The sequence below is a fragment of the Thiopseudomonas acetoxidans genome (assembly GCF_030362935.1).
In the GTDB taxonomy this organism is placed as follows: Bacteria; Pseudomonadota; Gammaproteobacteria; order Pseudomonadales; family Pseudomonadaceae; genus Thiopseudomonas; species Thiopseudomonas acetoxidans.
The window spans coordinates 1-115,343 of the sequence record NZ_JAUCDY010000006.1; the positions used below are offsets into that span (position 1 = coordinate 1).

94 protein-coding genes, 2 tRNA genes and 2 pseudogenes (1 of these 98 running past the window's edge) are annotated in these 115,343 nt (G+C 49.2%); 57 read left to right on the forward strand and 41 right to left on the reverse strand.

The window, feature by feature from the left end:
- The first annotated feature begins 24 nt into the window (after positions 1-24).
- The gene (locus QEZ41_RS06190) at positions 25-147 is read left to right on the forward strand and encodes a zinc ribbon domain-containing protein (RefSeq protein WP_289410678.1); all 123 of its coding nucleotides are present in this window, start codon (positions 25-27) and stop codon (positions 145-147) included.
- Between the two features lie 208 nt (positions 148-355).
- Here QEZ41_RS06190 and QEZ41_RS06195 read toward each other — a convergent pair.
- A tRNA-Leu gene (locus tag QEZ41_RS06195) sits at positions 356-442 on the reverse strand.
- A 151-nt stretch (positions 443-593) separates the two neighbouring features.
- Here QEZ41_RS06195 and rnr point away from each other — a divergent pair.
- From rnr to dnaB, 7 genes are all read left to right on the forward strand, one after another.
- Positions 594-3,017 (forward strand): ribonuclease R, encoded by a 2,424-nt coding sequence (gene rnr, locus QEZ41_RS06200; protein WP_289410529.1) that lies wholly within the window; start codon positions 594-596, stop codon positions 3,015-3,017.
- Entirely contained in the window at positions 3,010-3,762 is a 753-nt protein-coding gene (gene rlmB / locus QEZ41_RS06205) for a 23S rRNA (guanosine(2251)-2'-O)-methyltransferase RlmB (protein WP_289410530.1), read from the forward strand. Before rnr ends, rlmB begins: the two co-directional genes overlap by 8 nt.
- Positions 3,763-3,897: 135 nt before the next feature.
- Complete coding sequence (gene rpsF, locus QEZ41_RS06210) at positions 3,898-4,320, forward strand: 30S ribosomal protein S6 (protein WP_289410531.1); 423 nt, start codon at positions 3,898-3,900, stop codon at positions 4,318-4,320.
- Between the two features lie 26 nt (positions 4,321-4,346).
- Positions 4,347-4,577 carry a 30S ribosomal protein S18 gene (gene rpsR, locus QEZ41_RS06215; RefSeq protein WP_289410532.1) on the forward strand — a complete coding sequence of 77 codons (231 nt, stop codon included), beginning with the start codon at positions 4,347-4,349 and terminating at the stop codon, positions 4,575-4,577.
- Between the two features lie 35 nt (positions 4,578-4,612).
- A complete protein-coding gene (locus QEZ41_RS06220) occupies positions 4,613-5,488 on the forward strand; it encodes a YybS family protein (protein WP_289410533.1) in 876 nt (291 codons plus the stop codon).
- A 40-nt stretch (positions 5,489-5,528) separates the two neighbouring features.
- On the forward strand, positions 5,529-5,975 hold the full coding sequence (gene rplI, locus QEZ41_RS06225) for a 50S ribosomal protein L9 (protein ID WP_289410534.1): 447 nt from the start codon (positions 5,529-5,531) through the stop codon (positions 5,973-5,975).
- Positions 5,976-6,168: 193 nt separating this feature from the next.
- Positions 6,169-7,560 (forward strand): replicative DNA helicase, encoded by a 1,392-nt coding sequence (gene dnaB, locus QEZ41_RS06230; protein WP_289410535.1) that lies wholly within the window; start codon positions 6,169-6,171, stop codon positions 7,558-7,560.
- Here the strand turns inward: dnaB and QEZ41_RS06235 are convergent.
- The 10 genes from QEZ41_RS06235 to QEZ41_RS06280 form a co-directional block, all read right to left on the reverse strand.
- Entirely contained in the window at positions 7,557-7,991 is a 435-nt protein-coding gene (locus QEZ41_RS06235) for a bacteriohemerythrin (RefSeq protein WP_289410536.1), read from the reverse strand. The genes dnaB and QEZ41_RS06235 overlap by 4 nt on opposite strands.
- Positions 7,992-8,048: 57 nt before the next feature.
- Positions 8,049-8,459, reverse strand: a complete 411-nt coding sequence (locus QEZ41_RS06240; RefSeq protein ID WP_289410537.1) for a bacteriohemerythrin — start codon at positions 8,457-8,459, stop codon at positions 8,049-8,051.
- A 199-nt stretch (positions 8,460-8,658) separates the two neighbouring features.
- Positions 8,659-9,948: a phosphoribosylamine--glycine ligase gene (gene purD, locus QEZ41_RS06245; protein ID WP_289410538.1), complete on the reverse strand. Its 1,290-nt coding sequence runs from the start codon at positions 9,946-9,948 to the stop codon at positions 8,659-8,661.
- Positions 9,949-9,961: 13 nt separating this feature from the next.
- On the reverse strand, positions 9,962-11,569 hold the full coding sequence (purH, locus tag QEZ41_RS06250; protein ID WP_289410539.1) for a bifunctional phosphoribosylaminoimidazolecarboxamide formyltransferase/IMP cyclohydrolase: 1,608 nt from the start codon (positions 11,567-11,569) through the stop codon (positions 9,962-9,964).
- A gap of 47 nt (positions 11,570-11,616) precedes the next feature.
- A complete protein-coding gene (gene fis, locus QEZ41_RS06255) occupies positions 11,617-11,841 on the reverse strand; it encodes a DNA-binding transcriptional regulator Fis (RefSeq protein WP_289410679.1) in 225 nt (74 codons plus the stop codon).
- An 83-nt stretch (positions 11,842-11,924) separates the two neighbouring features.
- A complete protein-coding gene (dusB, locus tag QEZ41_RS06260; protein WP_289410540.1) occupies positions 11,925-12,923 on the reverse strand; it encodes a tRNA dihydrouridine synthase DusB in 999 nt (332 codons plus the stop codon).
- Between the two features lie 179 nt (positions 12,924-13,102).
- On the reverse strand, positions 13,103-15,172 hold the full coding sequence (locus QEZ41_RS06265; protein ID WP_289410541.1) for an EAL domain-containing protein: 2,070 nt from the start codon (positions 15,170-15,172) through the stop codon (positions 13,103-13,105).
- 30 nt (positions 15,173-15,202) lie between these two features.
- The gene (locus tag QEZ41_RS06270) at positions 15,203-17,029 is read right to left on the reverse strand and encodes a cyclic-di-GMP receptor FimW-related protein (RefSeq protein ID WP_289410542.1); all 1,827 of its coding nucleotides are present in this window, start codon (positions 17,027-17,029) and stop codon (positions 15,203-15,205) included.
- A gap of 67 nt (positions 17,030-17,096) precedes the next feature.
- Positions 17,097-17,981, reverse strand: a complete 885-nt coding sequence (gene asd / locus QEZ41_RS06275) for an archaetidylserine decarboxylase (RefSeq protein WP_289410543.1) — start codon at positions 17,979-17,981, stop codon at positions 17,097-17,099.
- Positions 17,982-18,024: 43 nt separating this feature from the next.
- Complete coding sequence (locus QEZ41_RS06280; RefSeq protein ID WP_289410544.1) at positions 18,025-18,606, reverse strand: DUF3087 family protein; 582 nt, start codon at positions 18,604-18,606, stop codon at positions 18,025-18,027.
- A 92-nt stretch (positions 18,607-18,698) separates the two neighbouring features.
- Here QEZ41_RS06280 and QEZ41_RS06285 point away from each other — a divergent pair.
- The 9 genes and pseudogenes from QEZ41_RS06285 to QEZ41_RS06325 all read left to right on the forward strand — a co-directional run bounded on the left by QEZ41_RS06285 (position 18,699) and on the right by QEZ41_RS06325 (position 35,293).
- Positions 18,699-18,775: transfer RNA gene (locus tag QEZ41_RS06285), tRNA-Met, on the forward strand.
- A gap of 492 nt (positions 18,776-19,267) precedes the next feature.
- Positions 19,268-22,558, forward strand: a complete 3,291-nt coding sequence (locus tag QEZ41_RS06290) for a helicase-related protein (protein WP_289410545.1) — start codon at positions 19,268-19,270, stop codon at positions 22,556-22,558.
- On the forward strand, positions 22,558-23,214 hold the full coding sequence (locus tag QEZ41_RS06295; protein WP_289410546.1) for a DUF4391 domain-containing protein: 657 nt from the start codon (positions 22,558-22,560) through the stop codon (positions 23,212-23,214). The genes QEZ41_RS06290 and QEZ41_RS06295 overlap by 1 nt, the downstream gene beginning before the upstream one ends.
- A gap of 139 nt (positions 23,215-23,353) precedes the next feature.
- Complete coding sequence (locus tag QEZ41_RS06300; RefSeq protein WP_289410547.1) at positions 23,354-24,349, forward strand: AAA family ATPase; 996 nt, start codon at positions 23,354-23,356, stop codon at positions 24,347-24,349.
- Positions 24,350-24,355: 6 nt separating this feature from the next.
- Positions 24,356-26,845 (forward strand): S8 family peptidase, encoded by a 2,490-nt coding sequence (locus tag QEZ41_RS06305; RefSeq protein ID WP_289410548.1) that lies wholly within the window; start codon positions 24,356-24,358, stop codon positions 26,843-26,845.
- A 110-nt stretch (positions 26,846-26,955) separates the two neighbouring features.
- Positions 26,956-28,836 carry a site-specific DNA-methyltransferase gene (locus QEZ41_RS06310; protein ID WP_289410549.1) on the forward strand — a complete coding sequence of 627 codons (1,881 nt, stop codon included), beginning with the start codon at positions 26,956-26,958 and terminating at the stop codon, positions 28,834-28,836.
- 194 nt (positions 28,837-29,030) lie between these two features.
- Positions 29,031-30,152, forward strand: coding sequence for a Fic family protein (locus QEZ41_RS06315; protein WP_289410550.1), 1,122 nt, complete (start codon positions 29,031-29,033; stop codon positions 30,150-30,152).
- Between the two features lie 136 nt (positions 30,153-30,288).
- Complete coding sequence (locus QEZ41_RS06320; RefSeq protein WP_289410551.1) at positions 30,289-33,411, forward strand: type III restriction-modification system endonuclease; 3,123 nt, start codon at positions 30,289-30,291, stop codon at positions 33,409-33,411.
- Positions 33,412-33,991: 580 nt separating this feature from the next.
- Positions 33,992-35,293, forward strand: a pseudogene (locus tag QEZ41_RS06325) (ISL3 family transposase).
- 92 nt (positions 35,294-35,385) lie between these two features.
- Here QEZ41_RS06325 and QEZ41_RS06330 read toward each other — a convergent pair.
- Positions 35,386-36,321, reverse strand: coding sequence for a hypothetical protein (locus QEZ41_RS06330; RefSeq protein WP_289410552.1), 936 nt, complete (start codon positions 36,319-36,321; stop codon positions 35,386-35,388).
- 414 nt (positions 36,322-36,735) lie between these two features.
- On the opposite strand from QEZ41_RS06330, the gene QEZ41_RS06335 reads away from it, so the two are divergent.
- The gene (locus tag QEZ41_RS06335; RefSeq protein WP_289410553.1) at positions 36,736-37,077 is read left to right on the forward strand and encodes a guanyl-specific ribonuclease; all 342 of its coding nucleotides are present in this window, start codon (positions 36,736-36,738) and stop codon (positions 37,075-37,077) included.
- Between the two features lie 55 nt (positions 37,078-37,132).
- Positions 37,133-37,546, forward strand: coding sequence for a barstar family protein (locus QEZ41_RS06340; protein ID WP_289410554.1), 414 nt, complete (start codon positions 37,133-37,135; stop codon positions 37,544-37,546).
- On the opposite strand, the gene QEZ41_RS06345 is transcribed toward QEZ41_RS06340, so the two are convergent.
- The 4 genes and pseudogenes from QEZ41_RS06345 to QEZ41_RS12040 form a co-directional block, all read right to left on the reverse strand.
- Positions 37,540-38,880: a substrate-binding domain-containing protein gene (locus QEZ41_RS06345; protein WP_289410555.1), complete on the reverse strand. Its 1,341-nt coding sequence runs from the start codon at positions 38,878-38,880 to the stop codon at positions 37,540-37,542. The two genes, QEZ41_RS06340 and QEZ41_RS06345, sit on opposite strands and share 7 nt — an antisense overlap.
- A gap of 81 nt (positions 38,881-38,961) precedes the next feature.
- Positions 38,962-40,248, reverse strand: a complete 1,287-nt coding sequence (locus QEZ41_RS06350) for an MgtC/SapB family protein (protein WP_289410556.1) — start codon at positions 40,246-40,248, stop codon at positions 38,962-38,964.
- 390 nt (positions 40,249-40,638) lie between these two features.
- Positions 40,639-41,331 (reverse strand): annotated as a pseudogene (locus tag QEZ41_RS06355) (IS3 family transposase); the annotation flags it as partial.
- Entirely contained in the window at positions 41,267-41,479 is a 213-nt protein-coding gene (locus QEZ41_RS12040; RefSeq protein ID WP_434556797.1) for a transposase, read from the reverse strand. The gene QEZ41_RS12040 and the pseudogene QEZ41_RS06355, both read right to left, overlap by 65 nt.
- A gap of 196 nt (positions 41,480-41,675) precedes the next feature.
- Between QEZ41_RS12040 and QEZ41_RS06360 the strand changes: the two genes are divergently transcribed.
- Together QEZ41_RS06360 and QEZ41_RS06365 are read left to right on the forward strand one after the other, a co-directional pair.
- Positions 41,676-41,951 carry a hypothetical protein gene (locus QEZ41_RS06360; protein WP_289410557.1) on the forward strand — a complete coding sequence of 92 codons (276 nt, stop codon included), beginning with the start codon at positions 41,676-41,678 and terminating at the stop codon, positions 41,949-41,951.
- 417 nt (positions 41,952-42,368) lie between these two features.
- The gene (locus QEZ41_RS06365) at positions 42,369-42,839 is read left to right on the forward strand and encodes a hypothetical protein (RefSeq protein WP_289410558.1); all 471 of its coding nucleotides are present in this window, start codon (positions 42,369-42,371) and stop codon (positions 42,837-42,839) included.
- A 181-nt stretch (positions 42,840-43,020) separates the two neighbouring features.
- Here the strand turns inward: QEZ41_RS06365 and QEZ41_RS06370 are convergent, their stop codons facing one another.
- The gene (locus tag QEZ41_RS06370) at positions 43,021-44,610 is read right to left on the reverse strand and encodes an ABC-F family ATPase (RefSeq protein ID WP_289410559.1); all 1,590 of its coding nucleotides are present in this window, start codon (positions 44,608-44,610) and stop codon (positions 43,021-43,023) included.
- A 546-nt stretch (positions 44,611-45,156) separates the two neighbouring features.
- On the opposite strand from QEZ41_RS06370, the gene hrpB reads away from it, so the two are divergent.
- Entirely contained in the window at positions 45,157-47,637 is a 2,481-nt protein-coding gene (gene hrpB / locus QEZ41_RS06375) for an ATP-dependent helicase HrpB (protein WP_289410560.1), read from the forward strand.
- A gap of 95 nt (positions 47,638-47,732) precedes the next feature.
- Here the strand turns inward: hrpB and QEZ41_RS06380 are convergent, their stop codons facing one another.
- Positions 47,733-48,287, reverse strand: coding sequence for a c-type cytochrome (locus QEZ41_RS06380; RefSeq protein ID WP_289410561.1), 555 nt, complete (start codon positions 48,285-48,287; stop codon positions 47,733-47,735).
- A gap of 32 nt (positions 48,288-48,319) precedes the next feature.
- The gene (locus QEZ41_RS06385; protein ID WP_289410562.1) at positions 48,320-49,198 is read right to left on the reverse strand and encodes a class I SAM-dependent methyltransferase; all 879 of its coding nucleotides are present in this window, start codon (positions 49,196-49,198) and stop codon (positions 48,320-48,322) included.
- A gap of 454 nt (positions 49,199-49,652) precedes the next feature.
- On the opposite strand from QEZ41_RS06385, the gene QEZ41_RS06390 reads away from it, so the two are divergent.
- Positions 49,653-51,122, forward strand: coding sequence for a SulP family inorganic anion transporter (locus tag QEZ41_RS06390; protein WP_289410563.1), 1,470 nt, complete (start codon positions 49,653-49,655; stop codon positions 51,120-51,122).
- Positions 51,123-51,146: 24 nt separating this feature from the next.
- Positions 51,147-52,001: a universal stress protein gene (locus QEZ41_RS06395; RefSeq protein WP_289410564.1), complete on the forward strand. Its 855-nt coding sequence runs from the start codon at positions 51,147-51,149 to the stop codon at positions 51,999-52,001.
- A 21-nt stretch (positions 52,002-52,022) separates the two neighbouring features.
- Here the strand turns inward: QEZ41_RS06395 and QEZ41_RS06400 are convergent, their stop codons facing one another.
- The 4 genes from QEZ41_RS06400 to pyrC form a co-directional block, all read right to left on the reverse strand.
- Complete coding sequence (locus tag QEZ41_RS06400; RefSeq protein ID WP_289410565.1) at positions 52,023-55,448, reverse strand: AAA family ATPase; 3,426 nt, start codon at positions 55,446-55,448, stop codon at positions 52,023-52,025.
- Positions 55,445-56,665 carry an exonuclease subunit SbcD gene (gene sbcD / locus QEZ41_RS06405; RefSeq protein ID WP_289410680.1) on the reverse strand — a complete coding sequence of 407 codons (1,221 nt, stop codon included), beginning with the start codon at positions 56,663-56,665 and terminating at the stop codon, positions 55,445-55,447. The genes QEZ41_RS06400 and sbcD overlap by 4 nt, the downstream gene beginning before the upstream one ends.
- A gap of 129 nt (positions 56,666-56,794) precedes the next feature.
- Positions 56,795-57,466 carry a ribonuclease T gene (rnt, locus tag QEZ41_RS06410; RefSeq protein WP_289410566.1) on the reverse strand — a complete coding sequence of 224 codons (672 nt, stop codon included), beginning with the start codon at positions 57,464-57,466 and terminating at the stop codon, positions 56,795-56,797.
- A 2-nt stretch (positions 57,467-57,468) separates the two neighbouring features.
- Positions 57,469-58,509: a dihydroorotase gene (gene pyrC, locus QEZ41_RS06415; protein WP_289410567.1), complete on the reverse strand. Its 1,041-nt coding sequence runs from the start codon at positions 58,507-58,509 to the stop codon at positions 57,469-57,471.
- Between the two features lie 178 nt (positions 58,510-58,687).
- Here pyrC and QEZ41_RS06420 point away from each other — a divergent pair, with 178 nt between their 5' ends.
- The gene (locus QEZ41_RS06420) at positions 58,688-59,584 is read left to right on the forward strand and encodes a flagellar protein MotY (protein ID WP_289410568.1); all 897 of its coding nucleotides are present in this window, start codon (positions 58,688-58,690) and stop codon (positions 59,582-59,584) included.
- A gap of 6 nt (positions 59,585-59,590) precedes the next feature.
- Here QEZ41_RS06420 and sppA read toward each other — a convergent pair whose 3' ends face one another.
- The 3 genes from sppA to rluC are packed head-to-tail and all read right to left on the reverse strand — an operon-like array spanning position 59,591 to position 62,254.
- Positions 59,591-60,619 (reverse strand): signal peptide peptidase SppA, encoded by a 1,029-nt coding sequence (gene sppA / locus QEZ41_RS06425; protein ID WP_289410569.1) that lies wholly within the window; start codon positions 60,617-60,619, stop codon positions 59,591-59,593.
- 29 nt (positions 60,620-60,648) lie between these two features.
- Positions 60,649-61,305 carry an HAD-IA family hydrolase gene (locus QEZ41_RS06430; RefSeq protein ID WP_289410570.1) on the reverse strand — a complete coding sequence of 219 codons (657 nt, stop codon included), beginning with the start codon at positions 61,303-61,305 and terminating at the stop codon, positions 60,649-60,651.
- A complete protein-coding gene (rluC, locus tag QEZ41_RS06435) occupies positions 61,298-62,254 on the reverse strand; it encodes a 23S rRNA pseudouridine(955/2504/2580) synthase RluC (protein ID WP_289410571.1) in 957 nt (318 codons plus the stop codon). Before rluC ends, QEZ41_RS06430 begins: the two co-directional genes overlap by 8 nt.
- Positions 62,255-62,914: 660 nt before the next feature.
- On the opposite strand from rluC, the gene rne reads away from it, so the two are divergent.
- Positions 62,915-65,818 (forward strand): ribonuclease E, encoded by a 2,904-nt coding sequence (gene rne / locus QEZ41_RS06440; protein WP_289410572.1) that lies wholly within the window; start codon positions 62,915-62,917, stop codon positions 65,816-65,818.
- A 204-nt stretch (positions 65,819-66,022) separates the two neighbouring features.
- On the opposite strand, the gene lnt is transcribed toward rne, so the two are convergent.
- From lnt to elbB, 5 genes are all read right to left on the reverse strand, one after another.
- Positions 66,023-67,534 carry an apolipoprotein N-acyltransferase gene (gene lnt, locus QEZ41_RS06445; RefSeq protein ID WP_289410573.1) on the reverse strand — a complete coding sequence of 504 codons (1,512 nt, stop codon included), beginning with the start codon at positions 67,532-67,534 and terminating at the stop codon, positions 66,023-66,025.
- A 5-nt stretch (positions 67,535-67,539) separates the two neighbouring features.
- The gene (locus QEZ41_RS06450) at positions 67,540-68,373 is read right to left on the reverse strand and encodes a CorC family transporter (RefSeq protein WP_289410574.1); all 834 of its coding nucleotides are present in this window, start codon (positions 68,371-68,373) and stop codon (positions 67,540-67,542) included.
- Between the two features lie 48 nt (positions 68,374-68,421).
- Positions 68,422-68,880, reverse strand: coding sequence for an rRNA maturation RNase YbeY (gene ybeY, locus QEZ41_RS06455; protein ID WP_289410681.1), 459 nt, complete (start codon positions 68,878-68,880; stop codon positions 68,422-68,424).
- A 5-nt stretch (positions 68,881-68,885) separates the two neighbouring features.
- The gene (locus tag QEZ41_RS06460) at positions 68,886-69,857 is read right to left on the reverse strand and encodes a PhoH family protein (protein ID WP_289410575.1); all 972 of its coding nucleotides are present in this window, start codon (positions 69,855-69,857) and stop codon (positions 68,886-68,888) included.
- Between the two features lie 166 nt (positions 69,858-70,023).
- Entirely contained in the window at positions 70,024-70,677 is a 654-nt protein-coding gene (elbB, locus tag QEZ41_RS06465) for an isoprenoid biosynthesis glyoxalase ElbB (RefSeq protein ID WP_289410576.1), read from the reverse strand.
- Between the two features lie 173 nt (positions 70,678-70,850).
- Between elbB and QEZ41_RS06470 the strand changes: the two genes are divergently transcribed.
- The 4 genes from QEZ41_RS06470 to QEZ41_RS06485 all read left to right on the forward strand — a co-directional run bounded on the left by QEZ41_RS06470 (position 70,851) and on the right by QEZ41_RS06485 (position 76,713).
- Positions 70,851-73,070 carry a primosomal protein N' gene (locus QEZ41_RS06470; RefSeq protein WP_289410577.1) on the forward strand — a complete coding sequence of 740 codons (2,220 nt, stop codon included), beginning with the start codon at positions 70,851-70,853 and terminating at the stop codon, positions 73,068-73,070.
- Positions 73,071-73,221: 151 nt separating this feature from the next.
- The gene (locus tag QEZ41_RS06475; RefSeq protein WP_289410578.1) at positions 73,222-74,145 is read left to right on the forward strand and encodes an ABC transporter ATP-binding protein; all 924 of its coding nucleotides are present in this window, start codon (positions 73,222-73,224) and stop codon (positions 74,143-74,145) included.
- Complete coding sequence (locus QEZ41_RS06480) at positions 74,142-74,876, forward strand: ABC transporter permease subunit (RefSeq protein WP_289410579.1); 735 nt, start codon at positions 74,142-74,144, stop codon at positions 74,874-74,876. Before QEZ41_RS06475 ends, QEZ41_RS06480 begins: the two co-directional genes overlap by 4 nt.
- A gap of 1 nt (position 74,877) precedes the next feature.
- Entirely contained in the window at positions 74,878-76,713 is a 1,836-nt protein-coding gene (locus QEZ41_RS06485; RefSeq protein WP_289410580.1) for a GldG family protein, read from the forward strand.
- A gap of 49 nt (positions 76,714-76,762) precedes the next feature.
- Here QEZ41_RS06485 and QEZ41_RS06490 read toward each other — a convergent pair whose 3' ends face one another.
- Positions 76,763-77,233 carry a L,D-transpeptidase family protein gene (locus tag QEZ41_RS06490; protein ID WP_289410682.1) on the reverse strand — a complete coding sequence of 157 codons (471 nt, stop codon included), beginning with the start codon at positions 77,231-77,233 and terminating at the stop codon, positions 76,763-76,765.
- A 290-nt stretch (positions 77,234-77,523) separates the two neighbouring features.
- On the opposite strand from QEZ41_RS06490, the gene QEZ41_RS06495 reads away from it, so the two are divergent.
- From QEZ41_RS06495 to purT, 4 genes are read left to right on the forward strand one after another with little or no spacing between them, the layout of a single operon-like run.
- The gene (locus tag QEZ41_RS06495; protein WP_289410683.1) at positions 77,524-78,126 is read left to right on the forward strand and encodes a CoA pyrophosphatase; all 603 of its coding nucleotides are present in this window, start codon (positions 77,524-77,526) and stop codon (positions 78,124-78,126) included.
- Positions 78,127-78,142: 16 nt separating this feature from the next.
- Positions 78,143-78,670 (forward strand): gamma carbonic anhydrase family protein, encoded by a 528-nt coding sequence (locus QEZ41_RS06500; protein WP_289410581.1) that lies wholly within the window; start codon positions 78,143-78,145, stop codon positions 78,668-78,670.
- Positions 78,660-78,863: a DUF1289 domain-containing protein gene (locus tag QEZ41_RS06505; protein WP_289410582.1), complete on the forward strand. Its 204-nt coding sequence runs from the start codon at positions 78,660-78,662 to the stop codon at positions 78,861-78,863. The genes QEZ41_RS06500 and QEZ41_RS06505 overlap by 11 nt, the downstream gene beginning before the upstream one ends.
- Before the next feature lie 10 nt (positions 78,864-78,873).
- Positions 78,874-80,055 (forward strand): formate-dependent phosphoribosylglycinamide formyltransferase, encoded by a 1,182-nt coding sequence (gene purT, locus QEZ41_RS06510; protein WP_289410583.1) that lies wholly within the window; start codon positions 78,874-78,876, stop codon positions 80,053-80,055.
- Positions 80,056-80,060: 5 nt separating this feature from the next.
- On the opposite strand, the gene QEZ41_RS06515 is transcribed toward purT, so the two are convergent.
- On the reverse strand, positions 80,061-81,317 hold the full coding sequence (locus tag QEZ41_RS06515) for an HlyC/CorC family transporter (RefSeq protein ID WP_289410584.1): 1,257 nt from the start codon (positions 81,315-81,317) through the stop codon (positions 80,061-80,063).
- Positions 81,318-81,329: 12 nt separating this feature from the next.
- A complete protein-coding gene (locus tag QEZ41_RS06520) occupies positions 81,330-82,130 on the reverse strand; it encodes a cytochrome C assembly family protein (RefSeq protein ID WP_289410585.1) in 801 nt (266 codons plus the stop codon).
- Positions 82,131-82,311: 181 nt separating this feature from the next.
- Here QEZ41_RS06520 and QEZ41_RS06525 point away from each other — a divergent pair, with 181 nt between their 5' ends.
- From QEZ41_RS06525 to QEZ41_RS06585, 13 genes are all read left to right on the forward strand, one after another.
- Positions 82,312-82,839, forward strand: coding sequence for a YceD family protein (locus QEZ41_RS06525; RefSeq protein WP_289410586.1), 528 nt, complete (start codon positions 82,312-82,314; stop codon positions 82,837-82,839).
- 11 nt (positions 82,840-82,850) lie between these two features.
- Positions 82,851-83,033: a 50S ribosomal protein L32 gene (gene rpmF, locus QEZ41_RS06530; protein WP_289410587.1), complete on the forward strand. Its 183-nt coding sequence runs from the start codon at positions 82,851-82,853 to the stop codon at positions 83,031-83,033.
- A 3-nt stretch (positions 83,034-83,036) separates the two neighbouring features.
- Positions 83,037-84,089 carry a phosphate acyltransferase PlsX gene (plsX, locus tag QEZ41_RS06535; RefSeq protein ID WP_289410588.1) on the forward strand — a complete coding sequence of 351 codons (1,053 nt, stop codon included), beginning with the start codon at positions 83,037-83,039 and terminating at the stop codon, positions 84,087-84,089.
- Between the two features lie 119 nt (positions 84,090-84,208).
- Entirely contained in the window at positions 84,209-85,147 is a 939-nt protein-coding gene (fabD, locus tag QEZ41_RS06540) for an ACP S-malonyltransferase (RefSeq protein ID WP_289410589.1), read from the forward strand.
- 17 nt (positions 85,148-85,164) lie between these two features.
- Positions 85,165-85,908, forward strand: a complete 744-nt coding sequence (fabG, locus tag QEZ41_RS06545) for a 3-oxoacyl-ACP reductase FabG (protein WP_289410590.1) — start codon at positions 85,165-85,167, stop codon at positions 85,906-85,908.
- Positions 85,909-86,122: 214 nt separating this feature from the next.
- A complete protein-coding gene (gene acpP / locus QEZ41_RS06550) occupies positions 86,123-86,359 on the forward strand; it encodes an acyl carrier protein (protein WP_289410591.1) in 237 nt (78 codons plus the stop codon).
- A gap of 93 nt (positions 86,360-86,452) precedes the next feature.
- On the forward strand, positions 86,453-87,697 hold the full coding sequence (gene fabF / locus QEZ41_RS06555; RefSeq protein WP_289410592.1) for a beta-ketoacyl-ACP synthase II: 1,245 nt from the start codon (positions 86,453-86,455) through the stop codon (positions 87,695-87,697).
- Positions 87,694-88,494, forward strand: coding sequence for an aminodeoxychorismate lyase (gene pabC, locus QEZ41_RS06560; RefSeq protein ID WP_289410593.1), 801 nt, complete (start codon positions 87,694-87,696; stop codon positions 88,492-88,494). Before fabF ends, pabC begins: the two co-directional genes overlap by 4 nt.
- A gap of 12 nt (positions 88,495-88,506) precedes the next feature.
- Complete coding sequence (mltG, locus tag QEZ41_RS06565; RefSeq protein ID WP_289410594.1) at positions 88,507-89,565, forward strand: endolytic transglycosylase MltG; 1,059 nt, start codon at positions 88,507-88,509, stop codon at positions 89,563-89,565.
- A complete protein-coding gene (tmk, locus tag QEZ41_RS06570; RefSeq protein ID WP_289410595.1) occupies positions 89,562-90,200 on the forward strand; it encodes a dTMP kinase in 639 nt (212 codons plus the stop codon). The genes mltG and tmk overlap by 4 nt, the downstream gene beginning before the upstream one ends.
- Entirely contained in the window at positions 90,193-91,176 is a 984-nt protein-coding gene (locus QEZ41_RS06575; RefSeq protein ID WP_289410596.1) for a DNA polymerase III subunit delta', read from the forward strand. The genes tmk and QEZ41_RS06575 overlap by 8 nt, the downstream gene beginning before the upstream one ends.
- A gap of 97 nt (positions 91,177-91,273) precedes the next feature.
- Positions 91,274-91,630, forward strand: coding sequence for a PilZ domain-containing protein (locus QEZ41_RS06580; RefSeq protein WP_289410597.1), 357 nt, complete (start codon positions 91,274-91,276; stop codon positions 91,628-91,630).
- Positions 91,631-91,769: 139 nt separating this feature from the next.
- The gene (locus QEZ41_RS06585) at positions 91,770-92,552 is read left to right on the forward strand and encodes a TatD family hydrolase (protein ID WP_289410598.1); all 783 of its coding nucleotides are present in this window, start codon (positions 91,770-91,772) and stop codon (positions 92,550-92,552) included.
- Here the strand turns inward: QEZ41_RS06585 and cmoB are convergent.
- The 3 genes from cmoB to QEZ41_RS06600 all read right to left on the reverse strand — a co-directional run bounded on the left by cmoB (position 92,549) and on the right by QEZ41_RS06600 (position 95,758).
- On the reverse strand, positions 92,549-93,508 hold the full coding sequence (cmoB, locus tag QEZ41_RS06590) for a tRNA 5-methoxyuridine(34)/uridine 5-oxyacetic acid(34) synthase CmoB (protein WP_289410599.1): 960 nt from the start codon (positions 93,506-93,508) through the stop codon (positions 92,549-92,551). The two genes, QEZ41_RS06585 and cmoB, sit on opposite strands and share 4 nt — an antisense overlap.
- A complete protein-coding gene (cmoA, locus tag QEZ41_RS06595; RefSeq protein ID WP_289410600.1) occupies positions 93,505-94,248 on the reverse strand; it encodes a carboxy-S-adenosyl-L-methionine synthase CmoA in 744 nt (247 codons plus the stop codon). The genes cmoB and cmoA overlap by 4 nt, the downstream gene beginning before the upstream one ends.
- Before the next feature lie 64 nt (positions 94,249-94,312).
- Positions 94,313-95,758 (reverse strand): M48 family metalloprotease, encoded by a 1,446-nt coding sequence (locus QEZ41_RS06600; protein ID WP_289410601.1) that lies wholly within the window; start codon positions 95,756-95,758, stop codon positions 94,313-94,315.
- A gap of 113 nt (positions 95,759-95,871) precedes the next feature.
- Here QEZ41_RS06600 and QEZ41_RS06605 point away from each other — a divergent pair, with 113 nt between their 5' ends.
- Positions 95,872-96,111, forward strand: a complete 240-nt coding sequence (locus tag QEZ41_RS06605; protein ID WP_289410602.1) for a sulfurtransferase TusA family protein — start codon at positions 95,872-95,874, stop codon at positions 96,109-96,111.
- Here QEZ41_RS06605 and QEZ41_RS06610 read toward each other — a convergent pair.
- Both QEZ41_RS06610 and QEZ41_RS06615 read right to left on the reverse strand, forming a co-directional pair.
- The gene (locus QEZ41_RS06610) at positions 96,108-96,575 is read right to left on the reverse strand and encodes a peroxiredoxin (RefSeq protein ID WP_289410603.1); all 468 of its coding nucleotides are present in this window, start codon (positions 96,573-96,575) and stop codon (positions 96,108-96,110) included. The genes QEZ41_RS06605 and QEZ41_RS06610 overlap by 4 nt on opposite strands.
- Before the next feature lie 2 nt (positions 96,576-96,577).
- Positions 96,578-97,141, reverse strand: coding sequence for a glycine cleavage system transcriptional repressor (locus QEZ41_RS06615; RefSeq protein WP_289410604.1), 564 nt, complete (start codon positions 97,139-97,141; stop codon positions 96,578-96,580).
- Between the two features lie 182 nt (positions 97,142-97,323).
- Here QEZ41_RS06615 and dapA point away from each other — a divergent pair, with 182 nt between their 5' ends.
- The 6 genes from dapA to tilS all read left to right on the forward strand — a co-directional run bounded on the left by dapA (position 97,324) and on the right by tilS (position 106,341).
- The gene (gene dapA / locus QEZ41_RS06620; RefSeq protein ID WP_289410605.1) at positions 97,324-98,202 is read left to right on the forward strand and encodes a 4-hydroxy-tetrahydrodipicolinate synthase; all 879 of its coding nucleotides are present in this window, start codon (positions 97,324-97,326) and stop codon (positions 98,200-98,202) included.
- 14 nt (positions 98,203-98,216) lie between these two features.
- On the forward strand, positions 98,217-99,341 hold the full coding sequence (locus tag QEZ41_RS06625) for an NlpB/DapX family lipoprotein (RefSeq protein WP_289410606.1): 1,125 nt from the start codon (positions 98,217-98,219) through the stop codon (positions 99,339-99,341).
- Between the two features lie 107 nt (positions 99,342-99,448).
- On the forward strand, positions 99,449-100,318 hold the full coding sequence (locus tag QEZ41_RS06630; protein WP_289410607.1) for a phosphoribosylaminoimidazolesuccinocarboxamide synthase: 870 nt from the start codon (positions 99,449-99,451) through the stop codon (positions 100,316-100,318).
- A 63-nt stretch (positions 100,319-100,381) separates the two neighbouring features.
- Positions 100,382-103,903, forward strand: coding sequence for a DNA polymerase III subunit alpha (dnaE, locus tag QEZ41_RS06635; RefSeq protein ID WP_289410608.1), 3,522 nt, complete (start codon positions 100,382-100,384; stop codon positions 103,901-103,903).
- 103 nt (positions 103,904-104,006) lie between these two features.
- Positions 104,007-104,960 (forward strand): acetyl-CoA carboxylase carboxyl transferase subunit alpha, encoded by a 954-nt coding sequence (locus QEZ41_RS06640; protein ID WP_289410609.1) that lies wholly within the window; start codon positions 104,007-104,009, stop codon positions 104,958-104,960.
- Positions 104,961-105,042: 82 nt separating this feature from the next.
- Positions 105,043-106,341: a tRNA lysidine(34) synthetase TilS gene (gene tilS / locus QEZ41_RS06645; RefSeq protein WP_289410610.1), complete on the forward strand. Its 1,299-nt coding sequence runs from the start codon at positions 105,043-105,045 to the stop codon at positions 106,339-106,341.
- 214 nt (positions 106,342-106,555) lie between these two features.
- Here the strand turns inward: tilS and QEZ41_RS06650 are convergent, their stop codons facing one another.
- On the reverse strand, positions 106,556-106,816 hold the full coding sequence (locus QEZ41_RS06650; protein ID WP_289410611.1) for a YheU family protein: 261 nt from the start codon (positions 106,814-106,816) through the stop codon (positions 106,556-106,558).
- Positions 106,817-107,077: 261 nt separating this feature from the next.
- On the opposite strand from QEZ41_RS06650, the gene purL reads away from it, so the two are divergent.
- Positions 107,078-110,971 (forward strand): phosphoribosylformylglycinamidine synthase, encoded by a 3,894-nt coding sequence (gene purL / locus QEZ41_RS06655; protein ID WP_289410612.1) that lies wholly within the window; start codon positions 107,078-107,080, stop codon positions 110,969-110,971.
- Positions 110,972-111,077: 106 nt separating this feature from the next.
- On the opposite strand, the gene QEZ41_RS06660 is transcribed toward purL, so the two are convergent.
- On the reverse strand, positions 111,078-112,913 hold the full coding sequence (locus tag QEZ41_RS06660) for an SLC13 family permease (protein ID WP_289410613.1): 1,836 nt from the start codon (positions 112,911-112,913) through the stop codon (positions 111,078-111,080).
- Between the two features lie 344 nt (positions 112,914-113,257).
- Here QEZ41_RS06660 and pyrG point away from each other — a divergent pair, with 344 nt between their 5' ends.
- Positions 113,258-114,886, forward strand: a complete 1,629-nt coding sequence (gene pyrG / locus QEZ41_RS06665) for a CTP synthase (RefSeq protein ID WP_289410614.1) — start codon at positions 113,258-113,260, stop codon at positions 114,884-114,886.
- A 2-nt stretch (positions 114,887-114,888) separates the two neighbouring features.
- Positions 114,889-115,343 carry the 5' portion of a 3-deoxy-8-phosphooctulonate synthase gene (kdsA, locus tag QEZ41_RS06670; RefSeq protein WP_289410615.1) on the forward strand. It continues 391 nt past the right edge of the window, so 455 of the gene's 846 nt are visible here — the first part of the coding sequence; its start codon is at positions 114,889-114,891; its stop codon lies beyond the right edge, outside the window.

Genomic DNA, 115,343 nt, shown 5'->3' on the forward strand with positions numbered 1-115,343 from the left:
AGTAGTCCGAAGGGTAGATCAGGTTTGCGAATAAGAGAATGGACTTGCAGTGAGTGTGGTGTCACTCACGACCGCGATGTTAATGCGGCCAAGAACATTCTTGCGGTCGGGCATGATCGTCTAGTTGTAGGAATCCCCGTCCTTTAGGGCGGGGAGGATGTCAAGAAGTTACATTATCCGAGGTGCTGGCATGGCGTTATTACCAACGCATATGGCATAACGTCATCGCCACAATAGGACCGGTTTTGTAAATTTAGCGTAGGGAGCTGAACAAAAGAGTGCAAAACAAATTGGGGGTATCGCAAACCCCTAAAAAGCACAAAGCCCCGTGGTTAGGGGCTTTTGGCATTATGATTGGTGCCCAGGAGAAGACTCGAACTTCCACGCCCTTGCGAGCACTAGCACCTGAAGCTAGCGTGTCTACCAATTTCACCACCTGGGCATTGCAGCATTAGATTAGGCACGCATATATGTCGTGTACAATCTAAATTGCGCGTGTACTATAGGTGCATGATTGTTGTTTGTAAAGTACTACATAATAAAAATCTGTCAGAAAAAGTTGTAATTTTTAATGGTTGAAAAGGAAAGAAAATTTGAAAGCCAAATGGCACCCCCTCGATCCTGAGGCTGCGCTAGAAGCGCAAAAATATGAGAACCCCATTCCAAGTCGTGCTTTGATTTTGCAGCACTTGGAACAACGTGGCGCGCCTGCTTCACGTGAGCAATTATGTGCAGAGCTGGGTCTTTATACTGAAGAAGATATCGAAGCCGTACGTCGGCGTTTGCGCGCGATGGAACGTGATGCGCAAGTGGTTTACACCCGTCGCGGTGCTTATGCACCTGTGACCAAATTGGATTTAATCGCCGGACGCGTGCAAGGGCATCGTGATGGTTTTGGGTTTTTAATCCCAGATGCTGGCGGCGGTGATATTTTTTTAGGTCCGGTACAGATGCGTCGTCTATTTGATGGCGATCGTGTGCTGGTTAGAGTAACCGGAACAGACCGCCGTGGGCGTCCTGAAGGTGTGGTCGCTGAGGTTGTGAGTCGCGCCCATGAAAAAATTGTCGGACGTTATAACGAAGAAAACGGTTTAGGTTTTGTTATTCCAGACAATACCCGCATGCAGAACGAAATCTTTATCAGCCCGGGCTGTGCTAATAATGCGGTGATTGGTCAGCTAGTTGAAGTGGAAATTACCCACTGGCCCACGACTCGTATTCCTGCGCAGGGTCGAGTCTGTCAAGTGCTGGGGGATTATATGGCTCCAGGTATTGAAATCGATGTGGCACTGCGTAATTACGACATTCCCCACGAGTGGCCTAAGGCTGCTTTAGCAGAGGCGAGTAAATTAAGCCCTGATGTGGATGAGGCGGATAAACAAAAGCGCATAGATTTACGTCATTTACCCTTTGTGACCATTGATGGTGCGGATGCGCGTGACTTTGATGATGCGGTTTGCGCTGTGGCTGATGAGAAAAACGGTTGGCGCTTGTATGTGGCCATTGCGGATGTGTCGCACTATGTTGAAGTTGGATCGGCGTTAGATAAAGAAGCAGCTAAACGTGGTAACTCGGTGTATTTCCCTGGGCGCGTGATTCCCATGCTGCCTGTGCAGCTGTCCAATGGTCTGTGCTCGCTAAACCCTAAAGTTGATCGTTTGGCTATGGTATGCGAGGTGACTCTTTCACGCTCGGGTAAGCGTTTAAGCTATTGTTTTTACGAGGCGGTTATTCAGTCACAGGCGCGGCTAACTTACGATGAAGTCAGCTCCATGCTGGTTGAGCCTGAAAGCAAAGAAGGTCGACAAGCCAGCAAAAAACACAGCACGTTGTTACCCCACTTACAGCAGCTGTATTTGCTGTATAAGGCATTAGCCAAACAACGCAAGCAACGTGGGGCGATTGATTTCGAAACCCGTGATACCTATATCGTTTTTGGTGAAGATCGCAAAATTGCGGAGATTTTGCCTACTGAGCGCAATGATGCACATAAATTAATTGAAGAGTGCATGCTCTGTGCTAACGTGGCAATGGCGGACTTTTTGCGTACCAGCAAGATTCCGGGCTTGTACCGCATTCACGCAGGACCTACAGCAGAAAAGCTAGAGAAACTGCGCGGTTTTCTTGGCACAATTGGTATGTCCATTAACAATGGTAAGCAAGATCCTACGCCTAAGGACTATCTGCGTTTGCTGGAGCGAATTCATGATCGGCCAGATTTCGAAATTATCCAAACCGTGATGTTGCGCTCGTTAAGTCAGGCGCAATACAGTCCTGAAGACATTGGTCACTTCGGTTTGCATTATCAGTCTTATACGCACTTTACCTCACCGATTCGTCGCTATGCCGACTTGCTTAACCATCGCGCTGTACGCAGTGTTATTCGTTCGCGCCGCCAAACTGAACTGGTGCGTCGTGCGGGTGCGGGACCTTTAGCTAAAGCCAAGATTTACCCCTATGACTATGCACGACTAGAGCAAATAGGGACGGATGTTTCGGTCACAGAGCGCCGTGCTGATGAAGCAACACGGGATGTGGTGAACTGGCTCAAGTGTGAGTTTATGCAGGAACATATCGGCGAGACTTTTACCGGTTCAGTGACTGCCGTGACAGGTTTTGGCCTCTTCGTGGAGCTGGATGACATTTATGTCGAAGGTTTGGTGCACGTTACAGCACTGCCGGGTGATTATTACCACTTTGAGCCGCTTTATCATCGCCTGGCAGGTGAGCGCAGTGGCCGCAGCTACCGTCTTGGCGACAAGGTTGAGGTGGTTGTAGCGCGGGTTGATTTGGATGAGCGTAAGATTGATTTTGAGCTAAGTCCCGCAGAGCACGCAGCACCAGTTAAACCAGCTAAAGGCAAGGTTGCTATGCAGGCGGGCGGTGCAAGCACTAAGAAAAAAGCCAAAGCCGCTGCGGAAAAACCAAAGAGCGCTACCAAGGTAGAAAAAAAGCCGGCTAAGAAAAGTAAGCGCAAGCCCGTGAGTAAGTCGAGGAAGTCAGGCTTCTATGAATGATTTAGAGCAAGTCTATGGCGTGCATGCAGTTACTGCTTTATTGCGCCACCATCCCAAACGAGTCAAACAACTGTATCTGCTGCAAGGCCGTCAGGATGCTAGCGTGCAGGCAATTATGGAGCTGGCGCAGGCGGCTAAGTTAGCGCCTCAGTTGGTTGACCGTGCTCAGTTGGACGAAAAAACCGAAGCCGTGCATCAGGGTGTTTTGGCTTATGTAAGCCCAAGTCAGGTGTGGGGTGAGCCCATGCTGGATGAGTTGTTGGATCGCCTCGAGCAGCCGGCTTTGTTGCTCGTGCTGGACGGTGTTACTGATCCGCATAACCTCGGTGCATGCCTGCGTACCGCCGATGCGGCTGGTGTGCATGCGGTAATTATTCCCAAGGATAAATCAGCCACCATGAATGCCACTGTACGCAAGGTGGCTTGCGGCGCGGCAGAGGTTGTTCCTTTGGTGGCGGTGACTAATCTGGCGCGTACGCTGAAAAAATTACAGCAGCAGGGGATATGGATTGTTGGCGCAGCTGGTGAGGCTCAGTGCAGTCTGTATCAGCAGGACTTATCAGGTCCTATGGCGTTAGTAATGGGCGCAGAGGGTAAGGGCATGCGCCGATTAACCCGCGAACACTGCGATTACCTCGTCAGCTTACCCATGCATGGCAGCGTGAGTAGCTTAAATGTGTCGGTTGCCACCGGTGTTTGTTTGTTTGAAATGCAACGGCAGCGCATGAGCGTGAAAAACAGCTAAGGAAGCGTTTGCGCTTGGGGTGCGTTTTCGGTAAGATGTGCGCCCCTGTTGGGTCTGCTTTTTGCAGCACAACAGGTTTTCATTCACTCCTTGCCTGACTGTATTGCAGCAGGCTATAACCCGTAAGGAGCTTTTATGCGTCATTACGAAATTGTGTTCCTGGTTCATCCGGATCAGAGCGAACAAGTCGGCGGCATGGTTGAGCGTTATACCAAGCTGATCGAAGAAGATGGTGGTAAAATTCACCGTCACGAAGACTGGGGCCGTCGTCAACTTGCTTATGCAATTAACGAAATTCACAAAGCCCACTATGTATTACTTAATGTTGAGTGCAGTAGCAAAGTATTGGCTGAGCTGGAAGACAGCTTCCGATACAACGATGCAGTGCTACGTAACCTGATCATCCGTCGTGATGAAGCGGTTACAGAGCAGTCCGAAATGCTTAAAGCGGAAGAAAACCGTGGTGAGCGTCGTGAGCGTCGTGAGCGTACTGAAACTGTTGAAGACACCGATGATGAAGATGGTGACGACGACAGCGATGAAGACTCTGACGAGTAATTGCAGCCCATTAAGGAGACATAGTCATGGCACGTTTTTTCCGTCGTCGTAAGTTTTGCCGTTTTACCGCTGAAGGCACTCAGGAGATCGATTACAAAGATCTGAACACCCTGAAAGCCTATGTTTCAGAAACCGGCAAAATCGTTCCTAGCCGTATTACAGGCACCAAAGCCAGATATCAGCGTCAGCTGGCAACCGCTATTAAGCGCGCGCGTTTCTTGGCTTTATTACCGTACACTGATAGTCACGATCGTTAATTCAGGGTTTTTACCCTAGTAAAGGAAATTAAAGCATGCGCCCACTCGCTAATTTTATAATGCGCGGACGTATGCAGGCAATTCTGGTAGTAGGAATTTCTGCTGCGATACCTGTGCTTTTTTGGCTCAGTGCTGCAGCGGCAGGCCTAGTGCTGATGCGCAAAGGGTTTGCACAAGCAGCGCCTGTATTGATCTGGGCACTAATACCCGCAGCAGTATGGGCCGTTTATGGCGACCCTATAGCCTTGTTGGTGATTTGTAGCACTTTGGCATTAGCCCAGGTGTTACGTGAAACATCGGCTTGGCTCAAAGTGCTAATTTTTAGTATTTTGCTCGGTTTGGGCTGTGTTTGGGGGCTACAGGCTACCTTCGCAGAACCCATAGCAGAACTAGTCACGGCGATTAGTGCTGCACTACCGCAGATGTTGTCGGGTATGTACGAGGAGCTTTCAGCAGAAGATATTTTGAAGTTGGAAAACCTGTTAGCGCCAGTTTTAATTGGGCTAATGGCTGCTACCATTCAATTTATGAGTTTGCTGAGCTTGATGCTGGCGCGCTATTGGCAGTCTATTTTGTATAACCCAGGTGGTTTTGGTAAAGAGTTTCACCGTATACGTCTACCTAGGCTGGTAGCAGTAGCTTTAGTGGCAGCCATGATTTTGGCACCTAATATTTCTATAGTTATTGCGGGCTTAACACCTCTATGCGCTGTTGTTTTAGGGGTTGCAGGTCTGGCGTTGGTACACGGCTTGATGGCAAAGCATAAACTGAGTAGTTTTTGGCTGATTGCTTTGTATTTAGGTTTGATTTTCTTTGTCCAACTGCTGTTTCCTTTATTGGTAATAATGGCTCTGGCTGACAGTTTGTTTGATTTTCGTGGCTTGCATGTATCTAAAGCAGATGCAGACTGACACGAACGGTGTAGATTAATATTCAAGAGGTGAGACTCAAATGGAAGTCATACTGCTAGAAAAGGTTGCCAACCTCGGTGAACTTGGTGACAAAGTAACAGTTAAGGCCGGTTTTGGCCGTAACTTTTTATTACCGCAAGGTAAGGCTACTGCTGCTACTGCAGAGAACATTGCATTGTTTGAAGCACGTCGTGCAGAACTTGAAAAAGCAGCTGCTGAAAAGCTGGCTGCGGCACAAGCTCGCGCAGAGAAGCTCAATGAGTTGGTAGTGACTATTACTGCTAATGTTGGTGAAGAAGGTAAGCTCTTTGGTTCCATTGGTACCCAAGATATTGCCGACGCATTGACCGCAACTGGTGTAGAAGTTGCGAAGAGTGAAGTTAGTTTGCCACAAGGCACTATCCGTCAAGCTGGTGAATTCGAAATTAGCTTGCAGCTACACTCTGAAGTTACAGCAGCCATCAAACTGGTAGTTGCAGGCGAGTAAGTCTGTTAATTGCTAGGTGATGTGCTTAAGAAATCTCTGAGTAGCATTACTAAGTCCGCAATCGCAGTCTAAGTGGCTAGGTAGAGATGCTTAAACAAAGGCACGTGTTCTTGTTGAATACGTGCCTTTTGTTTTCTGCGCTAATGCTATTTAATAGCGCTTTGGTTTGAACAGAAAATACAGTGGTTTGACTATGTACGAGACACAAGCTCCCCAACAATATGATTTAGAAACAGCTGCCTTAAAGATCCCGCCACACTCGGTCGAAGCTGAGCAATCAGTTCTAGGCGGATTGGTACTGGATAACAGTGCGTGGGAGCGCATCTCGGATCAATTGATAGACCGTGATTTTTACCGTCATGACCACCGTTTAATTTATCGCGCGATTTACACGCTAGCCGAACGTAACGAACCCTTTGACGTGGTGACTTTGGCTGAGTTTTTAGAGAAAGACGGCAGCCTAGCGCAAGCAGGCGGCTTGGCCTATTTGGGTGAATTAGCTGCCAATACACCCTCTGTGGCGAACATCAGTGCTTATGCGAAAATCGTTCGAGAGCGCGCTACATTACGCCAGTTAATCAGCGTCAGTAATGAGATTGCCGACTCCGCGTATTACCCCAAAGGGCGTGAGGGTGATCAAATACTGGACGAGGCCGAGCGTAAAATTTTCCAAATTGCTGAAGCAAGACCCAAGTCAGGTGGGCCAATAGCCTTGAATCAGCTGCTAGCCAGCACTGTTGATACCATTGATATGCTGTATAACAGCGACTCGCAAATTACCGGACTATCAACAGGTTTTACTGATTTAGATGAGAAAACTAGCGGTTTACAACCATCAGACTTAGTTATTGTCGCTGGGCGCCCGTCGATGGGTAAAACCACCTTTGCGATGAATTTGGTGGAAAATGCGTTGATGAAATCGGACAAGACGATTCTGGTGTTCTCGTTAGAGATGCCCGCTGAGTCGTTAGTTATGCGGATGATTTCATCACTAGGGCGTATCGAGCAAGGACGTGTGCGTACTGGCAAGCTGGATGATGAGGATTGGTCGCGCCTTACCTCTACCGTTGCGCTATTACAAAGCCGCAAGCTTTACATCGATGATACTGCAGGAATTAGCCCAACAGAGATGCGTGCTCGAGCACGACGCGTTGCTCGTGAGCAGGGCGAAATTGGTTTGATCATGGTCGACTACTTGCAACTGATGCAGTTAGGCGGGAGCAGTGAGAACCGAGTCAATGAGATTTCTGAAATTTCACGCTCGCTAAAAGCCTTGGCTAAAGAGTTTAACTGTCCTGTGGTGGCTTTGTCGCAGTTAAACCGTTCGTTGGAACAGCGACCTAATAAGCGGCCAGTCAACTCTGACTTGCGCGAATCCGGTGCGATTGAACAGGATGCTGATGTGATTATGTTTGTGTACCGCGATGAGGTTTATCACCCGGAAACCGAGCATAAAGGCATCGCTGAAATTATTATCGGTAAACAGCGTAACGGTCCTATTGGTACCACACGACTTATGTTCCATGGTCGCTACACGCGCTTTGATAACTTAGCGCCCGGCAACTACAACTTTGAAGATAATTAATTTACCGGCTTAGGCTCTGGTGTTAAGGGGTCGGGTGCTACTTTGTGCGCGCGAAAGTGGGCCACATAGGCTTTATCCACCGTGCAGATATGATGCAGAAGCCAGTCTTTTAATAGCTTAAGCATTTCTGTATTGACGACTTCACCGCTGTCATGACGTACCAATAAATCCATTACGTTGTGACAAAAGACATTGTGCTGCGCTTTGTGAGCATCGGTTTCTGGATAGCCCAAACGCTCAAACAGCTCTTCCTCGATGATGAAGTGGTTCATGGTGTAATCCACTAACTGTTCGAGTGCATGCTGAATTTCAGGGTGTTGTGTTTCGTTATTGTTAATGATTTTATGCAGGCGGTTGGTTAGCTCAAATAGCCACCTGTGTTGTTTGTCTATTTCTTCAATTCCGATTTCAAGACCTTTCGACCACGGCATGAACGTCATTGCTTCCCCGCATGTTTTACAGCAAAGTCATGGTGTTTAAGAGGTGCATTAATGTAGTGCATTATTTTCCCGAAAGAATTCAACATAGGCTTTATCAACCTTTGTGATGTGGTTAATAAGCCAGTTTTTCAGCAGCTCTAATGCTTCAGCACCAACAGTTTCGCCTGAGTCGTGACGCTCCAGCAGTCCCATTACACGCTTACAAAAAACATCATGCTGCTTTTTATGTCCTTCAGTTTCAGGGTAGCCCAAACGGATAAATAACTCTTCTTCAACGATAAAGTGGTTCATGGTATAGTCGATAAGTTGTTCCAATATGTCACCGATGCGCTCAGGATCCTGTTCACTTTGGCTCATTGTGGTATGCAGTTGATTGGTTAGATCAACAAGCCATTGATGTTGTTCGTCAATTTCCGCTATACCGATTTCCAGCTCGCTCGTCCAAGGCATAAATACCATAACTATCCCCCTGCACCTTATTCCTTATTGTTGATAGCGCGTTTTAGCGTGCAATAGGAGTGCTTGTGATGATTCTTGTCAATAAATGCAGTATCGAACTAAATATCTAGACTAAAGGGGAGGTTGTCGGCGGGGGATTTTGGCAGCACGTATAAAAAAACCCGCCGAAGGGCGGGTTTAAAGGTGCGGGCTAGGATGTTTATTGCTGTTCGCGCTCAATGGCACGGTAGCCAATATCCTTACGGTAGAAACTGCCTTCCCAGCTGATTTTTTCCGCCAATTTGTAGGCGTTGGCTTGAGCTTCAGCGACCGTCTCACCCAGCGCCGTAGCACAGAGTACCCGACCGCCCGAGTTAATCACCTTGCCGTCTTCTAGGCGCGTGCCAGCGTGGAACACCTTGCCATCCAGCTTGGCAGCAGCGTCTAAGCCATCAATGGCGTGCCCTGCGCTGTAATCGTCTGCAGGATAACCGCCAGAGGCCAACACAACGCCTAAGCTGGGGCGTGGATCCCACTGCGCTTGGACTTTGTCTAAGGCTTTGGCCAAGGCCGCTTCGATCAGCAGAATCAGGCTGGACTCCAAACGCATCAAAATAGGCTGGGTTTCGGGGTCGCCAAAACGGCAGTTGTATTCAATGATTTTAGAGTTCCCGGCTTTATCAATCATCAAGCCGGCATAGAGAAAACCGGTGTACACATTGTCTTCCGCTGCCATGCCGCGAACAGTTGGATAAATGATTTCGTCCAACACACGCTGGAATACGGCATCGGTGACCACAGGGGCAGGGGAGTAAGCACCCATGCCGCCAGTATTGGGGCCGGTGTCGCCATCACCTACGCGTTTGTGATCTTGGCTGGTGGCCATTGGCAGCACGTTTTCGCCGTCCACCATGACAATAAAGCTGGCTTCTTCGCCATCTAGAAACTCTTCAATCACCACCCGCGAACCTGCTGCACCAAAGGCATTGCCAGACAGCATATCGATGATCGCAGACTCCGCTTCTTCGAGCGTCATGGCGACAATCACCCCTTTGCCCGCGGCTAAACCGTCGGCTTTGATGACGATAGGCGCGCCTTTTTCACGCACGTAGGTCAGTGCTGCCTCGGTGTCGGTGAAGTTGGCGTAGTCAGCGGTTGGGATATTGTGACGGGCAAGGAAGTCTTTGGTGAAGGCTTTGGAGCCTTCTAGTTGCGCTGCTTTAGCCGTTGGACCAAAAATAGCCAAACCACGTGCGCGGAAAGTATCCACTACGCCCAGCACCAAAGGTGCTTCTGGACCAACAATGGTCAGTGCTACTTGGTTTGTTTCAGCAAAATCCGCCAGCTTGTCTAGTTCGGTAACGCCAATGTTGACGTTTTCGCACTTGGCTTCTGTGGCGGTGCCGGCATTACCGGGAGCCACAAAAATCTTGGTGACGCGTGGGTCTTGCGCGACTTTCCATGCCAGCGCATGTTCACGTCCGCCATTACCAATGATTAAAATATTCATGTGCAACCCTCAATTAGTGTCGGAAGTGACGCATACCGGTAAAGACCATGGCGATATCGGCTTCATCAGCAGCGGCAATCACCTCGTTGTCACGCATGGAACCACCGGGCTGAATCACCGCACGGATACCGGCTTTAGCCGCGTTATCAATGCCGTCGCGGAAGGGGAAGAAGGCATCAGAGGCCATTACCGCGCCTTCGACCTGCAAACCAGCATGCTCGGCTTTGATCGCGGCAATGCGAGCTGAGTTAACACGGCTCATTTGCCCAGCGCCTACGCCGATGGTTTGGCGGTTTTTGGCGTACACAATAGCGTTTGATTTCACAAACTTGGCGACTTTCCAAGCAAAAATCAGATCGTGGATTTCTTGTTCAGTCGGAGCACGCTGGGTGACCACCTGTAAATCCTCTGCGCCAATCATGCCGATGTCGCGACTTTGTACCAGCAGTCCACCGTTGACTCGCTTGAAGTCCCAGGCAGCGCTGCGTTGTTCGGACCACTGACCGCATTCCAGCAAGCGTATATTGGCTTTGCTGGCAACAATCTCACGCGCGGCAGCAGAGATGCTTGGGGCGATAATTACTTCAACAAACTGGCGCTCAACAATGGCTTGGGCAGTATCACCATCCAATTCACGGTTAAAGGCGATAATGCCGCCAAAGGCTGATTCAGTGTCAGTTGCATAGGCCAGCTCATAGGCCTGACGAATGCCACCCTCTGCTTCTGGTACCACAGCTACGCCGCATGGGTTGGCATGTTTAACAATAACGCAAGCCGGCTTCACAAAGCTTTTCACGCACTCAAGTGCGGCATCGGTATCGGCTACGTTGTTAAAGGATAGCTCTTTACCTTGGATTTGCATGGCGGTGGCTACGCTGATCTCTGCCGGTTGTGCTTCCACATAAAACGCGGCCGCTTGATGCGGGTTTTCGCCATAGCGCATGTCTTGCGCTTTGATGAATTGCGCATTGAAGGTTTGTGGAAAGGCGCTGCGGTTCTCTGTGCTGAGAATGGGTGCATCTTGCGCGATAGTGCCCAAATAGTTGGCAATCATGCCGTCATAGGCGGCGGTGTGCTCAAAGGCTTTTAGTGCAAGGCTAAAACGTGCAGCATAGGTGAGGCCGCCGTCTTTGAGTGCGGCAATAATATCGCTGTAGTCGCTCGCATTTACTACAATCGCTACGTCTTTATGGTTTTTCGCGGCGCTACGCACCATGGTGGGGCCGCCAATGTCGATATTTTCAATCGCATCGGGCAGGGTGCAGCCTTCTTTCGCCACGGTGGCGGCAAAGGGGTAGAGGTTCACGGCAACCAGATCAATGGGCTTGATGCCGTGCTCATCCATCACTGCGCCATCTTGCGCACGGCGACCTAAGATACCGCCATGAATTTTAGGGTGCAGGGTTTTTACCCGACCATCCATCATCTCAGGGAAACCTGTGTAATCTGCTACTTCAACAGCGGGAATGTCGTTGTCGCGTAGCAGTTTAAAGGTGCCGCCTGTGGAGAGGATTTCTACGCCTAGCTGGTCAAGCGCTTGGGCAAATTCAACCACGCCGGCTTTGTCAGAAACACTGATAAGCGCACGGCGTACGGGGGTTTTTAGGGTTTGATCAGTCATGGAGCTTCCTGGATTAATCAGAATAGCGTCTGCATGGCGCAGAGCCATTAAATAAGGTTGTAGTCTTTGAGCTTTTTACGCAGAGTGCCGCGATTTAGGCCGAGAATTTCAGCCGCTTTGCTTTGGTTGCCTTGAGCATGCTCCAGTACTGTTTTGAGCAGGGGAGCCTCCACTTCGCTAAGGACGAACTGGTATACATCCGTCACATCAGCGCCATCAAGGTGGGCAAAGTAGCTGTGCATGGTTTGTTCAACGCAGGCGCGTAGTGTCATGCAGTCGTCTGTAGCAAAGGTGCAAAAGGGTGCTGGTTCTGTGGTCACTTTTGGTTTTCCGTTGTTAATACTTGATCAGGCTTTTAAGCTGCATGTTCGACGCCTAGTTGTTCAAGACGTTGTAAATAGTTCGCAATGCAGTCTAGTTGAGCCTCAGGGCATACGACTTGATTGATATCGCGGCGTAAAAGCGAGGCATCAGGAAACCTCCCTAAATACCAATGTATATGCTTGCGCGCTATGCGCACGCCCATGGTAGAGCCATAGAAGTCGTGCATTTTAACAAGATGCGCCGATAAGATCTCCTTTATTTCTCTTATCGGTCTGGGTGCAAGTTTCTCACCGGTACGCAAAAAATAGCTGATTTCTTGAAATATCCAAGGACGACCTTGTGCCGCACGACCTATGAGCAAACCATCGGCTTTGGTGTAATCCAATACATAGCGAGCTTTCTCGGGGCTATCTATATCACCATTGGCTAACACTGGGATGCTAATGGCTTGCTTCACTTCAGCGATGCTGTCGTATTCTGCGTTACCTAGAAAACGATCAGCGCGGGTGCGGCCATGTATCGCAAGCGCGCAAATGCCTTCTTGTTCGGCTATGTTGGCTATCTGTAGGGCGTTTTTGCTGTGCTGATCCCAGCCGGTACGGATTTTTAGTGTTACGGGTGCATCTACCGCATTAACGACGGCATGCAGTATCTTGGCGACTAGTAATTCATCTTTAAGTAAGGCGGAGCCAGCTGCTTTGCTGCAAACTTTTTTGGCCGGACAGCCCATATTGATATCGATAATCTGTGCGCCCATGGCAATGCATTGCTGCGCGGCGTGGGCCATTTGCTCGGGTTCGGTGCCGGCAATTTGGATAGAGCGCGGCTCTGGATCGCTTTCATCGAGTAATCTTAGGCTGGATTTGCGACTGTTCCACAGGCTGGTATCGCTGGTGAGCATTTCTGCCACAGCCATGCCCGCGCCTAATTGGCGGCATAGTTCGCGAAAGGGGCGATCGCTGATGCCAGCCATGGGGGCTAAGACAAGGTTGTTACTCAACGCGAATGAGCCAATCTGAAATGCTGTCATAAAAGAAAACTGCACGGCAAAGTAGGGGTAAAAGGTGGTTTAAGCAGGCTGCGTACACAAGTGCAATCAGCTAATGTGGGCTTGCTCTACAGTTAAAATGCAAAGCGCAAATGCATTCCCCTAAGTGGCTGTGCAGTTTGCGCTTGTTGTAGCTTGATCCGTTTGCTTTACAAAAGAGCTTAATTATCGTCGGCGGTAAATTCGTAGCTCATTTTCACTGCAGGTTGCTGTAAATAATAGCCCTGAATGTAATGCACACCCGCTTGCCATAAAACCGTTAACACGGAAGCTGATTCAACCATAGGAATGATGGTTTGCTTGGATTGTGCGTGCAGCTCTGACAGAGTTTCTAGCAAAGCTGCTTGGCTGGCTGAGTCCGCGATTTCTTGGGTGAAAGAGCCATCCATTTTCACAAAATCAACCTGCATGTGCTTAAGCGTATTTAATGGATTTACTGCACAACCAAACTGCACAATAGCTATCTGGCAATCAAGCTTGATTAAACCCTCGGCCAATTGCTTGGCTTGTTTTAAATAGGTTACAGCGTCAGTTTCACGAATTTGTATGATTAATGATTGCGCAGGCAAACGCGCTGCTTTTAGCACCACGGTTAACCAAGCAAGCAACGAGGGATCTTGTAAGCTGGCGCTGGAAATATGGATAAACAGGCGTGTGTCATGACCCTTAGCACGGTGCTCCGTTAAGGCTTTGATGGCATTGAGCAGCACCCAGCGGTCAACCTTTCCAGCGAGGCCGGCATTAATCGCATCCGTCATAAAATCAGCAGGTGAAATTTCTTTACCGGCCGGGGTAACTAAACGTAGCAACACTTCGTAATGTTCGTGACTATCGCCGCGTAGACTGACAACTGGCTGGAACAAAAGACGGAATTCGTTTTTGTCCAAGGCTTGTTGAACCATGGCTTGTACATCACCACGGCTGGCGGCTGCGGCGATATCATCAGCGGGGTTATGGATTTTTAACCCGTTTCCGGACTCTACTTCATCGGCACAGCGGCGAGCGCGTTCTAAAACTTTTGCTGCTTTAGGTGTTTTTTCGCTTAGCAATGCTGCGCCAATCGACAAGGTAACTTGTGCGGTACGGCCATCTATATCAAATAATTTAGCTTCAGTTGTTTGTAGCAACTTGGTGAGCTCATCCTGAACTTGTTCAGGCGTTTTGTTGGGGTGAATAACGGTGAATGCATCATCAGCAAAGCGAGCAATGAGTGCTGACTCACTTAAGGCTTCGCGTGCTAAAACAGCCAGCCCAGTCAATAACGTATCAATACCGGCGATACCTATATCAGCTTGCAAATTAGCAAGATTATCCAACTGTATATAGGCCAAACTGGCTGGCTCGCCATCACGCACAGCGCGATCTGCAGCAGCATCCATCAGTTCTAAGAAGTGCTGACGGTTAAACAGGTTGGTGACTGAATCTAAGGTGCTTATTTCGCGTAATTTTTCTTCCAGTTCAGCGTTATCACTGGCGGTGCGAATCACCACTTGAATGCAGGGTTCACCATCGTACTGGGCTGGAGAGAATGACATAGAAGCTTTAAAACTTTCGCCGGCGGCTGTCACGCCTGTAAACATGAAGTCAGCTTTGCCTTTGTCCGTGCCGTAGGATTTAAGAAAGTCTTTAAAGCCGGCATGGTCTTGGCTATCGATTAGATCGATCATCGGCATGCCTTCTAGCGCGTCGGCATCAGCATATTCAAACAGGCTTAAATACGTGCGGTTAGCATAGATGTGCATGCCGTCATGTACATAACTGATGGCATCCATAGAGCTGTCTAGCAGTAGTTGGCAACGCTTTTCCACTTCGTGCAAAGCCAGTTCTGCTTCGCGACGCTGGCGGCGCTCTTCAAGATTCGCTAACTCACGTTTAGCCACTAAAATAAGACGCTCGTCTTCATTCATGGGGACAGCATCGTTGGCACCCAGTTCTAATGCTTCGGTAATGCTGTCCGAATCATTGTTTTCTACCAGCATGATAAAAGAGGTGTCGCGTGCGGTTTTTTGTAACACCATGAGCGCGTCTTCTGGAGATAATTCATCGCAGTTAGGTGCTGCAATAAATAAGTCCCAGCTTTGGGTTAATGCTTGCTCAAGCTCAGTGATTTGGCAAATACGGTGTACCCGTGTTGCATGACCGGCGTTACGAAAAAGGCTGACAATGCGTTCGGCCTCATTCTGCGATTGCTCAAGAAGCAATAAACGAATAGTTTTCTTATTAATAGTCATATAAAACCGTAAAGCTCATTTTTATTACAATTATAAGATTTTCCAGAGAGAGTCAAAATCATCTGCTGGCTTGTTGGGTTTCGCGTCAACGGTAGCAAATGTTGAAGCAGCGGCGCTGGGAATTTCTACACTAGCGGCTTGCTTAGGCTGAACCGCAGTGCTTACTTTGTATTCGTATTGACTGATGCTTGCCGTGTGAATTGAGCGCTTGCCTAAAGTGGCTTTGGTTTCAGTTCCAGCATGGTTGATATTAACTCGGCTGCCTTCTTGAAACGGAATGCGTGGTGTAATGAGGCTAGCTGGGCGCGATATTGCTGGAATCTCAGGAACCAGTAAACCACGTAAATAATTACTCGGCTCCCCGCCCGGACGTACTAATTGCACACCGCAGGGTTGTGCGTTAGGTGCCAATAATTCTACACCAATTTGTGCGCCGCCATTGCGAATTTGTCGAATCCAACGAATCACAGCGGTTACCCAGCTTTTGCATGAATCACTACTCAACCCAATGATATCACCTGCTTGGAGCTGTGAAGGTGCATCCTTATCCCACTCTAAACAGTAACCTCCCGGGCTTTGGTTAACAATGCTGATGTTGTAGGTCGGATAAACGGTGGCGATTTCTTGAGCCAGCTCTGCTTCATTCTGCTCTTGGGGTGTGTAGTTGATGACTTCATCAAGCAGAGAGTCTGTGCCATTGTCTTGCGCATCAAAGGCGTTAGCCCAAATGTCTGGTGCGCGATTGTCATACGAATAGTTGGCTTTGCTGATATGTGGTTTGGCTAAGGTATTATCAAAACTTACTTGTCCTGCTAGATAATAGTGTACAGCCGTCATACCCAAGCAAAGCTCAAGTGTGCCTGAGCTGGGAGTGCGCTTGAAGTCTCGCTTAGCAATGTCGCCCCATGCGCTGCATAGCTGGTAGATAAAAGTCGACTGCGTGCCCGCAGGAATAAATACTTTTGCGTTGTGTTTTTTGCCTTCCGGCAAATTAATCCATTCTTCGAGTGCGCTGGCTAAAGCTCTAGTGTCTAGACCCAGCAGAACCTCGGTTTTGCTGATATTTAATAAAGCTTTGTATCTAGGTGGTGTATCGCTATGAGGTGCGACAACAAACAGTGTCGTGGCAGCGTCCACGCTTTGAAGCGAAGCTAGATGACACCAGTGTGGCAGCGTGCTCGCCAGAAGAGAGATATCACGTTGACGCATTTGGTTGATACGGGCGCAACCTAACAGTAATGCGCAGCTGTAAGCCTGCTCGATAGATTGCTCTTTCAGATCGCCCAATAAAGGGTCTTTAAGCTTGGTGGTTTGTATGTTGTGTTTGCAGGCTAGTACATACAGCTGATGTAGGTCGAACCACAAACTAGCAGGCACAGGGTAATAAAGTTGGTAAGAGCGTGCTAAAGCAGAATAAAGGCTTTGTGTGGCTCTTTGTATGGCGTACGCAAGAATGTTGTTGCGTTGTGGCTGTGTTTGCGCCTGATGTTGGCTGATACACAGCTTATAGCCCGTGCTGAGCATGTTTTGTAATGCTTGGCATAGATTGGCTACTTTGCGACCGCGCTCATCCAATATAACGCTTTGCAGCAAGTGGTTTTTTTCAAGCTGCTTGGTAATAAAGCTAACTTCAGGGCGAATTATTTCGATGAGTTGAAAGCGTATTTCAGCGCTCACCTGTAGTCGATTAAGCTCAACTAGAGATTGGTAGAGCAGACGGGCTAGCTCACCAATATTGGCTTTAGGTAGACCATTGATCCAAGTTGTTAAATCGCGCGCCGTGGGCTTACAAAACGACAGGGTAGTTAAGTCCTGTGTAGGCGTTTGTAGCGATAATAACTGGTTCGGCTTATCCATTAGTCAAAAAACTCCAGTGTGAAAAAGGTGTCGATTATATAGCTTTATTACTTGCGCGAACCGTGAATCATGTGGCGTTGTGCGGATTTTGGCCATAAAAACCTAAGGGTTGTCCCATATTTACAACGCTGAGCTCGCCCAACTGCTCTTGCCACTGAACTGCGTCCGCCGCAAAAAGAACAATAGCAGTGGAGCCTAATTTAAACCGCCCAAGCTCGGCACCTTTTTCTAGTATTACCGGTTGGCGCGCTTCGTCTGTATAGCTAAATGAACGCAGTTCACGCTTTGGTGGTGTGACAAGACCCGCCCAGACAGTCTCAATACTGGCAACTATCATCGCGCCGACCAGCACCACGGCCATGGGTCCTGCCTCGGTATCAAAAATACACACCACACGCTCATTGCGCGCAAATAGCTCCGGCACGTTTTCTGCTGTGGTTTGATTGACTGAAAAAAGACGGCCTGGCACATAAATCATTTCTTTCAGGGTGCCAGTTACAGGCATATGCACCCGGTGGTAGTCGCGTGGTGATAAGTATACCGTACAGAAATTACCGCCCATAAAGGTTTTTGCGCGCAGGCTATCGCCCCCCAGCAACTCATTGACGCTGAAACACTGGCCTTTAGCTTGGAAAATTCTACCGTGTTTGATTGTCCCGATCTGACTGATAGCGCCATCGGCTGGGCTCACCACTGAGCTAGGTTCGGCATCAATGGGTCGAATCCCAGGCTTTAATGCACGGGTAAAAAAATCATTAAAGTGCTTAAACTGCTGCGGATCTTCTTGTGCTGCTAGGCTCATATCGATCTTGTAGCGTTTAATAAACCAGCTAATCAGTCTGTTTTTAAACCAAGGCGCTTCACACTCCGCTAAGCAGCCAATTAACCGTGACAGCCCATGATGTGGCAAGGCGTATTGTAGGAAGATAAAGAGTTTTTGTTTTAAGTTCATGTTTCTACTTATATATTTAAGAAGGTTTTAAAAGGTTCGGTCATTATTTGGCAGGATACGCTGCTTTAATTTGTGAGATCCAGTCAGGCTCTAGCGTATTTTGCTGCAAGTCAATTTGTAGGTCGTGCATTTTTTCCTGCAGTTCATTAATTTGGCTAATAAGTTCTGCATCTTGGCTGGGGTTGCCATCCAGTTTATGCATGTGCAGCAAGCCCAGGTGATAAAAGCGCATAAGTTTGATGGCTGTAGGATCGTTAGCACTTACACCGATTTTCACATGATGCATGATATTAGTCACGCTCATAAGGCTGCGCTTAAGTCGCCAGCCATACATAGAGGCGGCCATCCAAGGCTGCTTCTTGAAGTAGCCGTTGATCAGAGTGGCAGTAAACAGCACGCCTAGAATGACGCCAGTGATGTTCCATTTGAAGTTGCTGCTCTGAGTATCGCCCAAAAACAACACCAAAAGGCTGGAAAACAGCATAGCAGAAGCGGCAAAAACAATAATAATGATTATAGAAGCCTTGCGTGTTTGTTTCTGATAATCCGCAGAGCCTATCTCTGCAATTGTGAAAGGCAGGGCTTGATTTTTCTTACCCTTGGTTTTACGAGTGCTGGATACCATGGAAAACCTTTTCAATAGCTTAGTAACTGCCAGCATCATACCAGTAACTGAGATAAATTTGACAATTATGGAAAAGGCACTATACTTTGCGCCGCGGGATGGAGCAGTTTGGTAGCTCGTTGGGCTCATAACCCAAAGGTCGTCGGTTCAAATCCGGCTCCCGCAACCAGATTCATCAATAAAGCCTCAAGCATTTAAGTGCTTGGGGCTTTTTTGTATCTGGAATTCCTGTAACCCTTATCTCATGCGCCTTGCAGCACTCTTGTCTTAGCTGTGCAGGGCTTCAACAATGCGCTGGATGGAGTCCACCAGAGTGCCATCCCAAGCAAAAATCAACAGACGAAGCTTATCCACCCTTTCCTCCTCAATATATTCAATTCATCCGCGCCGGCTAGTTACATTCGCGCAAGAGTTGCGCTCCTACAAGAGCTGTGCCAAGCAATCGGCTGCGTGCTAACCGCTTTGCTTTACTGTGGGGTGGGACTGTTGGACTGTTGGACTGTTGGACTGTGGGAGCGCATCTTATGCGCGATGAGAACCCTGCCGAGCTAAGCTGCTCCTGTAGATACTCTATGTTCTGGCTCAGCCTCTAATGCAGTGGTCGTCACTATTGGGTAAACTGCCTTCTTTATCTACATTTGAATGTTGAAGCAGGATGCCCATGCAAATTTTAGACAATGTGAACCAGCTCTTTGGCACGGATCTAAAGGCTACGCTAAAGCCCAAAGCCAAACTAAAAATTGCCGCATCCTGTTTTTCCATTTATGCCTACGCTGCCCTGAAGAAAGAGCTCAACAGCATCGGCTCGCTTGAGTTCATCTTTACCTCACCCACTTTTGTGCCAGAGCAAGCCACCGATAAGCTCAAAAAAGAGCAGCGCGAGTTTTATATTCCGCGTATTAGCCGTGAAAGCAGTTTGTATGGCTCAGAGTTTGAGATTCATTTGCGCAATCAACTCACCCAGCGTGCGATTGCTAAAGAGTGCGCCGACTGGATTCGAAGCAAGGTCACATTCAAATCCAATAAGACCCAAGCGCCTATGCAGCAATTTGCTCATGTGCAGACAGCAGAAGACAGCACCGCCTATATGCCGCTGCAAGGCTTTACTGCAGTCGATTTGGGCTATCAAAAGGGTAATGCGGTTTCTAACTTCATTAACCGCTTTGGTGATAAGAACTTTACTCAGCAATACCTGAACTTATTTGAAAGCATCTGGCAGGACCAGCAACAGCTTGAGGATGTCACAGCCTTAGTCACCCAGCATATTGAGTCGGCCTATCAGGAAAACTCACCTGAGCGTATTTACTTCATCCTGCTCTACAATATTTTTAAAGATTTTTTGCAAAATATCGATGAAGACGTACTGCCCAATGAGCAGACCGGCTATCAAGACACTCTGGTCTGGAACAAACTGTTCAACTTCCAAAAAGATGCGGCTACCGGAATCATCAACAAGCTGGAAACCTATAACGGCTGCATCTTGGCCGATAGTGTTGGCCTAGGTAAAACCTTTACTGCACTGGCGGTGGTTAAGTATTACGAGCTGCGTAATAAATCGGTTTTGGTGCTGGTGCCCAAAAAACTGGCGGATAACTGGCTGACCTATAACCGTAACCTCACCACCAATATCTTTGCCAAAGACCGTTTCAACTATGACGTGCTGTGCCATACGGATTTAAACCGTACCAGCGGTGAGTCCTTTGGTACACCACTCAACCAAGTGAACTGGGGCAATTACGACTTGGTGGTGATTGATGAGTCGCACAATTTTAGAAACAACGATGCCCTTAAAGACCGTGAGACGCGCTACCAAACCTTAATGAACAAGGTGATTCGCGCCGGTGTTAAAACCAAGGTGCTGATGCTCTCAGCAACGCTGGTGAATAACCGCTTCAATGATTTACGCAACCAACTCGCGCTGGCTTATGAAGGCGAGTCCAGCGAGCTTAAAAATAAGCTAGGCATTGGCAGCCGTATTGAGCAGGTGTTTAAAGAAGCCCAGGCCGCGTTTAACGCTTGGTCAAAGATGCCTGCAGAAGAGCGCACCACCACGCGCATTCTCAACATGCTCAGCTTTGATTTTTTTAAGCTGCTCGATAGCGTCACCATTGCCCGTTCACGTCGCCATATTCAGCAGTTTTATGACACCAGCGAGATTGGTGCTTTCCCACAGCGTTTAGCGCCGAAGTCTTACCACGTGCCCATTACCCATATGCCTGGCGCTATGGAACTTAACGAGATTTACGAGCAGTTGTCTGCACTGAACTTAGCCGTCTATGCACCGATGAGCTTTATATTGCCCAGCCGTCTTAAAAAATACGAAGAGCTGTACGACACCGAGGTGGATGGTGGCCGTGGTCGTTTGCGCCAAGTGGACCGTGAAAAAAACTTACGTGCTTTGATGACCACTAATTTGCTCAAGCGTTTAGAAAGCTCGGTGCATTCATTTCGTCTGACCTTGCAAACCTTACACAGCACGATCATGCAAACCCTCGCGTTAATTGAGCGCTTCACTGAGCATGATTTAGCGGCTGAAGATGCTGGGCTTTACAGCACCGCATCATTCAATGACGAAGAGCTTGAAGCGGATAACCCATTTGCCGTGGGCAAAAAGATCCGCATTGATTTGCAAGATTTAGACTTGCCCAGCTGGACGTTTGAATTACGTGCAGACTTAGCCGGGTTAAGCGCTTTAATACAGTCCATTGCACCGATCACCCCAGAACATGACGCTAAGCTGCAACATTTACAGCAGTTGATCGAAGAGAAAACGAATAATCCACTCAACCCAGGTAATCGCAAAATATTAATCTTCTCTGCTTTTGCTGATACCACCGACTATCTGTACCAGCACCTGATTAACCAGCCTGCTTTACAAGCGTTAAACCTGAACTTTGCTCAGGTCACAGGTAGCGCTAATCCAAAAAGCACGCTGAAAAGCCGCCGCCGCAGTTATGACTTCCAAGAAGTACTGACCTTGTTCTCACCGCTATCTAAAGAGAAAGACAAGATCCTGCCTCATGAGCCCGGCGAGATTGATGTATTGATTGCCACCGACTGTATTTCTGAAGGGCAAAACCTGCAAGATTGCGATTATTTGGTGAACTACGATATTCATTGGAATCCTGTACGCATTGTGCAGCGTTTTGGTCGTATTGATCGCATCGGCTCGAAAAACCAAGTCATTCAACTGGTGAACTACTGGCCCGATATCAGTCTTGATGAATACATCAATCTAAAAGAGCGTGTAGAAAACCGCATGGCCATCGTCGATGTCACCGCCACCGGTGATGATAATCTGCTGGATGTGAACGCTGAAGATGCCGCCTACCGTAAAAAACAGCTGCAACGTTTACAAACTGAAGTGATTGATCTGGAAGACACCGGCGCTGGCATCAGCATTACTGATTTGGGTTTAAACGAGTTCCGCATGGATATTTTGAACCACGTGCAAAAGCATGGCAGCCTTGAGCAAGCGCCTAAAGGCCTGCATGCGGTGATTCCAGCTGGTGATGGTTTAGAGGCTGGGGTGATATTTGGTTTGCGTAATTTAAACCCAAGTAAACACCAAGATGAACAGAACCGTTTACACCCGTATTACTTGGTCTATATCAGCGAACAAGGCGAGGTTTTGGCCAGCCATCTACAAGCCAAAAAACTGCTGGATGTGTTACGTGCCGCCTGTAAAGGCCGCAGTGAACCTTTGTTAGAAGTCTGCCAGTCTTTTAATCAGCGCACCCAAGACGGCCGCGATATGCAGGCTATTTCAGATCTGCTCAATCAAGCCATTCACTCGATGATTGAAAGCAAAGCAGAAAGCGACTTGGACAGTCTGTTTAGTGGCCGCCACACCACCGCGCTGGTGAATAGCATTCAAGGGTTAGATGACTTTGAGTTGCTGGGCTTCGTTGTTGTGCAAAACGCAGTGCAAGACGTGGAGCGGGCTGATTAATGCTATTTGCTTACCCAGACTCAACGCGCGTCGGTCGCATTCTGCCTAAGAATGCAATTTACAAAAACGTCACGCCCACCGCTAAGCAGCGCGAGTTGTTAACGCTACAGATTGAAAAGATCACCTGGGCGCATAAACTTGCGCCAGATACGTTGAATATCAATGCCAGCACTGAACTGCCGGAGATTCAGGTATTGGCAATACGGCTCAAGCCACAGATTGCCCAGATCAGCGACAGCCTACTGGAGTATTTAGACAAAGCCATTCCCAGCGCCTTGATTTTTGAAGTGCAGGGCAGTAGCGGCATACAAACTATTGCTTGCTTAAAACAGATCAACCAAAATGGCAGCGTTAAATGTAGCCCTTATTTATACGGTGCACAGCAGCGTGTTGACGCTGAGCGCCAAGCACTGCCCATCAGCCGTGACTTTACTCATTTGCAACAGCAGTTGCTGGCTCGTTTGTTGCCTTATTCGTTGCAGGCCGGTGAAAGCCTGAGCGCCGCCATTGAGCGCGTGCAGCGCATTTCTAAACTGGAAAAAACCATTCAGCAGTTGGAAGCGCAACTGCTGAACAAGAGCATGCAATTTAACCGCCGTGTCGAACTCAACCAGCAGTTGAAAAGTGCCAAGCAAGAACACGCTTCTTTACTGTAATAAAGCTGTCTTAAACCAGTTAAAACGATTGTTCAATTATCTTGCATGATTCAAAAATAGCGATTATTGCTGCGAAAAGTTACAATCTTAATTCGAACACACACAGCAATGAAACTATGCTAAAGCACGGAGATGGGCGATGGCTAACGCTAAATTACTTAGACAGCTGATCAAGACAGGCGCAGAAGGCAATCAGGAAGCTTTTAAGCGTGTTTCTGAGCAAATCATTCAGGATGAGCGCGCTAAGAACCATCATTTGCTCGCAAACGATCTAGAAAAGGTCCTGTATGGCCGACGTAATTCTAGCACGCCAAGCTTATCTGCATTAAGTGACCGCTTACCCAAAGACAAAGAGCGAGATTTGCCTCTTTTGCAAATCAAAGAATCTGTGCGGCGGCTAGAAGATGTTGTTTTGTCTGATGAAAACACATCACTGCTAAATGAAATACTGCAAGAACATCATCGTGCAGAAACCTTAAAAAGCCATGGTTTATACCCAGTTGATAGATTGTTGTTTTGTGGTCCACCTGGCTGCGGGAAAACGCTAACTGCTGAGGTGTTAGCCAGTGAGCTTGGCTTGCCCTTAGCTATTGTTCGCATCGACAGCGTGGTGTCTTCGCTTTTAGGGGAAACAGCAGCCAACCTTAGACAAGTATTCGATTTTATTTCCTCCGTCCCGATGGTTGTTTTATTTGATGAGTTTGATGCATTAGCCAAAGAACGTGCTGATAACGCTGAGCATGGTGAGTTGAAGCGAGTCGTTAACGCTTTCCTACAAATGCTCGATGCCTATGAGGGCAAAAGTCTATTAGTTGCTGCCACCAATCATGAGCGTATTCTTGACCCCGCTATTTGGCGTCGTTTTGATGAAGTGTTGGTTTTTGAAAATCCAAATTTAGAACAGCTTCGCCGTTTATTGTCTATCAAACTGCGTGGTTTACGTCGTGAATTTGACATTGATGACTCTCGGATTATTGGCTTATTTAAAGGCATGAGCCACGCCGATGTTGAACGAGTACTGCGCCGTGCAGCTAAAGATATGGTATTAGCTGGAAAAGAATTTCTTAGCGAGCGTCACTTACAATCAGCTATTAAACGTGAAGATGCTCGTCGAGCGCGCACTCAAAGGAACTAATTAGTCATGGATGAAACATTTCCGCATTTAAGCTTGCAGCGAGAAGTACCAGTTAAAGAAAAACGATCAGCGCGTTCGCCGATAACTCAAGCTCCAACAGATATCCCTAGCCATGGCCGAGGCTTACTCAAAAAGCTTGCAAGCGCTACACAAGAGGTGGCTGATGATATAGGTGGCTTTGATAATCGCAAGCTGTTTCGCTTTACAGTGCAGAAAGGATTTAATCCAGATAACCTACGAAAAATCGCAGCAGGCATTGAGTTTGTTAGCCAAGAAGATGAAACCGTTGTCATAGGTTTTGCTACTAACGCCGCATTGGCAAGTTTTGAAGCGCGTTTATCGTCAATGGCCAGTGGTCAATCTATCACTAATAAAGAAGTGATTTATGCGCTGCAAGGCATTAATAGTTGGAGTATAGAAAACCGTACTGGCTGGGCACTAAAAAACCAAGGTTTGCCCACAACAGACTGTTTTTTATTGGATGTTGAACTATGGCCTTTAGAGGATAATCAGCAAGAACGTGTTCAAGAGTGGGCTGCCTTTGAAAGCTGGCTTACAGCGCAAGAGATAAATATAAAAGATCAAATCAAAAAGCCAGAGCTGACGCTGTATCGAGTTGAGTGTAATCGTCAGCAAGCAGAACAGTTGCTACGCTATAGAGATATTCGCTCAGTTGACTTACCGCCGAGCTTTGGCTTAGAAAGATCAGTCATATATCAAGACGTGCAACAAATTCCCGAAACACCTGACCCTACAGAGTTAGCACCCAGCGTAGTGGTATTAGATAGTGGTCTTGCTAGCAGCCACCCATTATTAAAAGCTGCTGTTAGGGAGGCAAAAAGTTTTCTGCCGGGAGAAGGACCGCATGATGAGCATGGTCATGGTACGCATGTGGCGGGGTTAGCTCTATATGGGGATTTAGAAAAACATCTGCGCGCAGGCAGATTTATTCCATCATTACGCTTATTTAGCGGCCGAATTCTTGATAAGAATAATGAAAATACTACTGGCTTTGTAGAGAACCACATCGAAGAAGCTGTGCGTTATTTTGTAAGTAAACACCAGTGCAAGGTATTTAATTTGTCTTTTGGCGATGCAAATAAGCCTTATCTGGGTGGGCATTTAAAAGGCCTTTCCGTGACCTTGGATATGCTGTCACGAGAACTTGGGGTTTTGTTTGTTGTCGCTGCGGGTAATCATCGTATTACTAAAGGCTCGCCTAATGGGATAGAGTGGCGAGATAATTATCCCCATTATTTAGTTGATGATGCATGGCGTATTATTGAGCCAGCGCCAGCACTTAACGTATTAACGGTGGGTAGCTTGGCTCGAACCAATCAAACCTATAATAGTCAGCGTTATCCATTGGATCCTGCTGAAATACCTGTTGCACAACCTGAACAATTCTCACCCTTTACCCGAAGTGGCTTATCAATTGATGGTGCTATCAAACCAGAACTTGTTGCCTATGGTGGTAACTGGGCGCTCAACGCGCGAGCGAGCTACGCACTTTTAGATAAAAATGCTGGCTTAGGCGTTGTTTCAGCCGGTCATCAATTTGTGCGAGGCTCTCCGTTCGTTGTAGACAACGGAACCAGCATGGCCGCACCGCAAGTTGCCCACTTAGCAGCTTCAGTTTTGATAACGCAACCCAATGCAAGTACAAACCTCATCAGAGCCTTGCTTTGCAATAATGCTACTCAAACAAAGGCAAGCACACATTTAATTGAGCAAGCCACAACCTCACAAGTGGCAGAGAAGAAGAGCCTTAATGCTGAAGTTAGAGCTATCAATGCGGCTAAGAAAGCAGGTCAATCATACTCGCAAGCACGGCTTGATGAATTGAATAAGAAGATTCAACAGCTGAATAAAGTAATAAACCAATACCGATACATAGGTGGCTATGGGCAGGTAAATGAGGTTGCACTTCATCGCTCCTTAGAAAATGCAGCTACTTTGATAGCTAACGGTAGCATCGAGAATAAGCGCCATCATTTTTACGAAATACCTATACCGGATGACTTTATTAGTAACGGAAAACGCGTAAGAGAAATCGCAGTGGCGTTAGCTTATACGCCACCCATACGCTCTACTCGCATCAAGTACCGTGCTACTCGTATTGATTTTAAATTAGTTTATGCAAGCGATCTTGAAGAAGTTACAACAACCTTTAATAAAGCAACTAGCGATGACGATTACCAAAATATATCTGAAGTACCAAATCCGCTGGTAGGCCAAACAGTACGCAATAAAGGCACTGTTCAGGCTGATGCTTGGATGTTTAAACAGCTCAGTAAGACGTCAAAGTTACGCAATAAAAAACTTTTTTTGGTGGTCACCCGCAATGATTTCCCATGGGGTGAAAACTTGTGTGATACCGAAGAAGAGTACGCTTTAGTTGTAAGTTTGCGTGACACAGAAAACTCAGAAGCACGTCTTTACTCACAGCTCCAAGCACAGCTTAAATCAAGGTTGCCTATGCGAGTGAAGCTCTAACAGCGCTTGTCCTATGCTTAATTAAATACGACTGGCGTTGAATTAAACTGAGTATGGATCAAATTTTAAATGGGGCTTGGCCTCATTCTTTATTTTTATAGGAACACCCAATGGAAAAGCTCAAAATGCACAGTAAGGATTTAAGTCAGGATAACCTCGCGAAGATTCAGGCGGCTTTTCCGAACTGCGTCACTGAACGTCAAAACGCCCAAGGGCAGATTGAGCTGGCAATCGATTTTGATCTGCTGCGCCAAGAGTTGTCGGCGAATATCGTTGAAGGGCCACAAGAGCGCTATCGTTTAGATTGGCCGGGCAAGCGTGAAGCCATGCTCACCGCCAACGCACCCATTGCCAAAACCCTGCGTCCTGCCCGTGAGGAAAGTGTCAATTTTGACGACACTGAAAACCTGTTTATTGAAGGCGATAACCTTGATGCGTTAAAGCTGCTGCAAGAAACCTACCTTGGCAAAGTTAAAATGATCTACATCGACCCGCCGTATAACACCGGCAATGACTTTGTTTACGAGGATGACTTTGCGGAAAGTACTGAAGAATTTTTGCAGCGTTCCAACCAGAAGGATGAGCAGGGTAATCGCTTAGTTTCAAATTCTGAGTCGAATGGGCGTTTTCATTCTGATTGGCTAAGTATGATGCTGCCACGGTTAAAGCTTGCACGAAATTTATTGCGTGATGATGGTGTGATATTTATTAGTATTGATGATGGTGAACAAGCGGCATTAAAAAAACTATGCGATGAAATATTTGGTGAGAAGAACTTTGTTTCTAATATAGTTTGGCAAAAAAAGTACTCTGTTTCTAATGATGATCCTGGGATTGCTGCAATGCATGATCATATTTTGTGTTACAGAAAAAGTGGTAACTTTGAGCGCAGCTTGTTTCCACGTTCAGAGAAACAGCTAGAAAGATATAAAAATCCAGATGGTGATCCCAGAGGTTTGTGGACATCAGGTGAGTACGTAAGTAGCAAAACAAGATTAGAAAGACCCACTTTATGGTATTCAATTAAACATCCCAAAACAGGAGAGGATGTATGGCCTGAAGAAAATGCTGTGTGGCGTTACTCTCAAGAAAAACACTTGGAGTTAGAAAAGGATAATAGATTATATTGGGGAGCAAATTTTAGTTATACCAAGCCAAGATTAAAAAGATTTTTGGCTGAAATTCAAGATGGTGTAGTTCCTTCTACGTGGTGGAGCTATGCAGATGCAGGTCATAATGATGCTGGACAAAAAGAAACTGCTGGTCTTCTTGGGAAAAAAGTTTTTAGCACCCCAAAGCCTATTCAATTATTGCAGCGTATTTTGCACGTATCAAATTGCATAGACTCGATTTGTATGGATTTTTTTGCAGGCTCTGCAGCTAGTGCTCATGCCGTGATGCAACTTAACGCCGAAGATGGCGGCAACCGTAAATTCATTATGGTGCAGCTCCCTGAAGCTGTAGATGAAAAGCATGAAGCCTATAAAGCTGGCTATAAAACCATTGCAGAAATCTCCAAAGAGCGCATCCGCCGCGCTGGCGCGCAAATCCTTGAAGGCGACTGCCATGAGGACTGGAACAAAGACATCGGTTTCCGCGTACTCAAAGTCGATACCTCCAATATGCAGGACGTGTACTACCAGCCGCAGCAGCTCAAGCAAAACGAACTGTTTGCCAGCGTCGACAACATCAAGCCCGACCGGAGCAGCGAAGACTTGCTGTTCCAAGTGCTCTTGGACTGGGGCGTGGATTTAACCCTACCGATTCGCCGCGAAAGCATCCAAGGCAAAGAGGTGTTTATCGTCGACGACAACGCATTAGTCGCTTGCTTTGAACAAGGCATCAGCGAAGCACTCATCCACGAACTGGCCGCGCTAAAGCCCTTACGAGCCGTATTCCGCGACAACGGCTTTGCCAGCGACGCCGTCAAAGTCAACGTCACGCAAATCTTCAAACAACGCTCACCGATTACGGAAGTGAAGGCTATTTAAACTAGAGCACTTTGTGGAGCTTCTGTGCGCATCAAATGCATTTGTGGAGTCTGTTTTGTGTTTCATGCTCCACAAAAACGTTTGTGGAGCGTCTGTGCGTGACAAAACTGCTTGTGGAGTCTATTTTGCATTACAGACTCCACAAATAAAAATATTCAGCCTGTTGGCTGGTTTAAACAAAGTGAGTGATTGTTATGAGTGCTCAATCTTATCAACCTGATACCTTGCCGCTATCCAATTTGGATTATCGATTACTACTGCCTTTAGTGGGGCAAGCCAATGCTGAGCTGGCAAGGTATGACGGACTGTTGCAAGGGATTCCCAACCCAGCGGTGATGCTTTCACCCTTAACCACTCAGGAAGCGGTGCTGTCGTCACGTATTGAAGGGACACAAGCCACAGTAGATGAGGTTTTAGAGCACGAGGCTGGTTTGCTTAAGGATGGTGAAAAATCACTAGATATTCAGGAAATTAGCAATTACCGCAAGGCCTTGTTTGAAGCACGTCATTATTTGGCTGATTATCCCATTCGCTTAAGTTTCATTTTGGCGCTGCACAAAATCTTGCTGGATAGCGTACGTGGTGAGAATAAAACGCCAGGTGAGTTTCGCCGTGATCAGAACTGGATTGGCGCTTATGGCTGCACTATAGAGCAAGCCACTTTTGTGCCACCGTGTCCATTACAGTTACAGGACCATTTGCAACACTGGGAAAGCTATTTAAACAGCGATGATATTGATTTTTTAATTCAAACCGCAGTGATGCATGCTCAATTCGAATTGTTGCATCCCTTTAAAGATGGTAATGGTCGCATCGGTCGGATTCTGATTCCCTTGTTTTTGTACCAGAAAAAAGTACTTTCGCAGCCGATGTTTTATCTGTCCGAATACTTAGAAAGCCATAGGGACGAATACTATGCGCGCTTAAAGGCCATATCAGTAAAGGGTGATTGGAATGGTTGGATTGCATTTTTTTTACGTGCCGTGAGCTTACAAGCGCAAGACAACAGCCAGCGCGTGATGGCGATCAAGAGCTTATACGATGAGATGAAGCAGCGCATTCACGAGTTAACCCGCTCGCAGTTTTCCGTGCATTTGCTGGATGCCATATTTAGCAAGCCCATTTTTCGTACCACAGACATTATTGAGCAGTTGCATCTTGATTTTGGTATCCATAAGAAAACAGTACCTGGATTGCTGCGCAGTTTGCGTGAGGGTGAGGTGTTAAAAGAGCTCAAGCCAGCCAGTGGCAACAGACCGGCTGTTTTATGTTTCCCAGAGTTATTAAACATCGCAGAGGGGCGCAAAATTCTATAATCCCTTTGTGGAGCTTCTGTGTGTATCAAATGTATTTGTGGAGTCTGTTTTGGCTTTTAGGCTCCACAAGCTGCTTTAAATTAAGAGTGTGAGCAAATTTTAGAGCTTGCTCCTCAAGTAAAATGAGAAACCTGTTATGAAAATCCAATTTAAAGTTCAGCACTATCAAACCGCAGCCGTTGACGCTGTGATTGATTGCTTTGCCGGTCAGCCTTATCAAGATGCTTTTAGTTATAAAATTGACCCAGGTACAGTTCAGTCTGCAGAGTTTAATCAGGGCGCGTTGTCACTTGCAGCAGCTGAGCCTGATTCAGCTGAACACGGTTTTCGTAATCAGCCCATTCAGTTAACGCCAGCACAGTTGCTGAGCAATATTCACAAGGTGCAGAAACAGGCCAATCTGTTTCAGTCAAAGGGTTTGCAAACTTTCACCACAAGCGCTGGCAAGCCGATGCCCAGCAGCTATAAGCCCGGTGCGGCACTCAATATTGATATTGAAATGGAAACCGGTACGGGTAAAACCTACTGCTACATTAAAACCATTTTTGAGATGAACCAACAGTTTGGCTGGAGCAAGTTCATCATCATGGTGCCCAGCATTGCCATTCGTGAAGGCGTACAAAAATCCCTGCAAATCACCGCAGAGCATTTTGCCGAGCAATACCATAAAAAGGCACGCTTCTTTACCTATAACTCCAAGCGCTTGCACGAGTTAGAGAGCTTTTCCAGTGACTCTGGCATCAATATTATGGTGATGAATATCCAAGCGTTTAACGCCAGCGGTGCGGATAACCGTCGTATTTATGACGAGCTGGATGACTTTCAATCACGCCGTCCGATTGATGTGATCAGCGCGAACCGCCCGATTCTGATTCTTGATGAACCGCAGAAGATGGAAGGTAAAGCCACACTCGAAGCGCTGCCAAGGTTTGAGCCACTGTTTATTCTGCGCTACTCAGCGACACACAAAACCACGCACAACCTTGTGCACCGTTTAGATGCGGTCGACGCCTATAACAATAAGCTGGTGAAGAAAATTGCCGTGCGCGGTATTCATACCCGTGGCATTGCTGGCACGTCAGCGTATTTGTATTTACAAGACATTGAAATTTCTAAGCACAGCCCAGTGGCTCGTTTAGAAATGCAGGTGCAACTCAAAACTGGCGTGATTAAGCGCCAAGTAAAGCGCATCAGCCAAGGTGATAACTTGTTTGATTTGTCTGGTGGTTTAGATGCCTACAGTGACCGTTACGTGGTAGCACAAATTGATGCGTTGGCTGACACCATTGAGTTCACTAATGGTGTCGTGTTGACAGCAGGTGATGTGCTGGGCGATGTCAGTGAAGAGCAACTGCGCCGTATTCAAATTCGCGAAACCGTTAACGCCCACTTAGAGAAAGAAAAGCGCTTATTTGCCCAGGGTATTAAAGTGCTGAGCCTGTTTTTTATTGACGAAGTCGCTAAGTACCGCGACTACAGCCAAGACGATGAAAAGGGCGAATATGCACGTATTTTTGAAGAAGAATACCAAGCTGCCCGTGATGCTTATTTACATGAGCTAGCCTTTGATAATGATGCGTACCGTGAGTACTTGCGCAATATCAGTGCTGAATCAACCCACAACGGTTACTTCTCGATTGATAAGCGCAAAAGCCAATTGGTCGATCCCAAAGTCGCTAAAGCCACCGGCTTATCTGACGATGTGGATGCTTATGATTTAATCATGAAGGACAAAGAGCGCTTGTTATCGTTTGAGGAGCCAACCCGCTTTATCTTCTCGCACTCAGCGTTGCGTGAAGGCTGGGATAACCCGAACGTATTTGTGTTGTGCATGCTCAAGCAAACTGAAAGTGCCAGCACCATCTCGCGTCGCCAAGAAGTGGGGCGTGGTTTGCGTATTGCTGTAAATAAGTCGGGCGAACGCATGGATAGTCCTGAGCAGGTGCATCAAATCAATGTGCTGACTGTGGTGGCCAATGAAAGCTACAGCAGCTTTGTGGATGGTTTGCAGAAAGAAATGCTGGAAGAGTTATCGGCACGACCGCGTAAAGCGAACGAAGATTACTTTAAGGGCAAGGTGATAGCCATTGATGGTGGCCAGCAGGAAATGACGGAACTGCAAGCTAAGCAGATCTATCGTTACCTGATTAAAAATGATTACGTCGATGAAGAAGATAACTTAACCGATGTATACCACGAGGATCGTACTAACGGCACACTGGCCGCCTTGCCTGAAGAGTTACAACCGCTGGCTGAGCCTATTCAAGGATTAATTGCTTCTGTATTTACCAATGAAGCCTTGCCAAAAGTACAGGATGATCGTGCAGCTAAAACCAACAATCGCAACGAAGTAAACTTTCATAAAAAAGAGTTTCAGGCGCTGTGGGCACGGATTAACCGTAAGGCGGTGTACCGTGTGGATTTTGATTCTGCAGAATTGGTTAAAAAAGCAGTTGCGCAGCTCGATGCCAAGCTTAATGTCACCTTGCTGCAGTACGGTGTACAAACCGGTGTGCAGAAAGACACCTTCACCGGCGAAGATTTAGGTCGTGGCGCCACTTTTCAGCAACAAGAAAACCGCAAGACCGATGAAAATAAGCCGATTATTTCCACGGTTAAATATGATTTGCTGGGCAAGATCGCCGAAAACACCGAGTTGACCCGTGCAACAGTGGCGCAGATTTTATCGCAGATCAGCTCTAAAAAATTCTACCAGTTTCAACAAAACCCAGAACACTTCATCAGTGAAGTTAGCCGCATCATTAAAGAGCAAAAAGCAACGACGGTGATTGAGCATCTAGCGTACAACTTGACCGATGAAACCTACAGCGACAGTGAAATATTTACAGCCACGCAAGCAGGGCAAGACTTCAGCAATGCGACCGAGAAACTCAGTAAGCATGTGTACGACTATGTGATTGCTGACTCTAAAGTTGAGCATAAGTTTGCCCAGGCTTTAGATATCAGTGCTGAAGTTGCAGTCTACGCCAAGCTACCGCGCGGCTTCTTAATCCCTACACCCGTCGGCGACTACAACCCTGACTGGGCCATCGCTTTTACTGAAGGTAGCGTTAAGCACATTTACTTTGTCGCAGAAACCAAGGGCAGCCTGACCAGCATGGATCTGCGCTCCTTAGAACAAAGCAAAATTGAATGTGCACGTAAGTTCTTTATTGAGCTGGCAGAAAAGCAGAACGACCCGAGCATTAAGTATGAGGTCGTGGACAACTATGAAAGCTTGCTGGATTTGGTGAGTTAGGTTTATTCAAGATTGAGCTGCTTGTGTGATAAAGCCTAGAGAGCTGCTTCAGGCTATATGTGCTCAAGCTATGGCAGGCTGTTTAGCATAGATAATCGTATACAAAATGCTGCGCCGGTTTTGCAGGTGTGTATGCAATGCTTTACGAGCTGCGTTGACTGGTTTTATACTCAGCCGCAATATACCCGCCATGCCTATGACTTGTTCGCAAGTTAAGCACAAATCGAGCGGGTTTTTTATTTCTAGTCTACAGAGAAGTCAGCATTTCAGTGCTGCGCGTAATCGTGTGATTACGCGCTCAACCAGCACAGCGGTTTTGCGTGAGAAGCTGCAAGAGCGGGGCTTTATCATCAATTTACGCAGTGTGCAGCGTGATTTAAGGGTACTGCGCAAATGACTACCGATACCATGTACAAGCTGGACTCCATCAGTGAACTGGGTGGTCTTGGCAGTAAGGCTATGCTGGTCAGTTATCGGGCTCTTCGCATTTAAGGGTGTAGAAAAAATCTGACGGCTGGAAAAGGTGTCGGGGAACCTAGAAAATGTAAGCTCCTACACAAACAAAAACCAAGCCCCCGACGTGAACAATCTTACCTTTTCAAGCCCTGATCTTTCCAGCTTTTGCCAGCTGAATAACCTCGGCCTTGTTGCCACTGGGCAGCACCTTTGCGCAAAACACGCAGTCATCGAATGTCGTTTCACCAAAGCACCCGAACCATGCCCCAAGTGTGGGTCTGCTGGCCTTTCACGCGGCACTGTCGAAAGGCATCTTGCTCACACACCTTACGGACAACGGTCAACCCGATTGCTGCTGCGTATCCGTCGCTGGAGTTGTGTTTGCGGCTGCTTCTGGCATGAAGACACCAGCAGCGCTGCTCCGCCACGCTCAAAGCTTTCCTATGGTGCGATGCGCTGGGCATTGGCTACCATCGTGCTGGATGACTTGTCGATATCGCGCATTGCAAACCATCTGGGCGTTGCTTGGCACACTGTTAATAGCGCTATTCTCAAAGAAGGTAAGCGCCTGCTTTTTAATGACCCAAAGCGGTTTGACGGTGTGACCGTGCTCGGTGTGGATGAGCATGTCTGGCGGCACACACGCCGTGGTGACAAGTATGTCACCATTGTGGTTGACCTTACACCCGTGCGTAACAAAACCGGACCATCGCGCTTGCTGGCTGTGCTGGAAGGCCGCTCCAAACAAGCCTTTAAGCAGTGGCTGAACAATCGTCCCAAGGCTTGGCGTGACCAAATCGAAAGCATTGCCATGGACGGTTTTACGGGGTTTAAATCTGCCGCGCAAGAAGCCCTGCCTCAAGCCCAAACCGTGCTGGATCCTTTCCATGTCGTGCGCTGGGCAAGCAACATGCTGGATGAATGCCGCCGGCGTGTGCAACACGACATCCTGGGCCGCAGAGGGCGTAAAAACGACCCGCTCTACAAAAGTCGTCGAACGCTACTGACCCGGATCAGCTACCTGTCTGACGCCAACAAAAAGCAGCTGTTCCAGCTGTTTGCAGATGAGCGCCACCTTGAAGTGGACTGCACCTAGAGCATGTACCAACGGGTGGTCAGCGCCTACAACGAGCCGGATCGAGGGCGCGGCAAAAAGCTCATGCAAGAGGTTATAAATATCATTACAGCCAGCGACTTGCCCAAAGCGCTCATTGAGGTGAAAGGCTTGGGGAAAACGCTGAAAAAATACGCCCAGAGCATCCTTGCCTACTTCGACCGGCCAGGAACCAGCAACGGTCCAACAGAAGCTATCAACGGACGACTTGAACACTTGCGAGGCACCGCCCTGGGCTTTAGAAATTTAACCCACTACATAGCCAGGTGCTTGCTGAAGTCAGGAGGGTTTAGAAATCAGCTACACCCTTAAATGCGAAGAGCCATTAAAGCAGCGCTGATGAGTACGGACAAACGCAGAGTAGGATATGGCAGTGTAAGGGGTAGGCGGCGAGCAAAGTGACCTTAAATACTGACATCCACAAAGCCGCCCATGCCACCGATACTGCCAGTTTCAATGCTTCCAGCTGAAACGAGTTCAGAGGCGGAAGAGGCGAGTGCACCTTGCTGGAGGGACTGATCTAAGGTTTCCAGTTCGCGTTCAATGCTGGCAAACAACTTGCGCGATTCCTTGTCATTCACTTGGTGCTTGGCTTTCAGCAGGCTCAGCACTTCTTTGAGCGTTTTTCTGGCTTCAGTGAGTAAAGCACGCAGAACTTTATCGTCGGTATCTTCACTCTGGCGCTGGCCAGTTGCACGAAGCTTATCCGTCTTGGAATCGTGCTGCTCATCAGTTTTGTCAAGAGCGTCGCGCTTAACACCTGCTGATAGATTAGCGGCTTGCTGCGCCTCTGCTTCAGCTGTCTCGGCAGCCATTACGGTGCTGGCTAGCGTTTCATGTGATATGGCTAACTCTGCCATACTGGTATCTTGCATGTGAGCAAGCTCAGTGCTGCTGTCTACTCTAGCCATTTCCTCGCTACCGCCATCCGCACTCGTTTCGCCTGAAGCAACCGACATAGGCGGCATATGGCCCAAGCTGCCGCCGGAGTTGCCCAGTTCCTTGCTCAGTGCTGCCAGTTCTTTGGCAATTTGCTTAACTTCCTGTGCCAGTGCCTTGTAATTGCCGGGAGGCAATTTTGCCATGATGGACTTTAAAGTATCCAAGCGCTGTTTCAGTAAAGCCGCACGTTGACTGGCCATTTTTTTAGGCGAGGCGTTTTTCTTCATCTCTTGCAGCTTAGTCACAGCCGTTTGCATATCGTGCATCTGCTTCTTGCGCCGCTCGAACAGCACCTTACCTGCGTGGCTTTCGTCCCGCTCACCCATAAACGCCTGCTGAGTCTGGCCAGTGGGTATATCTCTAGAGCTAAAAGAAGGCAGGCTTGGTTTAATCTGCATAGCGTGACGTACTCCAATCAAAGTGGCTCGCTCATTGCGTTGGCTGAGCCTTAACCATCCACCACCTTGTATCGGTTCCTGGAGTGAAAGCTTGAGTGTTGGGGTTCAGCATCCAGAGGAGTTTTATCCAATGCTACTGATTGATAGGAAGCATCAATCCATCTACAGGACTGGTTGTACCAGCAAAATGCTGACGCAGATAGACTTGTTAATTAAGGGCTTTTCAAAAGTATCAATTCCTGTCTCTTATCTGGAAGGCCCAGAGCAGTCACTCGCAAAATAAGCTCTTATCGTGGATATCTTGGACAAATTCGACGCACTACCAAGTGTTGTCGCCAGAAGACGGTTTGTAAATACTCGAATCAGAGGCATGATATTGACACAGATTATTCTTGCGACTCTTGAGTACTTTCTGTGAAGAAAATCTTACTTGTTCTGGTCTTCGCCTTTGGCCTGTTCCAACTTCAGCAGGGTGGGCATCTTGATGCTCTGCTTAATAGCGGCGGCTCTACTCAGTCCGACTCTGCCGGTTACTCGAACCTGTCCGCGCAGGAACAGGAGCTGCAGAAGACGCTGGGGCGGATTAGCCGAAACGGTCCATTCCCTTACCAACGCGATGGCATCACCTTCGAAAATCGGGAGCGATTGTTGCCAAGCAAGCCGCGGGGGTATTACCGGGAATACACAGTGGACACGCCCGGTTTGTCGCACAGAGGGCCGCGCCGGGTGGTGACCGGTGGTAACCCGCCAGTGTAGTTCTATTACACCGAGGATCACTACCGTTCCTTTAGCCAAATCAGGGGGCACTGACATGACGACAACACCTGAACAGTCCGCGCCAATCACCTGGCAACCGAGGCACCAGCTGGATCAACCTGCCGTTGCTCTGGATGCAAATGGTCGGTTGAACAAGTCGATCCTGTTGCAGGCGCTTTGTGGCGCTTTCAACTTTCCGGATTACTTCGGTGACAACTGGGATGCAGCCTATGACCTATTGCTCGATCATGTGGATCAGCTGTCAGAACCTGCACTCTGGCGCTTCTCGATTGAGGACGCATCCGAAGTGGATGAGGCTGATCTGGCGGACTGGATCCAACTGATGATGGACGTTTGTACCTATGCCAACGCCCGTGAAATCCAGGTGCGCGTAGAGATATACGGGGATGCCCTGGCGTGTGGTGTTGGCTCTCTCGGATTTACCACCGATTCTCCCGAGCGTCAATAAACCCACATCTCCACCCGCCGGTTTCTCACGCGGCCACTGCCGTTGCTGTTGGTGGCCACCGGCAGTTCGTTACCAATGGCAAGAATCTCCCTGACGGTGACGCCCCTTTCGTTCAGGACGCGCTTGACGGTGGCGCTGCGCAGCCTGGCCAGCAGTTCCTCTGCGCCTCCCTGACGCGTGTCGCCAAGGCCCACGAGCACTACATGGTTATCCATCTTGTCGTGCGCATTCAGATATTCCACCAGGCGGTCAATGTCCTGCCAGGCTTTGTTATCCAGCTGAGCTGTGTGCTCCTTGGTGCGAAAGTTGACTGACAGGCGCAGGGCTTCCGCAGCCAGTTGCTGGTAGGTTCGGGGCATGTCGGCGTGTGGTTCCAGTTTGATGGTGCGGATGTTCTGCCCGACAAAACCCACCTGGTCGACAATCTCTTGGCCCGCGTGGCTCCGGGCAAACTCGATCAGTGCTCTGGCCAGTGGATTGGTCTCATCCGGGCGGATGTACATAAACAGCCGGCGGGACAGGGGATAGTCTTCGGTGGTCACCAGTTCCGCGGTAGGCAGCATGGGGCGGGAGTTGCCCGAGGACAGGGCAATGGCTTTGGAAGGGGCAATACCCGACAGGCCGACAAAGCCGATGCCGTGGATGTCGCCGGCAACCGAGCGGGACAGGGCACTGGTCGAAGCGAAGCGTTTGGCATCAGCGGCCAGCTCAAGCTGGCGTGGGGTCAGCACCAGATCGCGGAAGGTTTCCCAGGTACCGGAGTTGCTATCCCGGGCATACAGTTTGATGGGGCCGGGCTGGCCGCCCAGCTCGCGCCAGTCGGTTATCCTTCCGGCAAATACCTCGGCCAGCTGTTCGAGATCCAGCGCGGTCAGCGGGTTGTCAGGATGGGCGATGACTGCGAGACCATCCAGGCCGATCACCTGCTCGGCTTCTGCGCTGAGCATGTCGCCGGCCGTGGCCAGGGCCAGGGCCTCGTCGTCATGAATGGGGCGGGAGGCTGCGCCGATCTGGGCTGTACCCGCTGCCAGTCCTTTGAATGCTGTACCAGAGCCATGGGCATGCAGGGACACTTCAATGCTATCGCCCTCACTGCTGATGGCAGTGATCAGGTGTTCGCGGGTGTCAGGATTGAGATGCGCCTGAATATCGCTGGCTCCCGCCTCACGGAGCATGCCCTCGACCAGTTGCGGTGCCAGTTTGGCACCTATGGTATTGGAACCGTTGATCTGTAGCTGCAGCGATGCCGCTTGAGCCGGAATACCGAAACCGACCAGGCCGGCAAACAAGAATATACGAATACGAGGGAATAACAGCGACGAGCGTTTTGACATTTCCGTTTACCTGATAAATGTAGAAGGGTAGGCGGGCCGGATTATATTGCGGAAATGTTTCGGGAATATGACGGGATATGATCAGACGAAAAGCAAACCGAGAACGCCTACCCCCAATGCCGCCAGCAGGATTGAGCTGGCCCAGCGTGCCAGCGGCAGGCCTCCGATTACCAATACTATCCCGGCCTTGACGGCGGTATTGGTCAGCGCCGCAAGGAGAATGCCGCGCACGGCCACGTCGTTGGCCAGCTCGCCCTTGGCTTGTTGGGCCAGGGCGATGGTTACGGCATCCACGTCGGCAATCCCGGCAATGACTGCGAGGATATAGACGCCTTCACTGCCAAACCAATGCTCTGCACCCTTGGATAATATGAATATCAGCGCCAGGAACCCGGCCATGATCAATGCCTGTTGAAGATCCAGCGGGTTATGCATCGGTGGTGTATGGCCTACCGGCCGTTCATCCCGGCGGCGTAACAGGATCCATAACAATGCCATCAGGGGTACCAGTGCCAGCCCGAGCAAGCCTGGCAGCATGGACGGCAGCAATGTGCGATTGACCACTGCGACTTCCAGTATCAAACGTAACGCCATGGTGCCGCAGGCCAGGGCAATGCCCGCTCCAAGCAGGGCGTTGCGGCTGCCATCCGAGCGTGCCATGCGCGAGAAAGCGAGGGTCAGCGCGGTACTGGACGCGAGTCCGCCGAGCAGGGCGGTCAGCACCAGCCCAACACGATCTCCCAACAGTCTGACGGCGAAATAACCAGCGAAACTGATGCCGGCAATCAGGATCACCAGCCAGCCAATCACCTGCGGGTTGATGCTGCCCCACGGGCCCATGGCCTCGTTGGGTAGCAGCGGCAGTATCACCAGCACGATCACCAGCAATTGCAACGATGCATTAAGCTCCAGGCGGGATAGACTGCGCAGCAGTGCATGCAGCCGTTCCTTGGCGCCTAGCAGTACTGCAGTTATTACTGCCGCCGTCGCCGCTTCCAGATACAGACCGTGCACAGCGAGCGCGCCAAGCAGGAAAGCCAGCAGCGCGGCCACTTCGGTGGTGGCCCCCAGATCACCGGTGACTTTGCTGCTGTGGATGTAACCGACGATAAGCAGGGCGGTGACGCCCAGCAGCGCCGCCGCTGATATCCAATCCGACGACAGCATGCCCAGCTGCGCGACCACTCCGCCGGCCAGACCCAGCAGACCAAATGTGCGGATGCCGGTTACTGTCTGATCGTCGATCTCCTGGTGTCGCTCGGCATCCAGGTTCTGCGACTGCCAACCCCGCTCGAATCCGATGATCAGTCCGACCGCCAGGGCAATCAGCAAGCCCAGCAATTCCGTACCGTAGTTCAATCCATTCATTGCTTGCCACCTGCCTTTACCTGTCCCGACGCCAGACCCTTATAGTGCCCCATGGGCATGTCCAATTATAGGGCTGGTTAAACACCGCTTCAATCAGAGTGGCGTCGGTCTTGCCGGTCTGTCGTGCGCCGCCAATCAGCAAGGAATTGCTTTTTTGTTCCCGGTAGGGCGCATTCTAGAGCATTGTGTAATACACTTTACCGGCGAAAGCCTATCCTGCATTAGTCCACACCCGCCTACAGTTTTTCGTCATGACGAAATTTCCTTGGTACCAGGGTTTTGATTTGCAGTTGAGCAGGGAAGCGTATGGTATCGGTCATGTTTGATGGTGCGCTGAAATTGTCTTGCGTCAGCGCTGAAACTGTCTTGGCCGTGATGCCCGTGTAGTGGTCAACTAATTCCGGACACATTTTTAAGTTTTTCTTCCAGCTCAGTAGGGGGCAGCCCACCATTAAAGGTGTGAGGGCGGTCTTGGTTGTAATACCCCATCAGATAGCTGCTGATATCTTTCCTGGCTGCCGGCAAACTGTGATAGCCAAACGCAGGCATCCATTCTGTTTTCAGGCTGCGAAACAGCCGCTCCATAGGAGCATTGTCCCAACAATTGCCCCTGCGGCTCATGCTCTGAACCATACGGTAACGCCAGAGCCTCTGTCGGAACTTTTTGCTTGCATACTGTGATCCCTGATCAGAATGAAATATCACTTTTTTCGGGCGACCGCGCTGCTCCCATGCATGGTCCAGGGCTTTGGTCGCCAGACTTGCATCCGCCTTGTCCGACATTGCCCAACCAACCACACGGCGTGCGTATAGGTCCAGCACTACTGCCAAATAGCTCCAGCGTTGCCCTGTCCAGATGTAGGTGATATCGCCGCACCAAACCTCATTGGGCTGCTTCACATCAAAATTCCGGTCCAGCCGATTCGGGATATCCGGTCGCTCAGCAACGGCATTTTTGTAGGCATGTGGCCCCGGCTGCTTGCAGATTAAATTCAGCTCGGACATCAGCCGGCGAACTTTAAAACGACCGATGTGAATATCCATCTTGGCCAGCAACCCCTTCAAGGTACGGCTCCCAGCGGCGCAAGGCTGATTCACCAACACCCAGGGATGTGCTGGCCTGGGCGATACTGTAGCCTTGAACCAGCACCAAACAGGCGGCTTTTTTCTTGAACTCTGGGGTAAACGTACGTCGCTTTCTAGTCATCGAACACCTCTCAATGGCGAGCATTATCGCCTAAATGGGTGTCCGGTTTCATTAGACCACTACAGTTGCTGCAGTAAAAGAGGGTGTTGCAGCACCAATAGAAAATAGGCTTAGTCTATGAAATACTTACCACATAACAAGTTAATTAACTTTGCGTCACTGGCATCGAGCGCGTTACTGAACGTCGCTGTATGTAGTGCTAGGTATTAAGGAAAGAACGATGTTTATTAAACGGAATAATCGAACACTGCGTGAATGGTGGCAGTCTCCAGTTACTATGAAAGATCGAGCAGCAGGCGCGCTTGTCGGCGGCTTTGGCGGTTTTTGGATTGGCGTACTTGGTCGTATTGGTCTTGGGACACTCCCAGTTTCTTTCAGTGAAGTCACAGCTTGGGCGTGTGTTATTACTATTTTTGGAGCTAGTGCAGGAATTGCTTTCCCCAAGCCTGTAGCCGTCGTTCTTTTTCCGTTTTCAATTTTTGGAGGTGGTAACTAGATGGTCAATCAGAACCAATGGTCTCCTTGCGAACACCTACGATGGCTTAGCTAAAGACGCTAGGGCTTTATATGGACGAATGGACAGCGATCACTCTTCTTTCCACGATAACAGGCGTTTTGTGTGCGCTCTACTTTAGAGGCACTACCGCATGGGTGACATCAGGATTGCTTCCTTGGAGCGGGGTACTGGTTTGGTTGCTCTACCAAGCGTACTTCACTCCATATCGTGGGGGCGGTGCAAGTATGTGGCCCATAGCTCAGCTATTTGCAGGCACCGTTGCTGCATTGATAGGATTGGCCGCTCATGCTGCCGTTAAGGGAGTTTTTCGTGCTAAACCTTAACCTTACGAGCAGGATGTTTACTTGGGTCAATGGGATATTTCGTAAGCGGGCAGCAGCGTAAGGTATCAGGGATATGATTTGGTTCGTTCGGTATACATTCACTTATCCTCTTAACGTGGAGAATCCAAGGCAGTCTCTAATAGACGCGCTTCATAGCAACGAGTTGGAGTACTCGAAAAGTGGTACGCAGTTCAAAATCAAAAGGAAGCTCGGATTATTTTTTCGCAACTCTTGGAACCCTATTTTTGTAGGAGACTTTGAGTATAAGGCCGGGCGCAGTCACTTATGTGGCTATTTCCGAGTTCACTGGTACACACTAATCTTTAGCGCAGTTTTTCTGGGCGCGTTGCTTTTTGAATTGATAGCCACGTTTTTTCAGCCAGAAATCCGATCCGGATATACTCTTGGCTGGAAGGCTGAGAGCATAAAGTCCACGCTGACCTTCATTGCTGCGTTTTTTGGTGTTACGTTTGTCGGTTGGCTGTTTGGTCTTTCCAGTGCTCGCCGTATCATCGCAGCCATTCGCGAAAGCACTGCCGGCTAACTCTAGCGTTAGCTGCACTATCGGCCTTGCCCTGTAAGCACCTGATTCATATTTCATTTCAAGCTAGACGGAGTGTATTGTCTCTCGCTGAAGTGTCTATTTGTATTAGGCCAGAACAGTCGGCATCGGTCTACCTCATAGGCACTGTGTTCAATCAGAAAAGGCAGATTATCATGCGTGGTTAAACCAACACACCTTGGCTGCGTAAGTAGTCGTCATAGGTGCCGTGGAAGTCGTTGATGCCGTGCTCGCTCAGCTCAATAATGCGCGTCGCCAAGGAAGACACAAACTCACGGTCGTGACTGACAAAAATTAGCGTGCCGGGATAGTTTTCCAGCGCCAAGTTCAAAGCTTCAATGGATTCCATATCCAAGTGGTTGGTTGGTTCATCCATCAACAACACGTTAGGCTTTTGCAAAATCAGTTTGCCAAACAGCATCCGACCCTGCTCACCACCAGAAATCACTTTGACGGATTTTTCAATGTCGTCACCGGAAAACAGCATCCGCCCTAGTGTGCCGCGTACCATTTGCTCGCCTTCAGCGGTCCAGCGACCCATCCAGTCATACAGGTTCATGTCCTCGGCAAAGTCACTGGCGTGGTCTTGGGCGAAGTAACCAATTTCTGCGCTGTCCGTCCATTTCACATGGCCGCTCATGGGGGGGAATTCATCCATCATGGTGCGCAGTAGCGTGGTTTTTCCTATGCCGTTTGGGCCAATAATCGCTACGCGCTCACCGGCTTCAATCTGTAAGTTCAAAGTATCAAACAGCACATCGCCATCAAAGCCTTGGCTTAGCTCATGCAAGACGACTGCTTGGCGGTGCAACTTTTTACCCTGCTCAAAGCGAATAAAGGGGCTGATACGGCTCGAGGGTTTTACTTCTTCTAGCTGGATTTTATCAATCTGTCGCGCTCGGCTGGTGGCTTGCTTGGCTTTTGAGGCGTTAGCTGAGAAGCGGCTAACGAAGGCTTGCAGCTCGGAGATCTGTGCTTTCTTCTTGGCGTTATCACCCAGCAGACGCTCACGAATTTGCGTGGCAGCGGTCATGTACTCATCATAGTTTCCGGAGAATAGGCGAATTTCACCGTAATCCAAGTCCGCCATGTGCGTACAGACGCTGTTCAGAAAGTGGCGGTCGTGGGAAATAATCACCATGGTGCTGTTACGGTTACTGAGGATTTCTTCCAGCCAGCGGATGGTATTGATGTCCAAGTGGTTGGTCGGCTCATCGAGCAACAGCACATCAGGATCAGAGAACAACGCCTGCGCCAGTAACACGCGCAGCTTCCAGCCGGGTGCTACTTCACTCATTAAACCAAAGTGCTCTTCCACGCCAATGCCTAAACCGAGCAATAATTCACCCGCACGTGATTCGGCGGTGTAGCCATCCATTTCGGCGAATTCTGTTTCCAGCTCTGCCACGGCCATGCCGTCTGCTTCGCTCATTTCAGGCAACGAATAAATACGGTCGCGCTCCGCTTTGACGGTCCATAGTTCTTCATGGCCCATGATGACCGTATCAATCACGCTAAATTGCTCATAAGCAAACTGGTCTTGGCGCAATTTACCCAAACGAATATTGGGCTCCAGCATCACGTGACCTGCGGAAGGCTCTAAGTCGTCGCCGAGAATTTTCATAAAGGTTGATTTACCACTGCCATTGGCGCCAATCAAACCATAGCGGTGACGGTTGCCGAATTTTACAGAGACATCTTCAAACAAGGGTTTTGCACCAAATTGCATGGTGATATTAGCAGTGGAGATCACAAATAAATCCTGAGTAGTCGAAACGCGGACGCGTAAAAAGGCGGCAATTGTACGCGCATTCGCGGGCGCTAGCACGCGGCAATTTTCCCGTAGTTACAAAGTGGGTGCAGGTATCCACGCTTGCTTAAGTGCTCGTTTGATTTTAAAAAGAGCGTTTAAGTTTAACTTCCTGTATCTTAGCGCTCAGTCAGTACGTGCTTAGGTGGGGTGATTAACCATTTACTATAGGCTGCAGCAAACGCATTATTGTTCAGCGCAAAGCTGTTTTTATGCAAAAACTTCCCCAGCCTATCCTTGTGTGGGCCTGTCTTGTGCCGCAGACAAGGGTGTTATCACCTACTTCATCTCCAGCTTTATAGATGAACATTTGCAGTTTCATGCACAGCATTTGGGGCTCAAGGTCTAAGTTTTTCTGCTGGCGCCAAGGTGAGCTACTAAGAGCCACGCTTGTATGTGTTGCAGTAGCTCTGCTTTGTCGGCTCGTTATGACAGGTAATTTACAGCTTAGCTTTATTGTAAACCCCTTTTTTCAGGCTTAATCCCACCGTGCTTCCCATCGACGCTATTCTTGCGCAACTTAAACACAGTCTAGAACAAGCCACTACGGTGCTGCTGCAAGCGCCGCCGGGGGCGGGTAAAACGACGCGTGTGCCGTTGGCGTTATTGGATGCGCCTTGGCGTAAGGGGCGTAAGATTCTTATGTTGGAGCCGCGGCGGTTGGCTGCGCGCTCGGCTGCGCGTTATATGGCGCAGCAGCTGGATGAGGGCGTAGGACAAAGCGTGGGTTACCGCACCAAATTGGATAGCCAAGTCTGCGCAGTAACGCAGATTGAAGTGGTTACAGAGGGTATTCTTACGCGCATCATTCAAAACGATCCAATGCTGGAAGACTATGCGGCGGTGTTGTTTGATGAGTTTCATGAGCGCTCTTTGCATGCCGACTTAGGACTGACCTTGGTGCGCGAATCACAGCAGGCGTTAAGAGAGGATCTGCGTATCCTGATTATGTCGGCGACCTTGGATAGCGCGCCGATTGCCAAATTGCTTGGCGATGTGCCTATTCTCAGCAGTGAGGGCCGTGCTTTCCCGGTGGAGGTGCTCTACCGTCCGGTACGTACGCAGAACCGTAATCGCAGTCTAGTTGAACCCGTGGTTAACTTGATTCACGAAGCGTTGGCACAGCAAGAGGGATCGTTGCTGGTGTTTCTGCCGGGTGCAGGGGAAATAAGTCGTGTTGAACAGCAGTTGCGCGGACAGGTGGCTGATAATGTGCTGATCGCGCCTTTATACGGCAACCTAAAAGCTGACGAGCAGGATCGCGCTATTGCACCTGCGCCTTCGGGTAGCCGAAAAGTGGTGCTGGCTACCGCTATTGCGCAAACCAGTTTAACTATCGAGGGCGTGCGCGTAGTAATAGATAGTGGCCAGCAGCGCCGTGCAGTGTTTGACCCCAATAGTGGGATGACGCGACTGATTACGGGGCGTGTATCCAAGGCCTGTGCCGAACAGCGCAAAGGTCGTGCTGGGCGCATCGAGCCGGGTGTGTGTTATCGGTTGTGGAGTGAGTCAGAGCAAACGGCTTTGACTGAGTTTCTGCCGCCAGAAATTCAAGAAGCCGACTTGGTGGCGCTGGTGTTAGAGCTGGCGCAGTGGGGTGCGCGTGATCCGGCACAGCTAAGCTGGATTGAGCCGCCACCCGCTGCACATTGGAATCAAGCCACGGACCTACTGCAGCTGCTGGGTATGTTAACCGCTGAGGGTGCTATTACTGTGCATGGCAAGGCGGCACGCGAGCTGGGTATTCATCCGCGCTTGGCCAATATGGTATTGCACGGACGTGAGTTGGGTCTTGGGCAGTCTGCAGCAGAACTGGCGGCGTTATTGGGTGAGCGCGATCTGCTTGGTTCAAGTGCCGGTGCCGATATGCACGAGCGACTGCAGGTGATACGCGGCGAGTCCAAGCAACACCGAGTTGATCCGGCGCGCTTGCATGCCATCCGCCAAGACGCCAAACGCTTAATGCTGAAAAACAACGATATGACCAGTATGCCAACACCTACTGAAGTGGGTCGGCTGCTGGCGCAGGCGTATCCGGACCGTGTGGCTCAGCGGCGATCGGGGCAATCTGCACGTTATCAGTTAAGCAATGGTAAGGGCGCAACGTTGCGTGAGGATGATGCGCTGGTGCGTTACGACTGGCTGGTGGCTGCAGATCTCGATGGCAAGACGCGTCAAGCCACCATATACCTAGCTGCCCCGGTTGAGCTTGCCGATTTGGAGCAGGATTTATCGGCATTGATTAGCGACAGTGAAGAAGCAGTTTGGGATGACAAGCGCGGCACTGTGGTGTCTCGTCGCGTGCGTAAGCTGGGTGAGTTGATACTGGCTGAAAAAGAGTTGCCCAAGCCAGCTGCTGCGCTGATTGAGCAAGCTTTGCTCAACGCAGTACGCAAAGTTGGTCTGCAAAGTTTGCCATGGACCGACAGTGCTACTCAGTGGTGCTCCCGTGTTGGATTACTGGCTAAGCAATTTCCTGATGAGTGGCCCGATGTCAGTGATGCTGCACTGCTGGCTAGTCTAGAAGATTGGCTGTTGCCTTTTCTTAGCGGTATGCAACGCTGGTCTGATTTGAAGAATCTTAATCTCATCAATGCACTGCAAACGTTGCTGGATTATCCACAGCAACAGCAGCTCAACACGCTGGCGCCAGCAGCACTGACCATTCCTACCGGCCAGAATATTCGTTTGGACTACACCGCTGAAAATGGTCCTGTCTTGGCCGCTAAGTTACAGGCGCTGTTTGGTTGGACGCAAACGCCTACAGTAGCGGCTGGTAAAGTTGCGGTAGTGATTCATCTGCTCTCACCCGCACAAAGACCCTTGGCGGTGACGGCCGATTTGGAAAACTTCTGGCGCAATGTGTATCCAGAAGTACGCAAAGATATTCGTGGGCGCTATCCCAAACATCCTTGGCCGGAAGACCCTTTTACCGCGCAGGCACAGCAAGGGGTTAAACGAAGTTGGTAAGCAGCTTGGGTTGACCAAGCACAAAAAAACCTCAAGGCGTATTAAGCGCGCTTGAGGTTTTTTGGCAGTGATCGTTAAGTCACCACAGCTGATACCTAGTAACGGGCATCCTTTGGCTTGTTACCTGTTGGCCAGTCGTTAACCTTGCCCGGAAAGTCAGGGCGCGGTTTGTGTGCAAAGAATTCCGACACATCGACCGCATCTTGGTCGGTTAACACGTTCCCGTGACCCCATAGACCTTTGGTTTGAATCCCCATCGGCATGTTGTATTTAACAAAGGCCGCCGCTTTGTAAGTACGCGCCATGCCTGCGCCGATGTTGAAGGACTCATCGCCCCACAGTGGTGGGAAAACGATATCGCCACGGCTGTCTTTCATGCCTTCGCCGTTGTCACCATGGCAGGTAGCACACTGCGCGTAGTAAATTTGCTCACCACGTGCCGTGTCAGCTACCAATGAGGTATCAACTTCGCCGGCGTTACTGATGGTCACTTTTTGGTTCTTGGGTGTGCTTTGCGACAACCACTTCATGTAGGCCACCATCGCTTGCATCTCTTCTGATTCGCGCGGCAAAGGCTTGCCATTCATGGAGCGCATAAAGCAGCCATTAATGCGGCCTTCTAAATCCACTTCTTTACCTGAACGTGGCATCACGCGGGGGTAAAAGTTGTTGCTGTACAGGGTTAAGGGATGGTTATTTTAATTGCTGGAGTGGCTTGCTGATCGTCGTCGGCAGCTACCAGTTGTTTGCCTTCACAGCGCATAACAAAACCTTTCGGGCGGCTATTGGTTTCACTTTTGATGACCAGTTCAAGCATGTCACCATTGAGTAGCGCGTTTTTTAGCTGGGCAGGCTGATCATCAATCCAAGCGTTACCGGTTATTTTTTGGTATTTTTGTTTTAGCTCTACGCGGTAGGTTTCACCGCTTGTGGCTTGCCACTCCCAAGTGCCGGCGACCTTGGCTGGGACTATCCACTTAAATAAATTCACGCTACCGAAGCTGTGGTGTTTATCGGGTTTCCAGTCACCCATATCAAACGCATGGGAAACGATGCGTGTGCCCGGACGCAGTTCATCAAGCAGCCTGGGTCTGAGTTCAACGTTCACCAAATCTAGCAGGTAAAGCGTGACTACTGTGGCTTGGCTAAAATCTGCTTCGAGTAGATCACCCTCAAAGAAGTTGACCATATACTCAACGCCTGCGTTACCGGCATACTCCATCGCATCGGCTATGCGGGCAGGATCCATATCAATCCCGATGCCACGGGTGTTGCGGTGCATAGCGGCCGCGACAACGATACGTCCATCGCCACAGCCTAAGTCATACAGTATGTCCTTGCTGGTGACTTCAGCTAGGTCGAGCATGGCGTGTACCACTTTTTCATCTGTGGGCACGAAGGGGACATCTAAAATAATGTCGGGCTCATCGATAGAGTAGTCATCAAAATTTAGATCGCTAAAGTTTGGGTCGGACAAGGCATAGTCGTCCAGATCGTAATCTGATTCATTATCGGCATCGATGGAATAATCATCGTGATCAAAGCTTAGTTCTCTATACAAGTAATGCACCTAAAAAGTAAAGGGAGCTATGTTTTCAGAGCCGTTGCTCGTGGTCGATATAGCTCAAATAAGTAGTAGGGCGACTGCAGTTAAATACGCTGAAGTTTGCTTGTAATCGTGGGTCGCTAAACACACCCAGCAGTACACACTAGTATTTTGTGGTTACATTATAACAATAATACTTGCCGGCTGTGCAGGCAGGGATTTGTACAGTGCGAGACGCTGCAGATTTTAACCCAGTTGTTGCTTTATCTTTATCGTCTTTTTGCCATCAGGAACAGAGTTTTTTCAAGGGCAGCACAAATGCATAAAAATTGAATACATGCGTGAAACTGTTAGACTTACGCGCGTTTTATAGTCTGCTTAGCGGTTAAGCATTCTTACACATTCAGCTGATTTTAAGCAAAACCCTCTAAGCTTGTTAACGGTTGCCGCCTAGCGGCACGGACTTACTATGTTTAAAAAAATTCACAACCAATGGTTTTTCAATATCCGTGGCGACCTCTTATCCGGCTTGGTCGTTGCCTTGGCGCTGATTCCAGAGGCCATTGCGTTTTCAATTATTGCTGGTGTTGATCCCAAGGTTGGGCTGTACGCTTCGTTCTGTATTGCGGTGATTATTGCTTTTGTTGGCGGCAGACCCGGCATGATCTCAGCCGCCACCGGTGCCATGGCTTTGTTAATGGTTACCTTGGTTAAACAGTATGGTTTGGAATACTTGTTAGCCGCGACTTTATTAACCGGTGTGTTACAGATACTGGCGGGTTTTTTGAAGCTGGGCGGCTTGATGCGTTTTGTCTCGAAATCGGTGGTGACAGGTTTTGTTAATGCGCTGGCGATTCTTATTTTTATCGCGCAATTACCGCAACTGACCGATGTTACCTGGCACGTGTATGCTATTACCGCTGCGGGTTTGGGCATTATTTATTTGTTCCCGTTGATACCTAAAATTGGTAAAAGCGTGCCTTCTACGCTGATCTGTATTATTGCATTAACCGGCGCAGCGGTTTATTTGGGCTTGGATGTACGCACCGTGGGTGATATGGGGCAGCTGCCCGATACGCTGCCGATTTTCCTCTGGCCCGACGTGCCGCTTACGCTAGAGACGCTGCAAATTATTTTGCCTTACTCGCTAGGCTTAGCTGTTGTGGGTTTACTGGAGTCATTAATGACGGCCAATATTCTTGATGAACTCACTGACACCAAAAGCAATCGCAACCAAGAATGTAAAGGCCAAGGCATTGCCAACATTGGTGCTGGGCTGCTGGGTGGTATGGCGGGTTGTGCGATGATTGGCCAGTCGGTGATTAATATTAAATCGGGCGGTCGTGGTCGCTTATCGACTTTTTGCGCTGGGTTTTTCTTATTGATTATGGTGGTATTTTTAAGTGACTGGATTAGACACATTCCCATGGCCGCTTTAGTGGCGGTGATGATTATGGTTTCTATCGGCTCATTTTCATGGAGCTCGGTCAAGGAGTTTAAGAAAACCCCGCTATCGAGCAACATTGTTATGTTGACTACTGTTGCGGTGGTGCTGAGCACCCATAACCTTGCCTTAGGCGTACTTGCAGGGGTGTTATTGTCCGCGCTGTTTTTCGTTAACAAAATTGCTCGGTTGATGGTGGTTAAGCAAGAAATGGCAGAAGCCGAGCTAGGTTATCAAGTGATTGGGCAGGTGTTTTTTGCTTCGTCGGAGAAGTTTTTTGAGTCCTTTGACTTTACTTATGCAGCCGAAAAAGTTGTGATTGATTTAACCCGTGCTCATTTTTGGGATATGACAGCCGTGGCAGCACTGGAACAAGTGGTCCTTAAATACCAGCGGCTGGGCGCAGATGTGAGTGTGATTGGGATGAACGAAGCCAGCAAAACGGTGATTGATAAGTTTGCCACGCACGCGGAGCTAAAGCTTTTATTGCACTAACGCATGCTTACCGAGGAGAGAAATATGCAACAGATTATAGCCTGCATTGATGAATCAACTGGGTCGACGGGCGTTGAAGAGGCTGCTATTTGGGTGGCTGGGCAACTCAAGAGTCCGCTGATGTTTTTGCACAGCATTGAAAAACAACCTTTGGCACCTGAGCATAGCGATTTATCCGGCACCATTGGTCTTGGCGCACGCTCCAAGCTGTTAGCCGAAATTGCAACGCTGGAGCAACAACACGCCCGAGTAGCCTTGCAGCTGGGGAAAGAATTGCTTACCCAAGCAAAGGCTAAAGCTCTAGAAGCTGGACACGAGCAGGTCGAAATTCTGCAGCGGCACGGACCCTTTGTCGAAGCTTTGCTGGACTTAGAAAGCACCGCGCGGCTGGTAGTGATTGGTCATTCTTCGGCTAAAACGGATAAGAAAAACAGTATCTTAGGTACGCATCTGGAAAGCCTACTACGGCAGATCAATACGCCCGTGCTGATTGCGCCGCCGCAGTTTGTTGCACCGAAAAGCTTTATGTTGGCTTACGACGGACGGCAAACGACTGAACAAGCATTGCAGCGTATTTTAAGTAGTGATTTATTGCGCGGCTTGGACTGCCATCTGGTAACGGTAAAAAACAAACAAGTCGATCAAGAAGAAAAATTCACCCAAGCCGTGGCACGCTTAACTGAGGGCGGTTTTAAAGTAACGGCTGTTTATTTGCAAGGCGATATCTTTAAGCAGCTGTTAAGTTATCAGCAGATTCATGCGGTGGATATGCTGGTGATGGGCGTTTTTGGCGGCACGCGTTTGCGCCAGTTCTTTGTGGGCAGCAACACGTTGAAAATGCTAGAAAACAGCAGCGTGCCAATTTTAGTCATGAAGTAATAGCCAACGCATTCTGGTTGGCTAGCTTACTCGGTAGCAGTCATCCAGCGTGCTATAGCCCATGCCGGTACTTTTGTGCACTTTGATTTGCACAGGGATACGGTCTTTTAACGCCTCAACGTGACTAATAATGCCAATGGTTTTGCCTTCAGCGTTGAGGTTATCCAAGGCGTTGAGCGCCATCTCTAGCGTTTCATTATCCAAAGTACCAAAGCCTTCATCGAGAAATAACGAATCAATGCGGGTTTTTTGGCTGACCAGTTCAGATAGTGCTAAAGCTAAGGCTAAACTGACCAAGAAGCTTTCGCCGCCGGAGAGCGTGCGGGTATCGCGCTGGATATCACCTTGCCAGGTATCGACAATTTTGATTTCTAACTCTGCTTGCTCATGGCGGCTGAGCTGGTAGCGGTTATGTAAAACGGCTAATTGTTCATTGGCCAAACTCACTAGATGGTCCAGGGTTAAACCCTGCACAAAACGGCGGTATTTACTGCCATCGGCTGAGCCAATTAAGCTGTTGAGCTGTTGCCATTGATCATAAAGCAGTTGCTGTTGCTCTATCTGAGTCAGTAATTCCTGCTGTGCGATACGGTTGCTGGTATCCGTATCGAGACTGTGCTGCAAGCGTCCTAGTTGCCGGTTGAGCTCGCTCAGTTGTGCATCCAAAACACTTAGCTGTTGGGCTAGCTCTGCGCTGCTTAAGACGGTTTGTGGCTGTGCGCTAAGCTGTTCGATACGCTGCGTCGCATCTTTAAGCAAGGTGTTGGCGTCTTGCAGGGCGTTGTCTATTTGTTGTTTTAGTTCTTGCAATTGCTGTGCTTGTTCTGCAGGCAAGAGAGCCTGTAAAAAAGCGTCTTCACCGGCAAAAGGGCTTTGTGCTAAACAAGTAGCCCACTGCGCGTGTTGTTGCTGATAGGTTGTCTGCGCCTCGGTTAAACGCTCGGTTAGGCTGTGAATCTGCCCTTGTAGCTGCAACTGTTGTTGTTCACTGCTGTGCAACTGGCGCTGTGTATCCGCTAAAGCCTGTTGCAGGTTGGCTGTTGGCGGGCAAGGTGCGCCTTCACTGGCGCCTAAGGCGTGCCAACGTTGTTGCGCGGTTTGCTGTAGTTGTGCAGCGTTTTGCTGCTGGCTGCGTAAGTTCGCAATCTGTAGCTCGAGTTGATGCAACTGTTGCTTGCCTTCCTGCCATCGCTGCGACTCTTGCTGCCGCTCTGTGAGCCACTGCTGTGGTTCGTCGGGCAGTGTGTAACCCAGCTGTGCTAGTTGCTCAGTGAGTTGCTGCTGTAGCTGCAGGACTTCATCCTGTTGCGTGTGGATGCGTGCTGTTAATTTGGTTTGTTGCTCTGTTTGGCTGTCTAGCTTGAGTTGCTGCGTTGTTATCAGCTGCTGCGTGTCTCGCGCTGCTTGCTCGGCAAGGCGGTAATCTTGCTCGCACTGTGCTAGGGCTGCTTGTGCTTGGTCAATGGCGGTTAAGCGCTCTTTACATTCTTTCAGCGTTTGCTGGTAGGCCGTTTGTGCCGCAGTAAATTCAGTTTCTGTGAGCGTGCTGGCGAGTTCTAATTCAGCTAGGCATTGGTTTTTTTCACGCGTTAACTGCTGTAATTCACTCGCAGTTTCATGCTGCTGCTTAAGTAGCTGGTCATGCTCAAGCTGCAGTTTGTCGAGGGCTGCTCTGCAATCGAGCCCTTGCTCTTTAATCGCGTCAAGTTCCGCCTGTTTTTCACGCAAAGTCTGTTCAGTTTGCGACAGGTCCAGTGCTTGGTACTCACTGATGGCAGGGTGTTCGTGGGAGCCACACAGGGGGCAGGCTTCATCCGCTTGCAGTTGGGTGCGGTGCTGCTCAAGACTGGCAATGCGCTGTTCTTGTTGGAGTAGTTGGGTTTTGTCTTGTACCTGTTCGTTTAGGATTTGGTACTGGGCTAGCAAGGTTTCTCTGCGTTGTTCCTGTTGCTTTATTGCTACGGCGTGCTCAGCGCTGCGTTTTTGTAAATCGGTTTGTGCCGTATGCAACCTCTGTTCAGTTGGATAAATTTGCCCTAAGCGTTGATAGTGTTGATTGCGCTCATACAGGGTGTTTAGCTGTATTTGCCACTCTTGGGCTGTGCGCTGCGCCAGTGTTTGCGTCAGTGTCTGTTGCTGTGCGTTGCGGGCGTTCTGCAACGGCGCGAGAGCGCATTGCTGCTGGTGTAATTTTTGGTTATGAGCCTGTAATTCGGCGCTCAGGCGTTGGATTTGTGTCTCAGCGTTGGCATATTCGGTTTGCTGCTGGCGCGTATCCCGCTGTTGTTTTTCCAGTTGCGCAAACTTACTGCCCCAATCCTTCAAGTGGTTTGGCAAGTCTTCATGTTGTGGGGTGAGTGTGCGCTGAGCCAGTAGCTGCTGCTCTTGCTTGGTGAGAGTTTGCAGCTGGGCAGAAATACTGTCTAAAGACTGTTGTGCATACTGATACTGCTGCCACGCCAGTTGCTCAATCTGCCCTGTGCATTCGCGTTCTGTATGCTGCGCTGAGGTTAAACTTTGTTGGCTGTTTTCTAGCCTTTGTTTGGCAGCTTGCAGTGCTTGATAATCTGCCTGTAACAGTGCTGCCGGTGCGTGGTTAGCCAAACGCTGCAGCGCACTGGCTTGCTCAAGTTGTTGGCGGCGTACCTGTTCTAGTTGGTGTTCAGCCTGCTGCTTGCTGCTTTGTGCTTGGTCTAGATGGTTGCGCCATTGCTGCTGTTCATGTAACTGTGTTTGTTGTTTTTTTAATACATCGGCTTGGAATTGAACATCGGCAAGCTGTGCTTTTACGCTATTAAATTCTTCCTCGCTTAATAGTTGCATGCCTTGGGCGCGGCTGTTGAGTTTTTCCAGCTCGTGGCGCTGCTCTCTTTGTATGTCATACACACGCGCTGAAATTTCACCATAAATCTCAGTGCCTGTTAACTGTTCTAGTAGGTCAGCGCGATCGTTGGCGTTGGCTTCTAAAAAGGCTGCAAAGCCACCTTGAGCCAGCATCATTGATTGGGTGAAGCGTAGAAAATCCAAGCCGGTTAGGCGTTCCACCTCTTTAGGTTTTTCGCTGAGTTTGTCGGTGATAATACGACCGTCTAAGTGTGCAAGCTCAGTTCGAGCGGCTTGCAACGCGCCATCCGCTTTATCGCGGGCGCGGCGTTGACTCCAAAAAGCACGGTAGCCTTCATCTTTCACGGCAAACTCAACTTCCACTAAGCACTCGCTGGTGTGCCGCGTCATTAGCTCGTTGCTGGTTTGTGAGATGGCGTTCATGCGTGGTGTACGGCTGTACAGCGCTAAACAAATGGCATCGAGCAGGGTGGTTTTGCCGGCGCCGGTTGGTCCGGTAATGGCAAATAAGCTGCTGCCATTAAAAGGCTCTTGCGTAAAGTCGATCTTCCATTCGCCTTTTAATGCATTGATGTTTTTAAGACGAATACTAAGTATTTTCATGCATCAGTCTCCTGTAGCGACTCCAGCACCTGTGCATGAAGACCTTGTAACACGCTGATTTCCTCCTCAGTGAGCTGTTCATTGTGCAGACGCTTAGTAAACACCTCATCGGGCGTTAACTCAGACAAAGCTTCGCCGGAGTCGCGGGTTAAGCCGGCGACCTGGTCTCCGCGATCTCGGCGCACGCGTAACACCTCAACGGGCAAGTCGCTACATAGGGCGTTGACACGCTCATTCAGGTCAGCGTAGTAATCATCCACACACACGCGAATTTCTAACCAGGTTACGACATTTCGATCCAGCTGCTTAGCCAGTTCAGCAAGCCGTAGCTCTAACTCGGCGAGACTGCCGGACAAAGAGATAAGGGGTTGAAAGCATGGGATATTGAGTTCGCTTACCGCCTGTAAGCCATCTGCATTCAGGTCAACACGCAGCAGTTGTTTTTGCTGCGGGGCTTCGTCAAAACTCAAGGGGATAGGTGAGCCGCTGTAGCGTATATGATCAAGCTTTGCTACTTTTTGTGAGCTATGAATATGGCCCAGTGCCAGATAATCAAAGGCAGGGAAGGCATCGGTTGGGAAGGCACTCAAATTGCCCACATAAATTTTGCGTACGGAATCAGTCAGACTTACGCCTAGGGTGGTTAAGTGTCCAGTGCCAACAATAGGCAGGTTCGCTCCCATCTGTTTACGTAATGCCTGAGCACGACTAAACAGCTGTGCATAGTGATCCGCAATGGCTTGTTGTAAATCACGCTGTTTGTCATCGGCGCTTTGACCAGCTTGGCTGCGCTGCACGTCACGCGGGCGCAGATAAGGAACGGCGCAAAGAATTGCGGCTGCTTCGCCATCACGCCGTTTGAGTAGCAAAAGCTGTTCCTCTGGGTTGTCAGCGGCACTGGAAATCACGTGGGTGTTAAGTTGTGCCAACAGGTTTTTGCTTTCATTGAGCATCGCCACAGAGTCGTGGTTGCCCGCAAGAATCACTAACTGGCAGCCGGTAGCCTGCATTTGCAAAATAAAGTTGTTGTATTGCTCACGTGCGTAGCTGGGTGGGGTGCCTGTGTCGAAAATGTCACCGGCAATAATCAACGCATCGGCTTGCTGTTCAACCACTGTTTGCACCAGCCAATCACACCACGCGCGATGCTCAGCCTGACGGGTTTTACCCATAAAGTGCTGACCAAGATGCCAATCGGAGGTATGCAAAATACGCATGGTGGTTGAGTCCTTGTTCTGTGTGTCCGTCATAAAAATGCCCGTTATTTCCCACGCTGCCGAAGACAGGTTTAAAAGTAACGGGCAGGACAGATGTTGCTGGCGCTGAGTCTGTGTTGGGCGATGGTTTTAGAAATCGTCCCAGCCACCCATTTCTTTCCAGCGGTTGACAATACCGCAGAATAAATCGGCCGTCTTTTCAGTATCGTAGCGCGCGTTATGGGCTTCGTTATTATCAAAATCAATACCGGCGGCTTCACAGGCTTTGGAGAGCACGGTTTGTCCGTAAGCTAGCCCTGCTAAGGTGGCGGTATCGAAGCTTGAAAACGGGTGAAAGGGGTTGCGTTTAATGCCACAGCGTTCGGCCGCCGCTTGAACAAAGCCTAGGTCAAAATGGCTGTTGTGCCCCACTAAGATAGCGCGTTTACAGCCTGCAGCTTTCATGGACTTGCGTACACTGCGGAAAATTTCCGTCAGGGCGTGTTCTTCTGAAACCGCCATGCGCAGTGGGTGATCCAGCTTGATACCGGTAAAATCGAGCGCTGCTTGTTCTATATTGGCACCAACAAAGGGTTCTACGCGGAAGAAGTGGCTATGTTCTGCGTAAAGCTGGCCATCTTCGTCCATATTGGGAATGACAGCCGCAATTTCCAGCAGTGCATCGGTGGCACAGTTAAAGCCGCCCGTTTCCACGTCTATAACAACGGGCAGGTAGCCACGGAAACGGCGTGCGAGTTGAGTTTTTAGCGGGCTTTTGTTGTTCGGGATTTCATCAAGCTCTTCTGGGTAATTATCACTCATGTTTAAGCCTCCACTAAGCGCCAGTTAAGGGTTTCGCCAGCGCAAAGTGGTATGACGGGGTGTTCACCAAAAGGCAGTTGGGACGGTACTTGCCAAGGCTCGCGCACCAAAGTGATGCTGTCTTGATTGCGGGGTAAGTCGTAGAAGTCAGGGCCAAAATGGCTGGCAAAGGCTTCGAGTTTGTCGAGCGCATTGCGCTGCTCAAAGGCTTGCGCATACAGCTCAATAGCAGCAAATGCACTGTAGCAGCCGGCACAACCGCAGGCGTTTTCTTTAGCATGCTGAGCATGGGGTGCTGAGTCCGTACCAAGAAAGAATTTAGGGTTGCCGCTGGTGGCTGCATCGAGCAAGGCTTCTTGATGTGTGTTGCGTTTTAAAATGGGCAAGCAATAAAAGTGCGGCTTAATCCCACCAACCAGCATGTGGTTACGGTTAAATAACAAGTGGTGCGCCGTGATAGTGGCGGCAACCTTATCGGAGGCTGCAAGAACAAACTTAGTGGCATCGGCAGTGGTGATGTGCTCAAGCACGACTTTAAGGTTGGGAAAGCGGGCAATCAAACCAATCAACTGCTCGTCAATAAAACGTTTTTCTCGATCAAAAATATCCACCTCGTTGTGAGTTACCTCACCGTGCACCAGTAAAGGCATGCCCACTTCGCTCATGGCTTCTAGGGCTGGATATATGTGTTCTAAAGCGGTGACGCCAGAGTCCGAGTTAGTTGTCGCACCGGCTGGATAAAGCTTGGCGGCATAGATAAAACCGCTGCCTTTAGCTTGGTGAATGATTTGCGCTGTAGTTTGATCGGTTAGGTACAGGGTCATCAGCGGAATAAAGTTGCTATGCTGAGGGCGGGCATTGAGAATGCGTTCTTGATAGCTTTTCGCTGCCGCTGTATCACGCACTGGGGGAACCAGATTTGGCATAATAATTGCCCTGCTAAATACCCGAGCAACATCAGGGACAGTATTTTGTAGGGCAGCGTTATCGCGTAAATGAATATGCCAGTCGTCAGGGCGTAATAGAGTGAGGCGATCAGTCATAAGAATGTGTAATCCATAAGCTAAAAGAGTGGTAGTGGCTGAGATTTTGCTCAGAGGCTACCTTGATAAGCACAGATCCTACCGTAAAAGAAACACTAGCGGAACAGTTGCCACTGTTACTCAAGTATTCAGGTGGGTGGTCGATAGAATAACTATTGTAAATATAGGTTTTAATGATATGTGCTTTAAACGCTTACTCTCCATTGTGTTTGTTGTAACGCCCGCACTGGCACAGGCGATTACTTTTCAGACACGCATAGAAGATGTGCAGTGGCAGGTAGAGGGCGATCGTTTTGAATGTCGCCTTACTCAGCCGATTAAAGATTTTGGTGGTGGACTCTTTGTGCGCCGTGCGGGAGAAAAAGCGATTTTTCGGATTCAGGCGCAGGAAGCGTGGTTAAGCCGTGGCAATGCCCAGCTGTATGCCGCTGCTGCACCTTGGCAGCCGGCCGCCAGTGATTTGCAGCTTGGTACTGTCGCTGTGACTAGAGACGAACGTGCGCTTGAGTCTAACCAAACTCAGGCTGGGCGTTTACTTTCGGGCTTATTGGAGGGGCGCTCTCCGGTAGTGCGCCACAGAACCGTGCAGGGCGAACCCTTAGAAGTACGGGTTTTGCCTACTAATTTTGCGCAGGCCTATGACGACTATTTAAAGTGCACAGCCAATCTTCTGCCGGTTAATTATGATCAGATTAAGCAAAGCATTGTTCGTTTTGACAGCGGTTATGAGTTAAGCGAACAAACGCGCAAGCATTTGGATGTGCTGCTGGAATATATGGCAGAAGATAAAACGGTTAACCGAGTTTTGCTCGATGGACACTCGGACAGCAGCGGTGATCGTTTGTTAAACCGTGATGTATCACGGCGTAGAGCACTGGCTGTGCAAGCCTATTTGATGGCTAAGGGAATACCAGAAGAAGACTTTGTCATACGCTTCCATGGCGAACGCTACCCGCTCAAACCTAATACGAATGCGGCCAACCGCGCTGAGAATAGACGGGTCAGCATTCGTTTAGAGCGCATAGATGAAGAGACTAGGGCGTTGATGGAAAAGATAGGCGCAAACTCCGAATAACTCGATTTACCGAATTGCCGGAGCTTGTTGTAATCCTAGCCATATAGCTAGACGTTCTGCCACACTCGCACCAAAACGTTTTGCAAAACGATCAAAAGGCGAGTCTTGGATGCTGAAGTCTTGAATGTTGTCTACGCCAATCACTTCGCGCGCAACCAAGCTGCTGTTACCCAGCGCATCAACTAAACCCATCTTTAACGCTTGTTCTCCGGTCCAGATTAGGCCGGAAAACAGCTCTGGATGTGCGTCAAATTTCAAACGCTCACCGCGCCCTTGTTTCACGCTATTAATAAACTGCTCATGCGTCGTATTTAATACGGTTTTCCAAAATTCAGTTTCTTCAGCTTTTTGTGGTTGGAAGGGATCCAGAAAAGCTTTGTGCTCGCCGGATGTATATACACGACGCTCGATGCCAAGCATTTCCAGCGTACCGACAAAACCAAAGCTGGCAGCGGTAACACCGATAGAACCCACAAGGCTTGCCTTATCGGCATAGATTTCGTCGGCAGCGCTGGCAATATAGTAAGCACCGGAAGCACCTAGATCGCTAATCACGGCATAGACTTTGATGTGTGGGTACAGTTGACGCAGGCGTTGAATTTCATCGTAAATATAACCCGACTGCACCGGACTGCCACCTGGGCTATTAATGCGCAGAATAATTCCTTTGGTGTCACTGTCTTGGAACGCATGGCGCAGCGCGCTGACTATCTTGTCGGCACTGGCTTCTTCACCATCGGCAATCATACCGCGCACTTCAATAAGAGCTGTGTGACTGGTGCCGGGTGACTTTTTATCCATGGTTAGGCTTGGCGAAAACAAAAAAATCGCGCCAAACAAATACAAAAACGTCAGTGATTTGAAAAAAATACCCCATCGACGTGAGCGTTTTTGTTCTTGCACGCTGGCTAAAACGGCTTTTTCTAGCAGCTTCCACGTTTTTGTATCGGTGCTGTCTTGCGGCGCTTGCTGTTTTTGCGCGCTGGATTGTTCTTTCCAGTTATCAGAATTTTCTTCTTTCCATTGATCGGACATGCTGTTGTTCCTGTGTGTATCTCTTAAGTCTACTTGGATAGCCAGTGTGCTAATTCATCGAAATGATCAATAGCCAAAACGGGCTGCTCTGCGAGTAAAATATTTAATGGTTGCGCACCATAACTGACCGCGACACCAGCGATCTGTGCGTTATTCGCCATTTGTAAGTCGAAGGGTGAATCGCCGACCATGATGGCTTGCTCAGGTGTTTTCTGGCAGTGCTGTAATATCTGCTGCAACATTAAGGGGTTCGGTTTGCCTTTGGTTTCATCAGCGCAGCGCGTGATATGGAAAAAGTCTTCTAGCTGATGACCGCGCAAAATAAGGTCTAAGCCACGTCGGCTTTTTCCAGTAGCGACTGCCAATTGATAGCCCGCTGCTTTAAAATCGTCCAGCGCATCACGCACACCGGGATAAAAAGGCGAGGGTTGCTGTTCCAAAAAGAAATAATGTTTGGCATAGGCTTGGCGGAAAATTTCCCGTAGCGGTTCATCATTAACCTCTGGATACAGCACATCAAAGGCTTCCAGTAAGGACAAACCGATAATGGCGTGAATTTCATCAGTGCTACGCGGTGGGATTTGGCAGTGTTGTGCTGCAACTTGCATGGCTTCAACAATACGCGGTAAGGATTTTACTAACGTGCCGTCCCAATCAAAGATTAGGAGGCGGATATTTTTATTCACTCAAAGACTCCAAAACGTGCTGCCAGCTTTCATCGGGTTCAGCGTGCAGCTCTAATGCTTGCCCATCACTGAGCTTAAGCTTAAGAAAATGCGCGTGCAAAAACAGGCGTTTGCCGCCCAGTTCGCGGATGGCTTTAGAAAACTCTTCATCACCATACTTGCTGTCACCAGCGATTGGGTGACCGGCATACAGAGCGTGTACGCGAATTTGGTGGGTGCGTCCGGTAATAGGGTTGGCTTGTACCAGCGTGGCGAAATCAGCAAAACGGCGGATAACTTTAAACTCAGTTAATGAGTCTTTACCGGCTTGATTGACTTCAACCATGCGCTCACCGGAGCGCAAGTTGCTGCGCATCAGTGGAGCATCGACACGTTTACGACTCGCCGGCCAGCGTCCGGAGACGAGAGCCAGATAGCCTTTATCAATGGTGCCGTTACGCAAGGCTTCATGCAGGTGACGTAATTGGCTACGTTTTTTCGCCAACATCAGCAAACCCGATGTATCCCTGTCGAGACGGTGTATCAATTCAAGCTCGCTGCATTGTGGACGTAATTGGCGGAAGGCTTCGATAATGCCGAAATTTAAGCCGCTGCCGCCATGTACGGCAATGCCGGCGGGTTTGTTCACCACCAGCAAGCTGTTGTCTTCATAAACAATAGCCGCTTCAAGGCGTGCTAATAAACCTTGGGCAATTTGGGCGGGAGCGTTAGGTTCACTGACGCGTACGGGTGGAATACGCAAAACATCACCAGCACATAAACGATAATCAGGTTTTATGCGGCCCTTATTCACCCGCACTTCACCTTTGCGTAAAATGCGGTAGATGAGCGTTTTGGGTACGCCTTTTAAACGGGTCAGCAAAAAATTATCTATTCGTTGCCCAGCGTAACTGGCTTCGATCTCGATAAGCTGTACTTTTGTAGGAAGATCTGGGGTGGTCTTAGTCATGTTGCATAGCATAACAATTTTATAGCAATTGAAGCAGCCCCCAGATGCTGTTATATTCAGCAAGCTAACTTAAGTAAGTAGTCGGAACTGTAAGTGAGCTCTTAGTGGGTTGTTAGCACAGACGCAGCGACGTGCAGAACCAAGTATATTGATTGTAGAGGTTCTGTGTTGCTAAACACCGGTTGTAACACCCCCCGTAATCACACTAGAGCTTGTTAATGAAGGTGCATAATCTAACTTAAATATCAGCGTCCTGAACCGCAGTTTAGCTTGAGTAACAGGCTGCTCAATTTAAAATTTAATGAAATTGGCCTGAAAAATAATCCGCAAACGCTGTTAAAGCGTTTGTTTTTGATAAACCCGCTCATGGAAAGCCGAGCGGCACCCGAGTTTTCATAGGTATTGTGAAGGGTGGAGATGCACAATCACTGAACAGCGTAGCTCGAACAAGAGCTTAGATGCCAAAGCGTCCGCGTTTATATTGATTCCTCCTCCTGATTTTAACCAGCGCCTGCGCTGAACAAATGGATACGCTGTCGCAGCACCAGATTATCTGCTGTTTGCTAGACACGGTTAGCTACCCGCTGACTGCGCGAACCCCGCACAACCAATGAGGTCGTGTGCCAATTGCTTTCCGTGACTACGGAAACTTGGTAAACAATGAAAAGAATGCTAATTAACGCAACTCAGCCCGAAGAGTTGCGTGTTGCTTTGGTGGATGGTCAACGTTTGTTTGATCTAGACATCGAGTCGGGCGCTCGTGAGCAAAAAAAATCCAACATCTACAAAGGACGTATCACTCGGATTGAGCCTAGTTTAGAAGCCGCTTTTGTTGACTTCGGCTCAGAACGTCATGGCTTTTTGCCCCTCAAAGAAATCTCCCGCGAATACTTTAACAAGCAATTTGATGGCGGCCGCGTCAACATCAAAGATGTGCTTAATGAAGGCCAGGAAGTTATTGTTCAGGTTGATAAAGAAGAGCGCGGCAACAAGGGCGCAGCGTTAACAACTTTTATCAGTCTGGCAGGTCGCTATTTAGTACTGATGCCTAACAACCCCCGTGCAGGTGGTATCTCTCGCCGTATTGAAGGAGATGAGCGTACCGAGTTGCGTGAGGCGCTCAGCAGTCTGAATGCACCTGCTGATATGGGCTTAATTGTACGTACGGCAGGTTTGGGACGTAGTTCTGAAGAATTGCAGTGGGACTTGGATTATCTCGTCCAACTTTGGACAGCCATCAAAGAGGCTGCCGTGGGTCGTAGCGCACCTTTCCTTATTTATCAAGAAAGTAACGTGATTATCCGCGCTATTCGCGACTATTTACGTCAGGATATCGGTGAAGTATTGATCGACTCGGTTGAAGCCTATGATGAAGCGCTGAGCTTTATTCAGCAGGTTATGCCGGTCTATGCCAATAAAGTTAAGCAGTATCAGGACAGTGTTCCACTGTTTAACCGCTTCCAAATTGAAAGCCAAATTGAAACGGCTTTCCAGCGCGAAGTTAAACTGCCGTCCGGCGGCGCCTTGGTGATTGACCCAACAGAAGCGTTGGTATCCATTGACATTAACTCCGCACGCGCTACACGCGGTAGTGATATTGAAGAAACAGCCCTACAAACCAACCTTGAAGCGGCAGAAGAAATTGCTCGTCAATTACGCCTGCGTGATATTGGTGGCCTGATTGTTATCGACTTTATCGATATGACGCCAATGAAAAACCAGCGTGCCGTAGAAGAGCGCATGCGTGAGTGTTTGGAAGCAGACCGTGCCCGAGTACAAATTGGTCGTATTTCACGCTTTGGCTTGTTAGAAATGTCCCGTCAGCGTCTGCGTCCGTCCCTGGGTGAAACCAGCGGCGTGGTTTGCCCACGCTGTAATGGCCAGGGTGTGATTCGTGATGTTGAGTCTATTTCCTTGGCAATTTTACGCTTAATCGAAGAAGAAGCTCTAAAAGAGCGCACTGCAGAAGTGCGTGCACGTGTGCCTACGCAAGTAGCAGCTTTCTTGTTGAATGAAAAGCGCAATGCAATTACGAAAATTGAACTGCGTACCCGTGTACGTATTTTTATCCTTCCTGATGAACATCTAGATACCCCGCACTTTGAAGTGACGCGTGTACGTGAAGATAGCCCTGAAGCTTTGTCTGGCCTGTCGAGCTACGAAATGTCGGCGGAAGAATCGGAAGATACCTCTGTAGCAGCCAGCACAACACGCTCGCTGGTGCGTGAAGAAGCAGTAGTGAAAACCGGTGTGGCAGATCGTAATGCTGTAACACGTCAAGCGCCTAACCCGCAAACGCGCAGTCCTCATCCACAGGCACGAGTAGCAGAGGCAGGGTTGCTGAAAGGTTTGGTTAAGTCTTTGGTGGGTATCTTTGCTAGCAAAGAAGAAGAGCCTGCCAAGCCTGAGGCAAAACCGGAAACAGCGCGCACCACTCAGCAGGATGGACGTCGTAATACACGTACAGCGAATCCGCGCAATAACCGCGACTCTCGTCAGCGTGATGACGAGCGTAAAAACCGTGATAACCGCGAACCACGTGAAAATCGTGATAATCAAGAAACTCAGTCTACCCGTCGCGAGCGTCCAAGCCGTGATACGCGCACTGCTGAGCCAGCAGAAAAGAGAACCACGCGTAACCCGCAAACACGCACGCAAAATAACAATGAAGAGCAATCTTCATCTACCGCGCGCCGCTCACGTGATGCTGAGTCGGTAGACAAAGCGGAACAGGTGGTAGATGAGTTGAATGTTGAAAACCAACAGAGCACCAATGGACAAACTGAAGAAGAGCGTCCACGTCGTCGCACACGCGGCCAACGTCGTCGTCCTACGCGCCGTGATCGTCAACCGGATACCGGTGAGAGCGATAACAGCCAGGATTCTGCAGCGGCGACCACAGAGCAGGCTGTAAGTAATGATGAGCGTCAAGTCCCGGTTGCAGCAAAGCAGCCCACTAAACCAAGCGATGAGCGGCCTGTAAAAGAGGCTGTTGTTGGCTTTGATCCGAACGCTGAAAAAGTAGCCGAAGTTTCAACTCCTGCGATTCAAATTGAAGAGCCTAAGGCTTTATTGCAAATTAGCGAACCGCAAGAGTCGACACCGACACCTGAAAAATCCGAGCCAGCGCAAGCTGAAGTAGTGCAGAAAAGCCTTGGTTTGAAGGCTGAAGAGCCAGCAGCTCCAGTTGTAGCGAAGACAGAGCCGGTTGCCCCAGAGCAACCCGTACGCCCCGTAGGTCGCGCGCCAAACGACCCGCGTGAGCGTCGTCGTTTAGAACGCCTAGCAAAAGAGCAGGCTGCAAAAGCGCAAGCAGAAAGTGTTGCTCAGGCCCCAGCCGCAGAGCCTGCAGCTGAAGTACAGCAGCAAAGCCTGATCCAAGAGCCTGTGCAGCAGATAGACATGCTTGCACAAACTCCAGCAACCGAAAAGGTAGAGCACGAAGTGGCTAAGCCTGAGGTTGAAGCTGAAGTGGCAGAGCAGTCGCAGTCAGAGGTCAAGCCGACTGCTGCTGAGGCGACCCAAACTGATGCTGAGGCTGAGCAGGATAACAAACAGCAGTAAAGAAGTAGGATAATAGGCTCAGGCTTGTGACCCCCACAGGTTTGAGCAGCGGTTTTGACAGGCTCAGCCAGTGTTGCATTCTAGTTGAGCCTGTCTCAGTCGTTACCTACAGCTTGGCTCGAACGACTCCCCCCTACGCTAATTCTTGGCGTTCGCCTTTCGGGCGAATACACCCATACAAATATAGATATAGGCAGTGCGCTATTAGCGCTTGCGCAAACCCAGTCCGAGTATCAACACGCAGACAAGAACTAACGGCCAAGAGCCAAAGCGCAAATAAGGTGTTAAGCCCTGCATAGGTTTTACCTCACCCACGAGTACACCTTGTTCAAACTGCGGTATTTGCTGTTCGATACGTCCCTGTGGATTGATAATCGCGGTCACACCGTTATTGGTTGCACGGATCATCCAGCGGCCGGCTTCTAATGCGCGCATCTGCGCCATTTGCAGGTGTTGTAGAGGACCGATCGAGGTGCCAAACCAAGTGTCATTGCTGATAGTGAGCAAAATTTCACTGTGTGCGGCCAGCTTACGCGCAAAATCCGGATAGACCACTTCATAGCAAATATAGGGGGCAATGCGTTGCTGTTTGGCCATAAGTGGTGGTTGATTGCTGGGCCCGCGGGCAAAGTCGGACATGGGTAGATCAAACAATTCAATGACACCGCGAAGCAGGTCTTGTAATGGCACGTACTCACCAAAGGGCACTAATTTTTGCTTAAGGTATTCACCCGAGGCATCGCCCAGGGTGGTGATGCCGTTGTAAAGTTTTGCTTGGCCTTCACTGTTTAGATGACGCATAGGAATGCCGGTAATCAGTGCAGATTGGCGTTGTTGTGCAAAGGTGTCGAGATGGCGCAAAAAGTCTGTAGCGCTAGTTTGCAAAACAGGTATGGCGTTTTCTGGCCAGACGAGTAGATCAACCTGAGGTGTGGTTAAGCTTAGCTGCTGGTAAAGAATAAGCTGGTTACTAACCTGAGCCGGATCCCATTTCATGGATTGCTCAATGTTGCCTTGCACTGCAGCCACTGTGAGTGGCGCGCCTGCTGTGTCAGTCCAGTTCATTAGTTGCAGCAAAACTGTCATTAACCAAACAGGCACTAGCACGCCAGCATAAAGTGGCCATTGGCGGCGTGCTTGTTTGCAGGCCAGTAAATTGATGAGTAATGCGCTGCTTAAGGCGAGCACAAAAGAGATGAGCCAAACACCACCTACAGGTGCTAAACCAGCCAACGGTCCGTCCAGTTGGCTATAGCCGATGTAGAGCCACGGAAAACCGGTTAGAAACCAACCACGGAAAAACTCCGTAGCCACCCACAGTGCCGCAAAGACTAAGGCATTGCTCAGGCTATATTGTGCTTGACGTAAAAAATTTGCCCAGCACCAAGCGAAAGCCGCAAGAAAAAGAGCCAGTCCCGCAACGAAAGCTAAAGTAAGTGCTCCTGCTAGCACGGGTGGGGCAGAGCCGTAGTCATGGATGCTGACATACACCCAGCTCACGCCACTGGCAAACAGTCCAAAGCCGAATAGCCAGCCACGCATAGCCGCTTGACTTGGGGTTAGCCTTTGCAGCAGCAAATAACATAGCGCAACGGCTACCAAAGCCAATGGCCATAGATTAAAAGGGGCTAAAGAAAAGGTAATCAACCCGCCAGCCAGTACGGACAGCAGATTGCCTTGCCAGCCGTAACGCAATACGGATGCGGGATCAAACATGGTGACTAGCCAACCTTACTAACACGTAAGAGGTGTAAGCGACGGCTGTCTGAGTTGGCAACCCGAAAGCGCCAGTTGTCGATCTCTATGACTTCATTGCGTTTGGGCAAATGACCAAATGCGCTGAGAACTACGCCACCGATGGTGTCGTACTCATCTTCAGAAAAGTTGCTCTTAAAAAACTCATTAAAGTCTTCCACCGGCGTGAGCGCTTTAACAATGTGATCACCGCTGGGTACGGAACGGATTAGTGTATCGTCTTCAACATCATGCTCATCTTCGATATCACCAACGATTTGTTCTAAGACATCTTCAATGGTTACCAAACCATCAACGCCGCCGTACTCATCAATCACGACCGCCATATGGTTGTGGTTGGCGCGGAACTCTTTGAGCAGGACATTAAGGCGTTTTGATTCTGGTACGAAGTTGCAGGGGCGTAAAATCTGCCGCAAGTTAAAATCCGCTGGGCGGTTAAGGATAAGTGGTAGCAAGTCCTTGGCGAGTAAAATACCTAAGATTTCATCGTTGTTTTCGCCAAACACCGGGTAACGCGAGTGAGCGGCTTCGATGATAGCGGGCAAAAATTGCTCAGGTGTTTGGTCAACTTGAATACTGACCATTTGTGAGCGGGGGATCATAATGTCCCGAACTTTAAGCTCGGAAATCTCAATGGCACCCTCAACAATAGCCAAGGCATCATCGTCCATTAGTTTGTTGCGATTAGCTTCACGCAACAACTGAAATAAATCTTGGCGGTTTTTGGGTTCTTGGGCAAAAGCTTGGGCTAGTTTATCTAACCAAGATCTTTGCCCGCTGCTAGGACTGTCTTCACTCATGGTTGTAGTAAATCCGTATCTTTCAAAAAAGTGTTATATAAGAAGAAGTTATTCGCTTTCGGCGTAGGGGTCGGCATAACCCAGCCGCGCCATGAGCTGTTGCTCAAGCTCTTCCATCTCTTGGGCTTCCCGCTCATCTATATGGTCATAGCCTAGCAAATGCAAGCAGCCGTGGATCACCATATGTGCCCAGTGCGCCTGCAGCTGTTTGTTTTGTTCCCGTGCTTCACGCTCCACTACGGGCGCGCAAATGACCAGATCGCCTAACAGAGGGATATCTAAAATGCCTTCAGGTATCTCGGCGACAAAGGACAGCACGTTGGTGGCGTAGTCTTTGCCTCGCCACTGCTGATTAAGCGTGCGACCTTCTGCTTCATCAACTAGACGAATGGTTAGCTCCGAAGGAGTGGTACGTTGTTCAAGCGCCAGTGCACACCATGCTTGTAAGTCTTCTTGACTAGGGAGCAGTACAGAACTACTGGCGATTTGAGTATCCAGAGTAACGATCATGGTTAGTTTTGTGCCTCGTTGGCTTCGTGTTTTTCATAGGCTTCGACAATCAGCTGTACCAAAGGATGGCGTACTACGTCGCCTGATTTAAAAAAGGTAAAGCCCAGACCTGGTACATCTTTGAGTACCTCAGCCACATGTACCAGTCCCGATTTTACTCCGCGTGGCAGGTCGATTTGGGTGATATCGCCAGTAATCACAGCAGTGGAGCCAAAACCCATGCGCGTAAGGAACATTTTCATCTGCTCTTTAGTGGTGTTTTGGCTTTCATCCAGAATAATAAAGCTATTACTTAGCGTGCGACCCCGCATATAGGCTAGCGGTGCGACTTCGATAATTTGTCGCTCCAACAGGCGATGGACATACTCGTAGCCCAGCATTTCGTAAAGAGCGTCGTACAAAGGACGTAAGTAGGGGTCAATTTTTTGGGTTAAATCTCCGGGCAAGAAGCCCAGTTTTTCACCCGCTTCAACGGCAGGGCGTACGAGTAAGATGCGTTCAACTTCTTCGCGCTCTAACGCATCCACTGCACAGGCAACCGCTAGATAGGTTTTTCCCGTGCCTGCAGGGCCTATACCGAAGTTTATATCTTTTTTTTGGATGGAACGTACATAGGCTTGCTGGTTTTCACCACGAGGTTTAATTACCGCTTTGCGTGTACGCAGCGTGACCCTGTTAGTAGCTGGTAAGGCGAGTTCTTGCATACTCGCATCTTGCAGGTACAGATGGATTTGGTTAGGGGTCAGCTGTGTGTCTTTGGTTTCACGATACAAGCGGCGCAAAAGGTGTTCTGCGGTGCTTGTCGCTGCAGCATCGCCGAGCAGTTCAAACTGTTCGCCACGGTTTCGGATGGTAATGTTAAGGCGCTGCTCAATGAGGCGTAAATGCTCGTCGTATTGACCGCACAGGTTGGCGAAACGCGCGGTATCGAAGCTTTCTAGTGTAAAACGATGGGTGTGTAGGCTAGTGTCCAAGACGGTGTGTGTACCTTGTGGAAAATTAAGTGATTAGCATAGCTTTGCAAAAATAAAGCGCAATAGTTTTCCGCTTTTACTGCGCGAAACTCCTTAGTGAGCAATATTACACGTGCCGCTCATGGATTATGCAAATGAGCGGCACGAATACTGAAGGTGAAAGCGGTTAAGCCATTTCTAATACTTTATCGACTAGGGCATTAATGCCTGTAGCGGCCTGCCTAATGGATTGGGCGAGCATATAGGCGGGGGTGGTAACCAAACAGTTGCCTTCATCGACAACAATGCTATCGACGCTGCAATTTTGGTGTATGCCACCCATGGCTTCGATGGCGCCGGCAGTGCCAGCGTCGCTGCCGATGGTGCAGGTTACGCCTGTGCCAAATATTTTGGCCGATAAAGCGGGGGAGATACACATAAGGCCGATGGGCTTTTTAGCCTCTTTAAATTGCAAAATAGCCTTGAGGGTGTTTTCTTCTACTTCGCAATCTGCGCCTTTGCTGGCAAAGTTGGACAGGTTTTTGGCGACACCAAAGCCGCCCGGCAGGATCAAGGCATCAAAGTCTTTGGCTTGTAGTTCGCGTACATCAAGGGTTTTACCACGGGTAATACGCCCTGACTCAATCAGCACATTGCGCTGCTCAGGCATTTCGTCGCCTGTAAGATGGTTGATAACATGAGCTTGTGGGATATCGGGAGCAAAGAAGGTTACCTGTGCTCCCTGCTGGTCAAGACGCAGCGCAGTGAGTACGCTCTCATGGATTTCTGCACCGTCAAAAACGCCACAACCGGATAAAATCACTGCAACTTTTTTACTCATAATCATTCTCCATGGTGTTAGTGATAAGCCCCATGACAGGTTCGTGTATAAGGAAGTGTTGGAAGCTCTTGCCTGATCCTGACAATGCAGCTAATGACTCGGCACTTGCTTAAAGAACCATACAACAAAAAACTCCGCTAATATAGCAGCACATAGTTAAGGATTTAATACGCGTGTCTGAGCTTTATTTACGTGTCGCATTGCCTACGCCTTTGCGGCGTTTGTTTGATTACCGTGCCCTGGCTGATATTCCCGTTAGCGCATGGCAGCCAGGCGTGCGGGTGAAGGTGCCTTTTGGTTCGCGCGAAGTGGTTGGCGTTGTCCTGCACACTACCGATACGACCGAAGTGCCGGTGAGTAAGTTGCGTACGATCACTGAGTTAATTGATGAGAAACCTTTGTTGCCTCCGAGTGTTATGCAGCTAATAAGCTGGACGTCACAGTATTACCAACACAGTTTGGGCGACACCTTCAGCCGGGCTTTACCGGTACTGCTGCGCCAAGGTGAGCCTGCGGTTGCGCAAAAAAAACTGTTTTATACCGCTGCTACCGACGCACAACTGGACGATGTGCGAGTTAAAAACGCACCCAGACAGCGGCAGGCTTTACAGGCTGTATTGCAGCACAAGCGCGGACTGGCCCATGAACAACTCAGCAGTTTAGAGCTGCAAAAAAGCAGCATTGATGCATTGTTAGAAAAAGGTTTGCTGCACAAAGAATGGCGCAGTGTGCACCAGCCGCCCAGCAACTTGCCGGTGTTAGCGCAAATGCCGCTGGCCTTAAATGCTGAGCAAAAAGTGGCGTTTGATTCGATTAGTCAGCAACTCGGGCGTTTCAAAGTGTTTCTGCTAGCGGGCGTGACCGGCAGTGGTAAAACTGAAGTGTATTTGCATCTGATTGAGCAGGTGTTGAATAAAAAGCAGCAAGTATTGGTACTCATTCCAGAAATTAACCTTGGGCCGCAGACGTTTAGTCGATTCCAGCAGCGTTTCAATGTTAGGGTTGCATTGCTACATTCTGAAGTGAACGACCGCGAACGACTGAATGCTTGGCTGGCTGCACGCGACGGTCAGGCGGAAATTGTCATAGGTACGCGTTCGGCGTTGTTCACCCCTTTTAAAAACCTAGGTTTAATTATTATTGATGAAGAGCATGACGCTTCCTATAAACAGCAGGAAGCCTTGCGATACCATGCGCGTGATTTAGCCTTGGTGCGTGCGCGGCAAGCAGATATTCCGGTGGTGCTGGGTTCGGCGACGCCTTCGTTAGAAAGCTTGCACAATGCTAATAGCGGACGTTATGCGCTGCTGCGTTTGAATACGCGCGCAGGTACCGCTAAATTGCCGCAGTTTAAACGTTTGGATGTACGCAGTTTGCCGTTGGATTCAGGCATTAGTATGCCGCTGCAAAAAGCCATTGAACGTACGCTGGCCGCAGGACAGCAAGTGTTGGTGTTTTTAAATCGACGGGGCTTTTCTCCGGTTTTGCTCTGTAATGATTGCGGTTGGATGGGTAAGTGTCGCGACTGTGATGCGCGGCTCACCTTGCACCAGCGTTACAACGAGTTGCGTTGCCATCATTGCGGTCATGTGGAAAAACGCCCGTTAGCCTGCCCAGGCTGCGAAAGCTTACAGCTGCACCCAGTAGGTGAGGGCACAGAACGAGCAGAAGAACGTTTACAAATTCTGTTTGCGCAAGTGCCGATTTTGCGTATTGACCGTGACACTACCGCACGCAAAGGTGCGCTGGATGCCATGCTGAATACGGTTAATCAGGGGAAGCCCTGTATTTTGCTGGGCACGCAAATGCTTGCCAAAGGCCATCATTTTCCACGGGTCACCTTGGTGGCGATTTTAAATGCGGACGGAGGGTTGTTTTCCGCAGACTTTCGTTCGAGTGAGCGTATGGCGCAGTTGATTCTGCAAGTGGCTGGGCGTGCAGGGCGGGCGCAAGACCCGGGTGAAGTGATTATCCAGAGCCACTTAGCCGATCATCCTTTATTGGTACAGCTGACCGAACAGGGTTATTTTGCTTTTGCGGAGCAGGCGCTGAGTGAGCGGCGTGCGGCAGGGTTACCACCCTATAGTTACATGGCGTTGTTGCGTGCCGAAGCGGTGAGCAGTATTCAGGTGGATAATTTTCTACAGGACGCCTTGGCTCTAAGTGAGCAGCTGCTGGCACACTATCAGCTGCAACAGCTTGAGTGCTTAGGTCCGGTTGCAGCGCCCATGGAGCGCCGTGCAGGGCGCTATAGAGCGCAGTTGCTGTTTATTGCGCACAAGCGTAAAGACCTGCAGCAGTTGTTGCATGCGCTGTGTTTTAATCTGGAGCTGCTCCCCAGTGCGCGACAAGCACGTTGGTCGGTGGATGTGGATCCCATTGACTTGTTTTGAGCCAAGGCGTGAATCTTGTCTGCAGACACTATGCAAATGCACTAGCATGGCAAAAATTTTCTTCTTAAAGGAGGTGCTGAATAATGTTGCCTAGCCCTGACAATGCGGGTAATTATTCAGTGTCTCCTAAGGTTTTATTTGAGTGTGATACATGATTGAGGTTTCTAAGCTTAGCAAACATTTTTCTGAGCATTTAGCGGTAAATAATTTATCTTTCACCATTCAGCCTGGCGAGGTGATAGGTTTTCTAGGTCCTAATGGGGCGGGTAAATCTACCACAATGAAAATGCTGACCGGTTTTTTGGCTCCTAGTGCAGGAAGCGTCAAAATTCACGGTTTTGATATTGCCAAACAGCGTATTAGTGCGCAGCGCGTGCTGGGCTATTTGCCAGAAGGCGCGCCCTGTTATGGCGAGATGACGGTGTTGGATTTCTTGCTGTTTATCGGCAAAGTGCGTGGTTATCATGGTAAAGAGCTGCAAGAGCGCGTTAAACGAGTGATTGATTTGCTTGAGCTTGGGCGGGTGATTGGTCAGAGCATTGATACGCTCTCTAAGGGTTTTAATCGGCGCGTGGGCTTGGCGCAGGCGGTGATGCATGAGCCGAAGGTGTTGATATTAGATGAACCCACTGATGGTTTGGACCCCAACCAAAAGCATCAGGTACGCCAGTTGATCAAGGCGTTAGCTAAAGACCGCATTGTGATTATTTCTACGCATATCTTAGAAGAGGTCAGCGCGCTTTGTACGCGTGTGCTGTTGATTGCGCACGGCGAGCTGATTGTCGATGAAACACCGCATCAATTATCACAGCGCTCTAAATACCATCAGGCGGTCACGCTTTACAGTGAAGACGCGCTCGATCAGGCAGCGCTAAAGGCTTTACCCGGTGTGCAATCACTGGAGGAGAACAGTCGCGATGGCAGCTTGACCTTAATCCCTGAGCCGGGCGCTGTGTTGTTTCCTGTGGTCAACGCGCTTATTCAACAACGTGGTTGGCAAGTGCAAGAAGTTGCCGTGGAGTCGGGACGTTTGGATGAGGTTTTCCGCCGCTTGACCAGAGGAGAATCGGCATGAAGCATTGGCGTATCATTTTAGAGCGTGAATTCTCGGGCTATTTTGCCACTCCATTGGCGTATGTGTTTTTGTTGACGTTTTTGGTTTTGTCTGGCTTGTTTACCTTTTATCTGGGTGGCTTTTATGAAAGCGAGCAGGCCAACTTGCAACCGTTTTTCACCTTTCATCCATGGCTGTATCTGTTCTTAATGCCCGCTTTAGCCATGCGCTTGTGGTCTGAGGAGCGCAAAAGCGGCACGATTGAATTATTAATGACGCTGGCGATTCGTCGGCGTGAAATGGTGTGGGGAAAGTTTCTGGCCGCGTGGTTATTTGCTGGACTAGCGCTGGGATTAACCTTTCCCTTGGTGTTTACGGTTAATTTTTTAGGTGATCCTGATAATGGCGCTATTTTAACCGGCTACTTGGGCAGTTGGCTGCTGGCTGGTGCGTATCTGGCGGCCAGCTCGTTTGTTTCGGCGTTGTCGAAAAATACGGTGTTGGCCTTTATTGGTGCGTTAGGGCTGTGCTTTATTTTTGTGGTTAGTGGTCATGCATTGGTGTTGGATGCTTTTACGAACTGGGCTCCGCAATGGTGGCTCGATATGGTGTCGTCCATGAGTTTTTTAACACGTTTTCAAGCCATTAGCCGTGGCGTGATTGATGTACGCGATGTGCTGTTTTTCCTTAGCTTTATTCTGGCGTGGCTGGTAGCTAGTGTCATTGTGCTTGAACTGAAAAAGGCGGATTAAAATGAAAAGAATGTTTTATTCGAGCCTTGGTTTGGTAGTAGTGGCGCTGACGTTTTTTGTGTTTAACGCGCTTTCGAGCCTGCTATTTAAAGGTGTGCAGCTGGATTTAACCGAGCAAAAACTCTACACCCTAACTGAAGGCACACAGCAGCTACTCGCTGGACTCGATGAGCCGATTGAGCTGTATTTCTTTTATTCCAACCAAGCGGCACGCGACATGCCGCAGGTGCGTCACTATGCGCAACGCGTGCACGAACTCTTGGCTACCTATACCCGCTTGGCAGATGGCAAGCTAAAACTGCACGTGATTGAGCCTGAGCCTTTTTCAGCACAGGAAGACCAGGCAGCGCAAATGGGTTTGCAAGCGATACCGCTGGCTCAGGGGGAGTCTTTGTATTTGGGGCTGGCAGGTAAAAATAGTCAGGGTGATGTGCAGAGCATTGCATTTTTTGCCCTTGAGCAAGAAGAGCTGCTGGAGTATGAGCTCAGCCGTATGCTGCATGCATTGTCGCAAACCAGCCTGCCCGTTATCGGGGTGATGAGTGGACTACAGCTCAATGGCGGCTTCGATATGCTAAGTGGTCAAGCGCAACCGGCTTGGATGGTGATGGAAGAGGTGCGGCAACAATTTCAAATCGAAAGTATTGCGTTGACGGCCGATGAAATTCCTGAGTCAGTGTCGGTTTTATGGCTTGTGCATCCGCAAAACTTGTCGCCGCCGACGCTGTACGCCATTGATCAGTTTGTGATGCGTGGCGGCAAATTACTGGTGTTTGTTGACCCCTACAGTGAGTTTGACACAGGGATGTCGATGGCTGCGGATGAGCTGCAAGCACGTGCATCAAATCTGCAGACGCTGTTCGAAGCGTGGGGATTGCGTCTGCGTGATGATGTGGTGGTGGGTGATTCGTTGTATGCGATGACGGTCGGTGTGGGTAGTGAGCAGCGTGCGGTACGTCACCTAGGCTGGCTTAACTTGCCGAAACAGGCCCTCAGTGCTGAAGATGTGGTCACGGCGCCTTTACAAAATATTACGCTAGCGACAGCGGGTGTATTAGAGCCCTTGGAGGGCGCAACAACGCTGTTTACTCCGCTGCTGCAAACCTCCGACAGCGCTATGCCCTATGCTGCGCGACGCTTTGCTGGTTTGCGAAGCCCGACTGAGTTGCAGGCAGATATGCAGCCTACAGGTGAGCGGTATACTTTGGCGGCACGCATTAGTGGGCCAGCAAAATCAGCCTTTACGCAGGGTTTAGAAGGGCAATTGCCGGGACTCAAACAAGCCAAGCAAATCCAAGTGCTGGTCGTGGCTGATACCGATATGCTGCGCGATACCATGTGGGTACAGGTGCAGGATTTTTTCGGTCAGCGCTTGCCACAACCTTGGGCAGGCAATGCTAGCTTTGTTGTTAATGCCATAGATAACTTGCTCGGTTCTGACGCATTGCTGGGTGTGCGTTCGCGAGCACAGTTTAGTCGCCCCTTTACTCTGGTGGATCGTTTGCGTCGTAGTGCTGAGGAGCGTTACGCTGAAAAAGAACAGCAGCTGCAGCGTCGCTTGATGCAAGCAGAGCAAAAAATAGCTGAGTTACAAACCGGTGATACTGAGTTGAATGTGTCAATGCAGCAACAAGCGACAATACAACAGTTTATGCAGGAAAGATTACAAATCCGCAAAGAATTGCGTGAGGTGCGTTATCAACTTAACGCGGATATTGAAAGTTTAGGCACTACCGTTAAGGTGTTTAATGTTGCCGTTATGCCTTTTATTCTAACCTTTGCCATGGTGCTGATTGGGCTGCACCGACGGATTCGGCGTATGCATACTGAGGCGTGATTGCGGAAAAGCTCTGCTGCAGACTGGATTACAGCAGAGCGCCTCTAAATTAAGGACGAATCTCAATCAGCGTGTTGTCTTTAACCAACGACCAGACTTCCTGCATGTCGTCGTTGGTGAGCGCAATGCAGCCTTCGGTCCAGTTAAGTGAGCTGAAAAACCACTCAGGATATTCCTCATCGTTGGGTGTGCCGTGCAGCATAATCATGCTGCCGGGGTTCTTGCCTAGTTGTTGTGCGCGCTCGCGATCTTGTTCATTGGGGTAGGAAATGTTAATCGCCAGATTGTAACGCTCGCTGGGTTTACGCCAATCAAGCCAATATATGCCTTCAGGTGTACGCAGATCTCCCTCATAACTTTTAGCCCCATCTTTTTTACCCAGTGAAACCTTATAGGTTTTTACGATTTCACCTCGATGCATAAGATGCAGTTGGCGTTCAGATTTAATGACAAGCACCTTATCAATAGGCAGTGTTTTTTGACTGGCAAACGTAGCGGGCAAGAGACAAAAAAACAACATAAAGCATGTAAAAAAGCGAGTCCGCATAAAGCATCCCTTTAGACAAATAAGCAAAACTGGCGGGATTTTAAACGCTTTGTGTGCATTGAGTAAGCCCTGAACGCGTGGCATGATGCTAAGGTAGCTCAGAAAGTGCCGTATTTACCCACCCTGTATTCTAAGTAAGTGGTTGTGTTTATGGGGTGTTTGTTTTTTATGCACATATATTTTGTTAAACGATAGCTTTTTTGGGCAGCTTTCTAGCTGATTTAAATAACTGTATAAAACATGCGCGTGTGAGATTTTTTATGTTGTTAGACGAGGCAGTTAAACGCATCCAAAGTTACCAGCCTAAACCTATTATTGCAGCACAGAACTTTCCTGAGGCCGCTGTTTTAATGCCTATTACCCGCAGCCAGACACCCGAGTTAGTGTTAACCCTCAGAGCGCATGGCTTGTCTACGCATGGTGGTGAAGTCGCTTTCCCGGGTGGCCGGCGAGATCCTACGGATAGCGATCTAATTTTTACCGCTTTGCGTGAGGCACAAGAAGAGGTGGGTTTAGAGCCAAAACTAGTTCAAGTTGCGGGCTCCTTAAGCCCGCTGGTTTCTCGCCATGGCATTAAGGTTACGCCCTATGTGGGGCTGGTTTCGAGTCAAACGCAGTATCAAGCCAATGCTGGCGAAATAGCGTCTATATTTACCGTCCCACTTGAGTTTTTTGCATCCGATCCGCGCCACACCACTCACCGAATTGATTACTTAGGGCGCAGCTGGTTTGTGCCCAGTTATACTTATGCAGACTATAAGATTTGGGGGTTAACCGCTGTAATGGTGGTTGAGTTGGTAAACATTGTGTTTGATTTAAATATTGAATTAAATCAGCCGCCCCAACTCAGCAAAAAAGAATTGTAAATACTGGGAGTAGCCGATGAAATACCGTTTAGATGAACATTCTGTTGTTGCTGACGAAGACAGTTGGGTTGCACCCAGTGCTAGTGTGATTGGTAAGGTGCGTTTGGATGCTGGAGCCAGTGTGTGGTTCGGAGCAGTTCTGCGTGGTGATAATGAGCTTATTCATATTGGCCCGAACAGTAACGTGCAAGATGGCAGCGTGATGCACACAGATATAGGCTGGCCGCTGACTTTAGGTACCGGGGTTACAGTAGGTCATAATGCAGTGCTGCATGGTTGTACTGTTGATGATTACAGTCTGATTGGGATTAACGCGGTTATTTTGAATGGTGCCAAGATTGGTAAATACTGCATCATTGGCGCCAATACACTCATTGGTGAAGGCAAGGAAATTCCAGATGGCAGTTTGGTGGTGGGTTCGCCAGGTCGCGTGGTTCGTCAGCTTACGGACGAGCAAATGAAACGATTAGAAGCCAGTGCTGAGCACTATGCCAATAATGGTCGCCGCTATCGTCAAGGCCTAATAGAACAAGATGACGCATAAGCCATACGAAAAACCAGTGCCTTCTCCCTGCGTTAGCATCTGTGCCTTAGACGATAATGAGGTGTGCATAGGATGCCAGCGCACAGGCGATGAAATTATCCGCTGGGGTAAAATGGACAATAATGAACGCCGAGCCGTTTTAGCTAGGCTTACACAGCGGGCACAGGCGCAGGGTTTAATCACAGAAGAATAATGAGGAATACATGGCCAAAATAGGAACTCCTTTATCAGAGACAGCAACGCGCGTATTGCTGTGTGGTGCTGGTGAACTTGGTAAGGAAGTGGCAATTGAGTTACAGCGTTTTGGGGTTGAGGTTATCGCGGTAGACCGCTACGCCAATGCCCCTGCGATGCAGGTGGCGCACCGCAGCTATGTCGTTAATATGCTGGATGGCTATGCGCTTAAAGCGGTCATTGAACAAGAAAAGCCGCAGTATATTGTGCCGGAAATTGAAGCCATTGATACCGCGGCTTTGCTGGATTTAGAGCGTGCGGGCTATACCGTTATCCCAACCGCACGTGCCACCCAGCTTACTATGGACCGTGAAGGGATTCGCCGCTTAGCAGCCGAAGAATTGGGCTTGCCGACTTCGCCTTTTGTTTTTGCGGATACCTATGAGGATTATCAAGCGGCGATTGAGCAAATTGGCCTACCTTGTGTGGTGAAGCCCGTTATGAGTTCGTCGGGCAAGGGGCAAAGTGTTATTGCTACAGCCGGTGATATTGAACAGGCATGGAATGTGGCTCAGAATGGGGGACGTGCAGGAGCAGGACGTGTCATCGTTGAAGGATTTATTAACTTTGACTATGAAGTTACGTTGCTTACCGTGCGCCATATCGGTGGCACCAGTTTTTGTGAGCCTATAGGTCATCGCCAAGAGCGTGGTGATTACGTTGAATCATGGCAGCCGCAAGCGATGTCAGCTGTGGCTTATGCTAAGTCCAAAGATATTGCTCAGAAAGTGACTGACGCCTTGGGTGGGCGCGGTGTGTTTGGTGTCGAGCTGTTTGTCAAAGGTGAGGATGTTTGGTTTAGTGAGGTTTCGCCACGTCCGCATGATACGGGTTTGGTTACCTTGGTATCACAAGACCTGTCAGAGTTTGCTTTGCATGCACGCGCGATTTTAGGGTTGCCCATTCCAGCTATACGTCAGAATGGACCCAGTGCATCAGCAGTTATTTTGGTGCGCGGTGTGTCTAAACAAACGGCCTTTGCTCAACTCGGTGCGGCGTTATCGCGACCTGATACAACGCTGCGTTTGTTTGGAAAACCTTGCGTGGAAGGTGAGCGCCGTATGGGTGTGGTTTTGGCGCAAGCCAGTAGCGTCGAGCAGGCGCGGCAGAAAGCTGTATTAGCCGCACAAGAAGTGGTGGTTGAGCTGTAGAGAATTTACTCTTCAAGCCACAGCTTAGCGCAACTGACCCTGTTATCTTTTATTTCCAGAGTTTCCAAGAAGTACGGGCCGATCTGCATGCAGACGGCTCCTTCTGGAATGCTTTCAAGAATTTCCGTAATTAACCCATTAAGCGTTTTTGGACCGTCACATGGCAGATCCCAGTCAAGGTTTTTATTGATATCGCGAATATAAGCGGCGCCGTCGATGATATAACTGTTATCTTGATGCGGCCTGATTTCTGGCTCATTGATGCGGCTATGATCGCTGAACTCACCGACAATTTCTTCTAAGATGTCCTCTAGGGTAATAATACCCTCAACATCACCGTATTCATCCACAACAATCCCCATGCGCTTCTTATGCTGTTTAAAGTTAAGCAGCTGAACTGACAAGGGCGTACCTTCGGGAATAAAGTAGGGCTCATTACAAGCACCCTGAATTACCTCGTGGGTTAATTTGTTTAGCGTCAGCAGGCGCGCGATTTGACGCATGTGCACCACGCCAACGATTTCGTTAATGTTGTCTCGGTAGACAGGCAAACGTGTATGGGTGGTGGTACGTAATTGCTGCACTATTACATCAATGTTGTTATTGAGATCGATACCGAAAACCTCGTTGCGAGGAATAATAATGTCATCGACGGTGACGTTTTCGAGATCCAGAATGCCTAGCAGCATATCTTGACGGTTTTGTGGCAGATCATGCCCAGCTTCTCTAACGACGCTGCGTAACTCTTCCGTGGAGAGGGTTTCGGAGGAGCGGTGCTTGGGGTCTATACCTAGCATACGCAAAATAGCGTTGCTGATGCTGCTGGTGAGCCAAACAGCGGGATAAAAAACAGTCATCAGCAATGACAAAACGCGACTGGCAGGGAAAGCAATCAGTTCTGGGCGCAGCGCTGCAAATGTTTTTGGGGTTATTTCACCAAAAATAAGCAACACAATCGTCAGCCCAGTGGTGGCAATAACAACACCGGCGTCACCCCACAGATCGACCGCGATAACGGTAGCAATAGACGCAGCTAAGATGTTGACGACGTTATTGCCGACTAAAATGGTACCCAGCAAGCGATCTGGCTTGCCTAGTAAGCGGCTGGCGCGTTGTGCGCCAGGGTTGCCTTCACGGCTTAAGTGACGCAGCCGATAACGGTTCAGGCTAAGCAACCCCGTTTCTGAGCTAGAGAAAAACGCAGAACAAATAATAAGGAAAATCAGCAAGCCAAGCAGATAGCCGAAATGCATATCGTCCACAAGCCAAATGCCTCAAGAAGTTAGGATAAATTCACGGACAAGCTTACTGCCAAAATAGGCAAGCATAAGCAAAGAAAAGCCAGCCAAGGTAAGGCGGATTGCCTTATGACCGCGCCAGCCTAAGCGATGACGACCCCAAAGCAGTACAGCAAAGATAACCCATGCAAGGCTTGAGAGGAGGGTTTTGTGGGCTAGATGCTGAGCAAAGAAGTCTTCCAAAAACAACCAGCCCGTGAGTAAGGATAGCGATAGCAGTAACCAGCCAGACCACAGGTAAGAGAACAGTAGGCTCTCCATGGTTTGCAGTGGAGGAAAACTGCGCAACCAAGATGATACCGGGCGCTTGCGTAATTGGCGTTCTTGAATAAGTAAAAGTAAGGATTGCACAACAGCAATGCTGATAACACCGTAGGCTAGTACAGAAAAAATGATATGCGCCAGAATGCCGGGCGCTTCATTAATTGGCTGCATGTGCCCATAAGGTAAAAATTGTGCGCAGGCGATGGTCAGTGCTGCTATGACTTGAATGGGGGCGAGCAGCACATTGAGGGTCAAGTGTTTGTTACAAAGAATAACGAGCACCACGATAAAAAGTGCAATCAAGCTGGCCGCATTAAAGAAGCCCAAATGCAGCCCCTGATCGGTCAGCAAGGCTGGAAATAATGCAAATGCATGGCTAATGCTGGCTAAAGCGGCAATGCCGATTAACCAAGGTGTTTTGGAGAGCGTGTTCTGCCAGAGCTGCTTGCCAATATAGGAGCTAGAAACGAGATACAGGGCAATAGCCAATAAACTAAAGGGTAATGTGGACATAGCGCCTTAATAATATAAAAAACTAGCTGCAGAGTTTGGCACAAATTCGACTTAGGATAAAGAGATAAGGTGGTCGCATAGGCTGGAAAAGGTTTTATCTGCCAGCATTTTATCGCATTTGCCATGCTGATAGTGAATAACCTTTGACAGAAGTGCAGAGCATCCATAGAATACCGCGCCTATGTCAAACGGACCTATTCCTCTTCTGGTTGAGCCGCATAAATTAGCCGACAGAGCCATCAGCTTTACTGGTGAGCTGCCTTTAGCTAAGTTTACTCGCGTTGCTGAGCTCCTAACCAACACAGCCGGTGCTGTGCAGGTTAGTGTTGCTTTTTCTCGAGACGAGCAAAAGCATGTGGTGATGCATTTAGAGTTAGCTGCGAAAGTTGCTATGCTATGCCAGCGCTGCTTAGAAGATGCTGTAATTTCGGTTGGTGGGCATTATGATTACCTTGTTGTTAATCATAATGCTGATTCGACTTTGCTTTCTCATAGCTATGACGTGTTAGAGGTGGACGATGAGCCGCTCGATTTACTAGCTCTGGTGGAAGATGAATTGTTACTTTGCTTGCCAATAGTGCCAATGCATCCACAAGGTGAATGTCAGAGCCCGGCTGGTTATGTTGAGCCAGAGTTGGGTCCTGATGAGACGACAAGGTCCAACCCATTTAGTGTATTGGCGCAGTTAAAGCGTGATCCAAAACTTTAGGAGTTAATTTTATGGCTGTTCAAAAGAACAAAAAATCTCGCTCAGCGCGTGATATGCGTCGTTCACATGATGCACTGACTGCTTCAGCGTTGACCGTTGAAAAGAGCACAGGCGAAGTACGCTTGCGCCACAACGTATCACCGGATGGTGTATACCGTGGTCGTCAAGTGATTGCCAAGGCCACTGACGAGTAATCCTTGTCAACTGCAATTATTGCGGTTGATGCGATGGGCGGGGACTTCGGTCCCCGCTACGTTGTTCCTGCCTGTATAGCGAGCCTTATTCGCTACCCTTCTCTGCATATCATTTTAGTCGGCAATGCTCAGCAAATTGAGCCGCATATGCTTGATCTATCCTTTAGCGTCAAACAACGACTGACTGTTCGGCCTGCTCAAGAAAATATTGAAATGAGCGATTCGCCTGCACAAATTCTTCGCGGAAAACCTGATGCTTCTATGCGCGTTGCTTTGCAGTTGGTGCGCGAAGGGCGGGCGCATGCCTGTGTCAGCGCAGGTAACACTGGCGCCTTAATGGCCTTGTCCAAGCATATACTCAAAACACTGCCACAGATTGAACGCCCTGCGATAATGACGGCCTTGCCGACGCAAAAATCCACAATACATTTGTTGGATTTAGGAGCTAATGTTGACTGTAGTGCTGAGCAGTTGCTGCAATTTGCCGTGATGGGTTCTGCTGCAGTCCAGTTGGGTGGCGTGTCACAACCCCGAGTAGCCTTGTTAAATGTGGGTGTTGAGTCGATTAAGGGTAATCAGCAGGTGCGCCAAGCCGCAGGGCTTTTGGCGGGGCTGAAAAATATCAATTACATTGGCTATATCGAAGGTGATGGGGTTTATCGCGGCGAAGCGGATGTAGTGGTATGTGATGGGTTTGTGGGGAATGTATTGCTCAAAAGTAGCGAGGGGTTGGCTCGATTGATGGCCGCTACGTTATTTGAAGAAGTTAAGCGCACGTTTTGGCGGCGCTCGCTGGCATGGTTAAATCGCAACATGTGGAGTGAGGTGCACAAGCGCTGGTCGCCTGATCATTATAATGGTGCGTTATTGCTCGGCGTGGATGGCGTGGTAGTTAAGAGTCATGGTGCTGCTAATCAGCTGGCTATTGCCTCTGCGATCGGAGTTGCTACGCGCGCAGTGCAGGAAAATTTACCGATGCGCTTGGGTCGGCATATACAGGCGAGCTATGCGTCATTGAGTGCTGCCCAGCAAGTGCGGCAAAATGGTGACGAGTAAGTATAAAAGGGTGACGTGCTGCTGTGACTGCGCGCTAGTAATTATCATCCCATAGTAGGTTTGTTAACTGAATTTGAGCATGGCAGACTGCCGATGCGTTATTACAGGTAAGGAATTTTATGACTGCTAAACTGGCTTTTGTTTTCCCCGGTCAAGGCTCACAGACTGTGGGTATGTTGGCTGAAATTGGTACGGCTGAAAGTCTAATCCAGGACACCTTTGCCCAAGCTTCCGACGCTTTGGGTTATGACTTGTGGGAATTGTGTCAGCAAGGCCCGGCTGAGGTGTTAAGTCAAACTGATAAAACCCAGCCTGCTATTCTTACGGCCTCGGTAGCCTTGTATCGTTTATGGCAAAGCAAGACGGGTCAGGCTCCAGCTTTTGTCGCGGGACACAGCTTGGGAGAGTATTCTGCATTAGTGGCGGCGGGCTCAATTGAACTGGCTGATGCGGCACGTCTGGTTGCCCGTCGTGGTCAGCTAATGCAGCAGGCGGTACCTGCTGGAACAGGTGCGATGGCGGCTATTTTAGGTTTGGCAGATGAGCAGGTTATCGAGGCTTGTGCTCAGGCGGCTCAGGGTGATGTGGTCAGTGCGGTGAATTTTAATGCGCCGGGTCAAGTGGTCATTGCGGGTAGCACTGCAGCCGTTGAGCGTGCCATTGAGCAATGTAAAGAAATGGGTGCTAAGCGTGCTATGCCGTTGCCGGTTAGTGTACCTTCACACTGTGAGTTAATGCGCCCTGCGGCTGAGCAGTTTGCGGCGGACATTAAGGCGATTAATTGGCAAGCGCCACAAATTCCCTTGATACAAAACGTCACCGCAACGGCAGTCCAAGACGTGGAAGCCTTAAAAGCGAACTTACTGGCGCAGTTATACAGCCCCGTTCGTTGGGTGGAAACTGTGCAGTACTTAGCTGAGCAGGGTGTGACGGACTTGGTCGAGTGCGGCCCGGGTCGTGTGCTTGGTGGTTTAAATAAGCGTTGTGCTAAAGAGTTGAAAAATCATAGTCTGGACGCCTGTGACGCTTTTGAAGCAGCACTGGCAACGCTCAAGTAATCTGGAGATTAATTCAAATGAGTTTAACAGGAAAAGTGGCGCTGGTAACAGGTGCAAGTCGCGGTATCGGCAAGGCAGTTGCTTTACAGTTAGGTGCGCAGGGTGCGATTGTGATTGGTACGGCAACGTCCCCTAATGGTGCTGAAAATATTAGCCAATATTTACAAGAAAACGCCATTCAGGGCACAGGTATGGTGTTGGATGTGTGTAGCGATAGCTCTGTTTTAGGCACAGTAGAGCGCATTCAAGAAGAGTTTGGTGCGCCGCAGATTTTGGTTAATAACGCCGGTATTACCCGCGACAACCTCATGCTCAGAATGAAAGATGAAGAGTGGTATGATGTGCTGGATACCAACCTGAACAGCCTGTATCGCGTTTCTAAATCGGTGCTACGTGGAATGACCAAAGCGCGCTGGGGTCGTATTATCAATATTGGCTCGGTTGTGGGTGCAATGGGTAATGCGGGTCAGGTAAACTATGCAGCCGCCAAGGCGGGTGTTGAAGGTTTTAGCCGTGCATTGGCACGTGAGCTTGGCTCGCGTTCGGTTACGGTAAATACGGTAGCGCCGGGTTTCATTGATACAGACATGACTCGAGAGCTACCAGAAGCACAAAAACAAGCCTTGGTAGCGCAAATTCCTCTTGGTCGTCTAGGACAAGCAGAGGAAATTGCTGCAGTAGTGGGTTTTCTTGCATCTGAACAAGCTGGCTATGTCACAGGAACGACAATTCCTGTCAATGGCGGCATGTACATGAGCTAGGAAACTCTTAAAATAAAAGAGTAATAGATTGAATTAATAACGTTGTGACCCAAAAAGTATTGCCGTAGTCTTAACGTTAATTAAATTACTGATCTTTAGTAGAGACAGTATGTTTTTTTAAGGGATAAGTTGATAAAATTAGCTTATAATCCTTTTTTGACTAAACCGCAGCCCAAGGTTGCAGCAAAATTTCCATTTAGGAGTGATACAAGATATGAGCACTATTGAAGAGCGCGTTAAAAAAATCGTAGCCGAACAACTCGGTGTTAAAGTTGAAGAAGTTACTAACAGCGCTTCTTTTGTTGATGACTTGGGCGCAGATTCTCTTGATACTGTTGAGCTAGTAATGGCTCTGGAAGAAGAGTTCGAGACTGAAATTCCAGACGAGCAAGCAGAAAAAATTACCACTGTTCAAGAAGCTATCGACTACGTTACGGCGCACGCGCAATAATGTAGCTGAGGTTGCATAACAGTTAAAGCCGCGCGACCTACCCCTAGGGCGTGCGGTTTTTTTTTGTCGGCTTTTACACGAAAGAGGTTTCCCATGTCACGCAGACGTGTCGTAGTGACCGGCATAGGCATGCTGTCTCCAGTAGGCTTGGATGTAAAGTCTAGCTGGGCAGCAGTGCTTGCAGGCCAAAGTGGTATTGCTCCTATCGAGCACATGAATGTTGAAGCATATAGCACACGCTTCGGTGGCTCGGTCAGAGGTTTTGATGTTGAGCAGTATATGCCTGCAAAAGAAGCGCGTAAGCTGGATTTGTTTATTCAATACGGCTTGGCTGCCAGTTACCAAGCCATGCAAGACTCAGGCTTGCAGGTGACTGATGCAAACCGTGAGCGTATCGGTGTCGTGGTGGGCTCAGGTATAGGTGGTTTAACCAATATCGAAGAAACCAGCAAAACCCTATTTGAAAAAGGCCCACGGCGGATATCTCCTTTTTTTGTACCCGGTTCAATTATCAACATGGTATCCGGCACTTTATCCATGCGTTTAGGCCTGCAAGGCCCTAACTTTGCTATTACGACTGCTTGCACCACAGGTACTCACTGCATTGGTATGGCTGCACGCACTATCATGTACGGTGAAGCAGACGCCATGGTTGCCGGTGGCTCAGAAATGGCTACCTGTGGTCTTGGTTTAGGTGGTTTTGGTGCTGCTCGAGCGTTGTCTACTCGCAATGATGATCCGCAAGCAGCGAGTCGCCCTTGGGATGCAGCCCGTGATGGTTTTGTGTTATCTGATGGAGCAGGTGCTCTGATTCTTGAAGAGCTTGAGCACGCTAAAGCGCGTGGTGCAACTATATATGCAGAAGTGGCTGGTTTTGGTATGAGCTCAGATGCATTTCACATGACTTTGCCGCCCGAGAATGGCAGTGGTGCGGCACGCTGTATGACTAATGCACTGAAAGATGCTGGTTTAAATCCGCAGCAGCTGCAATATATTAATGCGCACGGCACCTCGACTCCAGCCGGTGATCTGGCCGAAGTGGAAGCGATTAAAACAGTGTTTGGCGAACACGCTCAGCAATTGAGCGTAAGCTCGACCAAGTCAATGACGGGGCATTTGTTGGGAGCGGCGGGCGCAGTAGAAGCTATTTTCAGTATTTTAGCGCTACGTGATCAAGTGGCACCACCGACCATTAACTTAGATGAACCCAGTGAGGGCTGTGATTTGGATTTCGTTGCGCATCAGGCCAAAGAAATGCGTATTGATGCGGTGTTATCTAACTCGTTTGGCTTTGGCGGTACCAACGGTTCTCTGGTATTTACCCGGTTTGTTGAGTGATTACTTGGGTTAACGGTCAGCCTACGACAACTATAAGCGTAGCTGACCGAGGCCTTGCCTATGGCGATGGCTTATTTGAAACCATGCGTGTGCAGCAAGGGCAACCCTTACGCCTTGAGCTGCATTTGGCACGCTTACAATTGGGTTGTCAGCGGCTGAAAATCAATCTTGATTTCGCACAAGTCAGCCAAGAAATACACAGTTTTTGTGCTCAAGCTGTAAATGCGGTGTGTAAGTTGATTGTAACCCGGGGAGTGGGTCAGCGCGGTTATGGGATACCTGAAAAGGTACAGCCGCAGCGTATCTTGCAGCTCAGCTCGATGCCCCACTGGCCCACTGAAAATACTCAAGGTGTACGGCTGTATAACTGCCAAACCCCTTTAGCTATCCAGCCCTTGTTGGCAGGTATCAAGCATCTTAATCGTTTAGAACAAGTGCTCGCCCGTGCTGAATGGCAAGATGCCAGCTATGCTGAAGGACTAATGCTGGACACAGAAGGTCATATTACAGACTGCGTGTTTAGCAATATCTTTTTTGTGCGTGACGGACGCTTGTTGACTCCAAGCTTAGCTAATTGCGGTGTGGCGGGCGTAATGCGCGCTTGGATTATGCAGCAAGCACAACAGCTGGGCATAGATTGTCAAGAAACACAGATAAAAGTGACGCAGTTGGCAGGCATGGACGAGGTGTTTACCAGCAACAGCCTCTATGGGATTTGGCCTGTAGTAAGCTATCAAAACTATCGCTGGTCGGTTGGCAGTATCGCTCGTAGACTGCAGCAAAGACTCACGGATTAATTGGGATACATTGTGCGTAAAAAGTTTTTTTATACTGTTTTAAGTTTTGTTTTTAGCCTAGTTATTGCCGGGCTGGCAGTATTTTGGTTGGCGCAGAACGCTTTGCAACAACCCTTAAAGCTCGACGCTGAACACTCCTTGAGTGTGGTGGCGGGCACTACGCCGGTGGCTTTATTGAATGATTTGGAGCAGCAAGACATCATTCAAGGCAGTATCTGGCTGCGCTTAATGTGGCGACTGCAACAGCATCAGCCCAGTGTGCAAATGGGTGAATACAGTCTTAATCCAGAGATGACCTTGGCCGATTTGCTCGAGAAGTGGCGCGTCGGCGATGTACAAAACTACCGCGTCACTTTAGTTGAAGGCTGGAATTTCGCTCAGTTTCGCAACGCACTAGCGCAGCAAGAATTGCTTGAGCAAACGATTACGGACTTGAGCGATGAACAAGTTATGCAGCTGCTTGAGCGCCCAGGGATGCACCCAGAAGGCCGTTTTTATCCCGATACGTATTTTTTCACGCGGGGACAGCAGGATATAGACATCTTGCGCCAAGCAAATCGCCGGTTAGAGCAGATTTTAGCGCAAGAATGGGACAAGCGCGCAGCTGATTTACCCTATGCGAATCCAGATGAAGCACTGACGATGGCGTCAATTATTGAAAAAGAAACCGGTGCCGCCCACGAACGTGATGAAATTGCTGGGGTGTTTGTGCGCCGCCTGCGCTTGAACATGCTGCTGCAGACAGACCCGACTGTTATTTACGGTATGGGGGAGAAGTATAACGGTAAAATTACCCGCGCCGATTTACGTAAGCCAACGCCTTATAACACCTATGTGAATCCGGGCTTACCACCTACACCCATTGCTATGGTAGGTCGCGCAGCGATTGCAGCGGCGTTAAATCCCAAGCCGGGTGATAGTTTGTATTTTGTGGCCAGAGGTGATGGCACGCACGAATTCTCGCGCAATCTGCAACAGCACAATCAAGCAGTGCGTAAGTATCAACTTAAACGCCGCGAAGGTTATCGCTCAACCATTAGCCCTACTAGTACAGCTAAGGAAACTCCATGAGTGCTGGATTTTTTATTACCTTGGAAGGCCCGGAGGGCTCAGGTAAAACAACCAACCGTACGTTTATTGCCGAGCACTTAGAGCAACAAGGTCATCAGGTGGTGTTAACCCGTGAACCGGGCGGTACAGAACTGGCTGAGAAAATTCGTGAGTTGTTGTTAGCTGAGCACAGTGAGCCAGTGGCAGTGGATACCGAATTATTACTCATGTTCGCAGCCCGAGCGCAGCATATCCAACAGCTTATTAGACCTGCTTTGGCCGCCGGAAAAATCGTACTCTGTGATCGTTTTACTGATGCTACTTATGCCTATCAGGGCGGTGGGCGTGGCATTGATGAGCAGCGCATCGCCGTGCTGGAAAACTTTGTACAGGGTGATCTGCGTCCTGACTTAACGCTTTTATTTGACCTGCCAGTAAACGAAGGTATGGCTAGGGCCAAACAGCGCGGCCGCTTGGATCGTTTTGAGCAAGAGCAGCAAACGTTTTTCGAGGCCGTTAGGCAAAATTACCTTGCGCGCGCCGAAGCAGAGCCTATGCGTTTTCGAGTCATTGCGGCTCAGCATGCTTTAGCACAGGTGCAAGAACAGTTAATGCCGGTATTGGCACAGATTCAAGCACAGGTGCAGCGTGGTTGATATTTTACCTTGGCAGCAAGATATTTGGCAGGGGCTGATAGGCCGTACGCAGCATGCCCATGCCTATTTGTTGCATGGACCGGCTGGCAGCGGTAAGCGGCAAATGGCGGAGTTGTTTGCGCGGTTTTTGCTATGCAAACAACCACAGGCTGCACAGGCTTGCGGACAGTGTCGTTCGTGCAAACTTTACGCTGCTGACTCTCATCCAGATATGTTGCGGGTAGAACCAGAAGAGCCGGGTAAAGGTATTTTAATTGCTTATGTGCGAGAATTGGTGGCAAGCATCCAGCAGACTGCGCAGCAGGGCGGACGGCAGGTGGTTATTCTAGAACCTGCAGAAGTGATGACGCTGGAATCGGCGAATGCGTTATTGAAAAGTTTGGAAGAGCCGAGCGCAGGTACGGTGTTTTTATTAATTACCCACCAGCTGAGCTTTTTGTTACCCACTATTAAAAGCCGTTGTGTGCTACAGGCTTGTCCTTTGCCCGATCTAGCGCAAGCAAAAACATGGCTTGCGCAGCAGCTACCCAGCTTGGACGATACGCAGCTCACCAAACTGTTACAGTTGTCTGGCGGTTCGCCCTTGAAGGCGCAACAGTTTGCCGAAGATAATGTTTTGCAAATGCGTGCGGATGTGGTTGAGGGCGTAAAACAGTTGCTAAAGCGTCAATTAGCGCCTGCACAGTTGGCCGGTCAGTGGACTAAGTTACCGACGGTACTGCTGCTAGACTGGTTTGCACAGTGGTGTCAAAACATCTTGCGCTACCAATTGACCCAGAATACAGTAGATTTAGGTTTGCAAGACATGCAGCCCGTGTTGGGGCATATGGCTAAATTTGTCCAAGCCGAACAATTAACTGAAACGCATAGCTGGATTTTAGAACGACGCAACAAGCTTCTACGCCGTGCACCACTGCGTGCGGATTTATTATTAGAAAGCCTACTGGTGCGTTGGATGGGCCTGATTGGTTTCTGATAGGCAGTTCAAAGGATAAATATTTAGTTGGGTCGTGCAACGCCTTTGGTGCGATAATCGGTCAGTAATAGCCAGTAAAAATAGGTGAGGTTAAAACATGGGTTTGCCGCCAGGACTAGAAGGTCGTAAAGGTATTCTGAACTTAAGCATTAAAAACAAAGAGGTTTTGTACGCAGCTTATATGCCGTTTTTAAAAAATGGTGGGTTATTTATCCCGACTAACAAGCGGTATGAAATCGGCGAAGAGGTTTTTATGCTGCTTATGCTAATGGAAGAACCGGATAAAATTCCGGTAGCGGGCAAGGTGGTGTGGATCTCGCCAAAAGGCTCGCAGGGTAACCGTCCTGCTGGTATCGGTGTACAGTTCGGTGAACAAGACGTAGCAGTACGCAACAGCATCGAGACGTACTTGACGGGAGCACTTAACTCAGACAGAGCCACCCATACGTTTTAACCTGTATTGGCCAAACTTGGCTTGGTTGGCCTGTTGCAATAGTGTTGCAACACTCCGTTTTGCGTGAACGCCCCAGCAAAAAATCAAACCCCGGGTGCCACTATTGTGGCACTCTTCAGTAACACAGTAGTGGTAGTACATGCTTGTCGATTCTCATTGTCACCTTGATCGTTTAGACCTTACAAAATTTTCCGGCAGCCTAGATGCAGCGCTGGAAGCTGCACGCATGCGCGGTGTTAAGCATTTTTTGTGCGTAGGTATTAGCGTGGCAAATGCGCCTGAGGTGCGTGAATTTACCCAACGCTATGCCGATGTGGACTGCTCGGTGGGCGTGCATCCGCTAGATTTAGACCGTGGTGGCGAACCTACTCTCGAGTGGTTGTTAGATGAGCTGCAACATAAGGGCGTTGTTGCTGTGGGAGAGACGGGGCTGGATTATTATTATCAGACGCAAACCGCGCAACTGCAGCAAGAGTCTTTTCGTTTGCACTTTGAGGCCGCGCGTCTAAGTGGTAAGCCGGTCATCATACATACCCGTGATGCTAAAGATGACACGCTAGCCATTATGCGTGAAGCAGCTTTGCCACAGGCTGGAGTGATGCATTGTTTTACCGAAGACTGGGAGATGGCTAAAGCCGCGTTGGATCTTGGTTATTACATTTCCTTTTCCGGAATCGTTACCTTCCGCAACGCACAGGCTTTGCGTGATGTGGCTTTGCAGGTGCCTAGTGATCGGCTGCTGGTAGAAACGGATTCGCCTTACTTAGCCCCCATGCCGCATCGTGGTAAAAGCAACTTCCCTGAATATGTTGCCGATGTGGCTGAGTTTTTAGCGCAACTGCGTGGTGTTAGCTATGAGCAGTTGGCTGAGCAAACCACAGCTAACTTTAAGCGCCTATTCCCTTTGGCGCGGGTGATTTAGGGTTTGCGTGCAATCATTACGGCACGTTTTGGTGCGGGTAAACCTTCTATTGTTAGGCTTGGATTATCCGGGTGTAAAAACTCTGCTAGCGACTGATAACGCATCCAATCGGTACTGCGCTGCTCTTCCGTGCTGGTGGTACTAACATCCACGCAGCGAACCTCTGTAAAGCCGGCGCGTCTGAGCCAAAGACTGAGCGTTTCAACCGAAGGCAGAAACCAAACATTACGCATTTGTGCGTAGCGATCTTCTGGCACCAACACCTGTTGCGCATCGCCCTCGATGACGAGCGTTTCTAAAACCAGCTCACCACCCTGGACTAAACAGTCTTTTAGTTCTAACAAATGATCTATGGGGGAGCGCCGATGATAAAGCACACCCATGGAAAAGACCGTATCAAAGCCTTCTAGCTTCGGTGGTAACTCTTCAAAAGCAAAAGGTAAGTGCCAAACTGGTGCTTGTGGGAAAAACTTTTTAACCGCGTGAAATTGGCAGAAAAAAAGCCAGTTAGGATCCACGCCAATTACTGACTTGGCACCCGCACCAAGCATGCGCCACATGTAGTACCCGTTGCCACAACCCACATCCAAAATACGCTTGCCGTTGAGATCCAAGTGTGGACTCACTCTGTCCCACTTCCAGTCGGAACGCCATTCAGTATCCACATGCACATCAAACAGGTGAAAAGGGCCTTTGCGCCAAGGAATTAAACCCTGTAACGCTTGGGTTAATAGCTGCTGTTGTTCAGTATCACAGGGGCCGCTTAGGCGAAGTTCATCAATAAAATCATACTGTGAGACTGTTAACTGCGGAATGGCAGCAACAGCGGCTTGCCAGCGGGGTAAGTCGCCATGGCCGATAGCGTAATGTGCGGCTAGTTTGTCAGGTAGGGTGCGCGCCCAAAGCTTAAGGGGTGTGCGGGCAAGGTGGTGTACAAGGTCGGTTAAATCAATCATGGCAAGGCTATTAAAGAAGCGAAGTTAATACATTGAAACCACAGAATGGTTTGTGAAAAGCCCGCTTGCTGTAAGCGCGCTTGGTGTTCAGCAAGGCTGTCTGGCAGCATGACTTTTTCAATCGCGCGGCGTTTTTGCGCAATTTCCAGCTCGCTGTAGCCATTGGCGCGCTTAAAAGCGAGGTGTAAATCGTTAAGCAATTCTTGTTGGTTGGCGTTATCAAAGCGCAGTTTTTCTGACAGGATTAGCGCACCCTGCGGCAGCAAAGACTGGTGAATGCTTTTAAGTAGCTCCAGCCGTTGTTCAGGTGCCACAAACTGCAGGGTGAAATTCATCGCTACAACCGAGCAGGGTGCAAGCTGCAGCTGAGTAATATCGGCTTCGATAACCTCGACCGGGAGTAGCTCCTGATACATAGCATCCTGCGCACTTAAGTGTTCGCGGCAGCGTTGCACCATGGCGCTGGAGTTGTCTACTGCATGGACGACGCAGCCGGGTTGTTGCACGTGGCGGCGCAGTGCCTGAGTTGTAGCACCTAATGAGCAGCCTAGGTCGTACAACGCCGTATTGGGCTGGGCAAATTGAGCGGCGATAACGCCAATGTTTTCCACAATAGTGGGATAGCCCGGCACCGAGCGTTTGATCATATCAGGGAAAACCCGCACTACATCCTCGTTAAAGGTAAAGTCGGGCACCTGCGCTAAGGGCGTGCTGAAGATTTTATCGGGTAAGTGCGGCATAAGAAAACTAGACTGTAAAAAGCGGCTAGTATGCCATAACTGCAGGCTAATGAAGGCTACTCACCTAACGGAACATCTCATTAACCATCTCTTCTTCTTTGATTAGCTCAGCCTGGCGCGCATCAATACTAGAGGACAGCGGAAAGTTATTCTCCACTCGACGCTTGGCGTAGCTCAGTTGTTCAATGGCTTGCTGATAATCACCCATGCGCACGAAAAACTCTGCGCGCGCTTCGTGCAGACCTACGATGTTGTTGGTTTGACCGCGCACTTCTGCCAGTTCGTACCAAATGTCAGGATCATTGGGACGCTGCTTGATCAAAGCGTTAAGAACTTGCTCAGCTTCGCTATAACGCTGCTGCGCCAGCAATATTTCCACCTTAGCGGCCTGTAGTGGATAGCTAGAAGGGAAGTCTTTGAGTGCTTTATTGATGCGCTGTTCAGCCGTTTTATACTGCTGCTGACTGAGCTCGAGATCAATTTGAGCGAGGATAAAAAACTGGCTGCTGGGCGCTTTGCTTAGTAATAATTCTAACTCTTGCCCTGCCTCTTTAAACTGACTGGCACGAATCAATGCTAAAGCCAGTCCGTAACGGGCGGCAGTATTATCTGGATTGGCTTCAAGCTCAGCACGAAAACGCTTTAAGGAAATGCCCGGCGTTTCCTCAAAGGTGAGTTTGACGCGTGCACGTAAAAGTTGATAGGTAAGGGAATCAACTATGCCGGGACGACTGGCCATAACGACTATTTGCTCAGCACGGTTACGAGTATCGGCAATACGTGATTCTGTCACCGGGTGGGTCAATAAGAACTCAGGAGGTGTGCGATCGAAGCGGTACTGACGTGATAGGCGCTCAAACATACTGGGCATAGACCGTGGATCAAAGCCGGCGCGGCTCAGATTTTGAATGCCAACTCGATCGGCTTCTTGCTCGTTTTGCCTTGAAAAGCGGCGTTGTTCTTGAAATGCGGCTGCTTGGCTGGACATGATTGCAGCCATGCCTACATCACCAGCACCAGCGGCAGCGGCAACAACTCCGGCCAGTAGGGCGGCCATCATTGGCAGTTGCATACGCTTCTGTGCTTCTAGACCGCGGGCAAAGTGACGTTGGGACAAATGCGCTAATTCATGCGCCATAACCGACGCATATTCTGCTTCGTTTTCAGCGTGGATAAACAAACCGCCATTCACGCCAATAATGCCACCCGGTGCGGCAAAGGCGTTTAGCTGTGGGCTGGCTAGTAAAACAAACTCTAAGCGTCTTTCCTGTAGCTGACTGGTTTCGGCTAGGCGGTATACACTGCGCTCGACATAGTCCTTTAATAAAGGATCAGAGAGTTGGGGCACCTGACTGCGTAATATATTCAGCCAAGCCCTGCCCAGTCGATGCTCTTGTTCTAGAGACACAATTGATGAGCTGGTATCTCCTAATGAAGGCAGCTCAATGGCCATGTTAGGTGTGGCAATTAAGCAACTAAGGGCAAATAGGCTTGGGCGTAAAAACTTCATGTCGGGGCTCGTGTATTATTGGACGTGCTTATGATACTAATAAGGCAGAAAAATGCAGTGTTATTAGCTGCTTATGACTCTTTAATACCATTATTGTTCTGGGGTTACGTCTAATGCATTTTGATGACTGTGTTGATGCGCAAGGGCTGGCTTGTCCGATGCCACTCTTAAAAGCCAAACTGGCGTTAAATCAACTGCCTGTGGGCGCTGTGTTGAAGATTCTAGCCACTGATGCCGGCTCACAACGTGATTTACGCAGTTTTGCTAACTTAGCTGGGCATCAGTTGCTGCATGAAGAAGTTAGCGAACAGCAGGTTTTTATCTATTTTATAAAAAAGGGCGCAGCCGCTTAACCTTGCTTATGCAGTTCTTGCGCGGCAGCCAGTACTTCAGCGGCGTGTTCTTTGACCTTCACTTTACGCCACTCTTGTTTAACCACGCCTTTTGTGTCGAGTAAAAACGTACTGCGTTCAATGCCTAGGTGCTCTTTGCCGTACAGTTTTTTTGGCTTGATTACATCAAATAACCGACACAACTCTTCTTCGGGATCGCTAATTAGCTCAAAAGGAAACTCGTGCTTGAGCTTGAAGTTTTCATGGGTGCGTAGGCTGTCGCGGGAAACCCCGAAAATAAGGGTGTTGGCTGCCTGAAATTCGGGATAAAGATCACGAAAGTCTTGCCCTTCACTGGTGCAGCCGGGGGTGTTGTCCTTAGGGTAAAAATAAATAACCACCTGTTTGCCGGCTAATTCCGACAGGGTCACTGTAGTGTTGTTGGTAGCTTGGGCAGTAAAGTTTAGGGTTTCTAGTGTGCTCATGGTTAGCCTAAAAATGTCTGTGGACGCCAAGGCTCGATTAGGGCGTCTAAATTAAGCGCGTCGGAAAAGTCTAAAAACTGATCACGTAACCAGCTAATTTGCGTGCTTACGGGTAGGGTTACCGTGATGGTGGCGTTGAGCATGGTGGTATCAGTTTGTGGAGCTTGATAACTGTCGTAAACAATAGTGTCGATATTGATTTTATGGTCGGTGAAAAACTGGCATAGCTCAGCCAAAATATCCGGCCGGAAAAAGGCGCTGACATACACAATATAGGGTAGAGCTTTGGTTTTTTTGTTGTCTTGCACGCTGCGTGCGTAGGTTAAAAATATATCTTCGCGTTTCTTAAGGTTGGTTAACGCCACTTCCAGCCGTGCCAAAGCATCCCAGCTACCCTTGGTTTCTAATGAAAGGGCGCTTAGTTGACCGTGTTGGGTAAGGTGGCTGCTCACAGTGGCGCAACGGTTTTCTTGACAAACCCGGCACAGAAGGTTGATAAGCTCCAGCGGGTTTTCAGCTAACGCGCTGATCACTATATGCTGCTCGGGCGGTGTAGTGCTCGACATCCAGGTTTCCTTTGGCAGTTGATTGTTTAAGTCTGATTTTAACAATGCTCTGACAGCGCAAGTAATTATTCTGCGCTTGGTAAAGTGAATATGCAGAGAATGCTTCGCTGTGCTTGTGCTCAGTGCACAGCATTAGTAACATAAACAACTCTTTTTTTCTATTTTTTTGCAGGAGTCATGGCATGATTACGGGCAGTATGGTGGCGATTGTTACGCCAATGGATGCACAGGGTGAACTTGATTGGCCCGCGCTCGATAAATTGATTGACTTCCATATCCAAGAAGGTACCAGCGCCATAGTTGCTGTGGGTACTACGGGCGAGTCAGCAACCTTAAGTGTGGCAGAACATGTTGAGGTGTTGCGTCGCGTCGTTAAACAGGTCAACGGCCGTATTCCTGTTATTGCCGGTACGGGTGCCAACTGTACACGTGAAGCGGTTGAGCTGACGCAGAACGCAAAAGAAGTAGGTGCCGATGCATGCTTATTGGTGACACCTTATTACAACAAGCCAACGCAAGAAGGTTTGTACCAGCACTTTAAGCATATTGCTGAGGCGGTTGATATTCCGCAGATTCTATACAATGTTCCGGGTCGTACGGTGTGTGATATGCAGGCTGAAACAGCTATTCGCTTATCAGCCATCAAAAACATCATTGGCATCAAAGAAGCTACCGGTGATATTGAGCGCGCTAAGCAGATAATTGCTGGCGTAGACAGCGACTTCTTAGTGTACTCTGGTGATGACGCCACGGCGTATCAGCTGATGTTAGCGGGCGGCAAAGGTAATATTTCAGTTACCGCTAACGTTGCCCCAAAACAAATGAGCGAGCTATGTCGTTTGGCGATGGCAGGTGAAGCCCAAGCGGCTAAAGAGCTTAATGACTCGTTGATGCCATTGCATGAAAAGTTATTTGTTGAAGCCAACCCAATTCCAGTGAAATGGGCTCTATACGAAATGGGCTTAATTGATAAGGGAATACGCTTGCCTTTGACTTGGTTAAGTGAGCAATACCACGAGCAAGTTCGTCAGGCGTTACGCGAAACTGCTATTTTAAACTAATTAAAGGGCGTGCTATGAAGCATATTACACAGGCAGTTGGTTTGGCAGTGCTGGTCTCAGGTTTATCCGGTTGTGGCATGTTATGGGGCGGTGATAAGGGGTATTTCCGTAATCGTGGTGCGGATTATCAAGACGCTAAAGTAGAAAAACCCATGCAGTTGCCAGAGGGAATGCAGGCTAACATTGCTGAGCCACTGCTGCCTGTGCCTGAGCATGTAGCCAGCCTTTCCAGCAAAGAGAAGGTTAGAGTGCCGCGCCCGCAGCCCTTGCCAACAGGCGCACTCGCAGCGGACTTTTTGCTCCAGCAAACCGACCAACTCAGCTGGATTGTTGCGCAGCGTATTCCGGCACAGGTTTGGCCAATTGCACTGTCTTTTTTTGAAACCAAAGGTTTTGTAATTGCCGAGGAAAACCCGCATATGGGTGAGTTCGTGACGCAATGGCAAACTGAAAGCCAACTTGCACAAGACTTTGTTAGTCAAGTTGAACTGACTGATAGCCAGCAGGTACGTTATCGTGTGCGGATCGAGCCGGGTGTACAGCGTAATACCAGCGAGATTTTCTTAGACTCAGCGCGCAGCTCAGCAAGCTCTGATAGCACACCTTGGAGTGCCGCACAGGCAGACAGCGCCTTGGCTTTGTTGCATACATATCTAGAAGAAGCGAGCCAGACCAGAGACAGCTATTCTCTGTTGGCCAGTCGTAACTATGACGCCCCTAAACGCGTAGCTATGGTGGACTTGCCTAATGGCAGTAAAGCATTGCGTATTGACGCCAGCCTTGATCGTGCGTGGTTTGGTGTAGGCCGCGCTTTAGAAAGTGCCGAAATCTACGTGTCTGAGCAAGAGCGCGAAGAAAGTGTGTATCTAATCGACCCCAATCGTGAGATTGCCAGAGAACCCGTTGGCTTCTTTGATGCACTCTTTACGGCGCTAAAAGAGATCGAAAAAGAACTTGAGCTGGATAAGCAGCGACCCGCAGCAGAGGAAGCCGTTGACCCGATGGAAGACTTGTATCGTTTAAAATTAACGGACATTGGACATCAGGTTTTTGTTAGCCTGGAGAAAGACGCTGAAACTTTGGCCGATCCTGAGCTGACTGAGCGCGTCTTGGCTGCTATTCAAGAGCAGCTAAACTAATTTAGGAGCCCCTGCTAGGCATAGATGCTGTTGCTGAGGGTTTTATTTTCATTCAACAAACAGGCGAATATTTCGCCTGTTTTGCTTAACAGTGTGGAATATACAACATGACCACTTCGGCTTCTCTAAGCTTAAAAAAAATCTATTCAGGCAAAGTGCGCGATCTTTATGAGGTCGATGCAAGGCGGATGCTGATGGTCGCCAGCGATCGTTTATCGGCTTTTGATGTGATTTTAGACCAGCCCATTCCTGATAAAGGTAAGGTGTTGACGCAGATTTCCAATTTTTGGTTTGCCAAACTGAAGGGCATTGTGCCGGATCACTTTACAGGTGATAGCCTTGCTGATGTTGTGCCAGCAGCTGAGTTGCCATTGCTGGAAGGGCGTGCCGTGGTGGTTAAACGCTTAAAGCCTGTACCCGTAGAAGCCATTGTGCGTGGTTATTTGGTTGGTTCTGGCTGGAAGGAGTACCAAACCAGTGGCACGGTTTGCGGCATCAAACTGCCGGCCGGATTAAAAGAAGCAGCGCGTTTGCCAGAGCCTATCTTTACCCCCTCCACTAAAGCTGAGGTGGGCGACCATGATGAAAATATTTCTTATGCCCAGTGTGAAGCGCTGATCGGTGCTGATTTGGCGGCGCAGGTGCGTGATGCTTCGATCGCGCTGTACCAAGCAGCAGTTGAATATGCGGCCAGCAAAGGCATTATCATCGCGGACACTAAGTTTGAGTTTGGTTTGGATGAGCAAGGGCGTTTGACCCTGATGGATGAGGTCCTAACGCCAGATTCCAGTCGTTTTTGGCCAGCAGAAAGCTACCAGGAAGGCACCAACCCGCCTAGCTTTGACAAGCAGTTTGTACGAGATTGGCTAGAAAACAGTGGCTGGAACAAGCAGGCCCCAGCCCCGCAAATTCCTGATGCAGTGATTGAGCAAACGGCAGAAAAGTATCGTGAAGCGCTGCAACGCTTAACCCAATAAGCAGACAGCCCTTGCTTTTGATGTTGGTAGTAGTTTCTTGAGCACCTTAAAAGAGTTTATATAATGACAGCTACCTTTGTGCACCTGCGCGTGCATAGTGAGTTTTCTTTGGTTGATGGGTTAGTGCGTATAAAACCCCTAGTCCTAAAGGTAGCTGAGGCAGGTATGCCAGCGGTGGCGATTACCGATCAGAGCAATTTCTTTGCCTTGATTAAATTTCTGCGCGCCGCCCCTGCTGCTGGTATCAAACCAATCTGCGGCGTGGATGTTTGGCTGGCCAGTACTGATCCTGACGCACCCGCTTCGCGCATGACTTTGCTGGCGATGGATGCACAGGGATACCGCAACCTGACAGAACTGGTTTCTAAGAGCTACACCCATGGACAGCATGGCGACGTAGCTATCCTGCAGCGTGACTGGATAGCTGAGCAATCGGCGGGTTTGATAGCCTTGTCTGGTGCTAAAGAGGGTGAGATTGGTCGCGCGTTGCTGGCGCAGGATAAGGCTAAAGCAGAAGAGTTATTAGCCTACTGGCAAGCTGTTTTCCCCCAGCGTTTTTATCTGGAATTACAGCGCACCGGACGCACCAACGATGAAGAGTATGTGCATGCAGCCATGGAGTTGGCCGCACGGCTGCAGGTGCCTGTGGTGGCGACCAATGATGTGCGCTTTATCAGTGAAGATGACTTTGAAGCACATGAAACTCGTGTTTGTATTGGTGAAGGTCGTATTTTGGATGATCCGCGCCGTCCGCGGCTGTACTCGGATCAGCAGTATCTAAAAACACCGGAAGAAATGGCGCAGTTGTTTAGTGATATTCCTGAAGCACTGGCCAATACAGTGGAAATTGCCAAGCGTTGTAATATTGAAGTACAGCTGGGAAAACACTTCTTACCTGATTTCCCCGTGCCGGAAGGCATGAGCATCGACGACTATTTGCGTCATGTGTCAATGCAGGGGCTGGAAGAGCGCTTATCGATTACGCTGCCCAAAGACACGCCCGATTACGAACAAAAGCGTCAAGTGTATATCGACCGGCTGACCTTTGAGCTGGATATTATTATCCAAATGGGTTTCCCCGGTTACTTCCTGATTGTGATGGATTTTATCAGATGGGCGAAAAATAACGGCGTACCAGTCGGCCCAGGTCGAGGCTCGGGTGCGGGCAGTTTAGTGGCCTATGTGCTGCACATTACCGACCTCGATCCGCTGTTGTACGATTTGCTGTTTGAACGCTTCCTCAACCCTGAACGGGTTTCCATGCCGGACTTTGACGTGGATTTCTGCATGGATGGGCGCGATCGTGTCATTGACTATGTTGCTGATACCTATGGCCGCCAAGCGGTTAGCCAGATTGTCACCTTCGGCACCATGGCGGCCAAAGCGGTGGTGCGTGATGTGGCACGGGTGCAGGGCAAGTCTTATGGCTTGGCCGATCGACTGTCGAAAATGATTCCCTTTGAAGTGGGCATGACGCTGAAAAAAGCTTACGAGATGGAAGACAGCTTGCGCGATTTTGTCGATAAAGACGACGAAGCCAAAGAAATTTGGCAAATGGCGCTTAAGCTTGAGGGCACCATTCGTAACACCGGCAAGCACGCGGGCGGGGTAGTGATTGCGCCGACCAAGTTGACTGATTTTTCTGCTGTATTGTGCGATGAAGATGGCAGCGGTTTAGTCACCCAGTTTGATAAGGATGACGTAGAAGCGGCGGGGCTGGTTAAGTTTGACTTCCTTGGTTTGCGTACCCTCACCATTATTAAGTGGGCTTTAGAAACCGTTAACGCCATCCGCGCGCAGCAAGGCGAAGCACCGCTCGAGATTGAACAAATACCGCTGGACGACAAGCCCACCTACCAGTTGCTGCAGCGTGCCGAAACCACCGCAGTGTTCCAACTGGAATCACGGGGCATGAAAGAGCTGATCAAAAAGCTAAAGCCCGACTGCCTTGAAGACTTGATTGCTTTGGTGGCCTTGTTCCGCCCCGGCCCGCTTCAATCGGGCATGGTCGATGACTTTATCAACCGTAAACACGGCCGTGCTGAGCTGGCCTACCCACATCCTGACTACCAATACGAAGGCTTAAAGCCGGTGCTTGCGCCTACTTACGGCATTATTTTGTATCAAGAACAGGTGATGCAGATTGCGCAGGTGATGGCCGGTTATACACTGGGCGGTGCCGACATGTTGCGCCGTGCTATGGGCAAGAAAATGCCGGAAGAAATGGAGCAGCAGCGTGGTTTATTTATTGAAGGTTGTAGAAATAACAACATCAGCGCTGAACTGGCGGGCAATATTTTTGATCTGGTAGAAAAGTTTGCGGGTTACGGGTTTAATAAATCCCACTCAGCGGCTTATGGCTTGGTTTCCTACCAAACTGCTTGGTTGAAAACGCATTACCCTGCGCCTTTTATGGCGGCCGTGCTGTCCTCAGATATGCATAACACCGATAAAGTGGTGACGCTGATTGAAGAGTGCCGCGACATGAAATTGCGGTTGATGGCACCGGATGTAAATTTTTCCGAATATAAATTTACGGTTAACCCGCAGGGCGCGGTGGTTTACGGCTTGGGCGCGGTTAAAGGTGTGGGCGAAGGTCCAGTAGAGGCTATCGTTGAAGCACGAGCAGCGGGCGAACCCTTTAAAGATTTGTTTGACTTTTGTGCTCGTGTGGATTTGAGGCGTATTAACAAACGTACGCTGGATGCACTGGTTAATAGTGGTGCGCTAGATCGTTTGGGACCTTTCTTTGCCGATGATGCTAAAAGCTATAAAGAAGGTATTGACCAAAACCGGGCTGTACTACTGGCAGCTATGGATGACGCGATTCTAGCCGCAGGGCAGGCAGCTCGCGACCGTGAAAGCGGTCATACGGATCTGTTTGGCGGCCTGTTTGAAGATGGCGCGCAAGATGTGTATGCCAACTACTTATATGTGCGTCCACTTAGCTTAAAAGAGCGTTTAAAAGGGGAAAAGGATACCCTTGGGTTGTATCTGACCGGTCATCCTATTGATGAGTATGAGAGTGAAGTCAGGCGTTTTGCAAAGCAGCGCATTGTTGATTTGCGTCCATCCAGAGAGTTACAAACAATCGCAGGTCTAATCGTTAATCAAAGGGTTATGCGTAATAAAAAAGGCGACAAAATGGCCTTTATTACTCTAGATGATCGCTCCGGGCGCATTGAGGCATCGTTATTTGCCGAGGCTTTTAACCAAGCTCATGGCTTATTGCAGACCGATACTTTAGTCGTGGTTGAGGGGGAAGTAAGCCATGATGACTTCTCAGGTGGGTTAAGATTCCGCGCCAAACGCGTGCTGGGTTTAGCAGAAGCACGAACCAGTTTAGCCCATAGTTTACGCTTACAGCTTAATCATAGCAGTCTGCAGTTGGAACAAATCCATTGGCTCAAACAGCAATTAGCCCAGTATCCGGGCGACTGCTTGGTCAGTGTGGCTTATGAGGGCGCTCAGGCAAAAGCTGAATTAGAGCTGGCGCAGAACTGGAAAATAGAGCCCAAGGATATATTGTTACAAGGATTGCGTGACCAGTTTGGACAGGATAACGTCTTTCTGTATTATCCGTAGGTAAAAAATTATTAGGTGATGAGCAGCATATCTAGGCTGTTTGTTGTGTTTTTATTCGGTCTGAGCCAATCGCAAGACGGCCGCAAAGCAAAGTGGAAAACTCATGAACCCGAACTATTTGGATTTTGAACAGCCCATAGCAGACTTACAAGCCAAGATTGAAGAGCTGCGTTTGGTTGGCAACGATAACGATATTAATATCAGTGATGAAATTGCGCGCTTAAAAGAAAAAAACAAAACGCTAACGAAAAATATTTTTTCAGATCTAGATAGCTGGCAAATTGCACGCATGGCGCGCCACCCACAACGCCCGTATACTCTTGATTATGTAGAGCACCTGTTTACCGAATTTGAAGAGCTGCACGGTGATCGCCATTTCTCTGATGACGCTGCGATTGTTGGTGGTATTGCTCGTTTTGAAGGCATACCGGTGATGGTGATTGGTCACCAGAAAGGCCGTGAAGTACGTGAGAAAGTGCGTCGTAATTTCGGTATGCCGCGTCCAGAAGGCTATCGTAAAGCTTGCCGTTTAATGGAGATGGCTGAGCGCTTTAAGCTGCCTATTTTGACTTTTATTGATACACCCGGTGCTTATCCGGGTATTGATGCTGAAGAGCGTGGCCAGAGTGAAGCTATTGCTTGGAACCTAAGAGTGATGTCGCGCTTGAAAACCCCGATTATTTCCACGGTAGTAGGCGAGGGTGGCTCCGGTGGTGCTTTGGCGATTGGCGTATGTGACCGCCTGAATATGCTGCAGTTTGCTACCTATGCGGTTATTTCACCAGAGGGTTGTGCATCGATTCTATGGCGCAGCGCGGATAAAGCGCCTGAAGCAGCTGAGGCCATGGGCATTACTGCAGAACGCTTAAAAGGTTTGGGTATTGTTGACAAGGTTATCGATGAGCCGCTAGGTGGAGCGCATCGTGATATGCAGGTTACCAGCGATAATGTGCGTGCGGTTTTAATACAGCAGCTAGAAGAGTTGCAAGCGTTAAGTACGGATGAGCTATTGGAGCAGCGTTACGCCAAATTGATGAGCTTTGGTATTTCTTCCTAGCCAGCTAGGTTTGCGTAATACTACCCGCAGCACTTTGACAGCAAAGTTCTGCGGGTTTTTTTATGAGAAAGTTTAACTAATTATGCAGCACAGAATTGTTCCGCAGGTCATAGAGCAGCTTAAACCGTGGCAGCGAGCTCCAGCTTGGTGCGTGGCCTTTTCTGGTGGGCTGGACTCCACGGTTTTACTGCATATTCTGGCTACGCAAATACCGCCCAGCTCAAGGCCAGCTTTGCGAGCTGTTTATATTCACCACGGTTTGCAGCAAGCAGCCGAAGACTGGCCAGCGCATTGCCAGAGCGTTTGTGAGCAACTGGGCGTTGCGCTTAGTGTCATCAAAATAAAGGTTGCGCAGCAAGCCAGTGTCGAGCAAGCAGCACGCAATGCACGTTATACGGCCTATGCAGAACATTTGCAGCCCGAAGAACTCTTGTTGATGGCGCAGCATCAGGATGATCAGGCGGAAACCCTGTTGTTTCGATTATTGCGCGGTAGTGGTATTACTGGGTTGCAGGCGATTCCTCGCCAACGTGCTTTAGGTCAAGCGCATTTGTTGCGCCCGTTATTGGGTATTGCGCGCCAAGAGCTCGAAGACTATGCCCAGCAACACCAGTTAAATTGGGTAGAAGATCCCAGTAATGCAGAAGAATATTTTGATCGTAATTTTCTTCGCCGCCAGATTATTCCATTACTCAAACAACGTTGGCCAGCTACACTCTCAGTGTTGCAACGCGCTACTGAACATATGCGCGAAGCACAGCAACTGCTGAATGATTTAGCCCAGCTTGACCTGCAGCAGGCACAGCTAGCAGCGCCTATCAGCTGGCTGCCATTGGCGGGTTTGCAGCTAGATAAAATAGCCAAGCTGAGCGATAAGCGACAAAAAAATCTATTGCGTTATTGGCTTGCTGATAAAACGCCTGCTATTGAAACCCAGCATTGGGCAGGTTGGTATGATTTGCGCGATGCCAAAGCCGATGCCCAGCCAGTTTGGCGTTTGCAACAGGGTGCGCTGGTGCGTTATCAACAGCAGCTGTATTGGTTGCCGGAATCTTGGCTGGCGTCTGTAGAAACAGTGCAGTTGGAAATCACCAAGCCGGGTCGGTATGTGTTGCCCGGCAATGGTGTACTTGAGGTGCAGGGCGAACTGCCTGTGCTGATACATATCCGTTATCGCCAAGGTGGCGAACAGATGCAATTACCAACGCGTGGGCGGCGTGATTTAAAGCGTTTGTTGCAAGAGCAAAATATCCCCCAGTTTCTCCGTCAGCGCATCCCTTTGGCATACATGCAGCAGCAGCTTATAGCTGTAGCTAATTGTTCTTCTTTGCAGGGCGCAAAAGCGAAGCAGTTTCAGCTGTATTGGTATCCGCCCCCCTAAAAGCGTGCTGCTGTTCACAGTTTTATTGCAAAAATAGCTAAGTCGATATTCTGGGCTATTATGAATTATAGGCACAAACGGATGTGCCTAATGGAGTGGGCTAGGGCAGCGGCGGGATGCAGCTGAGCATAGGATGTGCAGCGCAAGGAAGCGCAAGTTTTATCTAAGCAGGCAGGCGTTTTAACGTATTGACAATCACGGATTCAAGGCCGGGTTATGTAGAGCTTGCTCCATCCAACCTATGCAATTGGGCTAACCACTCTTGCGGTACCATGTGACGCAAGCAAAGCTGGCACTGTTGCGTGGCAGTGTCAAACACAATCACAGCCTGTTTGCTTTCTAATGCTGCACGCGCCCTTTGTATCTTGGTCTGGTAAGGCGTTTCATCGCCGTTATCGGTTCCATCACGACTGACGAAATCTTCAAGTAACCCCTGCAGGGCTGCTTCACTGAGTTGCTGATAGGGAATGAGCATGAAACCACCTGTATGGAACTCTATTTTTTCTGCGTGAGCCTGTGCTCGCAATTAAGATGCCGCTGTAAAACTCAAGGCAGTATAGCAGTAAGTGATCTTGAATTATTGAGCGTCGTGAGCAGGCAAAAAATTTCATGTATGGCTTGGTTGTGCGAGGTTATTTGTTAGCAGTAAGCACAGTAAAAAAATAAAATGGTTATTTTGGTTGTGGAGGTTTAAAATAGACGCCCAATTTCGCTCCATTTAGAGGCTGTTTCAACGATGCTCATTTTGCGCGGTGCTCCTGCCCTTTCTGACTTTCGTCAGCAAGCTATTTCCCAACAACTGACTTCTTTGGTTCCTAGCGTGTCTAGCTTTTTTGCTACTTACGTTCATTTTGTCGAGCTCGCCAGTGAGCTGGATTCAACGGAACATGCCGCGTTAACGCGCCTGTTAGCCTATGGGCCAGCAGCGACTACGCAGGAGCCAAGCGGCCAGCTTTTTTTAGTAGTACCACGTTTGGGCACTATTTCTCCTTGGTCTAGCAAGGCTACGGACTTGGTTAACTACTGCGGCTTAAGTAAGGTCAAGCGCATTGAGCGCGGCATTGCTTACTACGTTGACGGTCAGTTTGATACAGCGCAGGCGCGCCAGATTGCGGCGCAGCTGCACGACCGCATGAGTGAGCACGTACTTGAGCAGCTTGAACAAGCCCGGGCTTTGTTTCAGCAGTCTGCGCCGCGCGCGCTTAATAGTGTTGATGTGTTGGGCGGTGGACTGGCGGCGCTACAACAGGCCGACCAAGCGCTTGGCTTGGCTTTAGCTGAAGATGAAATGGAGTATTTGGTTGCTAGTTTCCAAAAAATGGGACGCAACCCGAATGATATTGAATTAATGATGTTTGCTCAGGCGAACTCTGAGCATTGCCGCCACAAAATTTTTAATGCGAGCTGGGATATCGATGGGCAAGAGCAGCAGAAATCACTGTTTGCCATGATTAAAAATACCTACGAAATGAACAACCAAGGTGTTTTGTCTGCCTACAAAGACAACTCGTCAGTTATTGAAGGCTTCAGTGCAGGTCGTTTTTTTCCTGATCCGGCTACCGGCGAATACCGCGCCCATCAAGAACCTATCCATATTTTAATGAAGGTAGAAACCCATAACCACCCATCCGCGATTGCGCCTTTCCCCGGCGCAGCAACGGGCTCAGGCGGCGAGATTCGTGATGAGGGGGCTACCGGTATTGGATCTAAGCCTAAGGCTGGCCTGACAGGTTTTACTGTTTCGGGTTTGAATATTCCCGGCTACGAGCAGCCCTGGGAAATTAATTACGGCAAGCCTGATCGCATTGTAAGCGCGCTGGATGTACTAATCGAAGGCTCGAAAGGGGGCGCTTCTTTTAATAATGAATTTGGCCGTCCTGTCCTGAACGGCTATGTGCGCAGTTTTGAGCAGCTGGTAGATACGGTTAATGGTCCAGAAGTTCGTGGCTACCACAAGCCTATTATGTTGGCTGGTGGACTGGGAAATATTCGTGCTGAACATGTGCAAAAAGGTGAAATTGAGCCGGGTAATAAACTTATTGTGCTAGGTGGCCCTGCCATGCTTATTGGCTTGGGTGGTGGCGCGGCTTCTTCAGTCGACACAGTAGCGGCTGATGATTTGGATTTTGCTTCCGTGCAACGCGGTAACCCAGAGCTGGGTCGTCGTTGCCAGGAAGTGATTGATAGCTGCTGGCAGCTTGGCGCAGAAAACCCTATTCGTTTTATTCATGATGTGGGTGCAGGCGGCTTGTCTAATGCCTTCCCTGAGTTAGTGAATGATGCAGGTCGTGGTGGACGTTTTGAATTACGCAAAATACCCAGCGCAGATGCAGGTTTAAGCCCGCTAGAGATTTGGTGTAACGAAGCCCAAGAGCGTTATGTGTTGGCCGTTGCTGAGCAAGATATAGAACGTTTTGCCGCCATCTGCGCGCGCGAGCATTGCCCTTTTGCAGTCGTGGGTGAGGCGACAGCAGAAAAACAACTGACGGTTAATGATACGCAGTTTGCTAACCAGCCGGTAGATATGCCGCTGGATGTATTGCTGGGTAAACCGCCACGCATGCATCGCATTGTAACGCGTGAAACTGCAGTGGGTGCAGCTTTTAATAGTTCAACGTTGCCATTAACTGAAGCAGTCGAGCGTGTTTTACGTCACCCAACGGTAGCCAGCAAAGCTTATATGATTACCGCGACCGACCGCGGTGTCACGGGCTTGGTCGTGCGCGATCAGTTAGTGGGTCCTTGGCAGGTTCCGGTTGCGGACTGCGCGGTTACGGCGATGAGTTTTGATAGCTATTACGGTGAAGCCATGGCTATGGGTGAGCGTACGCCTTTAGCGATTTTAAATGCGCCTGCTTCTGGGCGTATGGCTGTGGGTGAGGCGATTACTAACCTCGCCGCCGCACGTATTGATAAAATCTCTGACATTCGTTTATCAGCCAACTGGATGGCGGCAGCGGGCCATCCGGGTGAAGATGCGCGCCTGTATGAAACGGTTAAAGCCGTTGGTATGGAGCTATGCCCAGCGTTGGGCATTACTATTCCGGTGGGTAAAGACTCCATGTCGATGAAAACTCGCTGGCTGGAGCAGGGCGAAGAAAAGACAGTCACCTCGCCCGTATCGCTGATTATCAGTGGTTTTGCGCCGGTATTGGATATCCGCCAAACCCTCACCCCACAGTTGCAGCTAGATAAAGGCGACAGTCAATTGTTGCTGATTGATTTGGGTCGTGGTCAAAACCGCATGGGTGGTTCGATTTTGGCGCAGGTGTACAAAGAGCTGGGTGAACACGCGCCAGATGTGGATAGCGCAGACGATTTAAATGCTTTCTTCGCAAGCATTCAACAGCTTAATGCTCAGGGTTTATTGCAGGCTTACCATGATCGTTCCGATGGTGGATTGTTAACCACGGTGGTAGAAATGGCCTTTGCTGGGCACTGCGGTTTGTCTCTGCAGTTGGATGCGCTAGGTATTCAAGCAGAGCAAGCAAATGCGGCGTTGTTCAGTGAGGAGCTGGGTGCAGTTATTCAAGTATCTAGTGAGAAACTGGCGCAGGTTCAGGCTGTTTTTGCGGATGCTGGGTTAGCTGATTGCGTACACAGCATCGGACAGCCTGAGGCGGGTGATAGCGTCACCATTAGCTTGGATGGCATGCTACTGTTCAGTGCACAGCGCAGCCAGTTGCAGCGTATCTGGACACAAACCAGCTACCAGATCCAGCGTATTCGTGATAACAGTGACTGTGCACAGCAAGAATATGACGTATTACTGGACGAGCACGATCCGGGCTTAAATGTATCGCTAAGCTTTGATGTTAATGAGGACGTGGCAGCGCCCTATATCGCCACAGGAGTAAAACCAAAGATTGCGATATTGCGAGAGCAAGGCAGTAACGGACATGTTGAGTTGGCTGCAGCCTTTGAGCGTGCAGGCTTTAATGCTGTAGACGTGCACATGAGTGATTTACTGGCAGGTCGTGTGCTGCTGGCAGACTTTAAAGGTTTAGCGCCCAGCGGTGGTTACTCCTTTGGTGATGCTCTGGGTGCAGGGGCGGGTTGGGCGAAATCCATTTTGCTTAATGACTCACTGCGTGCCCAGTTTGCTGAATTCTTCAGCCGCAACGACAGTTTTACCCTTGGCGTCAACAATGGCGCACAGATGTTGGCGCAACTTAAAAAGCTTATTCCGGGTGCTGAGCACTGGCCGCAGTTTGTGCACAACCAATCAGAGTGCTTCGAGTCACGCTTGAGTATGGTTGAAGTGCAAGACTCGCCCTCAATCGTTTTGACCGGCATGGCTGGTTCACGCTTGCCTGTGGCCGTAGCGCACGCTGAAGGGCGGGTGACTTATGCCAATGCGGATCAGCTAGCAGCAGCTGATAAGTCTGGTTTGGTGGCGCTGCGCTTTGTTGATAATCACGGGCAAGTAACCCAGGCTTATCCGGCGAACCCTAATGGCTCTGCTCAGGGTATGACGGGCTTTACCAGTCGAGACGGTCGTGTGACCTTGCTGATGCCTAACCCAGAACGTTTAGTGCGTACGGTACAGAACTCATGGCACCCTGACAGCTGGCAAGAAGATGCTGCTTGGTTGCGTATGTTCCGTAATGCCCGAGTTTGGGTGGGCTAGTTTCTAGCCCAAGCAAATAAAAAGCCGCGCCTAATTAACTAGAGCGCGGTTTTTTATGGCTGTACTGCACAGCTGTTTACCCCTGCTCAGCTGAGGTAAAGCAAGATTATGTGAAAAACGGAAACAGCATCGGCACCATGATAATCGTAGCGATTAAGACGATAACCGTGAAGGGTACACCGATACGCACAAAGTCGCTGAAACGGTATTGTCCAGGCCCAAGTACCAACGTGTTTACAGGCGAGGAGATAGGCGTCATAAAGGCTGCCGATGCAGCCACTGCAACCGTCATCGCAAAGGGTGCGGGTGATGCGTTCATCGCTACGGCGGTGGCAATAGCAACTGGTGCCATAAGCACGGCCGTGGCGGTGTTGGACAGAAATAAGCTGGTAACGGCGGTAGACACAAACAGCACAGTGAGAATTGCCCGCGGACCTGAATCACCAAAGATACCCATTAAACCGTTTACGGCTAAATCAATACCGCCGGTTTTTTGCAAGGCGGCAGCAAAAGGAATCATGCCGACAATAAGAATAATGCTTTGCCAGTGAATCGACTTGTAAGCGCTATCCATATCAATACAGCGAAAAGCACCCATCAGCAAACAGCCGATGATGGCCGCTAATACGTTAGGCACTACGCCGGTAATCATTAGGGCAACCATAACAGCTAGACTTATCAAAGCATGTGGCGCTTTGCTTAGCGCGGGGGCAATGTTGTCTTTTTCTGCGGGCAAACTCAGTACGAGAAAATCGCGGCTGTACACCTGTAAGGCATGGATGTGTTTCCAGTTACCGGCCACCAAAAGCGTATCACCAGCTTTTAGAACCTCATCAACTAATAAACCATCCAAAGCATTTTGATTGCGTCGCAGACCGACCACGTTGAGTTTGCGGTGCGTGCGAAAACCCAGTTCTTGTATGGTTTTGCCAGCCAGGCGTGACTCTGGGGGCAGCATTACCTCAGCTAAACCTAATGTGCGGCAATGGTCGGCGAAATAGCTTTGTTTGATGCCTAGGGGTTCGACACCGAGCTCATGGTAAGAGTTAAGTAGATCAATGGTGGGGCTAACTAAGTGCACTAACAGCACATCACCAGCGCGTAATTCAGTGCTGCCCGTGGCGCTCAGGAGGGTGCGCCGGAAGCGTTGTTGGCGCTCTACTGCAATAACGTTAATGCCATACTGGGTACGCAGTTGCAGCTCGTTCAGTGTCTGACCCGTCAAAATGGAGTTGGCTTTTACGCGTAAACGACGTTCACGGCCATCAAGGTTATATTCGCGTGCTAAATCAGCAATAGTGTGGCGTGGCTCACCCGCCTCTTTTTGACTTTGCTTACTGGCCAACCAGTGGCGAGTGAGCAGCATGTAGCCAACACCTAAAATCAATACAACTATGCCTATAGGAGTAAAAGCCAAAAAGGTAAAGCCGTCGTAACCATTACGCACCAGTTCACTATGAACCACCATGTTGGGAGGTGTTGCAACTAGAGTTTGCATACCACTTATCAGGCCCGCAAAACTAAGCGGCATCATTAGCTTGCTAGGATGGATTTTGCTGCGTGCGCAGATACTTAGAACGACAGGAATAAAGATGGCTACAACACCTGTAGAGCTCATAATTGACCCGAGCATGGCAACGGAAACCATCAATAAAATAATCAGCTTGGTTTCGCTGCTGCCAGCATGCTCGATGAGTTTTTCACCGAGCTGGTAAGCAATGCCGGTGCGCACCAGTCCTTCGCCAACAATAAATAGCGCGGCAATCACCACAACACTGGGATCGCTAAAGCCTGCTAAAGCTTCCTGCACTGTTAGAACGCCGGTTAAAGGCAAAGCGACCAGCACCAGTACGGCGACCACATCCATGCGCGGCTTGTTGCGAATGAAAAGAATAATAGCGATCAGTAGTAAGCTTAAAACCCAAAACAGAGGAAGATTCATGGCAACTCAAAGATGGTCGGTAAACAAAGGGCGGCTATTGTACTATGTGGAGTGAAATAGAACAGCTAGGTTGCTTTGAATAGGTTGTTTATAGGTAAAGAGTTCAGTGCGGTTTAGGTTAAACGGCAGTCGACTTGCAGAAAGCATGAAATAAATAAAATTTATGTTAATGTCAGTTTGAGTCAATCCCGTCTTTAGCGTAAACTACTCAACCGTCTTGAGTGGCTAGACCTTGGCTGAGTTTTTCCTAAGGTGCCTGTGAACAAATCTTCGTTACAGGCCTATTTGCTACTGTTTTTTTCTCGGGCGGATATCCGCCATAACTTGTATATCCAGGGTTTTTTATGACGCGCTATATCTTCGTCACCGGCGGTGTTGTTTCTTCATTAGGCAAAGGTATTGCCTCAGCTTCTTTAGCCGCCATCTTGGAAGCGCGCGGTTTTAAAGTCACCTTATTAAAATTAGATCCCTACATTAATGTGGACCCTGGCACCATGAGCCCGTTCCAACACGGTGAGGTGTTCGTCACCCATGATGGCGCAGAAACCGACTTGGACTTAGGTCACTACGAACGTTTTGTGCGCACCACGATGACGCAAAACAACAACTTCACCACTGGGCGCGTGTATGAAGAAGTAATTCGTCGTGAGCGTCGCGGTGATTATCTGGGGGCGACCATTCAGGTGATTCCACACATCACCGATGAAATTAAGCGCCGTATTATTAAAGGCGCGGGTGACGCGGATATCGCCATGGTGGAAATTGGCGGTACGGTGGGTGACATCGAATCCCAACCATTTTTAGAAGCCATTCGCCAGTTGCGCGTTGAAGTGGGTGCTAAGCGTGCCATGCTCATGCATCTGACGTTGGTGCCTTATATCGCCACCGCCGGCGAAACCAAAACCAAGCCGACACAGCACTCGGTCAAAGAGTTACGCTCCATCGGCTTGCAGCCAGATATTTTGGTGTGCCGTTCAGAAGTGGTGCTAGATATCTCCTCGCGTCGCAAAATCGCCTTGTTTACCAACGTTGAAGAGCGGGCGGTAATTAGCCTGCAAGACGTCGACACCATTTATAAAATCCCCGGGATTTTGCACAGCCAGGGCGTGGATGATTACGTGCTGGAACGTTTTGGGCTAGAAGCGCAGAGTGCTGATCTGAGCGAGTGGGATGTGGTGATTCAGGCCAAACTCAATCCAAAGCATGAAGTCACCATTGCGATGGTGGGTAAATACATGGAGCTGTTGGATGCCTATAAGTCGTTGATTGAAGCGATGAATCATGCGGGTATTCATGCAGAAACCAAAGTTAACTTCCGCTACATTGACTCTGAAGACATTGAAACCCAAGGCACGCAGGTGCTTGAGGGTGTGGATGCGATTCTGGTGCCGGGCGGTTTTGGCTTGCGCGGCGTGGAAGGTAAGATTAAAACCGTTCAGTATGCGCGTGAACAGGGCATCCCTTATTTAGGGATTTGCTTAGGCATGCAGGTGGTAGTGATTGAGTACGCTCGCAATGTTTTAGGTTGGCAAGGGGCTAACTCAACCGAATTCGATAAAGAAACGGATTACCCGGTCGTGGGTTTGATTTCTGAGTGGCAGACAGCCAGTGGTGCTGTCCAGCGCCGTACTGAAAACGATGAGTTGGGAGCCAGCATGCGTTTGGGGGCTCAAATATGCCGCTTAGAAAAAGGCAGTTTGTTACAGCAGAGCTATGGCAAAACCGAGATCCAAGAGCGTCATCGCCATCGCTATGAAGTGAATAATACATTGCTAGAGCCGTTACAAGAGGCAGGCTTGAAAGTTACAGCTTGGTCAGAAGACGGTAACCTGGTTGAGGCGGTCGAAGTACCGAATCATCCTTGGTTTGTGGCCTGTCAGTTCCATCCAGAATTTACCTCAACTCCACGTGATGGGCACCCGTTGTTTAGCCGGTTTGTGCAGGCAGCATTAACCCATCAAGGAGAAAAATAAGCATGACGCAAAAAACGATTCGTGTTGCTGATATCGATATCGCCAACGACAAGCCTTTTGTTTTATTTGGCGGTATTAATGTGCTGGAGTCGCGTGATTTAGCCATGCGCGCCTGTGAAGAATACGTGCGCGTGACCGACATGCTCGGTATTCCTTATGTATTCAAAGCCAGCTTCGATAAAGCCAACCGCTCTTCTATCAACTCGTTTCGCGGGCCGGGCTTAGACGAAGGCTTGAAGATTTTTGAGGAAGTCAAAAAGACCTTCAACGTGCCAGTGATTACAGATGTGCATGAGCCTTATCAGGCGCAGCCCGTAGCCGAAGTTTGCGACATTATTCAACTGCCAGCGTTTTTGTCCCGTCAAACCGATTTGGTCGTGGCGATGGCGAAAACCGGCGCAGTCATCAATATCAAGAAGGCCCAGTTTTTAGCTCCCCATGAAATGCGCCATATTCT

Excerpts from the sequence above, each read along its gene's own strand:
- rlmB (WP_289410530.1), top strand. The coding sequence starts at position 3,010 with ATGAATGATTTAGAGCAAGTCTATGGCGTGCATGCAGTTACTGCTTTA.
- rpsF (WP_289410531.1), top strand. The coding sequence starts at position 3,898 with ATGCGTCATTACGAAATTGTGTTCCTGGTTCATCCGGATCAGAGCGAA.
- rpsR (WP_289410532.1), top strand. The coding sequence starts at position 4,347 with ATGGCACGTTTTTTCCGTCGTCGTAAGTTTTGCCGTTTTACCGCTGAA.
- QEZ41_RS06220 (WP_289410533.1), top strand. The coding sequence starts at position 4,613 with ATGCGCCCACTCGCTAATTTTATAATGCGCGGACGTATGCAGGCAATT.
- rplI (WP_289410534.1), top strand. The coding sequence starts at position 5,529 with ATGGAAGTCATACTGCTAGAAAAGGTTGCCAACCTCGGTGAACTTGGT.
- dnaB (WP_289410535.1), top strand. The coding sequence starts at position 6,169 with ATGTACGAGACACAAGCTCCCCAACAATATGATTTAGAAACAGCTGCC.
- QEZ41_RS06235 (WP_289410536.1), bottom strand. The coding sequence starts at position 7,991 with ATGCCGTGGTCGAAAGGTCTTGAAATCGGAATTGAAGAAATAGACAAA.
- QEZ41_RS06240 (WP_289410537.1), bottom strand. The coding sequence starts at position 8,459 with ATGGTATTTATGCCTTGGACGAGCGAGCTGGAAATCGGTATAGCGGAA.
- purD (WP_289410538.1), bottom strand. The coding sequence starts at position 9,948 with ATGAATATTTTAATCATTGGTAATGGCGGACGTGAACATGCGCTGGCA.
- purH (WP_289410539.1), bottom strand. The coding sequence starts at position 11,569 with ATGACTGATCAAACCCTAAAAACCCCCGTACGCCGTGCGCTTATCAGT.
- fis (WP_289410679.1), bottom strand. The coding sequence starts at position 11,841 with ATGACACTACGCGCCTGCGTTGAACAAACCATGCACAGCTACTTTGCC.
- dusB (WP_289410540.1), bottom strand. The coding sequence starts at position 12,923 with ATGACAGCATTTCAGATTGGCTCATTCGCGTTGAGTAACAACCTTGTC.
- QEZ41_RS06265 (WP_289410541.1), bottom strand. The coding sequence starts at position 15,172 with ATGACTATTAATAAGAAAACTATTCGTTTATTGCTTCTTGAGCAATCG.
- QEZ41_RS06270 (WP_289410542.1), bottom strand. The coding sequence starts at position 17,029 with ATGGATAAGCCGAACCAGTTATTATCGCTACAAACGCCTACACAGGAC.
- asd (WP_289410543.1), bottom strand. The coding sequence starts at position 17,981 with ATGAACTTAAAACAAAAACTCTTTATCTTCCTACAATACGCCTTGCCA.
- QEZ41_RS06280 (WP_289410544.1), bottom strand. The coding sequence starts at position 18,606 with ATGGTATCCAGCACTCGTAAAACCAAGGGTAAGAAAAATCAAGCCCTG.
- QEZ41_RS06290 (WP_289410545.1), top strand. The coding sequence starts at position 19,268 with ATGCAAATTTTAGACAATGTGAACCAGCTCTTTGGCACGGATCTAAAG.
- QEZ41_RS06295 (WP_289410546.1), top strand. The coding sequence starts at position 22,558 with ATGCTATTTGCTTACCCAGACTCAACGCGCGTCGGTCGCATTCTGCCT.
- QEZ41_RS06300 (WP_289410547.1), top strand. The coding sequence starts at position 23,354 with ATGGCTAACGCTAAATTACTTAGACAGCTGATCAAGACAGGCGCAGAA.
- QEZ41_RS06305 (WP_289410548.1), top strand. The coding sequence starts at position 24,356 with ATGGATGAAACATTTCCGCATTTAAGCTTGCAGCGAGAAGTACCAGTT.
- QEZ41_RS06310 (WP_289410549.1), top strand. The coding sequence starts at position 26,956 with ATGGAAAAGCTCAAAATGCACAGTAAGGATTTAAGTCAGGATAACCTC.
- QEZ41_RS06315 (WP_289410550.1), top strand. The coding sequence starts at position 29,031 with ATGAGTGCTCAATCTTATCAACCTGATACCTTGCCGCTATCCAATTTG.
- QEZ41_RS06320 (WP_289410551.1), top strand. The coding sequence starts at position 30,289 with ATGAAAATCCAATTTAAAGTTCAGCACTATCAAACCGCAGCCGTTGAC.
- QEZ41_RS06330 (WP_289410552.1), bottom strand. The coding sequence starts at position 36,321 with ATGCAGATTAAACCAAGCCTGCCTTCTTTTAGCTCTAGAGATATACCC.
- QEZ41_RS06340 (WP_289410554.1), top strand. The coding sequence starts at position 37,133 with ATGACGACAACACCTGAACAGTCCGCGCCAATCACCTGGCAACCGAGG.
- QEZ41_RS06345 (WP_289410555.1), bottom strand. The coding sequence starts at position 38,880 with ATGTCAAAACGCTCGTCGCTGTTATTCCCTCGTATTCGTATATTCTTG.
- QEZ41_RS06350 (WP_289410556.1), bottom strand. The coding sequence starts at position 40,248 with ATGAATGGATTGAACTACGGTACGGAATTGCTGGGCTTGCTGATTGCC.
- QEZ41_RS12040 (WP_434556797.1), bottom strand. The coding sequence starts at position 41,479 with ATGCTCGCCATTGAGAGGTGTTCGATGACTAGAAAGCGACGTACGTTT.
- QEZ41_RS06360 (WP_289410557.1), top strand. The coding sequence starts at position 41,676 with ATGTTTATTAAACGGAATAATCGAACACTGCGTGAATGGTGGCAGTCT.
- QEZ41_RS06365 (WP_289410558.1), top strand. The coding sequence starts at position 42,369 with ATGATTTGGTTCGTTCGGTATACATTCACTTATCCTCTTAACGTGGAG.
- QEZ41_RS06380 (WP_289410561.1), bottom strand. The coding sequence starts at position 48,287 with ATGCCACGTTCAGGTAAAGAAGTGGATTTAGAAGGCCGCATTAATGGC.
- QEZ41_RS06390 (WP_289410563.1), top strand. The coding sequence starts at position 49,653 with ATGTTTAAAAAAATTCACAACCAATGGTTTTTCAATATCCGTGGCGAC.
- QEZ41_RS06395 (WP_289410564.1), top strand. The coding sequence starts at position 51,147 with ATGCAACAGATTATAGCCTGCATTGATGAATCAACTGGGTCGACGGGC.
- QEZ41_RS06400 (WP_289410565.1), bottom strand. The coding sequence starts at position 55,448 with ATGAAAATACTTAGTATTCGTCTTAAAAACATCAATGCATTAAAAGGC.
- sbcD (WP_289410680.1), bottom strand. The coding sequence starts at position 56,665 with ATGCGTATTTTGCATACCTCCGATTGGCATCTTGGTCAGCACTTTATG.
- rnt (WP_289410566.1), bottom strand. The coding sequence starts at position 57,466 with ATGAGTGATAATTACCCAGAAGAGCTTGATGAAATCCCGAACAACAAA.
- pyrC (WP_289410567.1), bottom strand. The coding sequence starts at position 58,509 with ATGACTGATCGCCTCACTCTATTACGCCCTGACGACTGGCATATTCAT.
- QEZ41_RS06420 (WP_289410568.1), top strand. The coding sequence starts at position 58,688 with ATGTGCTTTAAACGCTTACTCTCCATTGTGTTTGTTGTAACGCCCGCA.
- sppA (WP_289410569.1), bottom strand. The coding sequence starts at position 60,619 with ATGTCCGATCAATGGAAAGAAGAAAATTCTGATAACTGGAAAGAACAA.
- rluC (WP_289410571.1), bottom strand. The coding sequence starts at position 62,254 with ATGACTAAGACCACCCCAGATCTTCCTACAAAAGTACAGCTTATCGAG.
- rne (WP_289410572.1), top strand. The coding sequence starts at position 62,915 with ATGAAAAGAATGCTAATTAACGCAACTCAGCCCGAAGAGTTGCGTGTT.
- lnt (WP_289410573.1), bottom strand. The coding sequence starts at position 67,534 with ATGTTTGATCCCGCATCCGTATTGCGTTACGGCTGGCAAGGCAATCTG.
- QEZ41_RS06450 (WP_289410574.1), bottom strand. The coding sequence starts at position 68,373 with ATGAGTGAAGACAGTCCTAGCAGCGGGCAAAGATCTTGGTTAGATAAA.
- elbB (WP_289410576.1), bottom strand. The coding sequence starts at position 70,677 with ATGAGTAAAAAAGTTGCAGTGATTTTATCCGGTTGTGGCGTTTTTGAC.
- QEZ41_RS06475 (WP_289410578.1), top strand. The coding sequence starts at position 73,222 with ATGATTGAGGTTTCTAAGCTTAGCAAACATTTTTCTGAGCATTTAGCG.
- QEZ41_RS06480 (WP_289410579.1), top strand. The coding sequence starts at position 74,142 with ATGAAGCATTGGCGTATCATTTTAGAGCGTGAATTCTCGGGCTATTTT.
- QEZ41_RS06485 (WP_289410580.1), top strand. The coding sequence starts at position 74,878 with ATGAAAAGAATGTTTTATTCGAGCCTTGGTTTGGTAGTAGTGGCGCTG.
- QEZ41_RS06490 (WP_289410682.1), bottom strand. The coding sequence starts at position 77,233 with ATGTTGTTTTTTTGTCTCTTGCCCGCTACGTTTGCCAGTCAAAAAACA.
- QEZ41_RS06500 (WP_289410581.1), top strand. The coding sequence starts at position 78,143 with ATGAAATACCGTTTAGATGAACATTCTGTTGTTGCTGACGAAGACAGT.
- QEZ41_RS06505 (WP_289410582.1), top strand. The coding sequence starts at position 78,660 with ATGACGCATAAGCCATACGAAAAACCAGTGCCTTCTCCCTGCGTTAGC.
- purT (WP_289410583.1), top strand. The coding sequence starts at position 78,874 with ATGGCCAAAATAGGAACTCCTTTATCAGAGACAGCAACGCGCGTATTG.
- QEZ41_RS06520 (WP_289410585.1), bottom strand. The coding sequence starts at position 82,130 with ATGTCCACATTACCCTTTAGTTTATTGGCTATTGCCCTGTATCTCGTT.
- QEZ41_RS06525 (WP_289410586.1), top strand. The coding sequence starts at position 82,312 with ATGTCAAACGGACCTATTCCTCTTCTGGTTGAGCCGCATAAATTAGCC.
- rpmF (WP_289410587.1), top strand. The coding sequence starts at position 82,851 with ATGGCTGTTCAAAAGAACAAAAAATCTCGCTCAGCGCGTGATATGCGT.
- fabD (WP_289410589.1), top strand. The coding sequence starts at position 84,209 with ATGACTGCTAAACTGGCTTTTGTTTTCCCCGGTCAAGGCTCACAGACT.
- fabG (WP_289410590.1), top strand. The coding sequence starts at position 85,165 with ATGAGTTTAACAGGAAAAGTGGCGCTGGTAACAGGTGCAAGTCGCGGT.
- acpP (WP_289410591.1), top strand. The coding sequence starts at position 86,123 with ATGAGCACTATTGAAGAGCGCGTTAAAAAAATCGTAGCCGAACAACTC.
- fabF (WP_289410592.1), top strand. The coding sequence starts at position 86,453 with ATGTCACGCAGACGTGTCGTAGTGACCGGCATAGGCATGCTGTCTCCA.
- tmk (WP_289410595.1), top strand. The coding sequence starts at position 89,562 with ATGAGTGCTGGATTTTTTATTACCTTGGAAGGCCCGGAGGGCTCAGGT.
- QEZ41_RS06580 (WP_289410597.1), top strand. The coding sequence starts at position 91,274 with ATGGGTTTGCCGCCAGGACTAGAAGGTCGTAAAGGTATTCTGAACTTA.
- QEZ41_RS06585 (WP_289410598.1), top strand. The coding sequence starts at position 91,770 with ATGCTTGTCGATTCTCATTGTCACCTTGATCGTTTAGACCTTACAAAA.
- cmoB (WP_289410599.1), bottom strand. The coding sequence starts at position 93,508 with ATGATTGATTTAACCGACCTTGTACACCACCTTGCCCGCACACCCCTT.
- cmoA (WP_289410600.1), bottom strand. The coding sequence starts at position 94,248 with ATGCCGCACTTACCCGATAAAATCTTCAGCACGCCCTTAGCGCAGGTG.
- QEZ41_RS06600 (WP_289410601.1), bottom strand. The coding sequence starts at position 95,758 with ATGAAGTTTTTACGCCCAAGCCTATTTGCCCTTAGTTGCTTAATTGCC.
- QEZ41_RS06605 (WP_289410602.1), top strand. The coding sequence starts at position 95,872 with ATGCATTTTGATGACTGTGTTGATGCGCAAGGGCTGGCTTGTCCGATG.
- QEZ41_RS06610 (WP_289410603.1), bottom strand. The coding sequence starts at position 96,575 with ATGAGCACACTAGAAACCCTAAACTTTACTGCCCAAGCTACCAACAAC.
- QEZ41_RS06615 (WP_289410604.1), bottom strand. The coding sequence starts at position 97,141 with ATGTCGAGCACTACACCGCCCGAGCAGCATATAGTGATCAGCGCGTTA.
- dapA (WP_289410605.1), top strand. The coding sequence starts at position 97,324 with ATGATTACGGGCAGTATGGTGGCGATTGTTACGCCAATGGATGCACAG.
- QEZ41_RS06625 (WP_289410606.1), top strand. The coding sequence starts at position 98,217 with ATGAAGCATATTACACAGGCAGTTGGTTTGGCAGTGCTGGTCTCAGGT.
- QEZ41_RS06630 (WP_289410607.1), top strand. The coding sequence starts at position 99,449 with ATGACCACTTCGGCTTCTCTAAGCTTAAAAAAAATCTATTCAGGCAAA.
- dnaE (WP_289410608.1), top strand. The coding sequence starts at position 100,382 with ATGACAGCTACCTTTGTGCACCTGCGCGTGCATAGTGAGTTTTCTTTG.
- QEZ41_RS06640 (WP_289410609.1), top strand. The coding sequence starts at position 104,007 with ATGAACCCGAACTATTTGGATTTTGAACAGCCCATAGCAGACTTACAA.
- tilS (WP_289410610.1), top strand. The coding sequence starts at position 105,043 with ATGCAGCACAGAATTGTTCCGCAGGTCATAGAGCAGCTTAAACCGTGG.
- QEZ41_RS06650 (WP_289410611.1), bottom strand. The coding sequence starts at position 106,816 with ATGCTCATTCCCTATCAGCAACTCAGTGAAGCAGCCCTGCAGGGGTTA.
- purL (WP_289410612.1), top strand. The coding sequence starts at position 107,078 with ATGCTCATTTTGCGCGGTGCTCCTGCCCTTTCTGACTTTCGTCAGCAA.
- QEZ41_RS06660 (WP_289410613.1), bottom strand. The coding sequence starts at position 112,913 with ATGAATCTTCCTCTGTTTTGGGTTTTAAGCTTACTACTGATCGCTATT.
- pyrG (WP_289410614.1), top strand. The coding sequence starts at position 113,258 with ATGACGCGCTATATCTTCGTCACCGGCGGTGTTGTTTCTTCATTAGGC.